Origin of the sequence: Pantoea sp. B_9, from assembly GCF_008632015.1 — a bacterium.
Lineage (GTDB): Bacteria > Pseudomonadota > Gammaproteobacteria > Enterobacterales > Enterobacteriaceae > Pantoea > Pantoea dispersa.
The window spans coordinates 919,082-1,034,424 of the sequence record NZ_VWVL01000001.1; the positions used below are offsets into that span (position 1 = coordinate 919,082).

Below are 115,343 nucleotides of genomic sequence, written 5' to 3' on the forward strand. Positions count from 1 at the left end.
GAAGCCGGTCCCAACTTTTTCTCCATCTTTTTCCGCGACGGTAAGAACTATTTCTTTCTGGCGATCGTCATGGTGGTCAGCGCCCTGCTGATTGCGCTGACGCTCGGCAAACTGTTTGGCTGGGATATCGGCCTCACCGCTGGCATGCTGGCCGGCTCGATGACCTCAACGCCGGTGCTGGTGGGCGCAGGCGATACGCTGCGGCAAAGCATCAGCGACACGCAGCTGCTGGGTCGCATGCAGGATAACCTCAGCCTGGGTTACGCCCTCACCTATCTGATTGGGCTGGTCAGCCTGATTTTCGGCGCACGCTACCTGCCGCGCCTGCAGCATCAGGATTTGCCGACCTGCGCCCAGCAAATCGCGCGCGAGCGCGGTCTGGATGCGGACAGCCAGCGTAAAGTGTTCCTGCCGGTAATTCGTGCTTATCGCGTTGGTCCGGAGCTGGTTGAGTGGAGCGGCGGCAAAAACCTGCGCGAGCTGGGGATTCACCGTCAGACCGGCTGCTACATTGAGCGCCTGCGGCGTAACGGCATTCTCGCCAGTCCGGACGGTGATGCCGTGCTGCAGCTCGGCGACGAGATTTCCCTGGTGGGCTATCCGGATGCCCATGCGCGTCTCGACGCCAGTTTCCGTAATGGTAAAGAGGTGTTCGATCGCGATCTGCTCGACATGCGCATCGTCACCGAAGAGATCGTGGTGAAAAACCACAACGCGGTGAATAAACGCCTGAGCCATTTAAAACTGACCGATCATGGCTGCTTCCTTAACCGGGTAATTCGCAGCCAGATTGAGATGCCGATCGACGACAGCATTATGCTCAACAAAGGCGATGTGCTGCAGGTGAGCGGCGAAGCGCGCCGGGTGAAAAGCCTGGCCGATCGCATCGGCTTCATTGCTATTCACAGCCAGATGACCGATCTGCTGGCGTTCTGCGCCTTCTTTATCATCGGCCTGATGATCGGCATGATCACTTTCCAGTTCAGTAACTTCAGCTTTGGCCTGGGCAACGCCGCCGGGCTGCTGTTTGCCGGCATCATGCTCGGCTTCCTGCGCGCCAACCACCCGACGTTTGGCTACATCCCGCAGGGTGCACTGACCATGGTGAAAGAGTTTGGCCTGATGGTGTTTATGGCCGGGGTTGGCCTGAGCGCCGGCAGCGGGCTGCAGCACGGTCTCGGCAGTGCGGGCGCGCTGATGCTGCTGAGCGGCCTGCTGGTGAGTCTGTTGCCGGTGGTGATTTGCTATCTGTTCGGCGCTTACGTGCTACGCATGAACCGCGCGCTGCTGTTCGGTGCCATCATGGGCGCGCGCACCTGCGCACCGGCCATGGAGATCATCAGCGATACCGCCCGCAGCAGCATTCCGGCGCTCGGCTATGCCGGCACCTACGCCATTGCCAACGTCTTGCTGACGCTGGCGGGGACGCTGATCGTCATCATCTGGCCGCTTTTGCCTGTTTAAAAATATTTTTACACGCGTCAGAACTAATCGGACGCGATGCAGTCTGAATAAGTGCCACTGCTTTTCTTTGAAATCCCCAAATTGAGGAGCCCGTTAGCCTTCTGCTAGCGGGTTTTTTTATGCCTGCTACGTGTCCCCCTTAAGGTTTCCCTAAGCGTGATTTGCCACCCTGTGACTCTGGTTTCGCTATTTGCAAATATTCATGCAACTTTCATCAAAGTTAAACACTCCAACAACCCGCAGTGAGATTCGGAGCGCGGCTATTTATTCTCTGTCCGCGCGCTTCTACGCTATCAACCTTATTTTGCTGGCAATTCTGGCGCTGGCGTTTCTGTGGTGGTCGCGCCACGAAAGCCTCGACATCGCCATCAGCCAGCGCTGGTTTGATCCGCTCACCCGGCGTTTTCCGTGGCAACACAACCGCTGGCTGGATCTGATTAACCATCGGCTGATGAAGGATGTGATTATCGCTGGCGCGGTGCTGCTGTTACTGCGCGGCCTGCAACAGCGCGACGCCCGGCGCGTGCTGGTGGCCCTGCTGTTTGGCATGGGGCCGCTGGTGGTGGGCATGCTGAAGGCGCATAGCGCGCACTCCTGTCCGTGGGATCTGGCGCTGTTCGGCGGCAACGCCGCGAGCTTTCCGCTGCTGGCGGCGGTACCGGCCAACAGTGGCCCCGGCCAGTGCTTTCCGGGCGGCCATGCTTCCAGCGGCTTTGCGCTGATGGCGCTGTTTTTTTTGTGGTGGCCGGAGCGTCCACGCCGCGCGCTGCTGGCGCTGGCAATGGGTATCGCCTGTGGCCTGCTGATGGGCTATGGCCAGGTGATGCGTGGTGCGCACTTTTTCTCCCACAATTTGTGGGCGGGCTGGTGGGTGTGGCTCAGCCAGCTGCTGATTTTTGCCGCAATTTCTTTTTGGGTAAACAAGACGAGGACGAGGAAACGTGATGGAAGCTCTTAACCACACCCTCTTTTTATGGATTAACGCCACGCCGGATTCACCCGCGTGGCTGCTCAGCCTGGCGACCTTTATCGCCAAAGATGTGATTGCTATTGTACCGTTGCTGATTGTCGCCCTGTGGCTATGGGGGCCGCGCGATCAGCTGCAGTCGCAGCGCGCACTGGTGCTGAAAACCGGCATGGCGCTGATTTATGCGCTGAGCATCTCCTGGTGCGTGGGCCAGCTGTTGCCACACCCGCGCCCGTTCGCCATTGGCTTCGGTCACCAGTTCCTGTCACACGCTGCTGATGACTCCTATCCCAGCGATCACGGCACCACAATTTTTACCTTCGCGCTGGCGTTTATTTTCTGGCACCGTCTGTGGTCCGGCGTGGTTTTGCTGGCGATTGGCAGCGCTATTGCCTGGTCACGCGTGTATCTCGGCGTGCACTGGCCGCTGGATATGCTGGGCGGTTTTCTGGTGGGGTTGCTTGGCTGTCTGGCTTCGCATCTGGCGTGGCAGCTGTACGGTCAGCGCATGCTGGCGCTGACGCATCAACTCTACCGCGCCCTGTTCGCGATGCCGATTAAAAAAGGCTGGGTGCGCGGATAAACTCAGCCGGCAGGCGGGTTAGCCACGGGCTGACCCGCCGTCCTGAGATTAACTGAACCACTTACCGAACCAGCCGTTGAATTTCATCATAATGAAATCCCAGATACGGCCAATAAAGCCGGCTTCCGGTACATCCTCCATCGCCACCAGCGGACGCTGCTCAATGGTTTTGCCATCCAGCTGGAAATCGATAGTGCCCACTACCTGATTCTTTTTCAGCGGCGCTTCCAGCTGCGGTGTGTTGAGGGTAAAGCTGGCCTTGAGATTTTTCATCTGCCCTTTCGGGATAGTGATCGCCGCATCCTTCGCCACGCCGAGGTTGACCTGGCTGTTTTCGCCAAACCACACGCGCTGCTGGGCAAACGGTTTATCGGCTTTAATCGGCGTAACGGTTTCATAGAAACGGAAGCCCCACGTCAGCAGCTTCTCACTCTCGCGGAAGCGAATTGCATCGGTCTGCGCGCCCAGCACCACCGAAATCAGGCGCATATCGCCGTCCACCGCTGAAGCAACCAGATTGTTGCCCGCCCCCGAGGTATGCCCGGTTTTGATGCCGTCAACCTTGAGGTTGCTGCTCCACAGCAGCCGGTTGCGGTTCATCTGTTTGATATTATTAAAGGTAAATTCTTTTTCGCTGTTCAGCGCATACTCTTCCGGCACATCAGCAATCAGGCGCTGGCCGATAATCGCCATATCGCGTGCGGTGCTGTACTGGCCTTCGGCGTCCAGACCGTGCACCGTCATGAAGTGGGTGTTTTGCAGGCCAAAGGCTTTAACGTAATTGTTCATCAGGCCAATAAAGGCATCCTGACTGCCGGCGACATAGTCCGCCAGCGCGATACAGGCATCATTCCCCGACTGGATCACCACGCCCTTATTCAGTTCCGAGACCGGGATGCGGTCGCCCGGCTTGAGGAACATCAGCGACGACCCGCGCAGTTTCGGATTGCCGGTGGCCCAGGCATCCTGGCCGATGGTCACCATGTCGTTACTGGTGATTTTGCCGGATTTCAGCGCCTGGCCGACCACGTAGCTGGTCATCATTTTGGTCAGACTGGCGGGGTCAAGACGCTGGTCGGCATTGGACTCTGCCAGCACTTTACCGCTGCTGTAGTCCATCAGAATCCAGGCTTTTGCCTCAATCTGCGGTGCCGCCGGTGCCTGCTCGGCCTGAGTGGTGACAGGGACGAAAAGCAACAATAATGAAGTGGCCGCCAGTGGCCGCCAGACTGAAGTCAGGGATGTTTTTCTCATGAGCGTGACCCAATTGTCCTTGTAAAATCACGGATTTGTGCAGGTAAGACATGTCTTACCAAACGCTAACGGTTCACGCCGGTGAAAAAAACCGCCAAACCGTAAAGTTTTTTAGAGTTTGTTAGAGTAACCCTGGCATTAAGGCCGCTGCGCTGCCAGTGCGCGGGCGTCAGGGCAGAGGAAAAATTGCGAGAAATTCCGAATTTTCGCAGAACAGTTAAGCCAGTCACAAAATTCCGCTAACCTGATGCCAGTCAGCCCGAGGAGAATCATGATGGACTTAGCCGTTTTCGATCTGGATGAAACCCTGATTTGTGAAGACAGCACCAGCCTCTGGCTGCGCTGGCTGGTTTCGCAGGGGTTTGCACCGGAAGAGATCATTCGTCAGGAGCAGGCGCTGATGGCGCAATACCACGCCGGCAGCCTGTCGATTGAAGAGTACATGCGCACCACGCTCTCACCGCTCACCGGCATGGCGACGCTCACCGTCGCAGGCTGGGTGCGGCGCTTTATTCATCGCGATATCCTGCCGCGCGTCTTTCCCGCCGCGCGCGAACGCATTCAGTGGCATCAGCAGCGTGGCGACACGGTAATGATTATTACCGCCAGCGGCGATCACCTCGCCGTGCCGATTGCGGAACGGCTGGGCGTACACGGCGCACTGGCGATTGGCGTGGAAGTGGTCGATGAACGCTACAGCGGTGAGATTTACGGCACCGCCACTTACCGTGAAGGCAAAGTTTCACGACTCAGCGACTGGCGAGCGCTGCAGCAGGATCGGCGCTTTGAGCGCACCTGGGCGTACAGCGATTCGATGAACGATCTGCCGCTGCTGTCGCATGCCGATCATGCATGGGTGATTAACCCGGACGCGCTGCTGCAGCAGGAAGCGCAGCAGCGCGGCTGGCAGGTGTGTAACTGGGTGCGCTGATTAACCGCGCGCGGCGCTGGCGGCATCCGCCAGCCCGACTTTCAGCAGCTTGCCATTGGCCTCATCGGTCAGCACATACAGATAACCATCCGGCCCCTGACGAACATCGCGGATGCGTTCGCCACGGTCACCCAGCAGCCGCTGCGCCTCTTCGACCTTTTCGCCGTTAACGCGCAGACGGATCAGACTTTTATCTTTCAGCGCACCGATAAACAGCGAGTTTTTCCACTGGGGAAAGCGCGCGCTATTGTAAAACGCCATGCCGCTGATGGCCGGCGATTGCTGCCAGTAAAACAGCGGTTGCTCAGTGCCGGCAACGGCGCTGCCCTGCGCTTCCGGCACTTTCTGCCCACTGTAATCAATGCCATACGTCGCCAGCGGCCAGCCGTAATTTTTGCCCTTCGCCGCCAGATTCACCTCATCGCCGCCGCGCGGGCCGTGTTCACTCTCCCACATCTGCTGCGTCCACGGATTGAGCGCCAGCCCCTGCGGGTTGCGTACGCCGTAAGACCAGATCTCCGCGCGTGCGCCCTGACGATGGTTAAACGGATTATCCGCCGGCACCTTGCCGTCCTGCGTCAGACGGACAATCTTGCCCGACAGTTTGTCCAGTTGCTGCGCGCTGCGGCTGGCAAAGTTATCGCCGAACGCGATGTACAGATAGCCCTGGCGATCAAACGCCAGCCGCGTGCCGATGTTGGCACCGCCGGAGAGTTTCGGCGTTTGCTCCAGCACCACCTTAAAATCCTGCAGCTGACGGAGATCTGCGCTGAGCGTGCCGTAACCCACCACGCCGCCCGCGCGGCCGGTGTCATCGGCGGTGGTATAACTGAGCCACACCCGACGGCTTTGCGCGAAGTCCGGCGCCAGCACCACATCCAGCAGACCGCCCTGGCGGTTGGCCCACACGTCGGGTACGCCGCTAATCGGCTGCGATAGCCCCCGGCCCGGCTGCCAGCTGCGCAGCTGTCCGGAACGTTCGGTAATCAGCAGGGTTTGCTGGTCGGGCAGAAACGCCACCGACCACGGATGATCGAGCTTGTCCTGTAATACCTGCACCTGGACATCAGCCGCCAGCGCGGTAAAGGAACCGCTGAGCGCGCCAGCCAGCAGCGCAACACGCCATAAACGCATGGGATTCTCCTTTTCACAGTCTGCCGTTAAGGGTAGTCAGCCAGTTAGAAAGGATGTGCAGGATTTACAAAACATTAAGCCCGGCGCAGTGGCCGGGCTTGTAGCAGGCAGGATTATTCGAAGCAGGTTTCCGGGTTTTCCGACAGTGAAATGAAGGATTCACCGCCTTTGGTCAGGGCAATAATGCCGCCGCTTTCAATATCATAAACCCAGCCGTGCAGGCGCAGCTTGCCTTTGCGCAGCGCGACCGAAACGGAAGGATGCGTTTTGATATTGTTGAGCTGGGCAATCACGTTCTCTTTCACCATTTCGTTGAGGCGTTTCTCAACCGATTCGTAGTTGCGCTCTTCCACCACCGCTTTTGCCGCATTGGCGTAGTGCAGCCAGTGGTCAACCGCCGGCATGCTCTCGAGATCGGCGTTGGACGCAATCGCGTTCATCGCACCGCAGTTGGAGTGACCACAAATGATAATTTCGGTTACGCCCAGCGCGACCACCGCATACTCGATGGTTGCTGACACGCCACCCGGCTCCGGACCAAACGGCGGGACGATGTTACCGGCGTTACGGATCACAAACAGCTGGCCCGGCTCCGACTGCGTCACCAGCTCTGGCACCAGACGGCTATCCGAACAGGAGATGAATAAAGCTTTAGGATTCTGGTTGGACGCCAGACTCTTGAAAAGATCCTTCCTTTCAGGAAACACATTCTGTTGAAAATTCAGAAAACCTTTGACGATCTCTTGCATTTGTCTGTTCTCACATTATCCACTTCAGCCCCGGCAGAGAGAAACTCACCGCTGGCGCGCTTTAAAATTCTGTAATGTCGATAATAACTTACAATTATCAACCCGATATTTAAGCAAAATCGACCCGCTTGCACAACCCGGATGTCCGCCACCCAGTGACTAATGAGCGTGGGTTACCCTCAGCAAGCATAGCGTTAACATCAATTTTTGCCGCCAATCAGATTCTCACGCAGCCTATACATTTTCCCCGTCAACCTCTGTACAATCGCGCTCCTGTCCACCTTAATTATGATGAATTTTTATCCTTATGAGCCATGTCAAAAATCCGCCGCGTGTAGGCTTCGTCTCTCTCGGCTGCCCAAAAAACCTCGTTGACTCTGAACGCATCCTGACGGAGCTGCGGACAGAAGGCTACGACGTGGTGCCACGCTACGATGATGCGGAGATCGTCATCGTTAACACCTGTGGATTTATTGACAGTGCCGTACAGGAATCACTGGAAGCGATTGGTGAAGCGCTGAACGAGAATGGCAAAGTGATCGTCACTGGCTGCCTCGGCGCCAAAGTGGATCAGATCCGCGAAGTGCATCCGAAAGTGCTGGAGATCACCGGCCCGCACAGCTACGAGCAGGTGCTGTCACACGTGCACACTTACGTGCCAAAACCCGAGCACAACCCGTTCCTCAGTCTGGTGCCGGAACAGGGCGTGAAACTGACGCCGCGCCACTACGCTTACCTGAAAATTTCCGAAGGCTGTAACCATCGCTGCACCTTCTGCATCATCCCGTCAATGCGTGGCGATCTGGACAGCCGTCCGATTGGCGCAGTACTCGATGAAGCTAAACGTCTGGTGGAAGCGGGCGTAAAAGAGCTGCTGGTTATCTCGCAGGACACCTCCGCGTACGGCGTCGATGTTAAACACCGCACCGGTTTCTGGAACGGTTCGCCGGTGAAAACCAGCATGGTCAGCCTGTGTGAGCAGCTGGCGAAACTCGGCGTCTGGGTGCGTCTGCACTACGTTTATCCGTATCCGCACGTGGATGACGTGATCCCGCTGATGGCCGAAGGCAAAATCCTGCCTTACCTCGATATTCCACTGCAGCACGCCAGTCCGCGCATCCTGAAGCTGATGAAGCGTCCGGGCGCGGTTGAGCGCACGCTGGAGCGCATCAAACGCTGGCGTGAAATCTGTCCGGAGCTGACGCTGCGTTCCACCTTCATCGTGGGTTTCCCGGGCGAAACCGAAGAAGATTTCCAGATGCTGCTCGACTTCCTGCGTGAAGCGCGCCTCGATCGCGTTGGCTGCTTCCAGTACAGCCCGGTTGAAGGCGCCACGGCTAACCAGCTGCCGGATCAGGTTCCGGACGACGTCAAGCAGGCGCGTTTTGACCGCTTCATGCAGTTGCAGCAGCAGATCTCCGCAGAGCGTCTGCAGGAGAAAATCGGTCGCGAGATTCTGGTGATCATTGATGAAGTGGATGAAGAAGGCGCGGTCGGCCGCAGCATGGCCGACGCCCCGGAAATCGACGGTGCGGTCTATCTGAATGGCGATCGCCAGGTGAAGGTCGGCGAGGTGGTGCGGGTCAAAGTCGAACACGCCGACGAATACGACCTGTGGGGCACGCGCGTTTAACCGTACTTTTGCTGGTGCGCTTTTTTGCGCGCCAGATAATCGTTATCGGCGCGCAGCCGGTCCCAGCACGCTTTGAATACGGCCGCCGCAGCGGCCTTTTCTTTTTCTACCGTCCGCGGCAGCTCTTTGCCGTCGGCACCGTATTTCCGTCCGCCCTGATGATTGCTGTAGCGGCGCGCGCGGGTGTACCCCATCTGAATAAATTTGCGCGCCATATCCATACCGACAAAATCATCCTGCGCGCGATACGCCTCGAACAGCTGCATGATTTTTTCTGATGACTGCTGCGCCAGCTCGACGGTGCGAAAGCGCCAGTGCGGCAGAATTTCGCTTTTATAAGGTTCCACCATCAGCACCCCCTGCTCGCCGCGTCCGACCTGATACAGCTCCGGATGCTGACGGAAGTCGAGCTGTTTAAAATCCTGCTGGTAATTGAAGGGTTTCATCCCCTGGCCTCCTGTCCGTAACCATTACTGCGGTGAATTATTTCGCTGCCGCACTTTAGTGATGCTTTTTTCCACCGATAACATAACTACCGGCTCATTTGCTAAGAGATGCTCACATGTTCAACAAGATGAAAATTGTGACCGCCATTGTGGTTATTCTGGTGGTATTCACAGCCATGCAGGCCATATCCGGCTCGCTCTTTTTCTCCTCGCTGCGCGCGGGACAACATAATTTCACCGCCAGCAATCAGTTGTCTCATCAGCAGCGCGAGCTGGGCGACGGCTGGCAAACGCTGGTGAAAACCCGCGTCACCATCAACCGCGTGGCGATCCGTATTCTGAAAAATCAGACTGACGAGCAGTCGCTGGCGGCGATTAACAAGCTGCTGCTGGCAGCCGGTGCCTCGCTGGAAGCGGCGCAGCAGCACTTCAATCAGTATAGAAGCTATCCGCGCATCGACGGCCAGAGTGCGTCGACCGCCGATCTGATCGACAATAAATTCAAAGCGTTTGCCGCGCTGCTGCAGCAGTCCGCCGTGTTTCTGAAAGCCAATAACTACGCGGCCTACGGCAATCTCGATGCGCAGCAGGCGCAGGATGAACTGGAACAGGCTTATCAGCAGTGGCGCGATGAAAACATGCAGCTGATCAATCAGCGCAGCCTGCAAAATGACAGCAACTATCAGCAGGTGCTAATCATGATTGCCGTCATCGCGCTGGTGGTGGTGCTGATGGTGGCGGCGGTATGGACGCTGGTACGCCGCGTGCTGCTGGCACCGATGCAGCAGGTGCAGCAGCAGATCGAGCGCTTTGCCGAAGGCGATTTGTCAGCCAGCCTGCAGGTGGCAGGCCGCAGTGAAATGGCGGCCATTGCCGCCAGCCTGAACCATATGCAGCAGGCGCTGCTTGGTACCATTAATAACGTGCGCGACAGCGCGGATGCCATTTTTGGCAGCGCCAGCGCCATCGCCAACGGTAATAACGATCTCTCGGCGCGGACCGAACAGCAGGCTGCCTCACTGGAAGAGACCGCCGCCAGCATGGAACAGCTGACCGCGACCGTGAAGCAGAATGCTGACAACGCGCGTCAGGCCACGCAGCTGGCGAAAACCGCGTCGGACACCGCCGACAAAGGCGGTAACGTGGTGGAAGGCGTGGTGAAAACCATGCGCGACATTGCGGACAGCTCGAAGAAAATCGCCGACATTACCAGCGTCATCGACGGTATCGCTTTCCAGACCAACATTCTGGCGCTCAACGCCGCGGTAGAAGCGGCGCGTGCCGGTGAGCAGGGGCGCGGCTTTGCAGTGGTGGCGGGCGAAGTGCGCAACCTGGCCCAGCGCAGCGCGCAGGCGGCGAAAGAGATCAAACTGCTGATTGAAAACTCCGTGCAGCGCGTGGACCTCGGTTCGCAGCAGGTCAGCAGCGCTGGCGATACCATGCAGGAGATTGTCAGCGCGGTGACGCGCGTCACCGATATCATGGGTGAGATTGCCTCGGCTTCCGATGAGCAGAGCCGCGGTATCGACCAGATTGGCCAGGCGGTGAATGAGATGGATCGCGTGACGCAGCAGAACGCCACGCTGGTGCAGGAATCGGCCAGCGCCTCGGCATCGCTGGAGCAGCAGGCCAGCCGGCTGTCATCGGCGGTGGCACGGTTCAACACCGGCGCCCGCCCGCCTGCTGCGGTAACCGAGCGGGTGGTGAAACCGGTGCTGCCCGCCCCGACCCGCGCTCTGCCCGCGGCGGTGAGCCACGGTAACGATAACTGGGAAACGTTTTGATGCGCTGAAGTGTTAATAAAATCAATGGATTGAACAAAAGTCATACGCCAGGCATTGCAGTTATCGTAGCGGCGCAATTTATTGCGCGATGAATCGCGCCGCTACAACTGCAATGCGGTGTTCACCCTCAGCTCTTCAATTTGGGGTCCAGCGCGTCGCGCAGGCCGTCGCCCAGCAGATTGAACGCCAGCACGGTGAGAAAAATCGCCAGGCTGGGGAAGATCGCCACGTGCGGTGCAATCACCATATCGGCGCGCGCTTCGTTGAGCATCGCGCCCCACTCCGGCGTCGGCGGCTGCGCACCCAGGCCGAGAAATGACAGGCTGGCAGCGGTGATGATCGAAGTACCGATACGCATGGTGAAATAGACCACAATCGACGACACCGTACCGGGCAAAATGTGACGCATGATAATGGTCCAGTCGGAGGCACCAATACTGCGCGCCGACTCGATATAGGTCTGATGTTTCAGCACCAGCGTATTGCCACGCACCAGACGGGCAAATGCCGGAATACTGAAAATCGCCACTGCCACAATCACGTTGCTCATGCCGCTGCCCATGATCGCCACCACCGCGATCGCCAGCAGAATGCCGGGAAAAGCAAACAACACGTCGCAGATGCGCATGGTGATGCGATCCCACCAGCCTTCGTAATAGCCCGCCAGCAGCCCCAGCACGGTGCCGATCACCGTGCCAATCGCCACCGAGAAGAAGCCGGCGATCAGCGAAATGCGCGTCCCGACCAGCACCCGGCTGAAGATATCGCGTCCAAGGGAATCGACGCCAAACAGATGCATCCACGACGGCCCTTCGTTGAGCCGGTCGTAGTCAAAATAGTTTTCGGCATCAAACGGGGCGATCCACGGGGCGATAAACGCCACCACAATCAGCAGCAGTACAAATGCGCCCGCCAGCAGCGCCACATGCTGACGGCGAAAGCGCCGCCAGAATTCACGCCACGGCGTGCGAACCCGGTTTTCCGTCATCAGCGGCAGGGATTTCAGTGCCGCCTCGCGTCGCCAGTTCTTCAATTGCGACTCCTTACCTGTAGCGAATAGCCGGGTTGATCGCCGCGTAGAGCATATCGACGATCAGGTTAATCAGAATGAACTCCAGCGAGAACAGCAGCACCTCGGCCTGAATCACCGGGTAATCGCGCATCTCCACCGAATCCACCAGCAGACGGCCCAGTCCGGGCCAGTTAAACACCACTTCCACCACAATCGAGCCGCCGAGCAGAAAGCCGAACTGCAGCCCCATCATGGTGACCACCGGAATCATGGCATTGCGCAGCCCGTGTTTGACCACCACCAGCGATTCGCGCACCCCTTTGGCCCGCGCGGTGCGCATATAATCTTCCTGCATCACCTCAACGAACGAAGCGCGGGTAAAGCGCGCCATCACCGCGGCCACGGCGGCACCGAGCGTAATCGACGGCAGAATGTAGTGCTGCCAGCTGTCGGCACCCACCGTCGGCAGCCAGCCGAGCTCGACCGAAAAGACCTGCATCAGCAGCATGCCCAGCGCAAACGCCGGAAAGGAGATGCCGGAAACCGCCAGCGTCATGCCGATGCGATCCGGCCAGCGATTGCGCCATACCGCCGAAACGATGCCGATCGCCATGCCAAACAGTACCGCCCACACCATGCTGCTCAGCGTCAGCCACAGAGTAGGAAAAAAGCGCGCGGCAATTTCGGCAGAGACCGGCCGCTTTGACACCATCGACTGACCAAAATCACCCTGCAAAGCATTGAGGATAAAGTGCCAGAATTGCTGAATCAGCGGCTGATCGAGCCCCAGCTCCTGACGCACCAGCGCCACCACTGAGGCATCCGCTTCCGGTCCGGCAATCAGGCGCGCCGGGTCGCCCGGCAGCAGATGCACGAACAGGAACACCAGCACTGCGACAATCAGCAGCGTGGGAATCAGCCCGAGCAGGCGTTTAAGAAAATAGTTGAGCATGCGAAATCCCGCGCAGCATCGGCCAGCCCCGTAAGGCTGGCCGCGTCTGTTACTTCAGATCCGCCTCATCAAAATTGAATGAGGTATCGGGCATGACGTAAAAACCGGTCAGGTTTTTATTGTTCGCAGACAGCAGCTGCTCCACCACCAGCGGAATCCACGGGTGATCGTTCCAGATGCGGTCCTGCGCGTCTTTATACAGTCTGGCTTTCTGGTCGCGATCGGTGGTCTTCAGCGCATCCGCCAGATCTTTATCCACCTGCGGGTTGCTGTAGAACGCGGTGTTGAAGATCGCCGGTGGCCACGAGCTGGTGGCGAACAGCGGCGTCAGCGCCCAGTCGGCTTCACCGGTAGAAGCTGACCAGCCGGTGTAGAACATGCGCACACCGCTCTCTTTCTGCCCTTTACTCTCCACTTCCGCCGCACGCTGGCCGGCATCCATCGCCGTGACTTTTACCTTCACGCCTACCTGCGCCAGCTGCTGCTGGGTAAACTGCAGCACTTTCTGCGCGGTGCTGTGGTTATGCGATGACCACAGCGTGGTTTCGAAACCGTTCGGGTAGCCCGCTTCCTTCAGCAACTCGCGCGCTTTGGCCGGATCGTATTTGATGGCCGGATAGCTCTGGGCAAAATCAATGCGCGGCGGCACGATGCCGGTAGCTGGCGTGGCGTAACCGGCAAAGGCCACTTTGGCCAGCGCCTGGCGATTGATGGCGTACTCCAGCGCTTCACGCACTTTCGGGTTATCGAACGGCTTTTGTGTCACGTTGAGGCTAATGTAACGCTGCATGATCGATGGTGTGGTCACCACATCCAGCTTGCTATTGCCCTGCAACAGTTTGGCCTGCTCTAACGGCACCGGGAAGGCAAAGCTGGCCTCGCCGGTTTGCAGCATCGCCGCGCGGGTGTTGTTATCCACCACCGGACGCCAGGTAATGCTGTCGAGTTTCGGATAGCCTGGTTTCCAGTAGCCCGACCACTTTTTCACTTTGACAAAGTCGGTCTGGTTCCAAGTGTCAAAGGTATAAGGTCCGGTGCCTACCGGATGGAAACCGATGTCCTTGCCATATTTTTTCAGCGCGGTTGGCGAAATCATCACCGCAGCCGGATGCGCCAGATTGTTGATAAACGCTGAGAACGGCTGCTTCAGGGTAATTTTCACCGTGGACGGATCGACCACTTCGGTGGTGGCGATATATTTAAACAGGTTATAGCGCTTGAGATGGTTGTCCGGATTGCTGGCGCGGTCGAGGTTGACCTTCACCGCTTCGGCATTGAAATCCGTGCCATCCTGGAATTTCACGCCCGGACGCAGTTTGATGGTGTAAGTCAGCCCATCGCTGCTGGCCTGATAGCTTTCGGCCAGCACGTTGACCAGCTTCATGTCTTTATCGAAGCCGAACAGGCCCTGATAGAAAGACTTGGCCACCGCCTGCGACAGCGTGTCGTTGGCGTCGTACGGATCCAGCGTGGTGAAGGTCGACGCCACGGCAATCACCGCATCTTTGGCCGCCCAGGCGGGCAGCGCCAGCGCCGAACTCAACAACCCGGCAGTGATAACCCCTTTTCGCATGATATGGTGCATCGTTATCGTTCTCCTGTAGTCCCTGTCTTGCGCGCCCTGCACAGAGGGCGCGGTTGGTTGCTGCTCAGGCGCCGCTAATGGCATGGCGGGCGACAAAATGGCCCGGCGCCACTTCCAGTAACGGTGCCACTTCCGGCTCATCACCCAGCGGGCGAATCGGGCTGGGGATCTCATCGACCATCAGCGCCCGCTCGCGGTGCCGATGCGCCGGATCGGCCACCGGCACCGCGGCCATCAGTTTTTTGGTATAAGGATGGCGCGGCTGTTCGAACACCGCCTGACGCGGTCCCATCTCCACAATCTGCCCGAGATACATCACCGCCACGCGATGGCTGATGCGCTCCACCACCGCCATGTCGTGCGAAATAAACAGGAAGGCGATGCCAAATTCACGCTGTAAATCCAGCATCAGATTGATGATCTGCGCCTGGATCGACACATCCAGCGCGGAGACGGACTCGTCGGCGATCACCACTTTAGGATTGAGCGCCAGCGCGCGTGCGATGCAGATACGCTGGCGCTGACCGCCAGAAAACTCGTGCGGGTAGCGCTGCGCGTGTTCGGGTAGCAGACCGACGCGTTCCAGCAGCCAGGCGACGCGTTTCTCTGCCTGCGCGCGCCCCATGCTGCGATGCACCAGCAGCGGCTCCATAATTGAAAAGCCGACGGTAAGGCGCGGATCGAGCGACGCATACGGATCCTGAAAGATAAACTGAATATCGCGGCGCAGCGTGGCCAGCGCCCTGCCCTGCAGTGCATCAATGCGCTGGCCGTCAAAGGTGATGCTGCCGCCCTGGCTGGCGACCAGCCGCAGCAGCGAGCGTCCGGTGGTGGATTTGCCGCAGCCGGACTCGCCCACCAGCGCGAGGGTTTCGCCTGCATAAAGATCGAAACTGACTTTTTCCACCGCGTGGACGCGGCGCTTCACCCGATTGAGCAGCCCGCCACGAATATCAAAGCGCGTCACCAGATCGCGCACCTGTAAAATCGGCGGACGATCGTGACGCACGGTATCCTGCGGCGTGCTGGCCTCTTCGCGGCCGTTGGTATGCAGCAGCGGAAACTTCGCCGGCAGCGGCTGGCCGCTCATCGCCCCGAGCTTTGGCACGGCCGCCAGCAGCGCGCGGGTATACGGCTGCTGCGGCGCGTCGAACAACTGCTGCACCGGCGCGCGCTCAACCACATCGCCGCGATACATCACCTGCACGCGATCGGCCATCTCCGCCACCACGCCCATATCATGGGTAATAAAGATGACGCCCATCTGCATCTCTTTTTGCAGCACGCGAATCAGCTGCAGAATCTGCGCCTGGATGGTGACGTCCAGCGCGGTGGTCGGCTCATCGGCAATCAGCAGCGCCGGCTTGCACGACAGCGCCATGGCGATCATCACGCGCTGGCGCATACCGCCGGAGAGCTGATGCGGATAGCGCGACAGCACATTGTGCGCTTCCGGAATGCGCACCAGATCCAGCATGCGTCGCGCTTCGGCCTGCGCCTGCTGGTGACTTTTACCCTGATGCAAACGAATAGATTCGGCGATCTGTTCACCGACGGTGAACACCGGGTTGAGCGACGTCATCGGCTCCTGAAAGATCATCGCCATGTCCGCACCGCGCACCCGGCGCATCTGGCTGGCGGACGCCCGCATCACATCCAGCACCTCGCCGTTGCGCCGTCGCAGCAGGATTTCACCGCTGACCGCGCCGCCGGCCTGTGCAATCAGACGCATCAGCGCCAGCGACGTCACCGATTTGCCCGAGCCCGATTCGCCCACCAGCGCCAGCGTTTCTCCGCGATGCAGATCGAGTGAAAGTTGCCGCACGGCGTCCGTCACGCGCCCTTCATGCTCAAAGCGCACGCAGAGATCGCGTACCGCCAGCACCTGCTGCGGCGCAAACTGCTGCTGTAGATCCGTCATGCCTGCTCCTTAGCTGTCGCGGTAAATCGCCACCTCAACCTCGCCGCCCACATAAGCGAATCCGCGGTACATGCCTTCGCTGTTAAACGGCAGCGCCACGTTGCCGTGGGCATCAACGGCAATCAGCCCGCCGCTGCCCTCCAGCTCCTGCACTTTGTCATGAATTACACTGGCGGTGGCCTGTTGCAGCGAACGACCGCCATATTCCATCTGCGCTGAGACATCGTAAGCCGCCAGCGTACGAATAAACACTTCGCCGGTACCGGTACAGGAGACCGCCACGGTGGCGTTGTTGGCATAGCAGCCGGCGCCCGCCAGCGGTGAATCGCCGACGCGGCCCGCCTGCTTGTTGGTCATGCCGCCGGTGGAGGTGGCGGCCGCCAGATTACCCTGCAAATCGAGCGCCACCGCACCCACCGTGCCAAATTTGCGATCCGGGTCCAGCGGATCGCTCCCCTGCGCCGCGCCATCATGATCCAGCAGCATTTGTTCGCTGCCCAGCGCGCGCTGCAGTTGCTCCCAGCGTTCTGGCGTCGAGAAGAAATCAGGCTCGACCGGCGTCAGCCCCTGTTGCGCGGCAAAGGCTTCCGCCCCGCTGCCAATAAAGAGTACATGCGGACTGGCTTCCAGCACTTTACGCGCGGCAAGAATCGGATTGCGGATACGGCTGACGCCAGCGACGGCGCCGATATCCAGCGTACGGCCATCCATCAGGCTGGCATCCAGTTCATGGGTGCCCTGATGGGTGAACACGGCACCTCTGCCGGCATTGAACAGCGGGCACTCTTCCAGCAGCCGCACCGCTTCGGTCACGGCATCCAGCGCGCTACCGCCGCTGGCCAGAATCTGCTGGCCGGCGCTGACAATCGCGGCCAGCTGCTGACGATAGTGCTGCTCTTTTTCGGCGCTCATTGCCGCACGCGTAATCGCGCCGGCGCCGCCGTGAATTGCGATAACTGCTTTAGCCATAACCGTTACCCTGTCAAGGAATCAGAGCCAAAAACACTGATTTAGAATGGTTTTCATCTTTTTTTGGCAATTTTCGACTATAGAAAGCCCCTCCCTGCTTGTAAAGCAGAAAGTGTATCAGCGGTCATAACCTTTTAATGTGGATTATGCTTTTTTGTCGCATGTGACTCAGCGGACAAATGCCACCATAATAGACAGCATTCGCCTTTAACCCGACAGAGATGGACATGGAACCTTTTACCGCCGGACTGATTTCCCTTGAAGACGCGCAGCAGAAAATGCTGCAGCAGCTGCAACCGATTAGCGATTGCCTGAGCGTCGCGCTGGCCGATGCCGCCGGGCGCATCACCGCGAAGCCGGTGATTTCGCCGCTGGACGTGCCGCCGTTCGATAACTCTGCGATGGACGGCTACGCGCTGCGCCTGAGCGACCTGTCCGCTGACCGCGTGTTGCCGGTAGCGGGCAAAGCGTTTGCCGGCGCCCCGTTTAATGGCGAGTGGCCAGCCGGCAGCGTGATTCGCATCATGACCGGCGCACCGATTCCTGCCGGCTGTGACGCCGTGGTGATGCAGGAGCAAACCGAATCGCGTGACGGCGGCATTGTCATCGCTGCGCCAGTGCGTGCCGGGCAAAATATTCGCCGCATCGGGGAAGATATTCAGGCCGGTAAGCAGGTACTGGATGCCGGCGTGCGGCTTGGTGCCGCGGAGCTGCCGCTGCTGGCGTCGCTGGGTATTGCGGAGGTCAGCGTGCTGCGTAAGCTGCGCGTGGCCATTTTCTCCACCGGTGACGAACTGCAGGCGGTGGGCCAGCCGCTGGAAGAGGGCCAGATTTATGACACCAACCGCTTCACCGTGGCGCTGATGCTGCGCAAACTTGGCTGCGAGGTGATCGATCTTGGCGTGATCGCTGACGATCCCGCGAAGCTGCGCCAGGCCTTCAGCGAAGCCGATCGCCAGGCCGATGTGGTGATCAGCACCGGTGGTGTGTCAGTGGGTGAGGCGGATTTCACCAAAGCGATGCTCGAAGAGCTGGGTGCGATTACCTTCTGGAAACTGGCGATCAAGCCCGGCAAGCCGTTTGCCTTTGGCCGTCTGGCCAACAGCTGGTTCTGCGGGTTGCCGGGCAATCCGGTGTCGGCGGCCGTGACCTTCTATCAGCTGGTGCAGCCGCTGCTGGCCACGCTGACCGGCCAGACCACGCGCATCATGCCGCTGCGCCAGCGCGCGCGCGCAACGCAGCGTCTGAAGAAAGCGCCGTGCCGACTCGATTTTCAGCGCGGCATCCTCAGTCGCGGCGATGATGGCGTACTGGAAGTGCGCAGCACCGGTGCGCAGGGCTCGCACGTGTTCAGTTCCTTTGCGCTGGCCGACTGCTTTATTGTGCTGGAGCGCGATCGCGGTGACGTTGAGCCGGGCGAATGGGTTGATGTCGAGGCCTTCAACAGCCTGCTGGAGGGCTAATGCACACAGAGCTGAGCGATGAAGAGATGCTGCGCTACAACCGGCAGATTGTGCTGCGCGGCTTCGATTTCGACGGCCAGGAACGGCTAAAAGCCTCACGGGTGCTTATCGTTGGCCTGGGCGGACTGGGCTGTGCCGCCGCGCCCTATCTTGCCGCCGCCGGCGTCGGTCATCTGACGCTGCTGGATTTCGATCGCGTCAGCCTGAGTAATCTGCAGCGCCAGATTCTGCACAGCGATGCGCGCATCGGCATGGCAAAAGTCGCCTCGGCCCGTCAGCAGCTGGCGGCGCTCAATCCGCACTGCACGCTGGAGCCGATCGATGCGCAGCTGGATGAAGCCGCGCTCGGCGAACTGATTGCGCGTCACGATGCGGTGCTGGACTGCAGCGACAATGTCACCACGCGCGAACAGGTGAACCGCGGATGTTTTCAGCATCGGGTGCCGCTGATCTCCGGCGCCGCCATCCGCATGGAAGGCCAGCTCAGCGTATTCACCTGGCAGCCCGGCGAGCCCTGCTACCGCTGCATCAGCCGTCTGTTCGGCGAGCAGACGCTGAGCTGTGTCGAAGCCGGCGTGATGGCTCCGCTGGTCGGCGTGGTGGGTGCGATGCAGGCGATGGAAACGCTGAAGGTGCTGAGCGCCTTTGGCCAGCCGGCCAGCGCGCGACTGCTGATGTACGATGCGATGAGCGCCGAGTTTCGCAGCCTGAAAGTGGCGCAGGATGCGCAGTGTGAAGTGTGTGGCCAGCGTGAGGAATAACGCCGGGGCGTGACATAAGCGTCAGGTATTGCTGAGCGGCGCAATTTATCAGGCGATAAATTGCGCCGCTGATGATGGAGGCTGCTAAACGGCTATGCCGTTAGACGATGCCCTGGCTGCGCAGGTAATCTTCGTAGTTGCCGGTGAAGTCAACGATGCGATCGCCTTTCATCTCGATGACGCGCGTCGCCAGCGAGCTGACGAACTCACGGTCGTGCGAGACGAAAATCAGCGTGCCTTCGTACATCTCCAGCGCCATGTTCAGTGACTCGATCGACTCCATATCCAGGTGGTTAGTCGGTTCGTCCATCACCAGGATGTTTGGCTTCTGCATCATCAGCTTGCCAAACAGCATGCGGCCCTTCTCACCACCGGACAGCACTTTCGCTGGCTTCTTAATGTCGTCGTGGCTGAACAGCAGACGACCAAGAATACTGCGCACCGCCTGTTCGTCGTCGCCTTCCTGCTTCCACTGGCTCATCCAGTCGAACACGCTCAGGTCGTCAGCAAAATCTTCGGCGTGATCCTGCGCGTAGTAACCAATGCGCGCATTCTCCGACCATTTCACCGTGCCGCTATCCGGCTGCAGTTCGCCGACCAGCGTTTTCAGCAGCGTGGATTTACCAATACCGTTGGCGCCGAGGATGGCCAGTTTCTCACCCACTTCCAGCAGCAGGTTAAGATTTTTAAACAGCGGGCCGTTATCAAATCCTTTGGTCAGCGCTTCCACTTCCAGCGCATTACGGAACAGCTTTTTATCCTGCTCGAAACGAATATACGGGTTCTGACGGCTGGAGGCTTTTACCTCATCCAGTTTGATTTTATCAATCTGCTTCGCGCGCGAGGTGGCCTGACGCGATTTTGAGGCGTTGGCGCTAAAGCGGCTAACGAAGGATTGCAGATCGGCAATTTGCGCTTTCTTCTTGGCGTTATCCGCTAATAAACGCTCGCGCGCCTGTGTCGCCGCCGTCATATATTCGTCATAATTGCCGGGATAAACGCGCAGCTCACCGTAATCCAGATCCGCCATATGCGTACACACCATATTCAGGAAGTGACGGTCATGCGAAATGATGATCATGGTACTGTCACGTTCGTTCAGCACCTGCTCCAGCCAGCGAATGGTGTCAATATCCAGGTTGTTGGTCGGTTCGTCGAGTAACAAAATATCCGGGTTAGCAAATAATGCCTGCGCCAGCAGCACACGCAATTTCCAGCCTGGGGCAATTTCACTCATCGGACCGTAATGCTGCTCCACCGGAATGCCCACGCCGAGTAATAATTCTCCGGCGCGTGATTCGGCACTGTAACCGTCCATTTCACCGTAGGCGACCTCAAGGTCGGCGACTTTATAGCCTTCCTCTTCGCTCATTTCCGGCAATGCATATATGCGATCGCGCTCCTGCTTCACCGCCCACAATTCCTGGTGACCCATAATCACGGTATCCAGCACGCTATATTGCTCGAAAGCAAACTGATCCTGGCGAAGCTTACCGATGCGCTCATTGGGGTCGAGGGAAACATTTCCGTTAGTCGGAACCAGGTCGCCGCCCAGTATTTTCATGAAGGTCGATTTACCGCTGCCGTTCGCACCGATTAAACCGTAACGATTACCGCCGCCAAATTTAACGGAGATATTCTCAAACAGTGGCTTACTGCCGAACTGCATAGTGATATTGCTGGAAACTAACACGGCATTGACCTTTGTTACGCAGTGGAGGAAAAAACAGCGGGCATTATGCCAGAAGCGGCCTGGATGAGCCACCTCTGCACCCGGATACGCAGAGGCAAGGCGGAGAACACCTTGTTGCCAGAGGTAAAATAATTGCGACCGTGCCGGACAGGTTATCCACGGTGCGGGAAATGAGCCGCCGCCCGTGCCCGGAGCGAGGCCAATAAAAAAGCCGGAGACGCTGACGCCCCCGGCTCCCGCTTACAAGGATTGTGCAGATTATTTGATCAGGAAGCTGTCGAGGCTTTTACCTGCATCCAGCGCTTTTTTAATCGCAGCTGGGGTACGGCCCTGACCGGTCCATGATTTCTCTTCACCGTTTTCGTCGGTGTAAGAATATTTCGCCGGACGCGGCGCACGCTTGGCGCGTTTTTTACCGGTTTCCAGTGCACCCAGTAATTCGTTCGGGTCGATACCGTCTGCCAGCAGCATTTCACGGTATTTAGACAGCTTCTCTTCTTTTTCGCGGTTCTGCGCTTCTTCCGCTTCAACTTCGTCGCGGCGCTCAGTCACCACGACGGTTAATTTTTCCAGAATTTCTTCCAGATCGCTCAGTGGCAGTTCACGAGCCTGTGCACGTAATGTGCGAATGTTGTTCAGAACTTTAAATGCGTCACTCATCACAATGTCCTTGCTTAAGGGGGTTAAATAAACTGTAGTGGCAAGATTACCCAATTCAAATAAAAAAATAAATTAATTTTGCAGACCGGATTAATCCGAATGGATTAGCATATTCCTGGCAGGCGCGTTTAAACCCAATGTGCGGCGTGAATTAACGGTGAATTAACATCAGCGGTTCAGTACCACCGGCTGGAACTGGAATCGATTTCATTGCTTATTCACGCGTAGGAAACAAGCGTTTAGCGCTTATTGTGCGCTGAGGCAGTAGTCAGGATAAAGGTAAAAAAACATTAATAGTGTAAGTAAAATCCGTTTTTAACGCGGATGGCATTAGCGTCACAGATGCGAGCAATATCTCATTTTGCCATTAAATAAATAAAAAAAGGCCGGTTGTTAACCGGCCATCATGCAAAAATCGTATGTCTTTGGTTATCCGCTTTTCTTCACTGCCGGTCGCAATAGCTGGGGCACCGGCGCATCAGACAGCCGGTCGTGCAAATAATGTTCAATCTGCTCCAGCGAACGATGGCGTGTTTCCGGTACCCAGCGAATAACAAAAATCGCGCCGCCTATGCCAATCAGCGCGAAAATAAAGAACGCGCCGGATAAGCCAACCGACGCCAGCAGAACCGGGAACAGCAGAGAAATAAGAAAATTGGCGATCCACAACGCAAATACCGCGCCGCCCATAAAAATACCGCGTAACCGTGTGGGGAAAATTTCTGACAGCAGCAGCCAGGTCACCGGCGATAACGCGCCCTGCTGGAAACTCAGAAACATCAGCATACCCAGCAGCACCATATAACTGCGTAAGATATCCGGCTGACCGTTAACTGTTTCCGGCATCAGGTAACTGACGGTGCCAATAAACACCAGACAGGCGGTACAACCAAACTGACCTATCATCGTCATGGTGCGGCGACCGATGCGCCCCAGCAGCCAGATCCCCACAAAGGTCATTAATACCGAGACCGCGCCATTGGCAATGGTGGCAAACAGCGCAGCGTCATTGCTCATCCCCACCGCTTTCAGCATGGTCGGCGCGTAGTACATGATGGTATTCACGCCGGTCAGTTGCTGGATGGCGGCAATACCGATACCGATCAGGAACAGTTTGATCAGCCATGGCTGGCGCAGTTCCCGCAGACGCGGACGCTGCTGTTGCTCGTCCGACAGCGTCTCTTCGATCTCCATCATCTCCCACTCAACGTCTTCGCGCGCGCGGGTGCGTTCCAGCACCTTGCGCGCCTCAGCGAGACGGCCTTTCATGGCATACCAGCGCGGCGTGTCCGGCATAAACATCATCCCGAACCACAGCAGCACCGCCGGCAGCGTGGCGACCGCCAGCATCCAGCGCCAGGTCGTGTCGCCCCCCCAGGCTGCGTTGAAGCCGGCGTTCGACATATAGGCCAGCATTTGGCCGGAAACGATCATCAGCTCCTGCATGGTCACCAGCTGACCCCGTTTGTTGGCCGGTGCCATTTCGGCGATATACACCGGTACGGTGGCGGACGCACCGCCCACGGCCACGCCAAGGACCAGGCGGAAGAAAATCATCCAGCTGACATCAGGTGCCAGTGCGGTACCCAGCGCGCCGAGTGCAAAAATAATCGCCAGTACCAGAATAATTTTTCTCCGCCCGACCGCGGCGGCAAAGTGACCGGAAGCCAGTGCGCCAAACGCCGCGCCGAACAGCAGACTGCTGGTCACCAGCCCGGTGGTAAATGGGGTGAGATGCAGATCGTCGCCCATGAATAACAGTGCGCCGGAGATCACGCCGGTATCGTAGCCAAACAGCAAACCACCGAGGGTGGCAATCAGCGCAATGACTTTCACAAAAGGCTCGGTGCGCGTGCTACTGTTTGGCCCTGATGCCGGATTGGGCGTCATCCAGGTTTCGCGGGACATAACCAACTCCTTTCCTGAGATAAGAAGCCTTAAAATAGATTATTTCCACCACAATGAATAAATATGAAATTTAAATTTTGCGCCACGGGTCATTATCTTTGCCTTTAATTGAGATAATGATCACACAACCTGATTCAGGGCGCAGAGAAGTCAGTGCAAATTTTGCACAACAAACAGAAGGGAGAATATTTATTTCAAGTAAGGCGCTGACCGCACGCCGTGAATGCGGTCAGCGATGGCAGATTAATTGACTGCGGTGGCCGGACCAAAGACGTCATAGTCCGGCAGCGTCACCTGCTGATACGGCTCCCAGCCGCCGCCCAGCGCTTTATACAGCGCTACCAGGTCCAGCGCGCTTTGCATGCGCGCCTGGGTGGATTGCGCCTGCGACTGCGCCAGCTGGCGCTGGGCATCCAGCACCTCAAGGAAGGTGGAGATGCCCTGTTTGTAACTGTCACTGGCGAGGTCAAAGGCGCGCTGCAGTGCGCCGGTAGTCTCATCCAGCGCGGTAACCTGTTGCTGATCGGCGCGGTAGCTGACCAGCGCATTTTCCACATCCTGCAGCGCCGTCAGTACCGTCTGGCGATAATCGAGCGCCGCGCTCGCCTGCTGCGCGCGCGCCAGTTTCACGCTGGAAACCAGACGTCCGCCCTGAAAAATCGGGATCGACAGCGCCGGGCCGACGCTGAAGAAGTGGCTGCTCCAGTCGTCAAGGTAGCTGGCATCGGTGTTGCGCACGCCCAGCTGCCCGGTGAGCGACAGGCTGGGGAACAGGTTCGCGACCGATACGCCGATATTGGCGGTCTGCGCATGCAGATTCGCTTCAGCCTGGCGGATGTCCGGACGACGGCGCGCCAGCGTAGACGGAATGCCCACCGCCACCAGCTTCGGCAACGCCGGCAGCGCTTTGCTGCTCATCAGTTCGTTATCCAGCGCGCCCGGCGTTTTGCCCAGCAGCACTGCCAACCCGTTCATCGCCTGACGTTCCTGGGCCTGATACTGTGGCAGCTGCGCGTTAAGGGAGGCCAGCTGCGCACGGGCATTCTCAACGTCGGTGAGCGGCGCCAGACCGTTACGCTGCTGACTTTGCGTCAGCTCCCAGGTTTGCTGCGCCACGTTAATCTGCTGTTGCAGCGTCGCCAGCACCGCCTGCGCGCCGCGCAGCTGCAGATACGCGCGCGCGACCTCAGCTTCCAGCGACACCAGCGCATCATTACGCTGCTCAATCGCCGCCTGCTGCTGCGCGTCCGCCATCTCCATCTGGCGTCGTACTTTGCCCCATAAATCCAGTTCCCAGCTGGCGTCAAAGCTGCCCTGATACAGCGTGACCGAATGGGTCAGGCCGTTGAGCTGATCCGCCACGTCATCATCCACCTGATCGTATACCCCGTTGGATTTCAGCATGCCTTTCAGGCCGAGCTGCTGACGCGTCACTTTGGCCGAGCCGTTAAGCGACGGGAACAGCCCGCCACGTGCCTGCGCCAGCTGTTCGCGCGCACCGGCGATGCGCAGCACCGACTGTTGCAGCGTCAGGTTGCCGGCGATGGCGCGCTCAATCAGGCTATTGAGCTGCGGGTCGTTAAAGCTTTTCCACCACGAAGGATTGGTCGCGGACGCCAGCGGTTTTGAGGCTTCCTGAGACGGCAAATCACGGTAGCTACCGGGCGTGTGCGCCTGCGGCGGCTGATAATCGGGCCCGACGGCACAACCCGCCAGCAGCATGGACAGCGCCAGCAGCGTCAGCGACGGCGTAACGCGCGAAGAGGTGATCATGTTAATGTGCTCCTGCACTGCCTTCGCTCTTGATCGGCGAAAGCAACCAACAAAAAGGAATCAATAGCACGGCGACAATGCTCAGGCCCATGAACACGTCGATGTAAGCCAGAATACGCGCCTGGGCAATCATCTCCTGATAGAGCTGACCGCTGGCCAGCGTCAGCGGATCGCCCACTGCACTGGTAAAGTCACGAATCGCCTGCGCCCAGTGCTGCAGCGTGAGGTTGAACTGCTCATTGAGCGGCGACATGTTGTGCACCATGTGGGCCGATCGCACCTGTTCACGTTCGGTGATGCCGGCAGTGGCCAGCGAGATGCCGATCGAACCGGCCACGTTACGGAACATGGTGAACAGCGCGGAGGCATCCGCATTCAGGCGCTGCGGCACGGTGATAAAGGCAATGGTGGTGAGCGGCACAAACAGGAAGCCGAGACCAATCGACTGCGCGCTGCGCATCAGCACCAGCGTGGTGAAATCCACGTTGGGCGTCAGGGTGCTGGAATAGAAGAAGGCCAGCGCCAGACAGGTAAAGCCAAAGGCGATGATGTAGCGCGTCTGCACAATCGGCATCAGCTTCAACACCAGCGGGATGGTGAGCACGATCAGGACCGCGCCGGGCGACAGCACCAGCCCGGACCAGGTGGCGGTATAACCGAGATCCTGCTGTGCCAGCTGCGGTAACACCACCGAGCTGCCATAAAGAATCATCGCCATGCCCGCCATCAGCAGACCGGCCACCCAGAAGTTGCGGTCCTTCATCACCGTGATATCCACCACCGGCTTGCGCGCATACAGCAGCCAGTAAACCGCACCGACGATGCCGACGGCCGCCAGCATGGCAAACAGGCGAATGAAGTGTGAAGCGAACCAGTCTTCGTCCTCACCGCGATCGAGAAACACCTGCAAACAGCCGAGACCCAGGGTAATCAGGCTGATGCCGATATAGTCGATTTTCAGCCGGCCCTTTTCCCACTTGCGCTCCCACGGCGGATCTTCCAGCAGCTGATAGATCGCCAGCACCGTGAGGATCCCCACCGGAATATTAATAAAGAACACCCAGCGCCAGCTGTAGTTATCAGTGATCCAGCCACCGAGCGTCGGGCCAATGACCGGCGCGACAATAATGGCAATCGATGACAGGCCAAAAGCCTTGCCGCGATCTTCCGGCTTGAAGTAATCCAGCAGCACCGACTGCTGCACCGGTTGCAGCCCGCCGCCGAAGAAGCCCTGCAGTACGCGGAACAGAATGATTTGCCACAGCTCGGTGGCAATACCGCACAGGAAGGAGCAGATGGTAAACATCACGATGCAGATCAGGAAGAACTGCTTGCGCCCAAACAGGCGGCTGAAAAAGGCCGAGATCGGCAGCACAATGCCGTTGGCGACCAGATAAGAGGTCAGTACCCAGGTGGATTCATCGTAGCTGGATGACAGCGACCCGGCGATGTGCGGCAGCGCGACGTTAACGATGGTGGTGTCCAGAATCTCCATGAACACCGCCAGCGTTACCGTGATGGCAACCAGCCAGGGATTGCTGGCCGGACGCCAGCTTTCGCTCGCACTCATTCCACCGTCACCTTCGGTTCAACCGACAGGCCAAGCGGCAACGGATGATTCGGGTCGAGCCCTTTATCAATCACAATTTTCACCGGCACGCGTTGCACAATCTTCACGTAGTTACCGGTGGCGTTCTCGGCCGGGAAGGTAGAGAAGCGCGAGCCGGAGCCCATCTGCACGCTGTCGACGTGCCCTTCCAGCTTCATGTCCGGCCAGGCATCAACGCCAATCTCCACTTTATCGCCCGGATTCATGCGTGCCAGCTGCGACTCTTTGAAGTTGGCGGTGATCCAGATATCCGGCGATACCAGCGAAAACAGCGCGCTGCCAGCCTGCACCAGCGTACCGGGCTGCACGTTGCGTTTGGTGACGAAACCGTCATACGGCGCGCGTACTTCGGTGTAAGAGAGGTTAAGCTCGGCAGTGTTGAGCTGAGCCCGGGCTTGCTCGACCTGCTGCTGCCGCGCTTCGACATTGGTTTCCTGCTGGCGAATCTGCAACTGCACCTGCGAGGCCACTTCGACCTGCGCTTTGGCGCTCTGCAGCTGCGCTTCAGCCGAGCGTAACTGCGCAGCGGCGGTATCAATATTGCGCTGCGAGGTTGCGCGCGGGTCAACACCGCGCTGACGACGGTAATCCGCCTGCGCATTGAGTAAATTGGCCTGCGCCCGCGCCTGGTCGGCCAGCGCCTGATCGCGCTGCGCCGGATATTGCACCCGCGCCAGCGCCAGCTGCGCCTGCGCCTGATGCAGCTGCGCCTGCGCCAGACCGAGCTGTGCTTTGGCCTGATCGCGCTGTGCGGCGTTGTCACGCGGATCGATCAGCACCAGCAGATCGCCCTTCTTCACCCGCTGGTTATCTTTTACCAGCAGCTGCACCACGTAGCCCGACGCTTTGGGCGCGATGGTCACGGCATCGCCTTCGGTGAACGCATCGTCGGTGGTTTCAATGTTGCGCGTGCTAAACCAGAACCAGAATCCCACCAGCAGCATAATCACCACCACAATCGCCAGAATGATCAGCGGCTTTTTGCCGGGGCGTTTACGGGGTGATTGCTCGTTATCCTGACTGGAATCTGACGTGTTGTTGTCTTTTTGCTCATCGGCGGATGGCGGATTGTGGTTTTCACTCATAATTTGTCATCACTGGCTGGTAATCCCGATCCCCGGGCGAAACGGTCAACTTAACCTTAGATGGGAAATTGACAAATGCCAGTGTAACTTTACATAAGCTAACATCCGACGCATTTTCTGCCACATCACTTAACGCGCTGATAAATCAGCGCGTCTTGCAAAGGCGGACAGGTGGGTCAGGGTTAGCGCAGCAGCTGTAACAACAGCCAGCCGCACAGCATCGACCAGGCAAGCATCGGCAGGGAAAACAGATGGAAACGCCACCACACTTTGGCGTCCTGTGCCATGCGCAGCGCAATCAGGTTGGCCAGCGATCCCGGCAGCAGACCAAAGCCGCCGATATTCACCGCCCAGGCCAGCACTTCGGAAGGCGGGACTTTTTGTAATAGCAGAATAGTGGCCGGCACGTTGCTGATCACCTGTGACAGGCCAATCGCCAGCAGATAGATACCGCCCTCGCCCAGCTGACCGATGGCGGCAAAATGCGGCTGCAGAATCGGCAGGTGCATCAGTAAAAAGACATCAATGAACATCGCCACGAACACCAGCAGCAGGCTCCAGTCGATGGTCGCCAGCACCTGACGCGCCATCAGCAGAAAACAGCCCGCCACCAGCAGCAGCGCCCAGCCGGTGAGTTTCAGCTCCAGCGCGACGATAAACACCACGTACAGCAGGACGCTGACGATAAACAGCGGTTTCTGCCACTGCTGGTTGCCTGGTGCATCATGCTTCTCAATGCTGCGCGCCGGGAAGCTAAACCACGTCAGCACCACCAGCGTCAGCATCAGCATCGCCGCCAGCGGCGCCATCTGACCGATAAAACCGGCCACGCTGAGCGTGCCGTGGCTCCACAGCAGGATATTTTGCGGGTTGCCGACCGGCGTCAGCAACGAGCCGGCGTTGACCGCCAGCGCTTCAAAGATGATCAGCCGGGAGATGGGCAGGCGCGAGAACTTGCGCAGCGTCAGCGTGAGCGGCACCAGGATAAACAGCGCTACATCATTGGTCAGGAAGGTCGAGAGCAGCGCCGCCGCACACACCATAAACAGCGCCAGCGTGCGTTCGTGCTGGAAGCCCTGCGCCAGCCGCGCACCGAGCACATCAAAATAGCCGCTGTTTTCCAGCCCTTTCGTCAGCATCAGCAAACCGGTGAGCGTCATGATGGTGTGCCAGTCAACGGCGGCGGGCAGCTGCGGCCAGCGGTAATCCGCCAGCGGCAACAGAATCACGCCCAACAGCAACAGTAAATGCAAAACGCGGTCACGCATTAAGGAACGAAGCACGATGGGCATGATGGCAGAAGGCCTTGTAGGTTAGCGATTCTCGTAAAATTTCTGGAACACGGCGAGGGTTTCATCACTGACGTGATGCTCGAGCCCTTCGGAATCCCGGCGGGCGGTTTCCGGGCTGACGCCCAGCGCCAGCAGAAAGGTTTCAACGATGTGATGGCGCACGCGGCTGGCTTCAGCCAGCTTCTCGCCTTCCGGGGTGAGGAACACGCCGCGATACGGCACCTGCTCAACCAGACCGGTGGTACTGAGACGCTTCAGCATTTTGGCCACGGTCGGCTGCGAAACGCCCAGGCGTGCCGCCATGTCGACCTGGCGCGCCTCGCCAAATTCACGAATTAAATCAGAGATTAACTCAACGTAATCATCAATCAGCTCACGGCGATGCGCTTCGCGTACCTGGCGAAATCCTTCGACATGCTCCTCAATATCTTTCAGCGGCCCCTGGGGCATGTGGGTGGCGCTTTTCGCACGACGACTCATTCAGCTTCCTCTTTATTATCTGCCGCACTTTACCTGCGGTGCGGGCTGGCTGCGCTCATTGTAAACCAGGCACAAATAAGCACAAATTTTTCCTGAATAGTGTTGGCTAAAGAGTATAGCCAGTGCTATCTTTGTACATGTTGTAAGCGAATAGCCTACAAAGGAGGCAACGATGAACGAACCCTGGCTGTTGCTGCTCCTTTTCCTGCTGTTTATTGCAGGGCTGTGCTTACTGTTGAGTTACCCGTTTTCCAGGAGGTAAAGATGAGCACGATGAAAAGCTGCCTCGACTGCGGCAAATGCTTCCAGACCGTACAAAGCAAACCGGCTTTTGAGCTGAAGTCGCTGTTGTGTCTGTTTAGCCGCTCGCCTTTTGCCCTGCGCCTGATGCTGCTTGAGAAACTGACCGGCAAAAAAATCGCCGCGCAGCCCTGCCCGAATCTGATCTGGCGCGGCTGAGTTTCCTCAGGGCTTCACAGTCTGACCCGCTGCCTGCAGCGGGTTTTATTTTGCCTGCGAAAAACGCCCTTCACGGCAGCGTTTGCAGGCATAAAAAAACGGCCCGTAAAGGGCCGTTTCTGTGCAACTCTGGTCTAAGCAAAAACTTAGAAGCTGTAACCTACGCCAGCAATCCAGGTGCCCACGTCGACGTTACGGATGCGGCTCTGCTCGTAGCCCACGTCCAGAGCAACGTTCTGGATTGGGTTGAACTGCATACCTGCGCCGTAAGAGAAGCCTACGTCGCTGCTGTCGGTTTTAGACTGACCGGCAGTCTGGTTCTGCTGGTATTTGCCGTAGCCGATACCTACTACGCCGTAGATGCTGGCCCAGTCGTTCAGACGGTAAGCCGGACCACCGGTGATGCCGTAGTACTGACCTTTGTTGTACACGCCATCTTCAGTGCGATCTTTTTCGGTGTAGGTGAAAGAACCGATCCAACCCAGTGGGTTAGAACCGTCTTCGTAGCGGTATTTCAGGTTGAAGCCGTTAGCTTTGTTAGCAACGCCCTGATAGTCGCTCTGCGCGTAGCCGGCAGAAACGGTGCTCTGTGCCATGGCGGAACCAGCGGAAACTGCCAGTACACAAGCCAGTGCTGAAAGACATGCAATTTTTTTCATAACCACCTCAAATGTGAATATACTTCTCTCCTGACAACGCTAAAAATATAACAAAACTTAGCAAGAAACTCTGCCCGCATTTTGTTGTCTAACAGATTGTTTGGTGTAACAGAAAGTTAATGAACTTTCCTATGTCATTCATTTTTCTTATAAAAAGCATCATCTTTCTGCAATAATCCTGCGCACAGAAAATTATCGGTTTAAGTAAATTCCTAAACTAACCTGACATTTCTTTACGGAAATGGCCCTGAAAATGGCGTTTTTTCAGCCAGTCGCTGGTGCATTTTTTCCACCGTCGCGCTTTATTCGCCGAAATTTCGCCCGAAAAGCGGTGTGAATGAGGCGTCACTGACGCCAGATGATGCGAGGCGGCCGCGCCCGATAAAAAAGCGGCGACAGAAACCCCGCATCATTGCCTCAGCCGCCTCCTTATTTCCCGCCGATTGCTTTACACTGGCTGCCCGTTGCCTGGTTATTCATCATCACAGGAATTGATCACAGGATGTCTGCACCTCTTTCCCACCCCAAACTGGCGCCGGTAGTGCTGCCGGTTGCCGTATTACTGATCGCCATGCTGTCGCTGCAGGGCGGCGCGTCGCTGGCGAAATCGCTATTTCCCACCGTCGGTGCGCCTGGCATTACCGCGCTGCGTCTGGGACTGGGCACGCTCATCCTGTGCGCGATTTTCAAACCCTGGCGCCTGCGCTTCAGTGCAAAGCAGCGCAAGCCGCTGATGATGTATGGACTGGCGCTGGGCTGCATGAATTACCTGTTCTATCTCTCGATCCGCACTGTGCCGCTGGGCGTGGCGGTGGGACTGGAGTTTCTCGGCCCGCTGACGCTGGCGCTGGCCGGCGCACGCCGTCCGCTGGATTTTCTCTGGGTGCTGCTGGCGGTCACCGGCCTGTGGTTCCTGCTGCCGATTGGTCATGGCCTGAGCCATATCGATCCTACCGGCGCGTTGCTGGCCGTGGGTGCCGGCGCCTGCTGGGCGGTCTATATTCTGACGGGCCAGCGGGCAGGCGCGGAACACGGCCCGGCCACGGTGGCAATGGGCTCGCTGATCGCCTCGGTGATTTTTGTGCCGCTCGGTCTGACCTTTGCCGCGCCCGGTATCTGGCAGTGGGAAATTCTGCCGCTGGCGTTGCTCATCGCCCTGCTCTCCAGCGCTATTCCTTACTCGCTGGAAATGATGGCGCTGACGCGTCTGCCGGCGCGCATTTTCGGTACGCTGATGAGTCTGGAACCGGCGATGGCCGCGCTCTCCGGCATGCTGTTCCTCGGCGAGCTGCTGACGCTGCAGCAATGGCTGGCGCTGCTGGCGATTATCGCCGCGTCTGCCGGCTCGACGCTCACCATGAAACAGAAAGCGGCACATATAAATGAAGTGGATATCAACACGCCGCAATAAGCCGTACCGGTCAGCCGGTTATTTAACCGGCTGTATATAGACACATTCTCATTATCATTTCTTAAATAGCCACACGGTAAGCTGTTATTATTTTGCAACATGATAGAAAAATAATTAACACATGCAATAAGGCATTGATTTATATTAGTTTTAATAAAAACACTATTTTCGCGACTTAACATTAAGCTTTAACTATTCCTGTCATTGATTTAATCAATCCTGCAGAGTGAAAAACTGCTGCTATACTTATTCCCGTGCTTGATTAGGACAACCATCAATAAGAGGACATTAATGATGAGTACCGCAAAACTGGTTAAAACTAAATCTTCCGATCTGATTTATACCCGCAATGACGTGGCTGATAGCGAGAAGAAAGCTACCATCGAGGTGCTCAACCGTCTGGTCGTGGAATTTATTGACCTGTCGCTGATCACCAAGCAGGCGCACTGGAACATGCGTGGCGCGAACTTCATTGGCGTTCATGAAATGCTGGATGGCTTCCGTACCGCGATTACCGATCACCAGGACACCATTGCAGAACGTGTGGTACAGCTGGGCGGCGTTGCGCTGGGCACCACGCAGGTGGTTAACGACAAGTCACCGCTGAAAAGCTATCCGCTGAATATTCACAGCGTACAGGATCACCTGAAAGCGCTGGCTGACCGTTATGCCGTCGTGGCTAACGATACGCGTAAAGCCATCAGTGAAGTGAAAGACGAAGATACGGCCGATATCTTTACTGCCGCATCGCGTGACCTTGATAAGTTCCTGTGGTTTATTGAATCAAATATCGAGTAATGCTCAGACAGGCGGGTTATCCCGCCTTTTTTATGCCTGCTACCCGCCCGGCTTTTTTGACGCCGTTAACAATTCCTTAATCCTTTCTTTCCCTTATTATCACTCTGATGCACACTGTGCCTGCACCACCACAGCACAATGCACCATTTTGGTGATTCATTCTGGTGCGAACTTTTCCCGGCGTGCAGAATCGTGTCAGCCTGCCCCGGCAATCTGTTGATTTCCGCGTTTGAGAAAAGTTGGCATAATTTTTTCATATGATGAGCCGTACATCAGGCCACCAGGCCTGACGGGTAATAAGGAAAAAAATGATGAAGTCGTTGATTAAAGTCTCCGTGGCCGCGCTGGCGCTGGCCTTCTCGCTTTCCTCCACTGCAGCAGACAAGAAACTGGTGGTCGCTACCGACACCGCCTTCGTTCCGTTTGAATTCAAACAGGGCGACAAGTACGTCGGCTTCGATATCGACCTGTGGGACGCTATCGCTAAACAGCTGAAGCTGGATTACACCCTGAAGCCGATGGATTTCAGCGGCATCATTCCGGCGCTGCAAACCAAAAACGTTGACCTGGCACTGGCCGGCATCACCATTACCGAAGAACGTAAAAAAGCCATCGAATTCTCTGACGGCTACTATAAAAGCGGCCTGCTGGTAATGGTGCGTAACAACGAAAATGACATCAAAGGCATCGACGATCTGAACGGTAAAGTGGTGGCAGTGAAAAGCGGCACTGGTTCGGTGGATTACGCCAAAGCGCATATCAAAACCAAAGATCTGCGCCAGTTCCCGAACATCGATAACGCGTACATGGAGTTAGGCACTAACCGTGCTGACGCCGTGCTGCACGACACGCCAAACATCCTGTACTTCATCCACACCGCTGGTAAAGGCCGTTTCAAAGCCGTCGGCGACTCCATCGAAGCGCAGCAGTATGGCATCGCTTTCCCGAAAGGCAGCGACGACCTGCGTGAGAAAGTGAATGGCGCGCTGAAAACCCTGCACGACAACGGTACCTACAACACTATCTATAAAAAATGGTTCGGCAGCGAACCTAAATAATTCAGGCCTGACGCCTTTTTATCAGCAGGGAGCTTTGTTCTCCCTGCTTTTTACATTTCCACTGCAACAGATTCTGGAGTCACACCATGGAGTTTGACTGGAGCGTCATCTGGCCCGCCTTACCGATCCTGATCGAAGGCGCCAAAATGACCCTGCTTATCTCGATCCTCGGCCTGATTGGCGGCCTGGTTATCGGCCTCGTAGCCGGTTTCGCTCGCGCCTACGGCGGCTGGATCACCAACAACATCGCGTTAGTGTTCATTGAACTGATTCGCGGCACGCCGATCGTGGTGCAGGTGATGTTCATCTACTTCGCCCTGCCGATGGCCTTCCCGGACCTGCGCATCGACCCGTTCACCGCCGCCGTCGTGACCATCATGATCAACTCCGGTGCCTACATTGCGGAGATTACCCGCGGTGCGGTGCTGTCGATCAACAAAGGTTTCCGTGAAGCCGGCCTGGCGCTTGGCCTGTCGCGCCGCGAAACACTGCGCTACGTAATCATGCCGCTGGCGCTGCGCCGCATGCTGCCGCCGCTGGGTAACCAGTGGATCGTCAGCATCAAAGACACCTCGCTGTTCATCGTGATTGGCGTGGCGGAACTGACCCGTCAGGGCCAGGAGATCATCGCCGGTAACTTCCGCGCGCTGGAGATCTGGAGCGCCGTTGCCATCATTTACCTGGTTATTACGCTGGTGTTGAGCTTTGTGCTGCGCCGTATTGAGAAAAGGGTGAAAATCCTGTGATTGAATTTAAAAACGTCTCGAAAAACTTCGGCCAGACTCAGGTACTGCACGACATCAACCTGAAAATTAATCAGGGTGAAGTGGTGGTAATCATCGGGCCGTCCGGCTCCGGTAAATCTACCCTGCTGCGCTGCATCAACAAGCTGGAAGAGATCAGCAGTGGCGAACTGATTGTCGATGGCATGAAGGTTAACGATCCGAAAGTGGATGAACGCCTGATCCGTCAGGAAGCCGGTATGGTGTTCCAGCAGTTCCATCTGTTCCCGCAGATGAGCGCGCTGGACAACGTGGCTTTTGGTCCGATCCGCGTGCGCGGGGCGAAGAAAGACGCCGCACACAAACTGGCACGTGAGCTGCTGGGCAAGGTCGGCCTCGCCGAGCGCGCCCACCACTTCCCTTCTGAGCTGTCCGGCGGCCAGCAGCAGCGCGTGGCGATTGCTCGTGCGCTGGCGGTGAAGCCGAAGATGATGCTGTTCGATGAGCCTACCTCGGCACTCGATCCCGAGCTGCGTCACGAAGTGCTGAAAGTGATGCAGGATCTGGCGGAAGAAGGCATGACCATGGTGATCGTGACCCATGAAGTGGGCTTCGCACAGAAAGTGGCGTCGCGCCTGATCTTTATCGACAAAGGTACCATCGCGGAAGATGGCAATCCGGACGATCTGATCACTAACCCGCCGAGCGACCGTCTGCGTGAGTTCCTGCAGCACGTCTCTTAATACGGCGTAAAAACAACAAAGCCGCTGCGGATCCCCGTAGCGGCTTTTTTTTACCTGAGCAGCGCTTAGCGTGCCAGCCGCTGCGCGCGCGTGGCGGGCGGTAAAAATGTCCAGGCGATAAAGCGGCTCTGCTTCTGGCCCTGCGCCATGTCGACGATGCGTACCTGATAAGCGTCGTGCGCCTTCAGCCGGTCGCGCAGTTCAGGCAGATGCTCTTTGCGCGACACCAGTGAGGTAAACCAGACGATGCGATCGCCTAATGCGACGCTTTCATCGATCATCCGGCCGATAAACGCACGCTCACCGCCGTCGCACCACAGCTCGTTATGCTGACCGCCGAAGTTAAGCGGCGCCTGCCTGCTCAGGCCGAGATTGCGCACTTTACGCTGGCTGCCGGCCGCCGCATCGGCCGCCGAGGCGTGGAACGGCGGATTACACAGTACCGCGTGATAACGTTCATTCTTGTGCACCACGCCAGCAAAAATCGCGCTCTCCTGCTTCTGACGGCGCAGGCGAATGGCGCGCTGCAGGCCGGGGTTGCTGGCCACAATCTGACTGGCGGCGTTAACGGCGTCCGCGCTGATGTCGGTGCCGGTAAAGCGCCAGCCATACTCCGCGTGACCGATCAGCGGATAGATGCAGTTGGCGCCGCAGCCAATATCCATCACGTCGAGATCGCGCGGCAGCACGCCACCGTTATCGCTGGCCAGCAGATCCGCCAGGGCATGGATATAGTCAGCGCGGCCTGGTACCGGCGGCGTCAGATAGCCTTCCGGCAGCTGCCAGTTCAGGTTATAAAACAGTTTCAGCAGCGCCTGGTTCAGCAGCAGCACCGCGTGCGGATCGGCGAAATCAACCGACAGCTCACCGTAACCGTTGGGGCGCACTTTGTCCGCCAGCGGCGGATGCGCGGCAGTCAGGGCAGCAAAATCATAACGGCCCTGATGGCGGTTACGCGGATGAAAGAGCGCGGTAGCGGCAGGCTTGTTCATAGATTCTCCGGACATTAATGCGCGCGTAAGATACGCTGGATGACGGCAGCGCACAATCCGCCAGGAAAATTTAGTGCAACGAATTTAAATCTATTCTCCCTAAAACTGCATCCGCAATACTGCGTCCAGCCGCCAGCGCCGCCGGAACACGCAGTATAAAGGACGAATCAGGAGCGCAAATGCGTCAACGTTACACTTATCAGCCACGCAGTGGACACGGTCTGCCTCACGATCCGCTCAACGCCATCGTCGGCCCGCGCCCGATTGGCTGGGTCAGCTCGCAAAGCGCCAGCGGCCAGCGCAATCTGGCGCCCTATAGTTTCTTTAACTGTTTTAACTACCATCCGCCAATCATTGGTTTTGCCAGCAGCGGCTGGAAAGACAGCGTCAAGAACATCAGCGAAACCGGCGAGTTCGTCTGGAACCTGGCGACGCGTCCGCTGGCAGAAGCCATGAATGAGAGCTCCGCCTCGGTGCCGCCCGATCACGACGAGTTTGCCCTCGCCGGCCTGACGCCGCTGGCCGCTTCCCACGTTAACGTCAGCATGGTAGCGGAGAGCCCGGTCAACTTTGAGTGTCGCCTGACACAGCTGATTCGCCTGCAGGATGCACAGGGAGGCGAGCTGGAGAGCTGGCTGGTACTGGGCGAAGCGGTGGCGATTCACATCGATGAAGCGCTGCTGGAGAACGGCATCTATCAGACCGCCAAAGCGCAGCCAATTCTGCGCGCCGGCGGTCCTTCCGCCTATTACGCTATCAGCGAAGATCAGCGTTTTGATCTGGTGCGCCCGGACGCGCGCCGCGATTAAATCAGGACACTGGCGGCGCGATACATTGCGCCGCTAGCAGGCCAGCGTCTGTAACACCTTCACCGCCCGGGCTATCTCCGGTGCCAGCCAGCGATCCTCCTGCCAGGTGGCAACCTCAGCGCGCAGCGCGCGTAGCGCCCGGCCCGTGCCGCGGGCCAGCTGCGCCTCACCGTGAAAATCCAGCGCCTGCGCCGCCAGCAGGTACTCAATCGCCAGCACCTGCCAGAGGTTATTCAGCAGCCTGAGCAGCTTGAGCGCCGCGCCGGTACCGAGGCTGAGGTGATCCTCCTGCAGTCCCGAGGTGACGTAATTGTCCAGCACCGCCGGCTGCGCCAGCTGACGATTCTCCGCGCACAGGGAAGCCGCCACGTATTGCGCGATCATCATGCCGGAGTTGACGCCCGGCTGCGCCACCAGAAACGGCGGCAGCCCGCTGACCAGAGGATTGACCAGCCGATCCAGCCGGCGCTCGGCAATACTGCCGATCTCCGCCATGGCAATCGCCAGCAGATCGGCCGCCATGGCAACCGATTCGCCGTGCGGATTGGCCTGCGACACCACGCGCCAGTCGTCCGGCGTGCCCAGTACCAGCGGATTATCGGTGCAGGCGTTCAGTTCGATCTCAACCTGATGCGCTGCGTGGGCGAACTGATCGCGGCTGGCGCCGTGCACCTGCGGCATCGAACGCAGGCTGAGCGCATCCTGGGTGCGTATGCCGCAGCTCGCCGCCAGCAGCGGGCTGTCGCTCAGCAGCGCACGCAGACGCTGGCCGCTGTGCTGCATACCGGGGCTGGCTTTCAGCGCAATCACCTCGGCATCAAACGCCGCCAGCTGACCGCGCAGCGCTTCAAAGCTCATCGCGCCGGTGACATCCGCGCAATCCAGCAGCCGCGCCGCATCGTCCAGCGCCAGACAGCTCAGCCCGGTCATGCACGGCGTACCGTTGACCAGGCTCAGGCCCTCTTTGGCGCCGGGGCGATACGGCTGTAAACCGGCCAGCCGCAGCGCCTGCTCCGCCGGCATCACCTGTTGCTGGTACTCAACGTCGCCCACGCCAATCAGCGCCAGTCCGATATGCGCCATGTGGGTGAGATAACCGACTGAACCCTGCGACGGCACCTGCGGCGTGATCTGCTGATTGAGCAGCGCCAGCAGATGCTGCACCAGCGCCACCGAAACGCCGGATTTGCCGTGGCTATAGTTGGCGATGGCCGCACACAGAATGGCGCGCGTCTGCTCGCGCGTCAGCAGCGGACCGACGCCGCAGGCGTGGCTCAGCAACGTATTGCGTGACAGCTGGCTGAGCTGGTCTTCTGGCAGGGTGATGTTACACAGCGCCCCCAGCCCGGTGTTGATGCCATAGGCAATCTGACCGCTGGCAACGATCTGTTCGACGATCTCGCGACCGCGCGCAATGCGCTGCCAGGCGGCGGCGCTCAGCGTCAGTTCGGCGTTATGTCGCGCTACCTGTACCAGCGCCTGCCAGGTCAGCGGCGCATCGCCCCAGACGACGGTCATACTGGCTGCTCCGCGTGATGGCTCTGATGGCTGGAGATAAACTGCTTAAAGCGCGATGAACCGCTGGCGCCAAACATCGCTTCCGGCGTGCCCTCGCAATCAATGTTGCCCTGATGCATAAACACCACGCGATTAGAGACGTTGCGCGCGAAGCCCATCTCGTGCGTCACCACCAGCATGGTGCGCCCCTCTTCCGCCAGGCTGCGCATCACCTTCAGCACCTCGCCGACCAGTTCCGGATCGAGCGCCGAGGTTGGCTCATCAAACAGCATCACCTCCGGATCCATCGCCAGCGCGCGGGCAATCGCCACGCGCTGCTGCTGGCCGCCGGAGAGCTGCGCCGGATAAAAATCCTTGCGGTTAAGCAGCCCGACGCGATCCAGCAACTGCTCTGCCTGGGCGATACAACTCTTTTTGTCGCGCTTCAGCACATAGTGCGGACCTTCAATCACGTTCTGCAGCACCGTCATGTGCGACCACAGATTGAAGCTTTGAAACACCATGCCCAGCCGCGAGCGCAGGCGTTCGATCTGCTTAGGATTCGCCGCCAGCTGATGACCGCGCGCGTGGCGCTTCATTTCAATGGTTTCGCCGCCGACGCTCACCACGCCAGCATCCGGCGTCTCCAGCAGATTGATGCAGCGCAGCAAGGTACTTTTGCCCGAGCCGCTGGCACCGAGAATTGAAATAACATCGCCCTGATGCGCCTGCAGTGAGATGCCTTTGAGCACCTCCATAGCGCCAAAGGATTTATGGATATCAGTGGCGGACAAGGTGACTGGTGAAGTGGAATGCATATTACTCTCCGGCAAGCGGTTTAACGGCGGGCAGCGGCTTTTTTTCAGCGCGGTGCACCGGGGTCAGACGGCGCTCTAACAGCGCGTACAGCTGGACGATAATAAAGTTGAGAATCAGGTAGATCGCCGCAGCGCAGACAAACACTTCCATAGTGCGATAGGTACGCTGGATGATCTGCTGCGCCACGCCGGTGACATCCCACACCGTGACCAGGCTGGCGAGCGCGGTGGACTTCACCAGCAGAATCGCCTCGGTGGAGTACGCCGGCAGCGCATAGCGCAGCATGATCGGCGCGATGATGCGGCGCAGCAGCAGCCAGCGTGACATGCCGCAGGCCAGCCCGGCTTCGACCTGACCTGCCGGCACCGCCAGCAGCGCACCGCGCAGGATCTCAGCGGTGTAAGCGGCGGTACACAGCGACAGCGCCAGCACCGCGCAGATAAACGGCTCGCGCAGAAACGGCCAGACGAAGCTGTGGCGAATCACGCCAAACTGGCCGAGCCCGTAGTAGATGAGAAACAGCTGAATCAGCAGCGGCGAGCCGCGAAACACCAGAATATAGCCGCGGGCAAAACCGCTCAGCAGCCGCCAGCGGCTCATGCGCAGCGCCAGAATGCCCAGCGCCAGCAGCCCGCCGCAGACAAAGGCGCTGATAAACAGCCCGAGCGTCACCGGCAGCGCCGCGCTCAGCTTAAGAAAAGTGTCGGCAAGAAAAGCGAAGTCGATCATGCTGCTGCTCCTTAGTGCTGTGCCGCAGTGCGACTTTGCCATGCGCGGCCGAGGCGCGATTCCGCGCGGCGAAACGCATGGTTCGACAGCAGTGTCAGCAGCAGATAGCAGCCACCGCCAATCAGGTAAAAGGTGAAGTAATCGCGCGTTGAACCGGCCGCCACCTGGCTGGCGCGCATCAGCTCGACGATGCCGGTCACTGACACCAGCGCCGAATCTTTCAGGCTCATCTGCCAGACGTTGGACATCCCCGGCAGCGCGTAGCGCACAATCTGCGGGACGAGGATGCGCTGGGCGACACGCCAGCGCGGCATCCCGATGGCTACCGCCGCTTCGACTTCGCCCTTGGCCAGCGCCAGGCGCGCAGCGCGATACACTTCACCCTGATAGGATCCGGAGATGAGCCCGATAGCCAGCGCGCCAATCAGGAACGGCGGCGCTTCAATAAAGCCGTCAGCACCAAACAGCTGGCCGACCAGCGTGATCAACCCCGATCCACCGAAGTAGAACAGGTAGATCACCAGCAATTCCGGGATGCCGCGAAACACCACCGAATAGCTTTCACCCAGCCAGCGCAGCCAGCGCTGGTGCGAGAGTTTCGCCGCCGCCACGCCGGAACCGACCACGGCGCCGATCATCAGCGCCGCCAGCGACAGCAGCAGCGTGGTACCGGCGGCGCTCAGGATCAGGCGACCCCAGCCATCTGCACCAAAACTCAGCAGGCTCATCATCTTTCACCTCACTTACGGCGTTACGTCAGTTTTAAACCACTTCTCGCTCAGCTTTTTCACCGTGCCGTCCGCCAGCGCAGCGTGAATGGCGGCATCGAGTTTGGCCTTCAGATCGTTATCAGCCATGCGCACGCCCATCGCTTCGCCTTCCCCCCAAATCGGACCGCCCAGCTGCGGGCCGCTGAACGTCAGGTTGCTGTTCTCTTTTCGCGCCAGCATCGACTGCGCGAAGGTCACGTCATCAAACACCGCATCGATGCGACCTGCCTGCAGATCGAGAATCGCATCCGCCGAAGCGGTGTATTCGCGCACGTCGGCCACATCTTTGAAGTATTTATCGATAAACGGCGTATACACGGTGCCGGAGGCAATGCCGATGGTTTTGCCCTTGAGCGCCGCCTTCAGCGGGGCGATGGCCGCATTGATGGCCGCCTCGTCGTCGTGCAGTTTGATGATGTTCTTATCGGCCGGCAGCAGCGGGTTATCTTTGCTGGTAATGAAGGTCGCCGGTGTTGACGCGTACGGCGTGGTGAAGTTGACCACTTTTTTCCGGTCCGGCGTAATCACAATCGCATCCATGATGACGTCATATTTCCCGGCGTTCAGTCCGGCAATCATTCCGTCCCAGTTCTGCACCACCAGCTTGCACTGAATGCTCATGCGCTTGCAGAGATCTTCCATCAGTTCAGGTTCGAAGCCGCCCAGCTTGCCGCCCGGCAGCGTCAGGTTCCACGGCTCATAGCTGCCTTCAGTGGCGATGGTGATGGATTTCCACTCTTTAGCCTCGGCAGCCACGCCGGCCAGCATCAGGCTGGCAAACAGCGTGGTAAGGCAAAAACGGCGAAACGGGGCACGGTGTGTCATACGTCTTCTCCTGGTGGTTAACAAATCTGGCTGTCTCTGTTGGCTGATACAGCGCAAATGACATTTCATGTATATACAAGTTAGCCTGCGGCAGATCATTGTCGGCATAAGCTTTTTGTGAGCCAGCCAGAATAAATAGTCATCATTGCCGCGCGGTCTTTACTTGTACATACAAGCTAGCAAGGGCTGTGCCAGATCGGCAAAGACGGTAAACGGAGGGGATCGGCGTCAGGCGGACCGCGTCGTGCACCCTTTCAGGGCAGGGGTTGCACAGCATTGGGGAGTGAGGCAGCGGTTGTACATCCGCCACATGAGAAACGGGGTCACCGTGATGGCGACCCGCATCAATTAAACGACTTTCCCCGCCTGCAGAAACGCCTGCAGCAGCGGCTTCAGCACATGCTGCAACCGCGTGGCGCGATCCTGCTGCCAGGCAAACGGCGGCGCCTCATCCATGTAATTCTGCTGCGCCAGCTCCAGCTGCACCGCCTGCACGCCCTGCGCTGGCTGGCCGTAAGCGCGCGTGATGTAGCCGCCTTTGAAGCGTCCATTCACCACCCAGCTGTAGTCGCTTTGCGCGGCGCACACCTGCTCAATCGCCGCGATGCTGGCCGCCGAACAGCTGGCGCCATCGTTGGTGCCGATGTTCAGATCCGGCAGCTGGCCGTCGAACAGGCGCGGAATCACCGAAGCGATGGAGTGCGCATCAAACAGCAGCGCATAGCCATGTTCGGTTTTTAACCGCGCCAGCTCCTGCTGAATCTGCTGATGATAGGGCTGCCAGATAGTCTCCAGATAGCGCTGACGCGCCGCGCTGTCCGGCGTCATGCCGGGTTTGAAGGTTGGCGTGCCATCAAACAGCGTCTCCGGATAGAGCCCGGTGGTGGCCGTGCTGTACAGCGGCTGGTTGTCCGGCGGACGGTTGAGATCGATCACGAAGCGCGAGTAGTGCCCGATCAGCACGCTGGCACCGAGGTCGCGCACAAAGTCGTACAGCAGCGGAATATGCCAGTCGGTATCCGGCAGGCCGCGCGCGGCCTCGCTCAGCCCGGCGTCAACCTCCGGCGTCAGTTGGGTACCGGCATGCGGAATACTGACCAGCAGCGGCAGCTTACCGGCGGTGAAATGAAAAGGGGTCATTGCGCTTCTCCACGATAGATAACCTGGCACGGCAGTTCGCCGCCCAGCCAGTAAACCAGCTCAGCCGGGCGAGCCAGCGGCCAGTGGACAAAATTGGCTACTTTGCCTGGCTCCAGCGAGCCGTGCGTGGCCTGCAGGCCTAGCGCCTTCGCGCCCCACAGCGTGACGCCGGCCAGCGCTTCCTCCGGCGTCAGGCCAAACAGCGTACAGCCCATGTTCAGCATCAGCCGCAGCGACAGCGCCGGTGACGTGCCCGGATTGGCATCGCTGGCCAGCGCCATCGGCACGCCGTGCTGGCGGAACAGTTCGACCGGCGGACGCTGCGTCTCGCGCAGCAGATAGAACGCTCCGGGCAGCAGTACCGCCACCGTGCCATGTTCCGCCATCGCGCGCGCATCCTGCTCGGTGGCGTATTCGAGGTGATCGGCAGAGAGCGCACCATAGCGCGCCGCCAGTGCGGCACCGCCGAGTGCCGACAACTGTTCAGCGTGCAGCTTCACCGGCAGGCCGAGCGCTTTGGCGGCATCAAATACCGCGCTCACCTGCTGCGGTGACAGCGCCAGGTGTTCGCAAAACGCGTCGACCGCATCCGCCAGCCCTTCCGCTTTCACCCGCGGCAACAGGCGCTGGCAGATAATATCAATCCAGCCCTGCGGGTTATCCCTGAACTCTGGCGGGAAGCCGTGCGCCGCCAGGCAGGTGGCCTGCACATCGGCAGGCACCGACTGCGCCAGCTCGCGGATAGCGCGCAGCAGAGTGAGCTCGCTCTCTTCGTCCAGCCCGTAGCCGGATTTAATCTCCACCGTGGTAACGCCTTCGGCCAGCAGGCGATCGAGCCGCCAGCGCGCTGACGCCACCAGCTGCTGCTGGCTGGCCGCGCGCGTGGCGCGCACCGTCGACAGGATGCCGCCGCCCTGCGCGGCGATCTCCGCATAGCTCACGCCGTTGAGCCGCTGTTCGAACTCCTGGCTGCGATCGCCGCCAAACACCAGATGCGTGTGGCAATCCACCAGACCGGGCGTAATGATGCCGCCGTCAAACTGCTGCTGCCGGCGCGGGGCAAAGTCCGGTAACGCGCTGCGCGGGCCGACCCACACCAGCTCGCCGTTATCCACCGCCACGGCGCCATCCTCAATCAGGTTATAGCGACCGTCACGCATGGTGACCACATCGGCCCCCAGCCACAGGCTGTCGATCTGTTTACTTGCCATCCCACTCCCCTTTTGTCTGGCGATTTACACTGCGCCTCAAAGTATGTATATGTATATACAACTTTCCGCCATTGAGGATCAACCATGGCAGTTTATTTTGCCCCACGCGCACGGCTGGCCGACGGCTGGCAGGAAAACGTGCTGATCGCAACCGACGATCAGGGATTTATTCGCGCCCTTACCGCCGACAGTACGCCCGGTGACGCCGTGCGCCTGGCCGGCCCGGTGATTCCGGCGATGGCCAACCTGCATTCCCATGCCTTCCAGCGCGCCATGGCCGGGCTGGCGGAAGTGGCAGGCGATCCGCAGGACAGCTTCTGGACGTGGCGCGATCTGATGTACCGCATGGTGCAGCGCCTGTCGCCTGAGCAGGTCGGTGCCATCGCCACCCATCTCTACATTGATATGCTCAAGGGCGGCTACAGCCAGGTGGCGGAATTTCACTATCTGCATCACGATCCGCACGGCCAGCCCTATGCCGACGATGCGATGCTGCAACAGCTGATGCAGGCAGCACACACCGCCGGTATCGGCCAGACGCTGCTGCCGGTGCTGTACAGCTACAGCGGCTTCGGTGCGCAGCCAGCCAGCGACGGTCAGCGACGCTTTATTCAGCACACCGATGCCTATCTGCAACAGCAGCAGCGCGTCGCGCAGTGGAGCGCGCAGCAGCCGCTGATCAACCACGGCCTGTGTTTCCACTCGCTGCGCGCGGTGAGCGAAGCCCAGATGCATGAGGTGCTGGCCGCCAGCGCTGCGCATCTGCCGGTACACATTCACGTTGCTGAGCAGGAAAAAGAGGTTAATGACAGTCTGGCATGGAGCGGCGAACGGCCGGTGGCGTGGCTGTATAATCGCTTTGCCGTTGATGCGCGCTGGTGCCTGATTCATGCCACCCATCTCGATCAGCAGGAGGTGGCGCGCATGGCGGACAGCGGTGCCATTGCCGGGCTGTGTCCCACCACCGAAGCCAATCTCGGCGACGGCATCTTCCCGGCGGTGGAGTACATCGGGCGCGGCGGGCGCTGGGGCATTGGCTCCGACAGCCACGTTTCGCTCAGTGCGCTGGAGGAGCTGCGCTGGCTGGAGTATGGCCAGCGGCTGCGCGATCGTCGCCGCAACCGCATCACGCTAACCGATCAACCCTCGGTCGGCGATCTGCTGTGGCAGCAGGCGGCGCAGGGCGGCGCGCAGGCCTGTGGCATTGCCAGCGGTGAGCTGGCGGTGGGCAAACGCGCCGACTGGCTGGTGCTGGAAGAGGATGCGCTGCTGGCCAGCGTCAGTTCCGCCGCGCTGCTCAATCGCTGGCTGTTTGCCGGCAGCAGCCAGCAAATTCGTGACGTGTTTGTTGCCGGACAGCCGGTGATTCAGCAAGGCCACCACGCGGCAGAAGAAGCGGCCGCCGCTGGCTTTGCCCGGGCAATGCGGGCGCTGCAATGATCGCGCGCTTTGACTACGCGCAGCTGCCGGTCAGCCGCTGGCGCAACGGCGGCGGGGAAACGCGCGAAATTATCAGCTATCCGCCGGGCGCAGCAGAGTTCGGCTGGCGCGCCAGCATCGCCACCATCGACGCCGACGGGCCGTTCTCGCCCTTCCCCGGCGTCGATCGGGTAATTACCCTGCTTCAGGGCGATAGCGTGCTGCTGCGCTGTGAACAGGCCGAACAGCCATTGCTGCCCCATCAGCCGTGGGCCTTTCCCGGCGAATGGGCGATAGAGGCGCAGGTCAGCGGCAGCTGTCAGGACTTTAACATCATGACGCGGCGCGACGCCTGGCGCGCGGCGGTAAGCGTAGAGCAGCAGACGGTCAGCAGCCTGCATGGCGTGGCGTATGTGCTGGCCGGTACATGGCGCAGCAGTGCGGGTGAGACGCTGCAGGCGCAGCAGGGAATGTGGTGGCTGCAGGAGCAGCAGCAGCTGGTGCCGCAAACGGCAGAGGCCAGCCTGCTGTTTATCGCGCTTAGCCGTGTCCCCTGAAGCGGCCCAGCAATTTGTAGCGTGAGCCTGGATAGAGCAGGCGCGCATAGGTGACGATTTTGTTGTCGCTCCACGTCTGGCGGCGGATAAGCAGGCACGGCTCGTGCTCGTCCAGCGCCAGATGCTTACGCTGGCGCAAATCCGGCAGTACCGCTTCAACGATATGCTCACCGGCAGTCAGCGGGGCGACGCGCATCAGATAGGTATACGGCGTCAGGCTGTGGTAATCCTGGCTGAGGTAGTCAGGCGCGACCAGCGGATTGACCAGACGATCTTCCAGCTGCACCGGCAGCTCATTTTCGTAGTGCACGATCAGCGAATGATACAGCGTCTGGCCGGTGGAGAGTCCCAGCACCGCCGCCTGTTCCGGATCGGCCTTCATCTGACCTATCGAGAGAATTTTGCAGCTGTGCGTATGGCCGCGCTGGGCAATTTCATCGGCGATGTTATGCACTTCCAGCATTGCGGTGTAGCCCTTCATCTCCGCGACAAAGGTCCCGACGCCCTGCATGCGCACCAGAAACCCTTCGCTGGTGAGTTCGCGCAGCGCACGGTTGATGGTCATGCGGCTGACGCCCAGTTCATTGACCAGCTCGCTCTCCGACGGCACCCGCTGGTTGGCTTTCCAGTGACCTTCCCGGATCTGGCTGACGATTGCCTGCTTAACGCGCTGGTAAATGGGCGCGGGTTCATCCCCCATCGCTGCCGCCAGCTGTGCGATTGCCGTTTGCTCCGCCATTTCCTGTTCCTTTTCCGAATGATGTGTGAAGTTTACTGTCTCGCCGCCTAAATGTATATACATCCAATGGTGCATAGCCTGCTTGCGTGGTGCAGTTGCCGCCCGCTTTTGGTGCAGCGTACCAGGCTGGAGGTTGCCGCGCCCGCATTGCGGCACGTTTCACAGAATACGATCAATCTGGCACAGCGCTTGCTACTTGTATAGACAAGATTAGACACTTATGCTTCACTCACAACACTTATAGCGCCCCTGGCGGATGCCATCGCAACTTACGCTCCGCCACAACGTGGCAGATCACTTGTATAGACAGGAGTAGACTATGTCAGGTTCGGTTCAGGCAATTCGCCTCGTTCCCGGTGAAGTGGACCTCGCCACCTTACGCCGTATTTATCAGGAGAAGGTGACGCTGCAGCTGGCAGAGGAAGCGCGGGCGGATATTGACCGCGCACGTGAAACCGTCGAGGCCATCGTCGCCTCCGGCAAGGTGGTGTACGGCATCAACACCGGCTTCGGCAAGCTGGCGCAAACGCAGATCCCCGCCGAACGCCTGGCGGAACTGCAGCGTAACCTGGTGCTGTCACACAGCGTCGGCCTCGGCGATCTGCTGCCGGACAACGTCACCCGCCTGGTGGTCGCCAGCAAAATCATTAGCCTGGCACGCGGCCACTCGGGCATCCGCATGGAACTGATTGACGCGCTGCTGGCGCTGTTCAACGCCGGCGTGATGCCGTGCATCCCGGCGAAGGGATCGGTTGGCGCGTCCGGCGATCTGGCGCCGCTGGCGCACCTCTCCCTGATGCTGCTCGGTGAAGGCCAGGTGCGCATTGACGGCCATCTGGTGCCTGCCAGCGAAGGCCTGGCCCGCGTCGGCCTGCAGCCGATTGTGCTGGGGCCAAAAGAGGGTCTGGCGTTGCTCAACGGCACCCAGGTCTCTACCGCGCTGGCGCTGCGTGGGCTGTTTGAAGCCGAAAATCTGTTTGCTGCCGGGCTGATGGCCGGCGCGCTGTCGCTGGAAGCAATTAAAGGCTCGGTTAAACCGTTTGATGCACGCATCCATCAGGCGCGCGGCCAGCACGGGCAGATTGCCGTCGCCGCTGCGGTAGCGACGCTGCTCGAAGGCAGCGAAATTCTCAGTTCGCACAGCAACTGCGGACGCGTGCAGGATCCCTATTCGATCCGCTGCGTACCGCAGGTGATGGGCGCCTGTCTCGATAACCTCAGCCACGCCGCGCGCGTGCTGCAGATTGAAGCCAACGCCGCTTCTGACAACCCGCTGGTCTTCAGCGACAGCGGCGACGTGATCTCCGGCGGTAACTTCCACGCCGAGCCGGTGGCCTTTGCCGCCGACATCATCGCGCTGGCGATTGCCGAAGTCGGTGCCATCTCCGAACGCCGCCTGGCGCTGCTGCTCGATACCGGCCTCTCCGGCCTGCCGCCCTTCCTGGTGCGCGACGGCGGCGTGAACTCGGGCTTCATGATTGCGCAGGTTACCGCTGCCGCGCTGGCCTCGGAGAACAAATCGCTGGCGCACCCGGGCAGCGTCGACAGCCTGCCGACCTCAGCCAATCAGGAAGATCACGTATCGATGGCTACCTACGCGGCACGCCGCCTGGGCGAGATGTGCTTCAACACCGCTGCCGTGGTCGGCATTGAAGCGATGGCGGCGGCGCAGGGCATCGACTTCCACCGCCCGCTGCAAAGCTCTGCCGCGATCGAACAGGAGATGAGCCGCATTCGTGCGCAGGTCGCCTTCCTCGATCAGGACCGTTTACTGGCGCCGGACATTGATGCCATGCGCCTGTGGGCCAGCAGTTACGTCTGGCCTGAAACCCTTACTGCGCTGCTGCCAAGCCAGCGTTCTACTGCTAATTAAGGAACCGATGATGAGCGAAACTTTGACTCAGGCTGTTGCCCGTGAAATCCGTGCGCCGCGCGGTAATGAACTGCACTGCGCCAACTGGCTGATTGAAGCGGCATACCGCATGATTCAGAACAACCTCGATCCTGACGTGGCCGAACGCCCGGAGGATCTGGTGGTGTATGGCGGAATAGGCAAAGCCGCGCGCAACTGGGCGTGCTTTGAGCAGATTCTGCGCTCGCTGCGTGCGCTGCAGCCGGAAGAGACGCTGCTGATTCAGTCCGGCAAGCCGGTCGGTGTGTTCCGCACCCATGCCGATGCGCCGCGCGTACTGCTGGCCAACTCCAACCTGGTGCCGCACTGGGCGACGTGGGATCACTTCCACGAACTGGATAAGGCCGGGCTGATGATGTATGGCCAGATGACCGCCGGTTCATGGATCTATATCGGCGCGCAGGGTATCGTGCAGGGCACCTTTGAAACCTTCGCTGAAGCCGGTCGCCAGCACTACAACAGTGACCTGACGGGCCGCTGGATCCTCACCGCCGGTCTGGGCGGCATGGGCGGCGCGCAGCCGCTGGCGGGCGTGCTGGCCGGTGCCTGCGTGCTGGCGATTGAGTGCCAGGAGTCGCGCATCGATTTCCGTCTGCGCACCCGCTACCTCGACCATAAAGCCTACAGCCTGGATGAGGCGCTGGCGCTGATCAAAGACGCCACCGAAGCCGGCCAGGCGATCTCCGTGGGTCTGCTGGGCAACGCGGCCGAGCTGGTCCCGGAACTGGTGCAGCGCGCGAAAGCGGGCGGCATGAAGCCTGACATCGTGACCGATCAGACCTCCGCGCACGACCCGATCAACGGCTATCTGCCGGTGGGCTGGGACGTGGCGCGCTGGGAAGCCGAGCGCGTCAGCAATCCGAAAGCAGTAGAGAAAGCGGCACGCGCCTCCATGGCGCAGCACGTGCAGGCGATGCTCGACTTCCACCACATGGGTGTGCCGACCGTGGATTATGGCAACAATATTCGTCAGGTAGCGCTGGATGAAGGGGTGAAAAACGCCTTTGATTTCCCGGGCTTTGTGCCGGCGTATATTCGTCCGCTGTTCTGCGAGGGCAAAGGCCCGTTCCGCTGGGTGGCGCTCTCGGGCGATGCGGAAGATATCTATAAAACCGACGCCAAACTGAAAGAGCTGTTCCCGGATCACAAAAACCTGCACCGCTGGCTGGATATGGCGCAGGAGCGCATCGCCTTCCAGGGCCTGCCGGCGCGTATTTGCTGGCTGGGGCTGGGCGAGCGTCATAAAGCGGCGCTGGCATTCAATGAGATGGTGCGCAACGGCGAGCTGAAAGCGCCGATCGTGATTGGTCGTGACCACCTCGACTGCGGCTCGGTGGCGTCACCTAACCGTGAAACCGAGGCGATGAAGGATGGCTCGGATGCGGTGTCAGACTGGCCGCTGCTGAACGCGCTGCTGAACACCGCCGGCGGAGCCACCTGGGTGAGCCTGCATCACGGCGGCGGCGTCGGTATGGGCTTCTCGCAGCATTCCGGGGTGGTGATCGTCTGTGACGGTACGGCTGAAGCGGATGCGCGCCTTGGTCGCGTACTGTGGAACGACCCGGCCACCGGCGTGATGCGTCATGCCGATGCGGGTTACGAGCTGGCGCAGACCTGCGCAGAGCAGCACGGTCTCAATTTGCCGATGCTGAAGTAGTTCCAGGTGCGCATCAATGCGCACCCTACGGGATGTTACCATGGCTGGGCAATGCCGCAATGTCGGTCTGTTAAGCCTTAACACTGCTCGCAAAGATTGCACTGTGCAAGGTCGGCATTCATGCCGACCTTGCCCCATCCCCTTATGCTAATCCGCTATAGCCTATAGCCAAATTATTCCTTTCCACGATAGACGCCCCCCACGCTTACCACTACAGTGGACACTTAACTTCCCGCGTCGGAGATTGCGCAGCTGACGCTGCTGATGGAGCCTTACCTTATGAGCCTGCCTGCTGTCCTGCTGGAAAACGCCCTCACCTGGCGTCGTCAGTTACATCAACACCCTGAACTGGGTTACCAGGAGCAGCAGACCAGCGAGCTGGTGGCCCAGGTGCTGACCGATGCCGGACTGCAGGTGTTTCGCGGCCTCGCCGGCACTGGCGTGATCGGCACGCTGGAAAACGGTCCCGGTCCGGTCATCGGGCTGCGCGCCGATATGGATGCCCTGCCGATCACCGAAAAAGGCGAGCCGCAGTGGAAATCGAGCCGGCCTGGCGTGATGCACGCCTGCGGTCACGATGGCCACACCGCGATACTGCTGGCCGCAGCCTGTCAGCTGGCCGCCACGCGTAATTTCAAAGGTACGGTACACTTCCTGTTTCAGCCGGCCGAAGAGAATCTCGGTGGTGCGCGCAAAATGGTGGAGGAAGGTCTGTTTCAGCGCTTCCCGATGGATGCCGTGTACGCGATGCACAACTGGCCGGGATTGCCGGTGGGATCGCTGGCGGTAAATCCGGGCGCGATGATGGCATCGCTGGATTCGTTTGAGATTACGCTGCACGGCAAAAGCTGCCATGCGGCGATGCCGGAAAGCGGTGCCGACCCGATGGTGGTCGCCGCCGAGCTGATTCTGGCGCTGCAAACCATCCCGTCGCGCCGCCTGTCACCGCTGGCGTCGGCGGTGGTCAGCGTCACCCAGATTCACGGTGGCGAGGCCATTAACGTCATTCCGGAGCAGATCACGCTGCGCGGTACGGTGCGATGTCTGCAGACCGACGTGCGCAATCGCGTGCGCGGTCTGATTGAAGATTTTGTCACCACCCTGCCGCGCCCATTTAGCGTCAGCGGCGAGATTCACTGGTATCCCGGCTATCCGGTTACCGCCAACCATGTCGCCCCGGCGGAGCAGGTGCGTGACGTGGCGTGCCAGCTGCTGGGTGAACAGCAGGTGCACTGGCAGGTTAACCCGTCGATGGCGTCTGAAGATTTCGCCTGCATGCTGGAAGCCTGTCCCGGCGCCTATTTCTGGCTCGGCGCTGACGGTGCCACGCCTTCAGCCCCGCTGCACAATGCCAACTATGATTTCAACGATGCGCTGCTGCCGATTGGTATTACGTTCTGGCAGCAACTGGTGGAGAGCGTACTGATTAAACGCTGATGGCGCTGCTCAGCAAGCCATTTCAGCTGCGCAGGCGTGCCCCCCTGCGCAACCGCTGCGGTGACCGCCGTCACCGCCCAGGTTTCTCGTGCATGGCCAGCCGGGCAGCCCGGTTAAATCCCCACCTGCTGTAACCGCGTTTCGGCATCGGCCATTGTTGCGGCTTCACCGGTCGCCACCAGACAGCACGCCAGCTGCAGGCGCAGCGCCTGCGGCACCGCGCGTTCACCGGCCAGCACCTGGCGGATCCACGCTGCGGTATCCTGGGCGCCTTTGCTCTCTGCTAACGCCAGCGCGACCTCTGGCTGCCGCTCGACCCACACTTCCGCTTCTGCGCCGGCACCGCGAATATAATTAATCGCCGGGCAGCGCTGCGGATTGGCATAGACCTCACCTTCAGTGCCGTTCAGCAGAATGGCCGGTGCATCGATATCCTGGAAGAATTTCCCCACGCGCGGCACATATTCCGGATGCGACACGCTCGCCAGCCGCAGCGCGGCGCGTTCGGCAAACGGCGTCGCCAGCTTGGCCAGCGTGTGCGCGCTGTTGCGCACGCCCATGCGCCAGCGCAGCGCCAGCTGTTTAGCCATTGGCGCACATAAATCATCGATGGTGATGAACGCCAGCTCGCCAGCGTCGAGTTTCGCCTGCGCCTGTTGCGCGCTGGTCACCGGCGCAATATCCAGCGCCGCCAGCACCGCTTCGCTGGTCACGCGGGTTGGGTCGTCGCTAACGCCGTGCAGCAACACCGAAAAACCGAGCTTCACCAGCAGCAGCGCCAGCAGCGGCGTCAGGTTGCCCTGGCGACGCGCGCCGTTATAGCTGGGAATGACGATGGGCATCGGACGCTGTGCCGGGGCCTGCAGCCGCATCATGCGCTGTTGCATCGCGTGGTAGAAGCCGCGCATCTCTGCTTCCCCTTCGCCTTTGATGCGCAGCGCAATCAGCACGCCACCCAGTTCGAGATCCGGCACCTCGTCCGCCAGCATCGCGCTGTAAAGCGCCACGGCAGTGTCAAAGTCGATATCGCGTGCGTGATTCTTGCCGCGGCCAATCTCTTTAATGATCTTATTCAGTTCCATCATACTTCCCGCTTCCAGGGCGCGCCGTCACCCGGCGGCCAACAATCGTGCATCCGGCTGTTGCCGCATACTCAGGATTTCTTGCTGCGCTTCGCCGGTTTGTCCGCTTCCGGCACCGGCGGTTGTTCAATCGGAAACACCGGCAGCGCGGCCAGCAGGCGGCTGCCGTAGGTTTTGCTCAGCAGCCGGCGATCGTAAATGACGATTTCACCAAAACACTGATGGCTGCGGATCAGACGCCCGACCTGCTGGATCAGCGTAAACGATGCGCTGGGTAAACTTTGTACTTCAAACGGGTAGCGTTTGAGGCTCTTCAGCCACTCCCCTTCGGTCAAAATTACCGGACTGTCCACCGGCGGAAAAGCAATTTTATGGATGTGCACCTGCGACAACAGATCGCCTTTCAAATCGAGCCCTTCGGCAAAAGATTGCAGGCCAACCAGAATGCTGCTTTGTCCGGCGGTCACCCGTTGCCGGTGAAGCTCCACCAGCCGTGAACGCGGCTGATCGCCCTGCACCAGCATCGACAGACGCAGCTCCGGCACCAGGCTGACAAACTGCTGCATCGCCCGTCCGCTGGCAAACAGCACCAGCACGCCTTTATGCTGCTGCGCCTGCATTTGCTGGCGGAAGAAGCGCGCCATCTCAGCGATGTGCTCCGCTTCATTGGCCAGCAGCGGCTCATAGCGCATTTGCGGGATGATCAGCTTGCCCTGATCGACATGGTTAAACGGCGAGTCGAGTGCCACAAAGCGGTCGCCGGCCTTTTGGTTCAGGCCGGACATCTCCTGCAGGCGATTAAAGCTGTTTAGCGAACGCAGCGTAGCCGAGGTCACCACCACGTGCGGGATTTTGCGCCACAGCAGCTTTTCCAGCTGGTCGCTGACGCGAATCCCGGCGCAGTGAAACAGCAGATGCGCCTGGCCGTCACGAATTTCACGCGTCACCCATTTCGACACCGGCGCGTTGGACGCTTTTTCCATCGCCGCCAGCCGCCACAGTTTGCTGATGGATTCAAACCAGCCGAAGTGGCGATTGAGCTGCAGGATGGCTTTGTGCAGCCGCATGATATCGGCCTTGCCGGTCTGTTCGCCCAGCTCGTTGAGCAGCCCTTCGCTCAGGCCACGCAGCGCATCACTCAGCTTAAACAGCCGCGCGCACAGGGTCAGCAGTTCTGGCGGCAGCTCACCGAGCACAAAGCGAAACTCGCCTGGCTGATTGTCGCGCGGCAGCAGAGGATTGAGCGCGTTGCACAGAGTCTGCAGCTGCTCGCGCATCTCATCACAGTGCCCTTTCAGACGCTCGGGATTGCTCAGCGGCGGCGGGGATTTCGGCCGGAACTGCGCCATGATGGTCTCCACCAGCCGCACAAACAGATCGAGCTGCAGGCTGCTCCAGCCCGGCGTGATCTCCGCGCTCATCTCCAGCGCATCACGCGCCACTTCCGGCAGATGGTGCCCTTCATCCAGCACCAGCATCAGGTGTTTGGCCGGCGGCAGCACCGACTCGTTCTCCATCGCCGCCATCACCAGCGCATGGTTCGCCACCACCACATCGGCCTGCTCGATTTCGCGTCGCGCCACAAAGAACGGGCATTCGCGATACCAGCGGCAGTGGTGTGCCAGGCAGTTCGCTTTATCAGTGGAGAGGCGCTGCCACAGGCTGTCGTCAATCGCCACGTCGCTGTGATCGCGCAGGCCATCCCACTTATAGCTGCTGAGGTCTTTCTCCAGCCGCGCGCAGAATTTCTGCTCCTCTTTCGAACCGGTCACCGCCTGTTCGTCGAGATACAGCAACAGATCACCCTGCTGATCGTCCGTGGCTGCCAGCGCGGTCAGGTTGCGCGGACAGACATAGCGCCCGCGACCAAAAGCCGCGGTGAAAGTGAGGTCAGGAATAATTTTCTTTAATAGCGGCAGATCTTTGCTGAAGATCTGATCCTGCAGCGCCACGTTGGCGGTGCTGATGACTAAACGTTTCTCTTCGGCGCGGCTGACCGCAATGCCGGGAATCAGGTAGGACAGGGTTTTGCCGACGCCGGTGGGCGCCTCAATGGCCAGATGGCGACCCTCGTCACCGGCCAGACTCTTCGCCACTTCGGCGATCATCTGGCGCTGCGGCGCGCGCGGGATAAAGTCAGGAACCTGCTGCTGCAGCGCCTTATACCATTGCGCAATCTGGCTTTTTATCGCTGCTGTCAGGGCCATAGTGAATACTGTTGGTTAAACCGGCCTGTATTTTTACACAGTATTGCCGCAGCGTCAGCTTTCGCGCTCAGTTTTTCGCGCTGGATTCAGAATTTCGCGCATCGCGCGGATCAGCGGCTCGCGCGCGCGGCCGCGCCGGAAGGCGAACGAAAACGGCGCGCGAAAGTGAAAATGGTGGGGCAGCAGGCGCAGCAACTGGCCCTGCTGCTCGCGGCTGCGCGCGTAATGCTCGGGCAAAAAGCCAATATAGCGCCCGGAGAGAATCAGCGTCAGCTGCGCTTCAATGCTCTCCACCGAGGCGGTGCTATGGCGGAAACCGCGCTTGTTCAGCTCCTGCTGGTTCCAGTAGCGCCGCGTTACCATGCCGGTCTGCTGCACGCGACGCACATCCGCATCGCCCTGCGCCAGCGCATGTTGCGGACTGCAGTACAGCCACTGCTGCTCCTCGTACAGCGGCAGCGTCACCAGATTGCTGGCGCGCAGCGGAAAGTGTCCGATGGCCAGGTCGAGCCGATCTTCCAGCACCTGCTGCTGCAGTTCGTTGGGCTCGCACACGCTGAGGGTGAGAAACACCGCCGGAAAGCGCTGATTAAAACGGGCGATAACCGCCGGCAGATCCAGCGTGCTGTCGGTGACGGTGGCGTCGACCACGCCGAGCGCAAACGTGCCGCCCTGCGCGCTTTTCAGCGTCTCCACCTGCGACTGCCAGCCGCTCAGGGTCGCCAGCATTTCCCGGGTATAGGCGTAGAACTGTTCGCCTTTGCTGGTCAGCGCAAAGCCTGCGCGCCCGCGCTGGCACAGTATAAAGCCCAGCTGGCCTTCCAGTTCGCTCATGTAGGCGCTGATGGCCGGCGTGGTCATGTTCAGCGCCTGCTGCGCACGCGAATAGCCCTGGTTTTCCACCACGCTGGCGAACACCTGCAGCAGTTTCAGATTGGGTAAGGTTGGCACCGCACTTCCTTCAGGGATTGCTGACAATAGTTAATGAATCGCTGAAGTGATTATCGGCTGACAGGGATTTTTTCTGCAAGCCGCTTTGGCGATGATGCAGTCATTCCCTGAAAAAGAGAGCTTTCGCTATGTCGCAACAAAATTTGCTGTTCCCGGCGCGCGTGCTGCGTGGTGCGGGTGTGATTAACCAGCTGGGGGCCATCTGCGCCGGGCTGGGCCAGCGGGCACTGCTGATTGGCGGCCAGCGCGCAATGCAGGCGGTGGCGACGCAGGTAAAGACGCAGCTCGACGCCGCTGGCGTCACGCTGCTGGCACCGGTGTGGTTTGGTGGCGAAACCTCGCTTAACCATATCGAACGGCTGGCGGCGTTAGCGGTTGAACAACAGGCAGAAGTGCTGATCGGTGCGGGCGGCGGCAAGGCGCTGGACACGGTTAAAGCGGTGGGCGCACAGCTCGGGCTGCCGGTGATAACCGTCCCGACGATTGCCGCCACCTGCGCTGCGGTGACCCCGCTGACCATTCGCTACGACGATAACGGCAACTTCTTTGATATCTTCCCGCTGCCACAGGCGCCGGCGGCGGTGCTCATCGACAGTGAACTGCTGGCAGCCGCCCCTGCCCGCTGGCTGGCCGCGGGCCTCGGCGATACGCTGGCTAAATGGTATGAGTTCCGGGCGGTAAGCACGCGTCATCCGGCGCGCACCGGCAATGCGCTGTCATCGCTGGCGCACAGCCAGATCTGCTATGAGGTGATCGCGGAGCACGGTCCGGCGGCTTACGCAGCGGTGCTGCGCGGTGAGAGCGGCACTTCGCTCGATCAGGTGCTGGACGCGATTTTTACCTGGGCCGGTCTGACCTCGCTGATGAGCAATGGCGCCCACGCCGCCGCTGCGCATGCCATTTACGAAGGCTTCACCTTCTGCGACAAAACGCGCGAGTTTGGTCACGGCCTGCTGGTGGGTTACGGCAATTTGTGCCTGCTGGCGCTGGAGGATCGCAGCGACGAAGAGCTGGTGGACGAGATGCGCCTGGCGCGCGACTGCGGCGTACCGTTAACGCTGGCCGAGATTGCCACGCTGGATGAGAGCGAGCTGGCGTTGATTATACGTGAGTCTGTCCATGCGCCGGATATGGCCAACATGGCCGAACCGGTCAACGAAGCGCGGTTGCGGGCGGCGATGGCGCGGATTGAAGGGCTGGCGGAACGGGTTTGATTGCGGTCGCAATGGATGTGGTAAATCCCAGGTCACCGTAAACGGCGACCCTACGGGCCAGCGCGCGCTTTTGTAGGGTGCGCATTTATGCGCACCGTCATCATCAGGTCGCGCTGGCCTGACCGACCGGCATTTCGCCATGGCTGGCGCCCCACTTTTACCGGGTCGCCAGCAACGCCGCGACTTGCCGCACATCCGCCACGTTATCCAGCGTCAGACACAGCGTTTCCAGCTGCTGCACCTGTGCCGCCGGCAAGACGCGCGCGGCGAGGCTGCGGTATTTGGCGCGCAGCGCCGCGTCGCTCAGCGGATTCGCCGGCGATCCGGACGGCACCGCGACGTGCTGCTGCCACTGCTGGCCCTGCACCGTTTCCAGCCGGACCCACGGCTCATCATCGCGCCCCTGCTGGTGGTCAATCTCCAGCTCAATACGCGCCATCAGCGCGGCAGCTTCCGCACTCAGGCGACGGCTGTCGTCATAACTCACCAGCTCCGCGGAGCCATACAGCGCACGCGCCGTCAGCGCATACGGCAGGCTCATTTGCGCGGCGGCGAGGCAGGTGAGCTCACGCGTGCCGCACATCTCCAGCAGGAACGGATTGAGCCCAACCACAATGCGTGCAATATCCCCGGTCGCCACCGCATGCTGCCGCAGCAGCTGATCCAGCGCATCGATCGCCGCATGCGTACCGCGACAGGCGGCGTACGGCTTGATGGAACAGCGCGCCAGTTTCCACACCTCGCCCAATTGGGCCGTGAGCGCGGTAGGCTGTTGCGTTTCACCAGCCAGGGTTTGCAGAAAGCCGCCCCAGCGCGCCTCAAATACCGCGGCCGGTCCGCTGATGCCGCGCTGTGCCAGCAGCGCCGCCTGTACGCCCCCTTCCGCCGCGCGCGCCGCGTGCAGCTTTTTGGTGTGTGAGCCATCATGAATAAAGCCCCACAGACCGCCACTGAAGCTGGCTGCGATGCCCAGCGCTGAGGCACACTGCGCGGCCGACAGCCGCAGTAAACAACTGACGGCGGCCGCCGCGCCGAAAACGCCACAGCTGGCAGTTGAGTGCCAGCCCGCACCGTTGTGCGCCGCATACCCCCCGCAGGCTTCCAGCACGCGACGGCCGATGTCATAACCGACGACCATCGCAGTGAGAAATGCCCGGCCGTCGACCGGCTGCGTCGCCAGCGGCAGTGCCGCCAGCAGCGCCGGTAACACCACGGCACCGGAGTGATCGCAGCCGCCGGTGTCGTCCAGTTCATACATATGCGCCGCCACGCCGTTGAGCCATGCCGCCTGGCGCGGGGAAGCTTGCTGCGCACAGCCCCACAGCTGCGCCACGGCGCTGCCGCCCTCTTCGGCCACCAGTGCCCGGCATTCGCGCCAGATCGGGCTGTCACAGCCCGCCAGCGCCGCGCCAAGCGTATCCAGCAGATGGCGCTTCGCCTGCGCTACCAGCGGTTCCGGCAACTGGGCAAAGCGGGTGACTGCGATGAAGTCCGCCAGCCGATCAAGCGTGGTGTCCATATTCGCCTCCGCTGACCCGGGCAAACACCTCTGCCGGATGATCGGCATCGTTATCCGGCTGCGTCTGCCAGTGCGCGGCCACCTGGCCGGCAGTAGCGATCCACACGTCATGCTGCTGCAGCGTTTCCAGCAGCTGACGCAGCAGGCCAATGCGTCCGGCGGTGCCGATAATTTCCGGGTGCAGCCGCAACAGGTAGCACAGGCCGAAACGGTGAAAACCGTGGAAATCCTGCGTCAGGTTAGCCAGCGTTTCGCCATAGGGCGCGATGCGCGACTGTCCGGGCGGAATCGCCGGGCTGAGGTTGAAGGCAAAATAGGGCGCATCTTCCAGCGTGTAGTGCATGGGCAGCTCCACCAGCCGGGTGCCGGGGTGAAAATAGGGTAAGTCATCACCGCGCCAGCTGGAGGACCAGCGGATGCCGTGCGTTGCCAGCGCCGCAGCAAGGCCCGGTTTCCACTGGCCGGCCGGCGTGCGAAACCCGGCAATCGGCTGGCCGGTCAGCTGCGCCAGCCGCTCGCAGCCGCGCGTTACGCTGGCAATCTGCTGCGCCAGGGTCAGCGCCGAGAAGTCTTCGTGTCGCTCACCGCTGCAGGCGATCTCATGCCCGGCGGCGACAATACGCTGCAGCACCTGCGGCTGCTCTTCGGCGACGATGGCCGGTAAGCACCAGCTGGCCAGCAGCTGTTTCTCTGCCAGTAGATCCAGCAGACGATCAACGCCGCGCAGCGTGCCATAGCGCCACACCGACAGGGTTTTATCGCGCCCGGCGACCGCAGGTGCCTGCGTCAGGATGCCGTGAATATCGTGATAGTCGATGGTAATGATGGCCGCCGATTGTTTGCCCGACGGCCAGCGTGAATGTTCAGTCATGTTGCTGCTCCTGCAAATACCACGCGGCCACCGCATCACAGCGCGCAAACCACACATCGTCGCGCGCCGTCATGTGGGCAAACAGCTGCTCCAGCAACAGCAAACGGCCGGGCTGCCCGGAAATTTTCGGGTGGAACAGCGTGGTCAGGCACAGTCCTTCCGCCATCGCGCCGTCAAATTCGCGCTGCCAGTTGTCACCGGTGTGCGCATAGCTGGCGATGCGGTCGCCGCCCTGCGGAAAATCCGGCTGGCGCGTGTAGGCCAGCGAGGCGTAATCATCCATCTCCCATTTGCCGGGAATCTCCACCAGCGGCGTATGCCCGGCGACGGCAATGCTGTACGGCCGATCGTCACCGCGCATGCTGCTGGAGTAAATCACCCCGGCTTCCCGCAGAATCTGCGGCGTTTCGGCGTGCCAGTCGCCGGAAGGAGTGCGAAAACCGCAGGCGCGGATACCAAGATGTTGCTGAAAGATGGCGGCAGAGCGCGCCATCACGGCGCGCTGTTCATCTGGCGTAATCGCCCAGAACGATTCGTGGCGATAACCGTGATAGGCCACTTCATGGCCCTGTTCGATAATCGCCTGGCACTGTCGCGGCCACTGCTCCACTACCCACGCCGGCACAAAAAACGTGGCCGGCAATTGGAAGGCGCGCAGCAGATCCAGCAGCCGACCGAGCGCGCGAAACGGCCCGTAGGCGCCAAAGGTGAAATACTCTGGTGTTGACCACAGGCTGCCATTGAGCATGGCATCGCCAGTGGGACCATCAAGATCAAACGCCAGCGCCATACAGCCACGCTTGCCCTGCGGCCAGCGCACTGCGCCCGGTTGTTGCATACGCCCGCTCCTTAGCCCTGATTAACCGTGGCTTCGGCAATGCCGTTGTCGCTCAGGCCCCATTTACTGAGGATTTTCTGGTAGCTGCCATCGGCAATCATGGCATTGATGGCTGCCTGAATCGCCGTGGTCAGCTCACCGGCATCTTTACCCAGCGCCATGCCGGTGTACTGGAAGGAGAAGGCTTTATCCAGCGGCTTAAAGGTGCCTTTTTCCAGATTCATGATGTACGGCAGGGTTTCGCTGCCCTGTACCGCGCCATCCAGACGACGCTGACGCAGTTGCGTGCGCGCATCGGCGGTGCCTTCCGCGCCCACCACGATAATCGCAGGTTTACCGGCCGCTTCGCAGTGCGCTTTTGACCAGGTAGCAATCTCCTGCGGGAAGGTGGTGCGGCGGCTGGTGCCTACTTTTTTGCCGCACAGATCGGTGGCGCTGTTGATGTCGCTGCGCGCCGCCAGGGTGTAGAACTGCGGACCGGTTTTGAAGTAGTCGATAAAGTTAACCACCTTCTGCCGCTCTTTGGTGTCGGTCATGCCGGACATCACCAGATCGACGCGTTTGGTCACCACCGCGTTGACCATCTGTTCAAACGCGATCTCCTGCCAGTTAACCTTCACGCCCAGCTTCTCGCCAATTGCCTGGCCCAGCTCATAATCGACGCCGCTCAGCTGATTGGTGGCCGGATCTTTAAAATCCATCGGCGGATAGTTCGGCATGATGGCGACGGTCAGCCCTTTCTCTTTGATACTGGCCGGTACGGCAATCTCCGCCCAGGCAGAGGATTGCAGCAGCAGCGCGGCACTGATGGCACTCAATAACAATTTTTTCATCTATTCACCCCGGTCACGTTAAAGAAGAATCGCGTTGATAAAGTTTTTCATCCGTGGGTTTTGCGGGTTCAGCAGAATCTCTTCCGGTGCGCCCTGCTCAATAATGCGTCCCTCATCCATAAACACCACCTGGTTGGCGACCTCACGCGCAAAGCCCATTTCGTGGGTCACCACCAGCATGGTGGTGCCTTCTTTTGCCAGCTGGCGCATCACCGCCAGCACTTCACCGACCATCTCCGGATCGAGCGCCGAGGTCGGTTCATCAAACAGCATCAGTTTGGGTTTCATCGCCAGCGCGCGGGCAATCGCCACGCGCTGCTGCTGACCGCCGGAGAGCGACTGCGGATAGTCGTGCGCTTTGTGCGCCAGTCCGACGCGATCCAGCAGCGCCATTGCCTCTTCGCTGGCCTCGCGTTTCGGGCGCAGCAGCACGCGACACGGCCCCTCGATGATGTTCTCCAGCGCGGTCTTGTGCGGAAACAGGTTGAAGCGCTGAAATACCATGCCGGTCTGCAGCCGCTGGCGCGCAATCTGTTTGTCACTCAGCGGATGCAGCTTATTGCCGGCAATGCGATAGCCCGCCAGTTCGTTGTCGACCCAGATGCCGCCCTGATCCACTTTCTCCAGCTGGTTGATACAGCGCAGGAAGGTACTTTTACCGGAACCCGACGGGCCGAGAATGCACATCACCTCGCCGTAGTTCACTTCCAGGCTGACGTCCTTCAGCGCGTGGAACTGATCGAAATATTTGTTCACCTTGACGGCGCGCACGATGTTTCTCATCTCTCACTCCCGGTTACTGGCGACGACGATGGCCGCGTGAGAAGTAGCGTTCCAGCTGGCTCTGCCCGAACGACAGCAGCGTCACGATAATCAGGTACCAGATACCCGCGACAAACAGCAGCTCCATCACGCGCGCGTTGGCGAAGTAGATGGTTTGCGCGTTGTACAGCAGCTCGGAGTACTGAATCATGCTGGCCAGACTGGTGGTTTTGATCATGCTGATGAACTCATTGCCGACCGGCGGCAGAATCACCCGCATCGCCTGCGGCAGAATGATGCGCTGCAGCGCCTGCAAACGCGGCATGCCGATGGCTTTGGCGGCTTCATACTGACCGGTATCCACCGATAACAGTCCGGCGCGCACCACTTCTGAGGTGTAGGCGCCCTGATTGATGCTCAGGCCAAGCAGCGCGGCGAGAAACGGCGTCATCACCGTGACGGTTTGCACGCTGAACAGACCGGGGATGCTGATGGTGGGAAACACCAGCGCCAGGTTGAACCACAGCAGCAGTTGCAGAATCAGCGGCGTGCCGCGAAAGATCCACGCATAGCCCACCGCGATATAGTGCAGCACCGGATTGGGCGACATGTACATGATGGCGGTGATGACGCCAAACAGGATGCCCAGCGCCATCGCCAGCACCGACATAATCAGCGTATTAACCACGCCGTTGAGGATTGCCTGCGCGGTGAAGAACTGGCCGACGAACGACCACTCAATATTGCCGTGCGCAAAGGCGTTAACCAGCAGCGCCAGCAGCACAAGGATCACTGCCGATGCGGTGATGCGGCCATAATAGCGGCGCGGCACCACCTGATAGCGATCGAGATCGTAATGGGGCTGGACGCGGCCATTGTTGACCGACGGTTCAACCGGCGTGGTGTGTGTCATAGGCTCTCCTCAGGCGCGCGGTCCGGCGTAATCATCGGCCCAGCGCTGCTGGTCCTGCATCAGGGTTTGCAGACGGGCCAGCTGCTCGCGCACCCGTGCCGGCGCGGTGCCGCCGTAGCCGCTGCGGGCTGCCAGCGCCGCTTCCAGCGTTAACGCCTGACGCACCTCGGGCGTGAGCCGTGCATCGACGCCGTGCAGCTGCGCATCGCTGAGATCGGCCAGGCCGCAGTTTTCGCGTTCGCACAGCTGCACCAGCTGGCCGGTAATCTCGTGCGCCTCACGGAACGGCACGCCGCGCATTGCCAGCCAGTCGGCCACTTCGGTCGCCAGCGTAAAGCCATCCGGCGCCTGCTCGCGCATCACCTCAGTATTGAATTTCAGCGTCGCCATCATGCCGGCCATGGCAGGCAGCACCATCAGCAGCGTGTCGACCGCATCAATCACATTACGTTTGTCGTCGCTGAGATCGCGGTTGTAAGAGAGCGGCATGGCTTTCATGGTGGTCAGCAGCGCCATCAGGTTACCGACCAGCCGGCCGCTGCGGCCGCGCGTCAGCTCGGCAATGTCCGGATTTTTCTTCTGCGGCATGATCGAACTGCCGGTGGCATAACTGTCGTGCAGCTCCACCCAGCGGAACTGCCGTGACGCCCACAGGCACACCTCTTCACACAGCCGGGACAGGTTGATGCCGATCATGCTGGTGACGAACAGGAATTCCGCGGCGTAGTCGCGGCTGGCGACCGCATCGATCGAGTTTTCACACGGCGCCAGATAAGCGAGATCGGCTGCGGCCAGCTGTGGCTGACGCGCAATCGCCGAACCGGCCATCGCCGCCGCGCCCAGCGGACAGCGCGCGCTGCGGCGATCCCAGTCCTGCATACGCTCGATGTCACGCGCGAAGGATTGGGCATGCGCCAGCAGCTGATGGCCAAACACAATCGGCTGCGCCTGCTGCAGATGGGTGAAGCCGGGCGCGACGCTGTCGGTGTGTTGCGCGGCCTGCGTCACCAGCGCCTGCTGCAACTGCAACAGCGCGCTCACAAGCTTGCGGCCGTTATCCCGCAGATAGAGGCGCAGATCGTTGACGGTCTGATCGTTGCGTGAACGGCCGGCACGCAGCTTGCCGCCCAGCGCGCCGAGGCATTCTGTCAGCGCGCGTTCGATGAAGGTATGCACGTCTTCATCGGCGGCAATCGGCTGCAGCTGGCCAGCGCGATAATCGGCGTCCAGCGCGTCAATCGCCGCCAGCATGGTATCCAGCTCGTCAGCACTCAATAGCCCGGCACGCGCCAGCTCGCGCGCATGGGCGCGGCAACCGGCGAGGTCGTACGGCGCCAGCGCAAAGTAATAATCTGGGCTACGCGACAGCGCGGTTAAACTGGCTGCCGGAGCCGCTTTAAAACGTGCACCCCATAACAGTTCGGCATTCTCAGACATGCTATTTCCCTCACAAATCAGCCGCAGCAATATGAAAAAGTTTGGATTCAGCCGGCAGCGATAATAAAAACTTATTTTATTGCCACGCTGGCAAATAGGTGGTATTTCAGATTCACTGTACTTTCACCGCAATTATTCCGGAGTTGAATAGCAAAAATGGAAAGTAAAGTTTCCCAGTCTGGAAACAATGCGAATAATCGCGGCGATAATGCGGTTCTGGCGCTGAGTAATATCGACTTAAAATTGCTGCGGGTATTTAAATGCGTGGTGGAAGCCGGCGGATTAACCGCCGCCAGTCACGAATTAAATATTGGCCTGGCGGCGATCAGTAAACAGGTTTCTGACCTGGAGATTCGGCTGGGCATGACGCTGTGCAGCCGCGGCCGTGAAGGTTTTGAGCTGACGCAGTATGGCATCAATGTTTATCAGGCCACGCTGGAGCTGTTCGTGTCGCTCAACCTGTTTCGCGAGCGGCTGCACAATAGTCGCAACGAGCTGCTGGGCGACATCGCGATTTGCGTGGTGGATAACACCATTAGCGATCCGCACTCGCCGGTCACCAGTGCGGTGCAACAGTTGCACCAGAAAGCGCCAAAGGTGCAGATTCGTCTGCAGACCGCACAGCTGGATGATATTGAACGCGGCATAAGCGAAGGGCGTTTTCATTGCGGCATTGCGCCCGTGTATGAAATGAAAAATGAGTTTGATTACTTCGAACTTTATAAAGAATACGCAAAATTATATTGCGCTGCGTCACATCCTCTCTATTGCGGATCTTGCGATAAAAATATTTCGGTGGATGTATTACGTCAGCAGAAAATTATTAATCATTTATATGTTACCCCACGCGATGAACGCCGCCTGATTCCGGTGCAGGAGAGCGGTGTGCAGGCGGTGCAGGTGGAATCGGTGGCCATGCTGATTTTAACCGGTCACTTTATTGGGTATTTACCGGAACATTATGCCGCTCCGTTTATTGCCCGCGGACAATTGTGTGAGCTGGGCGATGACACGCTGCGGCGCGAAACCGCATTTTGTCTGGTGATGAAGAAAGGCCGGAAAATAAATCCGATCATCCGGCTGTTTATGCAGGCGCTGGGGTTGAGCGATGCGGCGGCGGCGCACTGATTTGGTGCGTGTGACCGGGTTTCTGCTGGCACGGGATGGGAAAGTGTACGCTGATGCCCTCACCCCGGCCCTCTCCCACCGGGAGAGGGAGACGCAGCCTGCGGACAAGGGAGAGGCGGCGTCCGGTAACAGCAACCAGAACGCTTACGTCAGCCGCTTATACATCACCGTGGTAGCATCCAGCTCGCCGGCCGTGGATTCGGCATAGTACGGAATCGAACCCGCCACCTGCCAGCCGAGCGACAGATAGAGCGCGCTGGCCACATCGCCGCTGCGCGTATCCAGCACCAGCAGCGTTTTTCCCTGCTGCTGCGCCAGCTGTTCGGCACGTAACATCAGACGGCGCGCAATGCCCTGACGTCGCGCACGCGGATGCACCAGCAGCTTGCTGATCTCCGCGCGATGGCGGCCGTTGGGCATACTGCTGAAGCCCAGCATCACCGTGGCCACTATTTCTCCCGCTTGCCAGGCCACCAGCAGCTGGTTATCGCCGCTCGCCAGGCTGTAAATTTTGTCCTGCCAGAAACGCGCCATCACTGCGCGATCGTCTGCGTCAATGAAGCCGACGCTGGCACCGTCTGCCACGCAGCCGTGCAGCACCTCACACAGTGACGCCAGCTGCGCCTGCGCCTGGGTGGCGCTGAGAGAGTCGATTTCAATCATGGTTTGCACACCACCAGAATGTAGCGCGCGCCGCCTTCGGCATGCGCCTGAAAAGAGGAACGTCCGCTGAGGTGGAAGCGCAGGCAATCGCCGGCCTGTAGCGTCCAGCTCTGCGTCTCCATGGTGATGGTCAGCTCGCCCGACTGCAGCCAGATGTGCTGTTCCAGCCCCTGTACCGGCGGCGCATCATAATCAATGCGCGCGCCCGGACGCAGCACGCCCTCCACCAGCTCCGCTTTAAACTGACTGGCCGGCGGCGAGACGTTGCGCCGCTGGAAGCCGCTGAGCGTGTCCTGCCAGACCGGCTGCTGCTCCGCTTTCAGCAGCAGCGCCGCTTCTTCTTCTACTTCGCTGAGCAGTCGCGACATGGTTAAACCGTAGGCCACGCACAAGCGATTAAGCAAAGCGGCGGTAGGGCTGGTCTCGGCGCGCTCAATGCGCGACAATGATGCCCGGCTAATGCCGGTTGCCAGAGCCAGTTCATCCAGCGACCAGCCGCGCTGCAGGCGTAATTCCGCCAGACGTGCCGCAAGCCGATCTTCCGTATTTAGAGCAGACATCTTTAACCTCTCATTTTCGGGAAATAAATCTCACATAAGAGATAAAGCCCGAAATCGTGCAGTGGGTCAAGTTGTACAATAAAATAATCATTGTACAAGCTCACTCTGGCGGTTAAGGTGTTGTTATGCAGGTCAGAATTTTAGAGGATGCCATGGCCTTATACAGTATCGGTGATGTTGCCGAGCGCTGTGGAATTAACCCGGTAACCCTGCGCGCCTGGCAGCGTCGTTATGGATTGTTAAAGCCGCAGCGCACTGAGGGTGGTCATCGACAATTTGATGATGAAGATGTTCAGCGGATCGAAGAGATCAAACGCTGGATAGAGAGCGGTGTGCCTGTTGGCAAAGTCAAAGCCCTGCTTGAAGGAGAGACCTTCAACGTGCATGACGGCTGGACGGCGCTGCAGGAAGAGCTGATGAGCGTGCTGCGCCACGTGCGCGCCTCCAAACTGCGCACCAAAATCGCCACCATTGGCCGTGAACACCCGGTCGATGCGCTGATTGACCACGTTTTTGTACCGGTACGCCAGCGTCTCGGGCTGGATCAAAATACCGCCCGCACCATGTGCAGTCTGCTGGACGGCGCACTGATTGATTATGTCGCGTTCTGTCTGGCAGGCGCGCGTAAAAAAGCCGGCAAAGATGCCTTAATGATTGGCTGGGGCGTAGAAGATCGCACCCGCATCTGGCTGGAAGCCTGGCGCTTAGCGCAGCAGGGCTGGCGCATTGATGTGCTGGCGGAACCGCTGGATATGCCGCGTCCGGAGCTGTTTCCCGGCCAGCATCTGTTCATCTGGACCGGTAAAAAGCCGACGCGCCGCCAGCTGGAGCAGTTCGAACACTGGCAGGCTCAGGGCTTCTCGATTCACGTCCACGAACCGACCTGAAAAATCGCACATGCGGCCTTTGCCTTACCGCATGTGCGCGTTATCATGCCGCACTTCATGACTTTTCTCAGGTTTACCTATGAACTGGAATAAAATTCTCATTGGCACCCTGTTTGCCATCATGGCGATTGGCGGCATGGGCGGCATGATGCTGGTTGGCTACAGCCTTATTCTGCATACCCACTGAGTGCGTGCTGCAACCGCTCCAGCAGCCGGTCGCAGATCAGCGCCAGCAGCGCCACCAGCAGCGCGCCCTGAATCACATAGGCGGTATTGAAGCCGCTCAGACCGATAATTACCGGCGAACCCAGACTCTCCGCTCCGACGGTTGAGGCGATGGTCGCGGTGCCGATGTTGATCATCACAGAGGTGCGCACGCCCGCCATAATCACCGGTGCCGCCAGCGCCAGCTCTATCTGCCACAGACGCCGCCACGGTCCCATTCCCAGACCGACGGCGATCTCACGGCTGCTGGCCGGAACGCTGTCCAGTCCCGCCAGCGTGCCTTGCAGAATCGGCAACAGCCCATACAGAAACAGCGCCATCACCGCCGGCGCAGCGCCAAAGCCCATGACCGGCACGGCAATCGCCAGCACCGCCACCGGCGGAAAGGTCTGACCGGCAGCCGCCAGCGTCTCCAGCAGCGGGCGGAACGCCCTGCCGCCGTGACGGGTAGCGAAGACCGCACAGCCAACGCCCACCACAATCGCCAGCGCGCTGCCGCTGATCACCAGCAACAGATGGGCCAGCGCCAGCTGCCAGAAACTCTCCTGCTGGTACAGCGGACGCTCAAGCTGTGGAAACCAGTGCGCAAACAGCGGCGCACTGTGCGGTAACCCCCACAGCAACAGCAGAAATACCCCCAGCAGCCAGTAGAGCGGATCGCGCAGCATTCGCATCAGCCCGCCTCCTGCTGTCGCAGCAAATCGCTAAAGTGCAGCACGCCCAGCGGCTGCTGATGCTGATCGACAACCGGTAATTTGTCGGTGCGGCGCGCAATAAACTGCGACAGCGCCTCGCGTAGCGTCAGCCCGGCGGCGATCGGCTCCGCCTCCAGCCACTCACCGCGTCGTGCCGCACTGCCGGCCCGCCCCAGCGCCAGCAGACGCACGCCCAGCTCGCTGCGGCCAAAGAACTGGCGCGCGAAATCACTGGCAGGCTGCGTCAGCAGGTCAATCGGCCGTCCCTGCTGCACAATCTCTCCGCCGTCCATCAGCACCAGCTGATCGGCTAGGGTTAACGCTTCGTCGATATCGTGCGTCACCAGCACCACGGTGCGCCCCGACAGCTGCTGAATGCGCAGCATCTCCTGCTGCAGCGCCTGCCGGTTGACCGGATCGAGCGCGCCGAACGGTTCATCCATCAGCAGCAGTTCCGGATCGGCCGCCAGCGCGCGCGCCACGCCAACACGCTGCTGCTGACCGCCGGAGAGCTGGTGCGGATAGCGCGACGCCAGCTGACTGTCGAGATTGAGCAGCGCCAGCAGCTCCTCAACCCGTGCGGCAATTTTTTCCCGCGGCCAGCCGAGCAGCGACGGCACAGTGGCGATATTTTTGGCCACATTCCAGTGTGGAAACAGGCCGATGGACTGAATGGCATAGCCAATGCGCCGCCGCAGCGCGCGCGCATCCATCTGCTCGATCGGCTCACCGGCAAAACGGATTTCGCCGCTGTCATGCTCAACCAGCCGGTTTATCATCTTCAGCGTGGTGGATTTACCCGAGCCGGACGTGCCAATCAGCACGGTAAAACTGCCCTTCTCAATCTTCAGCGACAGGTTGCGAATCGCCTCTTTACCGGCGAACGCTTTGCTCACCTGATGAAATTCAATCATGTCCTCTCTCCAGCAGCGCCGACAGCAATCGCAGCAGCGCATCGAATATCACCGCCAGCGCCACCACCGGAATCACGCCCAGCAGCACCAGATCCAGTGCGCTGCTCAGCAGTCCCTGAAACACAATGGCGCCGAAGCCGCCGGCTCCAATCAGTGCGGCGACTACCGCCAGCCCGACGGTTTGCACCACCACCACGCGCAGTCCGGAGAGCCACACCGGCAGCGCCAGCGGCAGCTCGGCGTGCCAGAACTGCTGCCAGCCGCTCATGCCCATGCCGCGCGCGGTTTCACGCACCTCCTGCGGCACCTGCTGTAGCCCCGCGACCACGCTGCGCACCAGCGGCAGCAGTGCATACAGCACCAGCGCAATCAGCGCCGGCGCGACGCCAATCCCGCTGATACCGAGGCGCGCCAGCTGCGGAAAATGCGCCGCCAGCCCGGCCAGCGGTGCAATCAGCAGGCCAAACAACGCCACAGACGGCACGGTCTGGATCAGATTCAGCACGCTGAAGGCGGCATGTTGCCAGCGGGCGCGACGCGCGATGGCGAGTCCCAGCGGCAGACCAATCAGCAAGGTGGGCAACAGCGTGCCGCCCAGCAGCAGCAGATGCTGGCTGAACGCGGCGTTAAAGACGGCGGTGCGATTGCTGTACTCTTTCAGCAGCGACAGCGCGTCCAGCTGACCACTCAGCAGCAGTATCAGCGGCGGCAGCCACAGTTGCAGATTAAGCAGAATACGCAGCGGCGTCTGCTGGCTAAGCTGGCGAATCGCTTCGGCCGCCAGCAGCAGCGCTAATCCTGCCGCACACCATAGGCCGCTGCCCAGCGCGGTGCGCGCCAGCGGGCTGCCGCTGCGGGCCAGCTCACTGGCGGCGTGGCCGCCGATGCCAATCAGCAGGGCGAACAGTAGCTCCGCGCCCAGCAACTGCGCCAGCGCCGCACCGCGTCCCGGCGGCCACCACAATCCCAGCCATAGCCATAACAGCGGCAGCAGCAGCAGCCAGCCTGCCGTTACCTGCCAAAGCATCAGCGGCTGTCCGGAGACCAGCCGGTTGGCCGCATAGCTCAGCAGCGGTAGCGCTCCCAGCGCCAGCGTGATCAGCAACGTCAGCACCAGCAGCACCGACTGCTGGCGCGGTCGGTTTATCCGTGACAGCACCGCTTACAGCAACTTATTCTGCTGCAGCCACTGCTGCGCCACCTGGCTGGCGTCCTGACCGTCAACGGCGATTTGCGCGTTGAGCTGCTGCAGGGTTTTCTCATCCAGCTTGCTGAATACCGGCTGCAGCCAGTCGGCAATCTGCGGGTACTGTTGCAGCACGCTGGCGCGGATCACCGGCGCGGGCGCGTAAATCGGCTGTACGCCCTTCGGGTCGCTCAGGGTTTGCAGGCCGAGCGCCGCGACCGGGCCGTCGGTACCGTAAGCCATCGCCGCATTGACGCCGGACGTTTGCTGGGCGGCCGCTTTGATGGTAACAGCGGTGTCCCCGCCGGCCAGAGACAGCAGCTGTGACTGGCCCAGCTTGAAGTTGTAGGCTTTCTCAAACGCCGGCAGCGCATCGCTGCGCTCGATGAACTCCGCCGACGCCGCCAGCTTAAAGGTGCCGCCTTTTTTCAGGTAAGCGCTGAGATCGTCGAGGGATTGCAGGTTATTCTGCTGCGCGACATCGCCGCGCACCGCAATGGTCCAGGTGTTGTTAGCCGGTGCTGGCGTCAGCCATACCAGATGATTTTTCTCTGCATCGAGCTTTTTCACCTTTTCATAGCCCTGCTGCGCGTTTTTCCACGCCGCGTCCTTCTCATCATTGAAGAAGAACGCCCCGTTGCCGGTATATTCCGGGTAGATATCCAGCTCACCGGCGGTGATTGCGCCGCGCACCACCTGCGTGGTACCGAGCTGGATTTTATTCACGGTTTTTACCCCATGCTGGTTCAGCACCTGCAGAATGATGTTGCCGAGCAGCGAACCTTCAGTATCGATCTTGGAACCTACCTTGACCGGGTCCGCTGCCTGCACGGCCCCGACACTCATCGCGAATGCGATCATCCCCAATAAACCCTGCTTAATCATGGCGCTTTCCTCAGCATTATTTTCTTTCAGTGATTATCAAGCGTAGCCTGGCGAAACGGGATGGGTGCGGTCAAGCGGCGCAATTCGTTCTTTTTCTGCTATCCGTTGCCGGTTTTATAGAACGCTTTGGTTGCACTTATAACCAAATAGAATTTTTCACATCCGTGGCGCGGCTTATGCTCATAGCCCCACTCTTTACAATAAATCACACAACATCATGTCTGACTTAACTTCTTCGGCGCACGTGGCGCTGGCAGGGAATACGCCGCAGGGCGAGACGCAGTGGATTCGCAGTGCAGCCGACGTGACGCGGCTGGTCAACAACAGTAACGCCTCGCGCAGCAATGCACGCATCGTCATCGCCATTGCGCTGGGCGGGGTTTTTCTCGATGCCTACGATCTCGGTGCGCTGGCCTTCGGTATTAAAGATGTCACGCGCGAATTCAATCTGACGCCCGCCGGCACCGGCATGGTGGCGTCGGCCATCACCTTTGGCGCGATTGTTGGCGCGCTGATCGGTGGCTATCTCACCGATAAAATTGGCCGCTATCGGGTTTTCATGGCCGATATGTTCTTTTTCGTGGTGGCGGCACTGGCCTGTGCCTTTGCGCCGAACGAGTACGTGCTGGCGGCGGCGCGCTTTGTGATGGGGCTCGGCGTCGGCATCGATCTGCCGGTGGCGATGGCGTTTCTGGCGGAGTTCTCCCGACTGCGCGGTCAGGGCAATAAGGCCGCCAGTGTCGCGATGTGGTGTCCCACCTGGTACGCGGCGATCAGCATCTCCTATTTGCTGGTGCTGCTGCTGTATGCGGTGCTGCCAGAGAGCCATACTGACTGGCTGTGGCGGCTGATCCTCGGCTTTGGCGCGGTACCGGCGCTGTTGATCATCGCCATCCGCAGTCGTTACATGAGCGAATCACCGATCTGGGCAGCAAATCAGGGCAACCTGCAGGGTGCAGCGGCAATCCTGCGGCGGTCATATAACATCAACGCGGAGGTCGCGCAGGATGCCGAGCTCACTGCCTCCCAGCCAGTACGTAAAGCCAGCTGGCGCAACTACGGCGCGCTGCTGCAGGGCGTTTACCGCCGCCGTACGCTGCTGGCAACGATAACCTCGATTGCCTCGTCGTTCGCCTATAACGCCGTGGCCTTTGGCCTGCCGGTGATCATCTCCAGCTTCCTCGCGCAGTCGATGCTGACCACCATTCTGGTCTCGCTGGCGCTTAACCTGCTGTTTGCCTTTGTCGGGGGGCTGCTGGCGGTACGACTGGTGCCGCGACTGGGCGCATGGAAGATGTCGGTGGCCGGTTACGCCTGCCAGTGTGCGGCGCTGCTGGGCCTGGCGCTGATTGGTCGCCCGGCCGGCGGCGAGGAAGCGGCACTGGCGATTGCCATGCTGGCGCTATTCCTGTTCGGTCAGGGGTTTGGTCCGGGTTCGCACACCATGACGTTTGCCTCGCTGAGCTATCCGGCTTCGCTGCGCGGCGTGGGCGTCGGCTTTAACCAGACGCTGATGCGCGCCAGTTCGACGGTATCCCTGTTTGTGTTTCCGCTGCTGGTCGCGGCGTTCGGCACCGGCGTGTTCTGGGTAATCCTGCTCGCACCGCTGGCCGGATTACTGGCGCTGCTGGCGATTCGCTGGGAACCGTCAGGCTATGACGTCGATGCGGAAGATTTTCAGTAAGCGGATAACGCCTCAGCGATGAGGCGTTGGCTCAGGCGGTGAGGCGGAAATCGCCCAGCGTGTTGGGGATGCGCGGAAAAGTGTGCAGGAACCACGGCGTGAATTTTGCCGGATTGTCGCGCATCTCCTGCTGAATCTGTTCGACTGAGCGGTAACACCAGTCGTCAGCCTCATCAAGGTTGAGCACCGGCACTTCGTCACTGATGGCGAAAAACACGTGACCGTACTCGTGTTCGATCAGACCGTTGCTGAGCGGCAGGTTATAGCTCAGTTCAAACACCGGCGTTAACGCCAGATCCAGTCCCATCTCTTCACGCAGGCGGCGCTCAGCTGCATCGCGCGTCGGCTCCTGCGGGTAGGGATGGCTGCAGCAGGTATTGCTCCACAAACCGCCGCAATGATACTTGCTTTGCGCCCGGCGCTGCAGCAACAGTTCATGGCGCGAATTGAACACGTAAACCGTTACCGCACGATGCAGCAATCCTTTCTCATGCACTTCCAGCTTTTCCATCTTGCCGGTGGGACGATCGAGGTGGTCAACGAGGATAACTTCAATGGCGGGCATGACAACTCCTTCGGAAAAATCCCCACTATTGTACACAATAGCGGAAGCGGCAGCGGAGAAAATCGCGCACATTCCGTGCGCTGGCGCGATAAGCAGTAAGCTTAGCAGCCAGCAGATAATTCAGCAGAAAAAGGCGGGGAAAAGCGTGACAGCGGCGCAAAAAACGCGCCGCTGTGCTCTCTGACGGGATGAATTACAGTTTGAAGCCGTGCACTACCTGCTCAAGCTGCACGCTCTGCTCTTCCATGGCGCGTGCCGCTGCCGAGACCTGCTCCACCAGCGCCGCGTTCTGCTGGGTGCTGCCGTCGAGCTGGGTAATCGCCACGTTCACCTGTTCGATCCCCATGCTCTGCTCGCGGCTGGCGGACATGATTTCGCTCATCAGCGTTGTGACGCTGCTGACGCCCTGCATCAGCTCATCCATGGTTTGTCCGGCCTGCTCCACCAGCTGGCTGCCGGTGTCGATATTAGCTACCGACTCTTCAATCAGCTTCTTGATTTCGCGCGCCGAGTTGGCGGAACGCTGCGCCAGATTGCGTACCTCCGAAGCCACCACGGCAAACCCGCGACCCTGTTCACCGGCGCGTGCCGCTTCTACCGCCGCGTTGAGCGCCAGAATGTTGGTCTGGAAGGCGATGCTGTCGATGACGCTGATGATATCCACCACCTTACGCGAGGAGTGATGGATTTCACCCATGGTGCTGACCACCTGACGCACCACTTCACTGCCGCGCGCCGCCACCTGGGACGCGCCATCTGCCAGCTGGTTAGCGTGCGTGGCGTTGTCGGCGTTCTGACGCACCGTGCCGGTCAGCTCTTCCATCGACGCGGCGGTTTGCACAATGGAACTCGCCTGCGATTCCGTCCGCGCCGAGAGATCGGCGTTGCCGCTGGCGATTTCGCGTGAAGCCGCGGTAATCGCCAGTGCGCTGTCGCCCACCTGGCGCATCAGCCCCTGCAAATGGGCGATGAACTGGTTAAAGCTTTGCGCCACGGCATTGAATTCCGGGCTATTGCTGGCTGGCAGACGCTGCGTCAGATCCGCACCACCGGTCGACAGCGCTTCGATGTTTTGATGCAGCAGATTCAGGCGTTTCATCATCGCGCGGACAAAGCCAAGCAACACCAGCAGCAGCAGAATCGCCAGCGGGATCTGGACCAGGCCGAGACGGGTCAGCATGCTGTGCGTCTGCGCATCCAGCAGCGCGGACGGCACGTCGCTGGCCAGATACCACGGGCTGCCGGGAATGGCCTGCAGGAACAGCGTGTGCTCACCATCTTCTCCGCTGAAGGTGGTTTGCGACGGCTGAGAACCGGCCTGTGCCAGCAGCCCTTTCAGCGCCGCCGCCATTGGCAGTTGGGTATCAGCCAGATTTTCCAGCTTCGGCGTCCCCTCCAGCAACGCGGCATTGCCGACCACTTTGCCGTCCGCTTCGACAATCAGTACGCGGCCATGAATCGCCTCACCCATCTGCTGCGCCAGCTGGTTGAAAAAGCCGAGCGTGACGTCAATGGTTGAGACGCCCCAGACAGTGCCGTTACGGTAAATCGCCATGGCGCAGTTGGTGCGCGGCTGCGGGCTGGCGGCATCCTGATAAGCCTTCGCCCACGCGCACTGGCCTTTTTCTGCGGCCATGCCATCTTTGTACCACGGCTGCTCCCAGTATTTGTCGGCAGCATCGGAGTTCCAGTAGGTGTTGACCTGCAGCTGGTTGCTGGCGTTACGCGCAAAGAACGAGCTGTCTTTCTCTTTCGCCGGATCGCGCCGGTTGGGTAACGGCCAGATACCGCCGCCGAACACGTTGCTGTCCTGATACTGATTAACCAGCGCCGGCAGCAGCGTATCAATGGCGGCGCTGTCCATCACGCCCGCCGCTTCGGTAATGGCACGCTGCTGCGCCTGCACGCGGTTCATCTGCTCGACGATACGCCCGGCGAGACCATCCACCTCATAGCGCACCAGCCGGCTTTCGTTCTGGCTAAGCTGCGGTGCGATGAACTGGTTAATCACCAGGACGGTGACCAGCATAAGAACAACGAAGAATGCGACTAAAGTCGCGGTAAAACGGGATTGTGTGGTTTTTAACATCGGTGTGCCCTTACCCTGGTGTGGCGAGTTGCCTGATCGAGGTTAACGGCTTGTTACAGAGGAACTTGAGGTGCGCGAGATCACAAAATGGTTAACTGATTGAATAGCGTGATCATAAGAGCGCTTATTGTCACCGGCCTTACCCTGCCCCCTTTCTGACCGCTCTGGTGTTAACTTCCGTGCCAGTCGCTACGCCGGGCTTTCGGCCTTCAGTTCGCCGTCCGGAATCGTCCTGAAAGGGAATATGGCGCAAGCGCTGGTTCCTTTGTGTTGCGCTAACAGCGGACGTACTCGCCCCACGTATAGTGCATTTCTAAGCTGCCCACGCACAGAGCCTAAAAATTTGCTGCAAGATGCCGATACCTGAACTTCTTAATCAATATATGAAGGACCATATATGTACTTCGTACGCTCTTTAATTCGTCCGCTTTCTTTGCTGTGTCTCCTGCCGTTTTCTTGCGTCCAGGCTGCAGATATGCCCGAATTAACAGGTGCCATCACGAATCCCTTTTCCGTTACCCGCATCCACGATCGGGTAAATTTCATGGTGTCGTTAAACTTCAATAACGGAAAAACGGCGCAACAATGGCGGTCGATTGATTGCAAACAGGGCAAAGCACAGCTCCTGTATAAGGATCTGTTAAATGATAAGGGCTTTACCATCGCTCGTTATTACGGTAACAGCTATCTCCGGTATGCGCCTGCACAGGATGATCAGCAAATTACCGCAGACGATATCCACAAGGTGTGCAAACTCCCCATAAAAGAGGCTCGATGGGAAAAGTTATCAGCCACGTCTGAAATCGGCACCACCAAACTGGTCGATGTGAATAGCATTCAACACACTGGCGACATTTTATCGGTTCGTCTGGGATATGATTACGCAGCTATCATCTGGGAACCGCCTTACGATGCGCCGCTGGGATTAAAAACAGAACACTACCTGTACAACTGTAAGACCCATCAGGGTGCTGTAATTGCTGCCATGAATTTCGACAGCGAGGGGCGCGTTACAGATTCACTCATCACTGCTGATCTTGTTCGCCGCAAGAGTAGCTTCAAAATTGATACTCAGATGACACAACGTTTCGATCAGCTCTGCCAGTTACCCGCAGGAAAAAAGTTTACCGCTGAAGGACATTTTGTGTCCGCTGCGAATAAGCCAGCATCCACGTTGATGGGGCCATTAATGCCAGACCTGAGTAAAAATAATTCGCAGTGGCTGGATAAGTATTCTCTTTCTGCTGAAATTGAACGGCAGGCACAAGCACTGATTAAACCCTGGGCGCTGCCACGCTTCAAACAAATCCGTTATACCGAAGTAAGCACGCTCGGTAAGGTTGAAGTTCAGCTGGATGCACAGCCAAATGGTTATGTACGTAAGCTGGAAGATTACGGTATCTGGAAGGTGCAACGTTTGACGCTGGCTAATCAGTTGCAGCTTAAGTTCACCATGTCCATCAGCACAGGCGCATCACTCCTTAATAAGTTGCAGACGGATCTGCGTTTTCCGCTAGTAACGGGTCAACAATATCAGGCGCAATGGGAGAGTATTGACTCCGATAAAAAAATTACGTCTTCAGGGTTACGCTGCAAGGTAACCTCGATGGGAGACGCAAAGAGCATTGCGGATGAATTTAGCGGCAAATATCTCTTAGTCGAGTGTCAGCAAACTGATTCAGGACAAGCGGGTAGCCGTGTCAGACTCGCCTGGCTGCAGGATCTCAATGTGTTCGTGACCGTTGCTATGCAGGTAGGTGATAAGCCGGAAAGCCTGGTGAAACTGGAAAATGTAAGTGTAATACGTTAATCAGCAGACAGGCACACAGCATTTATTATTTATGGTATCTGAAATGAGTGAATTTAAAGATTTTGAGCTTGTAAAGGAATCACTGTTAGAGTTTATTAAAAAAAAGGAAGTAAAAGCCAGATTTGCCCATGTCGTGGCCAATGAGTACAACGACTGGGAAAAATGGTTTCAAATTGAGTTTGAATATTTCCTTTTGAATGAGAAGGGTTTTCACACCAGAAGGGAGTTGAAGGCGAAATCTGATCAAAGAAGCAAACTCAATCGTTTTTACATGTTTGTCGATTTGATTTTCAGAAAACCTAATACTGCCAAGGATCAGTACATCTACCTTGAATTTAAGCGGGCAATAAAAGCGACAACGTTAGTCAAAGGAATGTTGCACGACATATCCAAAGTGAATTCAATCGTTAAATCACACTACATTGAGACTGAAATTAAGCAGCGTTCATTTTGGTGTGTGGGTTTTTATCACTCTTTCCATAAATTGACGGTTGACCGTGCACAGGAAGAGATCAAGCAATACTCCAAAAGCTTTCACGAACCGGTGTATCTATGCTCGTGCCGGGGCGCATCGCATTATGATGAATGCCCAAAAATCGGCGTAGTCATCATCTGACAGGTCTGTTTCCTGCGTACCTGAACCTTGCATAACTGACTCATCACAGCATCGCGCGAAAAGTATCCGTTGCCTATTGCAACTATGACTTCTCGTTGCGATGCCGATGGGGCTAACCCGCTACGCTTAAATTATTTCAAGGGAGATGAAGATTGATTTTATGGTGCTCCTGACCAGGCATTAACGATCAATCCTGCGCCGGAAATAAACAGAATGGCGTCTATCAGCACGGCAAATTGTGTGACCGACAGTCTCTGGACTATCACCTTCGTGCTCAGGGTGCCCAGCATAATGCCACTGCCCACTAACACACCGGTGAGCACAACCTGCATTGAGAGCGCATGCTGAAAGGCAAACGTACTGACCTTGCTGAAATATAACAGCAAGGCGCTCGATGCTTCCGTGCCAATAAACGCGCCACGGCTCAATCCATAGGCGGTAAAAATCAGCACGCTCACCGGTCCGGTGGAGAGAACCAGTCCGGTCAGAAAACCCACCACGCCACCACAAAGCCCTAACTGCTTTATCGAGAGCGTCCAGTGACTGTTTTTCAGGTTGCGTCTGACCAAAATCATCACCCAGAAAAACAGACCCAGCGCGCCATCAGTGATCCAGGCGGGTAAAGAGAGCAGCACATGCGCGCCTAACGACGCAGCTGGCACGCCAGGAAGGCTATAGGCCAGAGTGGCGCGCCAGTCGATTTCACGCCACCAGACCGCGATGCGCGAGAGATTTCCCAGGATTGCGGCGATAGCCATGACCGGCATCGCCACTCTGGGGCCGAAATTGCTGACCATCAGCGGTAGTAGCAGTAACGAAGAACCGGTGCCGATGATGCCACTCAGCGCTCCGGAGAGGATCGCGATCAGCGTCACAAAGAGATATTCACCCACTGACTTTCCTCATTTTCAACGGCAAAGCACGCATCTTAATGAGGGCAATTCGATCATAATATCGATAAATATTGCCCACCACTGATACTAAAAGTCACAGATGAAAAAACGTAACCTGCCACCGTTGAATGCATTGCGGCTGTTCGAAACGGCCGCGCACGCCAACAGCCTGAGTGACGCGGCTGAGGAATTAGGGGTGACCCACGGTGCCGTTAGCCGTCAGATCAAATTGCTTGAAGCGTGGCTGGGACAACCGTTATTTGAACGTCAGGGACAACGCAGCGTGGCGGCGGAACATGCCCGGGCTTTTGCCGCAGAGATCAGCACCGCTTTTGACATCATCAGCGATGCTGCGGTGCGCTTTGGCAAAACATCCAACACCCGCACGATACGCGTCAATGCGCAAACCACCTTTGCGATGCACTGGTTGATCCCGCGCCTGCCGGCATTCCATAGCCAATATCCTGACATTGAAATCTCGGTATCCACCTCAAACAGTTCGGAGGTGAAAGGGCTATCTGGCTTTGACGTATTGATTCGCCGGGATGCGCTGAACAAACCTGAATGGCGTTACTTTGAGAAGAAAGCGTTATTTGAGGAAAAACTCACCCTGATTGCCGCGCCGAAACTGTTAGCCACAAAAGCGCTGAACACCCCTGCAGACCTGGCGACCCACGTTGTCGTGTTATCCAGTACGCGGTCAGGCGAGTGGGAACGGTGGATGAAGCAGGCTGGCGTCGGGGAGGTGCGTCCGGAACGTTTTCAGCGATTCGAACACAATTATATTAGTCTGCAGGCGATTATTGATGGCGTCGGTGTGGGTATCGGTGGAATACAAATGCTGGGACATGATCTGCAGGGCAACCGGCTTGTCACCCCGTTAGCTATTGAGGCGAAGGGGAGCCGCTACGTGGCGTTAATTGCGCCTGACGTGGATAAATCATCCTCGCTAAACCGCTTTGTCGCATGGCTGGAACGGGAAGCATCCGCTTAATACCCGCCTGGTCGCTGCCAGAGGGGTATGTCGGGGCTTTTTCGGCAGGCACTACGGTGCGGACTCCACCACTTCATGGCGCGGACGGAACACATGATCGCTGCCCTGCGCCAGCAAACGCTGCAGCAGCTGCTGGCCGCCGCGATCGTCCGCCTGGGCAAACAGCCGCTCGGCTTCGGTGATCGGCGTCGCCCACAGCAGATTGGGCCGATCGCCGTCGCGCTTCGGCAGCCGCAGCTGTGCACTTTCGCCCGCCAGCCCGTTGGCCAGCAGGAAGCTTTCAAAGCCGACCGGCGCAACTTCCGACGCCAGCGTGTGCCCTTCGCCAATCCACGTCAGCCGCGCCCACGGCAGATGAGCAAACTCCGCCAGCGCGCTGGCCATCTGTACCGCGTTGGCCTCGGTCATCACTTCGCCATCCACCGCCATCGCCAGCTCTACACGCCGGTACTGCGGTGCCAGCTCATCAAACAGATAATCCACCTGCGGCATCGGCCGGATACTCATGCCGAGCGTGAAGAAATACCACACGCCGTTATGCCAGTGCTGCGAAATCGCCATCGGCGGCCAGTTGCCCTGATCGATGGCGTAATATTTTACCGACTCACCAAACTGCGCCTGGTAACGTTGCAGCAGCTCGCTCTGCACCCGATCCCACTGCTGGCCATCGTGCCAGTCACGCCAGAAATGACGCTGCTGTTCGGCGCGCGCGTAGTAATCGTTGGTGGAGGCTGAACCGAGCGGCGCGGTGAGACGGTTCTCTTTGATGCAGCCCGCCGAGAAGCTGACCTGCTTGTCCTGATACAGGCTCCAGCCGGGGATTACCGCCAGCAGCTGGCCGTAATACCACAGCGCGGCACCGTCGTCGCTGGGCTCCCACAGAATCTGCAGGCCGGCCGGATCGAGCATCGGCTCCGCTTCCAGCGTGCGGCAATAGCTGGCGCTGAGCAGCGGCGCAATACCCTGCTCCATCGCTTCGCGATCTTCCTGCGCCGGTGCCGGCAGCAGATTGCGCAACCAGCAGCCGCGCACGGCGTACTGACTGCGGAACAGGTCGTTCGGCCAGATATAAAAATAGGCGGTACGCGCATCCTGTTCGACGATGGCGGTTAAAGTGTGTTGCTGATTCGGCACCTCAGCAATCAGAGGTTGGTGTGTCATAACGCCTCGACAATGCCTGGAGGGATCCATTTTCCCCGAGAATAGAGCAGGATCGGCACTCGCGCCATGTGACACAAGGGTAAAACTCTCAAAGTGCGCCAGGCCATCGTTCAGCCCGGCTTAAGAATGGCGGGGGTAGCGGCGGCGAAGCTTCAGATTTTTTTGCGATTCTTTTACCGCTTCGCATGCTATTGTCAGCGCACTCTTCTGTTGCGGAGCTGTCGTCATGGTGCTGCAAACCCTCGATCTCAATCTGCGCGAAATCGTGATTCTCGCCCTGCTGCTGTGGCTGTTTGTCCGCTATACGTGGGTGATGGCAGCCCTGACGCTGATCGTCGGTGCCATCGCGCTGCTGGTGCTGCTGCCGCTGGATATCTACTACACGCTGGTGCCGCTGGCGCTACTGGGCGTTGGCCTGGGCATGCTGCTGCATCACTATCAGCAGCGCCAGCTCCTGCTGAAACGCGAGGCGCGCACGCCGCGTAGCTATACCAGCAAGCAGGATGAATTTCACCTGTAACGCGGATCGCGCCCCATGCGCTGCATGGCACGCGCCCAGGCGCCACGCTGGATTGACCAGCGCAACAGGGCGGCAATCAACGCGATCTGCTTATCAATCCGCCATTGCGCCACTGGCCCGATCGGCTGTTGCATCAGCTGTTGCGCCCAGTCCGGCAGCAGACCACAGCCAGCCCGCAGCATGACGCGCATCGCCGGTTTCGCCTGCCAGCTGGGTGCTGGCGCATTAAGCAGCAGCTGCATCACTTCGTGAGTGCGCGCATCGTAAACCAGCTCTGCCCGCATCGCCTGTAAATAGGCCTCAACCGCCTCTACGCTTTTCGGCACCTGCTGCGCACCAAGCGCTTCCGCTACCCGCGCCGCTTCGGCGTAATAACGATCGCGATCGGCGAGGCTGAGCTGCGGATTTTTGTAACGCAGATGCGCGGCCAGGAAGCGGCTGGTTTCTGCAACGTGCACCCAGGTAAGCAGATGCGGATCGCTGGCGGCATAAGGTTTGCCGGTGTTATCGATGCCGGTGACGCGCAGATGGATGCGTTTGACCCGCTCAATCAGGGTATGCGCATCGGCGGTGTTGCCGAAGGTGGTGACCGCGATGAACTGGCTGGTGCGCCGCAGCCGGCCGAGCATGTCCTGGCGGAAACTGGAGTGATCCCACACGCCCGCCAGCGCCGCCGGATGCAGCATCTGTAGCATCAGCGCGCTGATACCGCCGCACAGCATCGCGGGAAAGTCGCCGTGCACCTGCCAGATGATGTGGTCAGGGCCGAACAGGCCGGGATCGCCCGGCGGTTGAGAGATGTCAAATTCGTTGAGCGACAGGCCGTTAAGGCGAAAGACCTGCTGTTCGATGCGGTGGCGGAGATTCATTTGTTCGTTCTTGCGCTAATGACCTTTCCCTCACCCCAGCCCTCTCCCGCGCGCGGGAGAGGGGGCAGTCCGCTGAAGCTGGCAGGTCAGAGGATAATATCCGCTAAAAGTCGGTTTGATCGGTTCCCTCTCCCGCCGGGAGAGGGTTAGGGTGAGGGAAAAATCAGGATAACAAACCCTCAATTACAAATAATCGAACTGCGCATCCTGGGTTCTGACTGAATCCAGACCGATCATCACGTTGAATTTGCCCGGCTCAGCGACGTGCTGCATCTTCTGATTCCAGAACTTCAGCGCATCGACATCAATCTTAAAGCGCACGGTCTGCGACTCGCCGGCCTTCAGCATAATGCGCTGGAAGCCGCGCAGCTCCTGCACCGGACGGCTGATACTGGCGACCGGATCGTTCAGGTACAGCTGCACCACCGTGGCACCATCGCGTTTGCCGGTATTCGTCACCGTCACGCTGGCTTCCACCGTGCCGTTACGCGGCATGGTCGGCGCAGACATCTTCACCGGTGACACGCTGAACTGGGTATAGCTCAAACCATAACCAAACGGATAGAGCGGACCGTTGACCGCGTCGTAGTAGTGCGAGGTGTACTTGTTCGGCTTCTCGAAATTGTACGGACGGCCGGTTGGCAAATGATTGTAATAAATTGGAATCTGCCCGACCGAGCGCGGGAATGACACCGGCAGTTTGCCTGATGGGTTGTAATCACCGAACAGCACATCGGCGATGGCGTTACCGCCCTCGGTACCGCTGAACCAGGTCTCCAGCATCGCATCCGCCATGCGGTCCTCATTCACCAGCGCCAGCGGACGGCCATTCATCAGCACAATCACCAGCGGTTTCCCGGTGGCTTTCAGGGCCGCCAGCAGCTTCTGCTGGCTCGGCGGGATCACCAGGTCGCTGCGGCTCGACGCTTCATGCGCCATGCCCTGCGCCTCGCCCACGGCCGCCACTACCACGTCCGCTTTTTTCGCCTGCGCGACCGCTTCGTCAATCAACTGCTGTGGCGAACGGGCATCGACGCTGACCGCCTGCTCATACAGGTTGAGGAAGTTCTGGATACCTTTGTTATCAGAAATATTGGCCCCTTTGGCATACAGCACGGTGCCTTTGCCGGCCATGGCGCTGCGCATGCCCTGCAGCAGCGAGACAGATTGCTTCGCCACGCCCGCAGCCGACCAGCTGCCCATGATATCGCGCTGGCTATCGGCCAGCGGTCCCACCAGCGCCACGGTGGCCTCTTTCTTCAGCGGCAGGGTTTCATGCCAGTTTTTCAGCAGCACCATACTGCGGCGCGCCACGTCGCGCGCTTCCGCCCGGTGCAGGCGGCTTTCCGCATTGGTGTCCTGCGGATCGCTGCCTTTCGGACCGAGATGGCTGTACGGGTCGTTGAACAGGCCCATGTCATATTTAACGTTGAGCACGTGACGGGCCGCATCGTCGATTTCCGCCATGCTCACCGCGCCGCTTTTCACCAGCCCCGGCAGGTATTTGCTGTAATACTCGTCGCTCATACTCATGTCGATGCCGGATTTCAGCGCAATACGCACGGCATCCTGCGGATCGCTGGCGACGCCGTGTTTGATTAACTCTTTGATGGCACCGTGATCGCTGATGGTGATGCCTTTGAATTTCCAGTCGTTGCGCAGAATATCTTTCAGCAGCCAGCTGTCGGCGGTGGCCGGGGTGCCGTTCAGCGAGTTGAGCGCCACCATCACGCCGCCGCTGCCGGCATCCAGCGAAGCTTTATACGGCGGCAGATAATCCTGGAACAGGCGCTGCGGACTCATGTCAACGGTGTTGTAATCACGACCGCCTTCTACTGCGCCGTAAGCCGCAAAGTGCTTAACGCTGGTCATGATGGCGTAGCGGTCGGCGGCGCTCTTGCCCTGCATGGCTTTGACCATCGCACTGCCCATCTGCGAAGTGAGATAGGTATCCTCGCCAAACCCTTCAGAGCCGCGGCCCCAGCGCGGTTCGCGCGACACATCCACCATCGGCGCCCAGGTCATGTTGAGACCATCGTCTGCCGCTTCATAGGCGGAGATGCGTCCCACTTCGCTAACGGCTTGCAGATCCCAGCTGGCGGCGAGGCCGAGCGGAATCGGAAAAATAGTGCGCTGGCCATGCACCACGTCATAGGCAAAGAACAGCGGCACCTTCAGGCGGCTGAGCTGCATGACCTGATCCTGCATGGCGCGGATATCCGGACGCGTTACCGTATTGAAAATCGCCCCGACCTGGCCGTGCTGAATCATGTCGCGAATCGCCTCTTTTGGCGTATCCGGACCGACGCTAATCAGGCGCATCTGCCCGATCTTTTCATCCAGCGTCATTTTGCTCAGCAGCTGATTAACAAAGGCGTCGCGCGCCTGTTCCGTCATTGGATGGGGGCCGAACAGATCGTCCGCAAACGCGGGTTGCACGGCAAGGGAAACAGCGAGGCTAACAGAGTAAATCCATTTCATCAGGTCGGGTTCTCTTAAGTAACTGCGCAATATCGAAATAACCGGGGCAGTGTGCCACAAGATGAGGATAGCAGGTAGCCGCCATTGTCACACTGCGCCCCCGTGGCCGACGCGTGCTACAGTAGAAACGCCACGTTAACGACAAGGATAGGCTAATGAATAACAACACCTCACACCCTGCCCTGCTGTCCGAGCTGCGCCGTCTGGTCGGCGCATCACAGCTGCTGACCGACGCGGAGCAGACCGCGCGCTATCGTAAGGGTTTCCGTTCCGGCGAGGGCGATGCGCTGGCGGTGGTTTTCCCCGGCTCGCTGCTGGAGCTATGGCGCGTGCTGCAGGCGCTGGTACAGGCCGATGCCATCGTGCTGATGCAGGCCGCCAATACCGGTCTGACCGAAGGTTCAACGCCCAACGGCAACGATTACGATCGCCCGGTGGTGATCATCAGTACCCTGCGTCTCGACAAACTGCAGCTGATCGACGGCGGCAGGCAGATTCTCGCCTTCCCCGGCAGCACGCTGTATCAGCTGGAGAAAACCCTTAAACCGCTGGGGCGCGAGCCGCACTCGGTGATTGGCTCCTCGTGCATCGGCGCCTCGGTGCTGGGCGGCATCTGCAATAACTCCGGCGGCTCGCTGATTAAACGCGGCCCGGCCTACAGCGAAATGGCGCTGTTTGCGCAGGTGGACGCCGACGGCAAGCTCCGGCTGGTCAACCATCTGGGCATCGAACTCGGTCATTCGCCGGAAGAGATTCTCGGCCGGCTGGACGACGAGCGCTGGCAGCCGGATGACGTGCGCTGGGATGCGCGTCACGCGTCCGACCACGAATACGCCGAGCGGGTGCGGGACATTCACGCCGATACGCCGGCGCGTTTCAATGCCGACCAGCGGCGCCTGTTTGAAGCGTCAGGCTGCGCCGGCAAACTGGCGGTGTTTGCCGTGCGGCTTGACACCTTCCCCACCGAGCCGAAGCAGCAGGTGTTTTACATTGGCACCAACGACCCGGCGACGCTCGGCGAGCTGCGTCGCCACATGCTGGCGGAGTTTACCCATTTACCGGTCGCCGGTGAGTACATGCACCGCGATATTTTCGACATCGCCGAGGTCTACGGCAAAGACACCTTTGTGATGATTGATAAACTCGGCACCGACAAGATGCCACTGTTTTTCACCCTCAAAGGCCGGGTGGATGCCTGGCTCAGCAAGCTGAGCTTCGTTAAGCCGCACCTGACCGATCGCCTGCTGCAACGCATCAGCCGCTGGTTCCCGGCGCACCTGCCGAAGCGCCTGAAGCAGTATCGTGACAAATACGAGCACCACCTGATGCTGAAGATGTCCGGCGACGGCGTGGCCGAAGCGCAGGCGTATCTGCAGGAGTATTTCCGCGAAGGCGGCGGTGAGTTCTTTGCCTGCGACGCCAAAGAGGGCGCGCACGCTTTTCTGCATCGTTTTGCCGCAGCCGGTGCCGCCGTGCGCTATCACGCGGTGCACGCTGACGAAGTGGAGGATATTCTGGCGCTGGACATTGCGCTGCGCCGTAACGAACAGGAGTGGTTTGAGCGCCTGCCGCCGGAGTTTGATAACGATCTGATTCATCGCCTTTACTACGGCCACTTCTTCTGCCACGTGTTTCATCAGGATTACATTGTGAAGAAAGGCGTAGATGCCCATGCGCTGAAGGAGAAGATGCTGGCGATCCTCGCGGCGCGCGGCGCGGAGTATCCGGCAGAGCATAACGTTGGCCATCTGTATGCGGCCAAACCGCAGCTGCAGGCGTTTTACCGCCAGCTCGATCCGACCAATACCTTTAACCCGGGCATCGGGAAAACCAGTAAGCAAAAAGGCTGGGCGGTGAAAGCCTGAGTCAGATCTGCCGGACCCGTAGCGGCGCGATTTATCGCGCGGGTTTGCTGCATCAGAGGCAAACCTTAGCGCAATGAATTGCGCCGCTACGGTCTCATGCCATTATGGCAACGCTTCACCTTCATTCTGCGTCGCCGGCAGCGCGCGGCGTTCGATGATCATGGTCTGTGGCGTCGACAGCACGATGCCCTCTTTGCGCAGGCGCGTCAGGATATCGAACAGCAAATCGCTTTTCGCACCGGAAATCTGGCGCTGGCTGGCGACGTTGCCGGTCACGCTCAGCACAATACCCGCCGGCGTCAAATCTTTAAACGAAACCGACGGCTCCGGCGTTTCGAGAATACGCTCGTTTTCGCGATACACGTCCAGCAACAGTTCGCGCACCTGCACCGGATCGATATCCAGCGGGAAGGTCAGCTGAATCGTCACCACGCCCTGCGCGTTGCCCATGGTGGCGTTACGCACGTTCTGCGAAATCAGCTGCGAGTTCGGCACGATCACCGTGGATTTATCGCCCAGCTGAATCTCAGTCGCACGCACGTTAATACGGCGTATATCCCCTTCGATGCCGCTGATGCTCACCAGATCGCCGACCTTCACCGGACGCTCGGTCAGCAGGATCAGACCGGAGATAAAGTTCTTCACGATCTCCTGTAAGCCGAAACCGATACCCACCGACAGGGCGCTGACGATCCACGCCAGCTTGTTCCATTGCAGCCCCATAATCGACAGCGTCAGCAAAATAATCAGCACGTAGCCGATATTACTGAACAGCGTCACCAGCGACACGCGCATGCCGATATCCATGGTGGTCTTCGGCAGGAACTCTTTGTCCAGCCAGCGCCGCACCGAGCGCAGCACGTAAATACCCACCACCAGACACAGAATGGCGTTCACCATGTGCGCCGGCACAATGTTGAGCGACTCCAGCCCTTTGCCACCCCAGAACTCAATGACTTTCTGGATCAGCTCAATCGGCGTGGACGAGGCAAACGTGCCGTTGAGCAGCGCCAGCGCGACAAACGCCACCAGCAGAGTTTTCCCCACGGCGCTGAGCAGCGTTGCGGCCTGCTGCAGGTAGCGCTCGTCAATATTCAGTGAGGTCTGCAACCGCTTGCCGGTCGCGTTGTTGGTGGAGAACAGGCTTTCACAACCGTCGTTGATCAGATGACTGAGGAAGTAGAACGAGCCAAACAGGATGCCGCACCAGATCACTTCATAGCTGAGGAAGCGCGCCAGCGTGACGTAGCCGACAATCAGCGAAACCAGAATCGCCACGGCGGTGACCGTCAGCGCCAGCTGCACCAGGCCGACGATTGTCGGACGCGCTTCCGGCGGATTGCCGGCCTGCGCCATGCGACGACGCACGCGATTGGTGCGCATGCTGATCGCCAGCCCGGTGCTGCCAATCAGCAGCGCCGTCAGGCCATTGGCAAAAATGGTGGTGTTCAGGCTGGTGCCGACCGTGTAGTTAAACGACTCGGCGGTCTGGAAGATAAACACCAGCGCGGCGGTAATCGGCGGGAACGGCTTCAGCGCCAGCGCCACTTCACTGGAGATGCTCGGCAGACGCCAGCTCGGGCGGCGCGTTGACAGAAATGCGCGGCCGAGACCGGCGATCAGTCCGCAGTAAACGCTGAGCTGCACCAGACGGCTGATAAAATCCTGCACGTCGCTGGACACTTCATCGCGGCGCACAAACGCCAGCGAGAGAAAGTTAAAGGTCAGCACCACGGCCGCCAGCGTAGTCAGCGCAATCGCCGCCGCGAGGAAGCTGCGGCGCAGCCGCCCTTCCGGCAGTTTGTGAATGCTGACCCACGCCAGAAACTCTTCGCTGTAACGCCGGCCCAGCGTCATCACCAGCAGTGCCGCCAGCAGCCAGCCGACCGTGCCCACGCGCCAGCCCGGCTCCCACGACAGCGCGGCGGTATCCTGCAGCTCGCTGATAAAGTCGCCAATTTTTTCGCCATCCAGGTCCTGACGGCTGAACAGCGGTGACCAGAAGCGTGGCCCTAAAATACTGCCGGAGTTGAGCGCCAGCTGGCTTTTCAGCTGATCGCGCCGCAGGTTGACGATCTGCGAGGACAGCACCAGCGCCCCGTTTTTGATGCCGTCGGCCTGCTTGATCTGATCATCCAGCTTGCCCTTCTGATTCTCCAGCGCGGCGCGTTTGCGCGTCACTTCCGGCGTCTCTTTCACGCCGCTGTCCGCCTTCGGCGCCGGGCCGAGCACCGCCAGCTGCGCATCCAGCTGCTGACGCTGCGGAATCAGCGCCTGGCCGAGGGTTTCCGCATTACCTGACAGCTCCAGCGCCATCTCATTGAGCTGGTTGAGCTGGTTTTCGTTGGTATCGCCAGACACCTGGCCCTTAATTTTGTCGAGGATCTTCTGCATCTTCGGCAGTTCAACCGCCGGATTGACCTTCGGTGCCGCGTCTTCTTCCTGCTGCGCGGGCGCGGCGTTGTCATCCGCATAGCTGAGCGCCGGCGTGAATAACACCAGTAGCAGCAGGAACGGGGTAAACAGAGAACGAAACTTGAACATATGAGTGAGATTCCAGCGCAATAACAGCCTATAAACGCAAGGTTGACCGTGAATGGTCGCCAGTGTAGGACTTTGCCGTCAGGGAAACTATAGGAATGGTGGCGTAAAACATTGGTGCTAACGATAAGAAATTTTGTTCATTTAAGCGCCGTTGATCGTCAGTCACGCGCCACCCCGGCACACGGCGCACTCCCTTGCGCCGCTACGCTAAGTAACGGGTTGCGTTACTCTACGTCCGCACTGCTGGCAAGCTGCGACGCTTTCTGCTTTTTGTACGCCAGCGCGGCCGCCGGCACCGGCGCCGCCTTGCCGGTTTCCAGCCAGTCGCGCAGGCGGTTGGCATCGGCAAAGTGGGTATATTTGCCAAACGCATCCAGCACCACCAGCGCCACCGGACGGTTATTAATCATGGTACGCATTATCAGGCAGTGACCGGCCTCGTCGGTGTAACCGGTTTTGGTCAGCTGAATGCGCCAGTCATTTTTGTACACCAGATGGTTAGTGTTGCGGAACGGCAGCGCGTAGCTGGGGTGTTTAAACACCGCCGTCTCCTCTTTGGTGGTGCTCAGCTGACCAATCAGCGGATACTGGCGCGTGGCCTTGAGCAGCTTCACCAGATCTTCCGCACTGGAGACGTTGTGCAGCGACAAACCGGTCGGCTCCACATAGTGGGTGTGCGTCATGCCGAGCGCGCGCGCTTTGGCGTTCATGGCGCGGATAAAGGCATCGTAACCGCCGGGATAGTGATGCGCCAGGCTGGCCGCCGCGCGGTTTTCCGAGGACATCAGCGCCAGCAGCAGCATGTTGCGGCGGCTGATTTCACTGTTGAGCTTCACGCGCGAGAACACGCCGCGCATTTCGGGCGTCTGGCTGATATCCACCGACAGCATTTCGTCCATCGGCAGTCGGGCATCCAGTACCACCATCGCGGTCATCACTTTGGTGATCGACGCAATAGGCCGCACCCGGTCCGGATGGCTGGAAAACAGCACTTTATTATTATCGAGATCGACAATCAGCGCGCTGCCGGAGGCGATTTGCGGCTGGGCAATCGGCGCCAGATCGGACAGTTTTGCTGCGGCGGCGAGCGCCGGAGTCATCACAGCTGGCGCGGCGACAAACAGCGCCAGCGACAGCAAAGAAATACGCATTTTTACAGACATCGTGTCAAAAAAATCCGGTGAGGAGGTTTGCGCTGTGTTGTAACACAGGCCGCCGGCGTCAGGCCTGATGCGACGCGGGCTGGCTGCGCTATCATACGCGCTCATCTGCGAAATTTCTTAGAGAGATTGTTTCCGGGCGTTAAAAAAGGCGGGCATAACAGTCGCTGCCAGGCGCAGCGGGATCAGTCAGGTCGCCATAGCTGACGACCTGACCCTTATCACGGTCAGAACAAGCGTGGTCCGTAACCCCACAGAATCACCGTCAGCGCCAGCAGCACCTCAAACACCAGCACGCCAATCGCCAGCGTCGAGCCGGAGAAGCGCAGGCTCTCTTCACGGTCAATGTTAAGGAATACCGGGATGCCGACGTACAGCAGATAGCCGGTGTACATCAGCGCTAACGCTCCGGCCAGTACGCACAGCCACACCAGCGGATAGAGCGCCACCAGCCCGCTGATGAACAGCGGCGTCGCCACATAGCCGGCAAATACGGTACAGCGCTGAATGCTGGGACGCTGCGGATAGTCGCGCGCCATCCAGTGAATCACGCGGCCCATCACCGCCACACCGCCTAAGATGATCAGGTAAAACAGAATGCCGAGACCAATACCGGTCAGCATGTTGAGTTGCACGAACTGCCCTTCGCCCAGATTCCAGCCCAGCTGCGTAGTGCCAATAAAGGCGCAGATCACCGGGATCGCCGCCATCAGCAGAACGTGATGGGTGTAGTGGTGCGAAACGCTCTCGTTTTCCTGCTTGATATCACGCATCTCCTGATTGGGATGCGCCAGAAGACCCCAGACATGATTCATACAATCACTCCTCTGATGCGACGGGCTGCCCCAGCGATCAGGCTGTCCAATGCAGGCAGCTTCAGTTCAAGTATAATCGGCGCGGCTGTTTTTGCGGCCAGCGGCACAAAAAAAGCCGCAGCCAGCTAGACTGTTAGCTGTATCGCTTACCCAGGGAGGAGCAATTGCATATCGATATCAATGGATTAATCACCCAGTACGGTTACCTGGCGCTGCTGATTGGCTGCATTGCCGAAGGGGAAACCTTTACCCTGCTGGGCGGAGTCGCGGCGCACGAGGGCCTGCTGCATTTCAGCGGCGTGGTGCTGGCGGCGATGGGCGGCGGCATTATTGGCGATCAGCTGCTGTTCTGGCTTGGCCGCCGCTATGGCACACGCATTCTGCGGCGCTTCCGCAAACATCAGGACACCATTAAAAAAGCTAACCGGCTGATTCAGAAGCACCCCAGCCTGTTTGTGATTGGCGTGCGCTTCATGTACGGCTTTCGCCTGATTGGACCGATTATTATTGGCACCAGCCGCCTTAAGCCGCTGCGCTTTTTCGTGCTTAATGTCATTGGCGCCGCGCTGTGGGCGCTGATTTTTGTCACCCTCGGCTACTTCGCCGGTGAAATTATTACTCCGTGGCTGCACAAGCTTGATCAGCACCTCAAGCACTTCATCTGGCTGGCGGCGGCAATTGTGTTCGGCATCGTGCTGCGCTTTGTGATTCGCCGCTGGAACCGCCGCCGCGCCGGTTAACTGTGGTAACCCTTGAACTGCGGGTTGGCCAGCATGAAGCCGCCGTCGACCACGAATGACTGCCCGGTGGTGTAAGTGGCCCATTCCGAGCACAGCCACGCCACCAGACTGGCGATTTCGCGCGTATCGCCAGGGCGGCCAATCGGGATTTCCGGCATGCGCCGGCTGTGCGCCTCGCTGTTGCTCATGTCATTCATCGGCGTGGCGATAGCGCCCGGTGCCACGGCATTCACCAGAATGTGGTGCGGCAGCAGGCTCAGCGCCATCGATTTGGTCAGCCCGCCAAGCGCATGCTTGGCTGCGGTATAGGCGGCGGCGTCCGGCAGCGGCGTATGCTCATGCACCGAGGTAATGTTGATGATGCGGCCGCCGTCGCCCTGATCCACCATATGACGCGCGGCAATCTGTCCGCAGACAAAGGCGCCGTCTACGTCAACAGTGAAGACTTTGCGCCAGTCCTCAAAGGTCACATCAAGGAAATCGGCTTTGGTCATCACGCCGGCATTGTTCACCAGTACATCGATGCGGCCCAGCGAGTTGATCAACTGCGCCAGCTGCTGCCCGCCAGCCTGCGGATCGGACAGATCGAGCTGCCGCACCTGGGCCAGCTGGCCTTTGCTCTCCACCAGCCGCGCGGTCTCCTGCGCGCCCTCTTCATCCGAGCGCCAGGTAATGCCGACGGTATAGCCGGCCTCGGCCAGCATTACGGCGCAGCTGCGTCCAATCCCCGAATCTGAAGCGGTCACTACGGCGACTTTCTGTTTGCCCAGTGTCATAACGTTCTCCTGCCTGATGGGTGTCTTCACAGTATAGAAGTTATCGTTCTGTGCCACGTCGCAGCCGATTCTGCCGTTTCGTCTATAGTTAACAATCGGATAGCGTTCAGGAGGCAGGATGAGCAAGATTAAACGCAGAATTGACGACCACGGCGTCATCGGTGATTTACGCACCTGTGCCCTGATCGCGAACGACGGCACCATTGATTATCTCTGCTGGCCCGAACTCGACAGCCCCTCCGTGTTTGCCGCCCTGCTCGACAGCGACGAAGCCGGCCTGTTTTCGCTGGCACCGCAGTGGCAAAACGCGCGCCAGCAGCAGCTCTACCTGCCCGATACCAACATTCTGCAAACCCGCTGGCTTGATGAGGCCGGCGTGGCGGAAATCACCGATTACATGCCGATCTGCGATGAGCGCAGCAAAGTGCCGCGCCTGGTGCGGCGGGTAAAAATGATCCGCGGCACCGCCACCTTTGATCTGCGCTGCGCGCCGCGCCACGACTATGCCCGTGCCGAAACGCGCACGGAGACGCGCCCCGGCGGTATCGCCTTTGTCGCCGAAGGCCAGCCGTCGCTGCGCCTGAGCGCCACGGTGGTGATGACGCGCGAACCGGACAGCGCGGTGGCGCAGTTTACCCTGCAGGCCGGTGAGCACGCCGAATTTGTGTTTGGCAACGATGACGATCCGCAGGTGCAGCATATCGCGACCGAGCGCTGCTTTCGCGATACCGTGGATTACTGGCGGCGCTGGAGCAGCCACAGCTCTTATCGCGGTCGCTGGCGCGAGATGGTGACGCGCTCGGCGCTGGCGCTCAAGCTGCTCACCTCGCACCAGCACGGCTCGATTGCGGCTGCCGCCACCTTTGGCCTGCCGGAAGAGCTGGGCGGCGAGCGTAACTGGGATTACCGCGCCTCGTGGATCCGCGATGCCTCGTTCAGCATGTACGCGCTGATGCGGCTCGGCTATGTGGAAGAAGCGCGTGACTTCACCCATTGGGTAGGCCGCTGCGTTGAGCACAGCCACGACGATACGCCGCATTTGCAGGTGATGTATCGCCTCGACAGCGGCACCGAGCTGCACGAGACCGAACTGCTCAACCTCTCCGGTTACGCCAACTCGCGCCCGGTGCGCATCGGCAATGATGCTTGGCGCCAGACGCAGCTGGATATTTATGGCGAGCTGATGGATGCGGTCTATCTTGCCAATAAATACGGCGAAGCCATCTCGCAGCGCGGCTGGCGCCATGTATCCAGCATGATTGACTACGTCTGCGTTAACTGGAACCAGCCGGACGCCGGTATCTGGGAGATGCGCGGCGAGCCGGAGCACTTTCTGCATTCGCGCCTGATGTGCTGGGTGGCGCTGGACCGCGCGCTGCGGCTGGGTATGAAGCGTTCGCTGCCAATGCCGTACGATCGCTGGGATCGGGTGCGCAGTGAGATCCGCGACGACATCTGGCAGAACTTCTGGAACGACGAACTCGGCCACTTCACCGCCACGCGCGGCGGTAAATACCTGGATGCGTCGATGCTGCTGATGCCGCTGGTGCGCTTTGTCAGCTCGACCGATCCGGAGTGGATCGCCACGCTGGATGCGATTAAAACCCATCTGGTGAGCGACGGTTTAGTGCGGCGTTATAACATCAGTGAGACGCCCGCCGATGCGCTGACCGGTGGCGAGGGTGCGTTTGCCGCCTGTTCGTTCTGGTATGTGGAGTGTCTGGCGCGCGCCGGGCGGGTGCATGAGGCGCACTTCGAGTTTGAAAAGCTGCTGAGCTACGCCAATCCGCTGGGATTGTACGCCGAGGAGTTTACCTCGCACGGCAACGCGCTGGGCAACATGCCGCAGGCGCTGACCCATCTGGCGTTGATCAGCGCCGCGTTTTTCCTCAACCGTAAACTGAGCGGCGAAGTGACGCTGTGGCAACCGTAAGAAAATTCACATTTTGGGCGGCGTGGCAAAGAGAATAGTCTGTGAAACGCCGCGTTTTGCGTAAAGTATCTTCAACCAGCGAAAATCCTGATTCCCATCATTGCGCCTATGCACATATAATGCGCAGCGGGTTATTCTGACCCTGATGGGTTCGACACACTGACAAGCCATGAAAATGGCCATAACGACTTGTAAAAACATGAAAAAAAGCATTCGCGCGTTCGCTTCACTCGCCCTCGTACTGGCGGCGTTCAGCCAGTCGGCCTTTGCAGTCGTCTATCCGCTGCCTCCAGCGAATAGCCGCCTGATTGGCGAAAATATTGAAATCACCGTGCCAGACGACAGCAAACTGCCGCTGGAAGCGTTTGCGGCGCAGTACCAGATGGGCCTCAGCAACATGCTGGAAGCCAATCCGGGCGTGGACGTTTACCTGCCGAAAGCAGGCACTAAAATGGTGATCCCGCAGCAGCTGATTCTGCCTGACGCACCGCGTGAAGGCATCGTGATCAACAGCGCCGAGATGCGTCTGTATTACTACCCGAAAGGCACCAAAACTGTCGTGGTGCTGCCGATCGGTATCGGCGAGCTGGGTAAAGATACGCCGGTTAACTGGACCACCGCGGTTGAGCGCAAGAAGAATGGCCCAACCTGGACGCCAACCAAAGCGATGCACGCAGAGTACGCGGCGCGCGGCGAGAGCATCCCGGCCGTGTTCCCGGCAGGTCCGGATAACCCGATGGGCCTGTACGCGCTGTACATTGGCCGTCTGTATGCGATTCACGGCACCAACGCCAACTTTGGTATCGGCCTGCGCGTGAGCCACGGCTGCGTGCGTCTGCGTGCGGACGACATCAAATGGCTGTTCGACAACGTGCCAGTGGGTACGCGCGTCCAGTTCATTGACCAGCCGGTAAAAGCCACCGTTGAGCCAGACGGTTCGCGCTACATCGAGGTTCACAACCCGCTGTCGACCACCGAAGAGCAGTTCAACTCACGTGAACTGGTGCCAATCAGCCTGACGTCCGCCGTGACCAAAGTGGTGGCCGATGCCAGCACCAATCAGGATGCCGTGAACAACGCCATCCAGGCACGTACCGGTATGCCGACCAAAATCAACGGTCAGCCGGGCGAAGCCCAGCCTGCGCCGGTGATGGTACAAGAGTCTTCTGACGCGATGCCGAAAGAAGAGCCGATGACGCCGCAGGGTGCCACCGCCGTCGCGCCGCAGGCCGATGTGCAGCAGCCCGCTGAAGCCGCTCCGGTTGAGCAGGCCGCGCCGGCACAGCCTGCCAGCAACGGCAACAGCCTGTAAGGGTTCGCTGTCGATGATCAAGCCAGCCGCAGGGCTGGCTTTTTTATTGCCCGATCGCCGGGGTCATTGTGCGGTTGTGTCGCGACGCCGTTGCGCACTCAATCGTGCGGTCGGCGTAACGCCAGCCAGCCCGCCACCAGAGTAAACACCAGCACCACCAGCACTAACAGCAGAAAGCCGTGCGGATTGTTCGCCAGCGGAATGCCGCCCACGTTCATGCCAAAAAAACCGGCCACGATATTGATGGGCAGCGCCAGCACGGTGATTGAGGTGAGCAAAAACAGCGTTCGGTTGCTCTGCTCCATCAGGCGGGCAGCGATCTCCTCCTGCAGCAGGCGAATGCGCTCCATCAGGCTGGCAAGATCGTTAAGCGCTACGCTGAACTCCTCGGTGAAAATCCGCAGCTCACTGAGCGGTTCCCGGTTGAGCCAGTTTGGCGGCCGGTTAAGCAGGCGAAACAGCGCGGCCGGCTCCGGCGCCAGCAGCCGCTGGACGCGCAGCAGCATGCGGCGCAGATGGCCCAGCTCGCTGCGGTTGGCTTTGATCGCCGCGCTCAGCAGCCGCTCTTCTATCGCATCCACCGCCTGGCTGGAGCGCCGCACCACCTGCTCCAGCTGCGCTTCCTGTTCGCCGAGCAGCCACAGCAGCATCGCATCCGGCGCGCTGAAGCACAGCCGATCAATCTGCTGATGCATACGTTCAATCATGCCAACCGGGCGATAGCGCGCGCTGACCATCACCTGCGGCCGGCACCAGATCCACAGCGTCGCATTTTGCGTGCTGCGCTCCTCTTTACTGAAGGTGACGTCATTCAGCACCGCCAGCAGCGCATCGTTTTGCTGCGCCAGCCGGGTGCGCGGCGAGGCCGAATGAATCTCATCGAAAAAATCGTCATCTACGCTGAAGTGGTCCTGAACCCAGCGCTCGGCGCGGGCATGATTCAGGTTAATGTGCAGCCAGAGAAAGCAGCCGTCGGGTAAGGTGTGCCGCGCCAGCTGCGCGGCCTCGCGGGCGTTGAGCCGCTGTGGCGGCGCATCCGGGTTGAACAGGTAACCGTGAATCAGTCCGGCGACTTCGTTGTTGAAGTCCGGTAGCGAGGCAAGCGGCAGAACAGGCTGGAGCATAGCGGCGTGAAGATCCCTGAGCGGTCAGATCCATAGCCTGCGACAGGCCTGTTACAGCACGATGACAGCGCGCGCTGGCATCATCATTCTGTCATACAAACCCCGTATCACACTGCAGTTAACGGATGCCGTTCGTGCATCGTTAATTCACCCCGGGGGTGTGTTATGGCTGAAAACAGTTTCCCTGCATCATCGTCTAACCGCGGACGGCCCAATCTGCACCCGCGCAGCGGTCGCGCGTCGCGCGTGCTCTTTCTGCTGCTGCTGGTGGCCGGGCTGCTCTTTACCGGCATCAACCTGTTTAACGATGTAGAAGAGACCGGCGCGGTCGTCACCAGCTATACGCCGTTCCTGCTACTCGGCGTGGCGCTGCTGATTGCGCTCGGCTTCGAGTTTGTTAACGGCTTCCACGATACCGCCAACGCCGTCGCCACGGTGATCTACACCCACTCGCTGTCGCCGGGCGTGGCGGTGGTGTGGTCCGGCTTGTGTAATTTCCTTGGCGTACTGCTCTCCAGCGGCGTGGTGGCGTTTGGCATTATTTCGCTGCTGCCGGTGGAGCTGATTCTGCAGGCGGGCAGCGGTCACGGTTTCGCCATGGTGTATGCGCTGCTGTGCTCGGCGATTGTCTGGAACCTCGGCACCTGGTATTTCGGCCTGCCCTCTTCCTCTTCGCACACGCTGATCGGCTCGATTATTGGCGTGGGCGTGGCGAATGCGCTGCTGCACGGCCGCAGCGGCACCAGCGGCGTCGACTGGGATCAGGCGGTTAAAGTCGGTTACGCCCTGCTGCTGTCGCCGGTGATTGGCTTCATCTGCGCCGCCGTGCTGCTGCTGGCCATGAAGGCGCTGGTGCGCAATCGTCAGCTGTATCAGGCGCCGGAAGGCAATCAGCCACCGCCAGCGTGGATTCGTGGCCTGCTGATCCTCACCTGTACCGGCGTTTCGTTTGCCCACGGCTCGAACGACGGTCAGAAAGGCATGGGACTGATTATGCTGATCCTGGTTGGCACCATGCCGATCGCCTATGCGCTCAACCGCTCGCTGCCGCCGGAGCAAATTCCGCGCGTGGCGGCGTTAACTCAGGTGACCGAACAGCAGCTGCTGACGCTGCAGCCGCCGCCCGCCGCAATGCCGGCAGCGCGTGAGGTGCTGACGGAATATGTGCGCACCAGCCAGAACCGGCCGCAGGTGCTGCCGGCGCTCGGCATGATGCTCGGCGATATCGGCGAACAGATTCGCCAGTACGGTTCGGTAGAAAATATTCCGGCGCAGGCGGTCACCAACACGCGCAACGATATGTATCTCGCCTCGGAGACCATCAAGCATCTGCAATCGGCCAACGTCGCGCTGCCGGAAGAGACGGCGCGCAACCTGACGGCGGTGAAGCACGAGCTGGACGCGGCTACGCGCTTTATCCCGATGTGGGTCAAAGTGGTGGTGGCGATTGCGCTGGGTCTCGGCACCATGGTCGGCTGGCGCCGGATTGTGGTTACGGTGGGTGAGCGCATCGGCAAAACCCATCTCACCTATGCGCAGGGTGCCAGTGCGGAGCTGGTGGCGATGGCCACCATTGGCGCAGCCGATGCCTTTGGTTTACCGGTGTCGACCACCCATGTGCTGTCGTCCGGAGTGGCCGGTACCATGGCGGCCAACCGATCCGGCCTGCAGCTCGCCACCCTGCGTAATCTGGCGCTGGCGTGGGTGCTGACGCTGCCGGTATCGGTGTTGCTGTCAGGGCTGCTGTATGCGCTGTTTATTCATCTGGCCTGATAGGCTCTGAAGACTGCTGGTGCAGGCGCAGCGTAATCAGGAACGCGCCCAGCACCATCAGTGCTGCCGCCAGATACACCGACTGCATGCCCCAGTGGCCGATTAACAGCCCCGCCACGGGTCCGGTCAACCCCAGCCCCAAATCGAGAAATGCCGAATAGGTACCGAGCGCCGATCCCTGATCCTGCTGCTGTACCCGCTTCACCGCTTCCACGCCCAGCGCCGGGAACACCAGCGAGAAACCGCCGCCGGTGAGGAAAGCGCCAATATCCACCAGCCAGCTGCTGTCCGCCTGCCAGATCAGCAGCAGACCGGCGCCCTCCAGCACGAAGGAGATCAGCGACACCTGCAGCCCGCCGAAGCGCGTGATATAGCGCCCGCACGCCAGCCGCACCAGCACGAAGCCGAGGCTGAACAGCGTCAGCGCGAACGCCGCGCCGCTCCAGTCGCGACTGGCGAAATAAAGGGTAATGAAGGTGGAGATCACGCCAAAGCCGATGGTGCCAAATCCCAGCGCCAGGCCAAACAGCCAGACGCGGCTGACCACGCGATGAAACGGAATGCGCACGCCGGCGCTAACGCTGACCGCCGGCTTGCCGGAGGCCATCCAGAAGCCGATCGCCCCCATCAGCGCCACCAGACCAGCAAAGCCGCTGATGCCGAAGCCCTGATTCAGCAGCACGCCCAGCGGCGCACCAATCGCCATGGCAAAGTAAGTCGCCACGCCGTTCCACGAAATGACCCGCGCGGTTTGCCGCGGGCCGACAATGTTCATGCCCCACAGCGTCGAGCCGGTACTGCTGAAGCTTTCCCCAACGCCGAGAAACAGCCGCCCCAGCGCCAGCAGCGTCAGGCTCAGCAGCGGCGCACCGCTGCACAGCGCGGCAATGATCGACAGCACGCCGCTCATGCCGCAGCACACCAGCCCCATCATCACCACGCGTTTCGGGCCGTAGCGATCGGCCAGCCGGCCAGAGTGCGGGCGACTGAGCAGCGTGGCGAAATATTGCAGACTGATGATCAGCCCGGCGATAAACGAGCTGAAGCCCAGCTGGTTATGCACAAACCCCGGCAGCACCGCCAGCGGCAACCCGACGGACAGGTAGCAAAAGAAGGTGAAAACGATGACGGAGAGGATGCGTTTATTTAACTGAGCATTACTCAGTACAGCGGCGTCAGACATGGAAGATGGCGTCAGAAACGTGGTGAAAGCGAAGGTTCACTATACCGGTTAGCAGACTAAGGATCGCGGCTTTTTTTGTTATAAAACATGGCGGCAGCGCACGCTTTCACCGGGTGCTCGCTGGCTTGCCCGTTAACGCGGCGGACCTGACGGTTCAGGTACCACCGCTCAGGTTCAGATGCAGGACACCTGGGCCATGCGTGCGGCATGGCGTTCGATGGCGCTGGCGATCTCGGCGGAGACACGCAGCGTGCGGATCTCGCTGAACAGGCCGTCGGCCTCTTGGTAGGCTTTGCGCAGATAGCCCAGCCACTGCTTGATGCGCGCAACGTGGTAGTTGCCGGTATCACCCTGCTTTTCCAGCTGGGTGTAGCGCAGCAGCAGCTCAACCACCTGCGACCACGGCATCGGGGCTTCGTTGTATTTCACCACGCGCCCCAGGTTAGGCACATTGAGCGCGCCGCGCCCGAGCATGACCGCGTCGCAGCCGGTAATCCGCAGGCAATCCTGCGCATCCTGCCAGTTCCAGATTTCGCCGTTGGCGATCACCGGAATTGTCAGACGCTGGCGAATCTCACCAATCGCCTGCCAGTTGATGCTCTCTGCGCGATAGCCGTCCTCTTTGGTCCGGCCATGCACCACCAGCTCGCTGGCACCGGCCTGCTGCACCGCATCGGCGATCTCGAAACGCCGCGCGCCCGAGTCCCAGCCGAGCCGCACTTTCACCGTGACCGGCAGATGAGCGGGCACCGCCTCGCGCATTGCTCTGGTACCGCGATAGATCAGCTCCGGATCTTTCAGCAGCGTCGCACCGCCGCCGCTTCCGTTCACCAGCTTCGACGGGCAGCCGCAGTTGAGGTCAACGCCCCACGAACCCAGCTCCACCGCGCGTGCGGCGTTTTCTGCCAGCCACTCAGGATACTGGCCCAGCAGCTGCATGCGCACGCGCGTACCGGAGGGCGTCCGGCTGTGGTGGTGCAGTTCCGGACACAAACGGTAGAAGGATTTTACCGGCAGCAGCTGATCGACCACGCGTAAAAACTCAGTGACGCACAGGTCATAGTCATTCACGCCGGAGAGCAGTTCACGTACCAGCGAATCCAGTACGCCTTCCATGGGTGCCAGTAAAACCCGCATACCGTTACGCGTTCCCGTTGCTCTTCGCTGCCGGACGACGTGAGCGCGCCGGTTTACCCGCGTTGCCTGCCGCCGGGCCGTTGTTGCCCGGACGACGCGGTGCACGCGCCTCGCCCTGTGGACGCGCGCCGCCGTTACCGGCGCTGGCACGCTGGCCATTGCCGCCGCTGCGGCTGCGCGGTGCGTCAGCACCCTGCCCCGGCGCGCGGCCCTGGCCACGTCCGCGTGGCTGCTGCTGACGGCCATTCTGAATCGGCTCCGCCTTGATGCTCGGATCCGGCTCAAAGCCCGGCAGCGCAATGCGCGGAATTTCCCGCTTCAGCAGGCGCTCGATATCACGCAGCAGCTTGTGCTCGTCCACGCACACCAGCGACAGCGCAGCACCGGTGGCCGCAGCACGACCGGTACGGCCAATGCGGTGCACGTAATCTTCTGCCACGTTCGGCAGCTCGTAGTTGACCACGTGCGGCAGCTCTTCGATATCCAGACCGCGCGCGGCAATATCCGTCGCCACCAGCACGCGAATGCCGCCGGTTTTGAAGTCGGCCAGCGCACGAGTACGCGCGCCCTGGCTCTTGTTGCCGTGGATCGCGGCGGCAGTGATGCCATCTTTGTTGAGCTGCTCAGCGAGGTGGTTAGCACCGTGCTTGGTGCGGGTGAACACCAGCACCTGCTGCCAGTTGTCGCGACCAATCATCAGCGACAGCAGTTCCCGTTTGCGCTTCTTATCGACAAAATGCACCTGCTGCGACACCTGCTCGGAAGCGGTGTTGCGGCGTGCCACTTCCACCTGTTCCGGGTTGGTGAGCAGTTTTTCCGCCAGCGCTTTGATCTCGTCCGAGAAGGTGGCAGAGAACAGCAGGTTCTGCCGTTTGGCCGGCAGTTTTGCCAGCACGCGGCGAATATCGTGGATGAAGCCCATGTCGAGCATGCGATCCGCTTCGTCCAGCACCAGGATTTCCACCTGCGACAGATCGACCGCGTTCTGGTGCGCCAGATCGAGCAGACGCCCCGGCGTGGCGATCAGTACATCAACGCCGCCGCGCAGTTTCATCATCTGCGGATTAATGCTGACGCCGCCGAACACCACCAGCGAACGCATGTTGAGGTACTGGCTGTATTCACGTACGTTTTCACCAACCTGCGCCGCCAGTTCACGGGTTGGCGTGAGGATCAGCGCACGTACCGGACGGCGACCGCGCGCCGCTGCCGGTTTTTCTGACAGACGCTGCAGCAGCGGCAGCGTGAAACCGGCGGTTTTACCCGTGCCGGTCTGGGCGCTCGCCAGCAGGTCACGACCGGCCAGCACCACGGGAATCGCCTGACGCTGGATTGGCGTCGGTTCACGGTAGCCCTGTTCTGCTACCGCACGCAAAATATCGGCATTCAAGCCGAGAGAGTCAAAAGACATGCAGGTGTATTACTCCGAACCGCCCTGATCGCGCTGCGCGATGTAGTTTTCAGGGGGGATATGACGCAGCCTCAAGGCCTGCGTGTGAAAAGGGCACAAACTACCATGCGTAAGAGCGGCAGTGTAGCAGCTTTCCGCAAGAACCGCGACCAGCAAAACGTGAGGGTGATGGGCCGCTGCGCGGTAGCGCATAAAAAAGGAGCCGCAGTGGGCTCCTCTTTTCTTGCTGGCACGTCCGCTTAGCTGCGTTTTTTCTGCACGCGCTGCGGTGGCTCTTTGGCCAGCAGCGACACCAGCGCCGGGCCCACCAGCATTACCACGCCCAGACAACCAATCAGCAGATTGTTGTGGATGAAGCGTGAAATCAGGAACAGCGTCAGCATCGCCGCGCCGAAGTAGTATGTCGTCGTCACTTCTTCCAGAGAGTCACCAAAGCGGCGCAAACGGGCACTACGCTGCAGGGCCAGCATGGTGATGAACACCAGCGCATAAGCTGCCACCAGGGTACTGCTCACTTCGACCAGTGCCTTATGTTTCCAGCCCCACACCAGCGCCGCGATCACCAGCAGGTGGGTCGCAATATGCAGGCAGGTTTGACCGGTAACAATCTGAACACGATTAGACCATTTCATTCTCTTCTCCTGGCAGACCCAACAGGTCGCCCAAGTGTATCTGACCGCAGCCAGACGGATTTCCTCAATGTAAAGCAAATTTCGGATAACACCCTAATTTTCTGTCTCCAGCACCACCCATTTGTGACAAAGACTACACTTTGTTCTGTTGATGATGAAAAGGAGCGCGTCGCAGTATGCCACAAAACACGCAAGGATCTTCATTTAAAGTCCTGACGATCAATACCCATAAGGGGTTCACCAGCTTTAACCGTCGCTTTATCCTGCCGGAACTGCGCGACGCAGTGCGCGCCACCTCGGCGGATATCGTCTTTTTACAGGAGGTGATGGGCACGCACGCCATCCACTCCGCACACATTGAAAACTGGCCGGAAAATTCGCACTACGAATACCTTGCCGACACCATGTGGCACGACTTCGCTTACGGCCGCAACGCGGTCTATCCCGAAGGCCATCACGGCAACGCGATACTGTCACGCTTTCCGATCACCGAATACCAAAACCGCGATATTTCTGTCGCCGGCAGTGAGAAACGCGGCATGTTGCACTGCCAGATTAGCCTGCCCGATCGGCCGGAACCGATTCACACCTTGTGTGTGCACCTCGGCCTGAAAGAGAAGCATCGTCTGGCGCAGATGCGCATGATGTGTGAACTGATTGAGTCGCTGCCACCGGATGCGCCCCTGGTGGTGGCCGGCGATTTTAATGACTGGCAGGTACGCGCTAATCGATTTTTACAGCGCGGAGCCGGCCTGCAGGAGGTGTTTAGCATGAAAAACGGTCGCCCGGCGCGCACCTTCCCGGCGCGCTTTCCGCTGCTGCGTCTCGATCGCATCTATATCCGTAATGCGTCGGTGAGCCAGCCGTGGGCGCTGCCGGTGAAACCCTGGTCACATCTGTCCGATCATGCCCCGCTGGCCGTGGAGATCTTTCTATGAATTTCAGCTGGCGCGAAGGTAACCAGCTGCGGCTGCTGGAAAATGGCGATCAATTCTTTCCGCGCGTCTCCGGTGCGATCCAGCGTGCCCAGCGTACGCTGCTGCTGGAGACGTTTATCCTATTTGAAGATGAGGTCGGTAAGGCGCTGCACCGCAATCTGCTGGCCGCCGCGCAGCGCGGTGTTAAGGTGGAAGTGATGGTGGATGGCTACGGCTCGCCGGATCTTTCCACCCAGTACATCAACAGCCTGACCGAAGCAGGCGTGCGCTTTATCTATTACGATCCGCGCCCGCTGGTGATGGGCATGCGCACCAACGTGTTCCGCCGTCTGCATCGCAAAATTGTGGTGATTGATGAGGAGATTGCGTTTGTTGGCGGTATCAATTTCTCCGCCGAGCACAACACCGATTACGGGCCGGAAGCCAAGCAGGATTACGCCGTGGAGGTGAAAGGGCCGGTGGTGCTGGACATCGCACGCTATGTACAGCAGGCGATCGGCAGCGAACAGGTAACGCGCCGCTGGTGGGGCGCGCGCTCCCAACGCCTGGCGGTGAACGCCCTGCCCGGTGATGCGCAGGTGCTGTTTGTCTACCGCGATAACGATGAGCACCGCGACGACATCGAACAGCACTATCTCGATATGCTGCGCAAGGCGAAGCAGGATGTGATTATCGCCAACGCCTACTTCTTCCCCGGCTATCGCCTGTTGCGTGAAATGCGCAGCGCGGCCCAGCGCGGTGTGCGCGTGCGGCTGATTGTGCAGGGTGAACCGGACATGCCGATTGTCAAAGTCGGCGCCGAGCTGCTGTACAACTATCTGGTGGATGCTGGCGTTGAAGTGTACGAATACTGCCGTCGCCCGCTGCATGGCAAAGTGGCGGTGCAGGATCAGCAGTGGTCAACGGTGGGTTCCAGCAACCTCGACCCACTCAGCCTGTCGCTGAATCTCGAAGCCAACCTGATCATCCACGACCACGCCTTCAACCAGACGCTGCGCGATAACCTTGAGCAGCTGCTGGCTGCGGACTGCGTGCGCGTCGATGAAGACAAGCTGCCGCCGCGCACCTGGTGGCAGCTGACCAAAAGCGTCATCGTGTTCCATTTCCTGCGCCATTTCCCGGCCATCGCCGGCTGGCTGCCTGCCCATACGCCCCATTTGTCTCAGGTCGATCCGCCGGTGCAGCCGGAAATGGAAACCCAGGACCGGGTTGAAGCCGATAACGAAGGAGCGAAACCCTGATGAGCAAAAAGAACCCGCGCTGGCAGTTAGCGAAAAAAATCCTTACCTGGCTGTTCTTCATTGCGGTGATCGTGCTGCTGGTGGTTTACGCACGCAAGGTGAACTGGGAGGACGTGTACAAGGTCATCGTCGGCTATAACCGCTACGTGGTGCTGAGCGCCGCCGCGTTAGTGGTGGTGAGCTACCTCACCTACGGTCTGTACGATTTGATTGGCCGCGCCTACTGCGGGCATAAACTGGCGAAACGTCAGGTGATGCTGGTGTCATTCATCTGTTACGCCTTTAACCTGACGCTGAGCACCTGGGTGGGCGGTGTGGCGATGCGCTATCGTCTCTATTCGCGCCTCGGCCTGCCCGGCGGCACTATCACGCGCATCTTTTCACTGAGTATTGCCACCAACTGGCTCGGCTACATTTTGCTTGGCGGCGTGGTGTTTGTCTCCGGCATGGTGCCGATTCCGCCCGGCTGGTTCATCGGCGAAGGCACGCTACGGGTGATTGGTGCGGTCCTGCTGGCGATGGTGGCGGTTTATCTGTGGGCCTGTGCTTTCGCGAAGAAGCGCCGCTGGACGGTGAAGGGCCAGCATCTGCAACTGCCCTCGCTGCGCATGGCGCTGTTTCAGTTTGCCGTTTCCTGCGCCAACTGGATGGTGATGGGCACCATTATCTGGCTGCTGCTGGCGCGTGAAGTGGATTATCCCATCGTGCTGGGGGTGCTGTTAATCAGCAGTATTGCCGGGGTGATTATTCATATTCCGGCGGGCATTGGCGTGCTGGAAGCGGTGTTCCTCGCGCTGCTCAGCGGCCAGCATGCTTCGCACGGTGAGATTATCGCCGCGCTGCTGGCTTATCGCGTGCTCTATTTTATTCTGCCGCTGCTGCTGGCACTGGTGCTGTATCTGTGGCTGGAGAGCCGCGCGAAGCATTTACGGCAGAAGAATGAGCGCAAGATGGCGGCGCGATAAGGCGTGCCAGGCGCAGGCTGGAGAACGCGTAATACATTGCGCCGCTACGGACAAGGTGAAACGGGCTGATAAGTACAGACCGTTCACCTGGCCGTAGCGGCGCGATTATTTTCACAGCCTTAATGGCTGGTTACTCTTAGCGACGGTTACCGAAAATCCGCAGCAGCATCAGGAACAGGTTGATGAAGTCGAGATACAGCGTCAGCGCGCCCATGATGGAGAAGCGGCGCAGATTCTCTTTATCGTTAACATCAATGCCCTCACCGATGGCTTTCAGCTTCTGCGTGTCGTAAGCCGTCAGGCCCACAAACACCACCACGCCGATATAGGTAATCGCCCACATCAGCGCCGGGCTTTTCAGCCAGAAGTTCACCAGCGACGCCAGCAGAATGCCGATCAGCGCCATAAACAGCAGGCTGCCGAAGCGGCTCAGGTCGCGTTTGGTGGTGTAGCCGTAAAAGCTCATGGCACCAAACATGCCCGCGGTAACGAAGAAGGTACTGGCGATCGACGAGTAGGTATAAACAAGGAAAATACTCGCCATTGTCAGCCCGGTCAGCGCGGAATAGAGCATAAACAGCCCGGTCGCCACGGCGCCGCTCATGCGCTGCACCATGCCGGAAAGCACGAATACCAGCGCCAGCTGCGCGATAATCAGGCCGAAGAAGGTGATGCGATTGGCAAACACCAGTTCCATGACGGCAGGCGTGCGCGCGGCAAACCACGACACAAACGCCGTCAGCAGTAAGCCGCAGGTCATCCAGCCATACACCTGCGCCATATAGGTTTGCAGCCCGGTCGAAGCCTGCTGCACGATTGAACCATTACGTGGATATCGATCCATGATGCACCTCTTTAAAAGTTACTGATAACGTCAGTGTGAAGTGTACACCACGGATCGTCAACGGCGCGTCATACACTGCTGATATCGCCCGTCAACCCGCTGGGCAAACCACGCGGTGGTGAGATTACGGGTAATTTTCGGGCTCTCCAGCTTAATGCCCGGCAGCACTTCGCGCGGCAGACGTTTTCCCGCCATCTTATCGGCGAGGATAAAGGTCTGTTTCCACAGCGTGCTGTCGCTGAAGCTTTCGCTGTCGCCCTTCTCCAGATCGCGGCGAATCTCACGTGTGCTCATGTCCAGCTGCTTCGCCAGCGTGCGCACCGCCAGTTCGGTGGCGCTCGCCTGTTCGCTGCCGTAGCGGATCAGGTCGCCGTCCAGCGCCTGTTTGATGCCGCTGGCACGCGCCACCGCAGCCTGGAACGCGGCGTTGCGGCTGGCGTACCAGCCGGCGTTGAAGTCAGCAAAGCGATACAGCGGCTGGCTGTACTCCACCGGATAACCCAGCAGGTGCAGCGTGCCGAAGTAGATACCGCCGCGCCGGCTAAACACTTCGCGCCGGATCGAACCGTCAATCGGGTATGGATAGCCCTGCGCATGCGCTTCGGCAAAGGCAATGCTGACCTGCATCGGCCCGCCGGTGTGGATTGGGTTGAGATTACCGAACAGCTTCTGCCCCATCGGCACCATATCGATAAAGTCATCGAAAATGGCGCTCAGCTCTTTCTCGCTGTGCACCTTATCGAGACGTGCCGCGTAGCTCTCGCCGTTGGAGGATTTGATCAGTAACGCGGTGCGCACCAGAAACGCCGGCACGTGCACGCTGGCGGCGCGGCGGTCAATTTCAGCCCAGGCGATTTTTGGCAGACCCGGCACGGTGGCATCGGCGCTGAAGTTAGATTCCTGATCGGTCACGGCGATCACCGCGCAAATGTTGCTGGCGCTGGCGTCGATGTGCTGCACGCGCAGCGCGGTATAGATGTCGTCGGCCCAGGCCGATTTTTGCGTCACATGGGCGGGCAGCAATTGCTGAATTTGCGCTTTCACGTCAGCGGGCTGGCGGGCCGGTAGCTGCGGCTCCTTTTTGGTGCTGCATCCGGCCAGCACCAGCGCAGCCAGCAGCGCTGCGCCGCGTAATATCGTGTTGGTGTTCATCCTGCTCCCTGATAAGCCAGCAAAAACCGTACCTTACCGTTTTCGTGGTCTGGCGGCTATCAGCGCGGGCGGATTTTGCGCGCTAGTTCCAGCGTTCAGCGGCCTGATGGTCGCTGTCGCGGGCATCGACCCAGCGATCGCCCTGCGCAGTGGCTTCGCGCTTCCAGAACGGCGCGCGGGTTTTCAGGTAATCCATAATAAATTCACTGGCGGCAAAGGCGCTGCCGCGATGGGCGCTGCTGACGCCAACAAACACGATCTCATCACCAGGGAACAGTTCGCCTACGCGATGAATCACCGTCACCTGCTGCAGTGCCCAGCGCTGACGCGCATCCGCCACAATCTCTGCCAGCGCTTTTTCCGTCATACCCGGATAGTGCTCCAGCGTTAACGCAGCCACGCTGTCGCCGAGATTGTGGTTGCGGACTTTGCCGGTGAAGGTGACGACCGCGCCGTCGCTGTCATGCGCCGCCAGCAGCGCATACTCGTCGCCAACGTTAAACGGCGCGCTGCCGACGCGAATTCGGGTTGTCATGCTCAGCCTCCGGTAACCGGCGGGAAGAACGCCACTTCATCACCGGCGCGCAGCGGATGGTTCATCGGCACCAGCGTCTGATTCACCGCCGCCAGCAGCTTGCCGGACTCCAGCGCCAGCGCCCAGCGATCGCTTTTCTGCGCCAGCGCAGCGCGCAGCGTGGCGACGTCAGCATACTCTGCCGCCAGATCCAGCGTGGCGGTGCCGGTCAGTTCGCGCACCTGGGCAAAAAACAGTACCTTAATCATGGCGCACCGCCTGGAAATCACCGGATTTACCACCGCTTTTGCTCAGCAGTCGCAGTTGGTCGATGACGATATCTTTCTGCACCGCTTTGCACATGTCGTAGATGGTCAGCGCCGCGACCGACGCGGCGGTCAGCGCTTCCATTTCCACGCCGGTTTTGCCGCTCAGGCGACAGCGCGAGGTAATGCGTACGCGGCTGTGCTCCGGCTCAGCCACCAGCGTCACCTCGACTTTGCTCAGCATCAGCGGATGGCACAGCGGAATCAGTTCCCAGGTGCGCTTCGCCGCCTGAATACCGGCAATGCGTGCGGTGGCGAAAACATCGCCTTTGTCATGGCTGCCGTCGAGGATCATTTGCAGCGTGGCCGGCTGCATTAACACCAGGGCTTCCGCCTGCGCTTCTCGCACGGTGTCAGTTTTGCCGGAGACGTCCACCATGTGGGCTTCGCCGGCCGCGTTGATATGGGTTAACGAGGACATGCTTATAACTTCTTCAAATGTGGGACAAAATTACACGGACGCGTACGCGCATCCAGCTGGGCTTCAATAATCCGCTCCCATGCACTGCGGCAGGCACCGGTTGAGCCCGGCACGGCAAACAGCAGCGTCTGGTTGGCCAGACCGGCCACCGCGCGTGATTGCAGCGTCGCGCTGCCGATCTCCTCGTAAGAGATCATGCGAAACAGTTCACCAAAGCCTTCAATTTCGCGATCCAGCAGCGGCAGCAGCGCTTCCGGCGTACTGTTTTTACTGTTAAAGCCGGTACCGCCGTTAATCAGCACCACCTGCACATCTTCACTGGCGATCCAGCGCGACAGCGTGGCGCGGATGCGATAACGGTTGTCCGGGACGATGGCGTGATCGACCACCTGATGCCCGGCTTCGGTCAGCGCCTCACGCAGATAGTCGCCGGAGCTGTCACTGCTGGCGTCGCGGCTGTCAGAGACGGTCATCACCGCCGCATTTAAGGCGACAAAATCGCCGGAAGGTTTACCCATGGCCGTAACTCCTGTGTTTAGCCACCAATGAAGGAGAGGTTCTGCGTGATGCCGGTATTGCCCTGATGCAGGAAATGCGTCTGCTTTTTCTGCCCGAGGCTCTGAGCGATGCGCGCCTGCAGCTCGGCCTGCTGATCGTCGGAGGCCAGCAGATCGCGCAGCGGCACGCCGCCGTCGCCAAACAGGCACAGATGCAGGTTACCGATCGCCGATACGCGCAGGCGATTACAGCTGGCGCAGAAATCTTTTTCATACGGCATGATCAGGCCAACTTCCCCCTGATAATCCGGATGGCGGAACACCTGGGCCGGGCCATCACTGCGGCCGCGCGGCTGGCGCTGCCAGCCCTGCATGATCAGCTGATCGCGGATCACCTCGCCGGACACATGATGAAGGCGGAACAGATCGCCGCCCTCGCCGGTTTCCATCAGCTCGATAAAGCGCAGCTGAATCGGCCGGGTGCGGATCCACGCCAGAAAGGTCTCCAGACTGTGGCTGTTGACGTCGCGCATCAGCACGCTGTTGACTTTGACGGTGCTGAAACCGGCATCAAAGGCCGCATCAATCCCCGCCATGACTTCATGGAACTTGTTCTGCCCGGTAATGGCGTGAAACTGCCGTGCGTCGAGGCTGTCGACGCTGACATTGATATGGGTGAGGCCTGCCGCACGCCAGGCGCCGACGTCGCGCGCCATGCGGTAGCCATTGGTGGTCATGGCGATCTGGCGGATTGCCGCGTTGTCGCGCACGGCGGCAATGATATCGGTGAAGTCGCGCCGCATCGAGGGTTCGCCGCCGGTCAGGCGCACTTTTTCGGTGCCCGCCGCCGCAAAGGCACGCGTCACGCGACGAATCTCATCCAGCGAGAGAAAACTTTTGTTGTGCACGCCGTTCGGCCGGTAGCCGTCGGGCAGGCAGTAGGTACAACGGAAGTTACACACATCCGTGACCGACAGGCGCAGATAATAAAAGCTGCGCGCATAGGCATCTGTAAATTGTGGCACCTGAACACCTTTCCAAAGTACGGGAGATGCAGTCATTTCTTTCTGCACCCTGGCAGCTCGCGGCTGCGGCCAGGCATCCATATCACACGACTTAGGAACGCAAGGCTTGGGAGTCTGTTGTCATTGTGGACAACACGGTTAAAGCAAATGGTAGCGCGATTTGACGCTCGCATCCATCGGCATTTATCGCTATATATATTGATACATAACGTTATTTCACCGCATTTTCGCGACAGGATACGGTAAAATGCGCGACAGATATTGATACACATCAGTTGAACGCCGTCTGCACCGCACGTGCGGCGTTTTAAGGAGCAGCATGAATCGTACCCTGGCAGATTTGGATCGCGTGGTGGCACTCGGCGGCGGCCACGGCCTTGGCCGCGTGATGTCGGCGCTGGCGCCGCTGGGCTCACGCCTGACCGGCATCGTCACCACCACCGACAACGGCGGATCCACCGGCCGCATACGCCGTTCAGAAGGCGGCATTGCCTGGGGCGACATGCGCAACTGCATTAATCAGCTGATCACCGAACCCAGCGTGGCCTCTGCCATGTTCGAGTATCGCTTTACCGGCAACGGCGAACTGGCCGGGCATAATCTGGGCAATCTGATCCTGAAAGCGCTCGATCACCTCAGCGTGCGTCCGCTGGAAGCCATCAACATTATCCGCAACCTGCTGAAGGTGGATGCGTTTCTGATTCCGATGTCAGAGCAGCCGGTGGACCTGGTCGCGCAGGATAGCGAAGGTAATATGGTGTACGGCGAAACGGCGATTGACGAAATGAAGCAGGCGCCGGAAGAGCTGATGCTGCACCCCAATGTGGTGCCGACGCGTGAAGCGCTGGACGCCGTCGCCGAGGCCGATTTGATCCTGATTGGTCCCGGCAGTTTTTACACCAGCCTGATGCCGATTCTGCTGATGGAGGAGATGGCACGCGCGCTGCGCCGGACGCCCGCCACCATGGTGTTCATCGGAAATCTCGGGCGCGAACTGAGTCCGGCGGCGGCCAGCCTGACGGTCGCCGACAAGCTGGCGATGATGGAAAAAGCCATTGGCAAACGGGTGATTGACGCTGTAGTGGTCGGCCCGTCAGCAGACACGCGCGGCGTCACTGAGCGGTTGATCGTGCGCGAACCGCTGGAAGCCGCCGATATCCGCTATCGTCACGACCGCCAGCTGCTGCGCCGCGCGCTGGAACATGCCATTCAGGCGGTTTAGCCGGCGCGCAACGTGACCGCCGGCTTCACATTAAGAGGCGGCGATAAACAGTTCACGCAGCTCGTGCAGCTGGTCGCGCACCCGCGCGGCCTCTTCGAACTCCAGGTTCTGCGCGTGCTGCTGCATCTGACCTTCCAGCTCGTGGATCTTCTTCTGCATGGCCTGTGGCGTGAGCGCCAGATAGCTGGCCTCAGCCTCGGCGGCAGTGCGTGAAGCCGTTTTACCTTTACCGCGCGTTTTCACCACGTTTTTGCCCAGCTCAAGAATATCGGTGATTTTCTTGTTCAGGCCCTGCGGCACAATGCCCCGCTCTTCGTTATAACGCTGCTGCTTCTCGCGGCGGCGCTCGGTCTCTTCCATCGCCCGCGCCATCGACGGCGTGATCTTATCTGCGTAGAGAATCGCTCTGCCGTTGACGTTACGCGCCGCGCGTCCGATGGTCTGAATCAGTGAGCGCTCGGAGCGCAGGAAGCCCTCTTTATCGGCGTCCAGAATCGCCACCAGCGACACTTCCGGCATATCCAGCCCTTCGCGCAGCAGGTTGATCCCCACCAGCACGTCAAACTCTCCGAGGCGCAGATCGCGTATGATCTCCATACGCTCAACGGTATCAATGTCGGAATGCAGATAGCGCACCTTCTCGCCGTGCTCTTCAAGATACTCGGTGAGGTCTTCGGCCATGCGCTTGGTCAGCGTGGTAACCAGCACGCGCTCGTTGATTTCGACGCGCTTGCGGATCTCCGACAGCAGATCGTCGACCTGGGTCGCCACCGGACGCACCTCAAGAATCGGATCGAGCAGACCGGTAGGCCGCACCACCTGATCGATGACGTCGCCGCCCGATTTCTCCAGCTCGTAGTTACCTGGCGTGGCCGAGACATAAATGGTTTGCGGTGCGAGCGCTTCAAACTCTTCAAAGCGCAGCGGACGGTTGTCCAGCGCCGACGGCAGGCGGAAACCGTACTCCACCAGTGTCTCTTTACGCGCGCGGTCACCGCGATACATGCCGCCAATCTGCGGAATAGTCACGTGGGATTCATCGACCACCAGCAGGCCATCCGCCGGCAGGTAATCAAACAGCGTCGGCGGCGGCTCGCCCGGTCCGCGCCCGGAGAGATAGCGCGAATAGTTTTCAATGCCCGAGCAGTAGCCGAGTTCGTTCATCATTTCGAGGTCAAACTGGGTGCGCTGGGTGATGCGCTGCTCTTCCAGCAGTTTGTTGTTCTCCAGCAGCACTTTGCGCCGCACCGCCAGCTCATCCTTGATCTCTTCCATCGCCTGCAGAATACGCTCGCGCGGCGTCACGTAGTGCGTTTTCGGGTAGATGGTGAAGCGCGGAATCACCGAGATCACCTGGCCGGTCAGCGGGTCGAACAGCGACAGGCGCTCAACCTCTTCATCAAACAGCTCTACACGCAGACCAATGTCATCCGATTCCGCCGGGAAGATATCGATCACTTCGCCGCGCACGCGGAAGGTGCCGCGCTGGAAAACCTGGTCGTTGCGGGTGTACTGCAGTTCGGCGAGGCGGCGCAGGATGCTGCGCTGGTCGATGATCATGCCGCGCGTCAGATGCAGCATCATTTTCAGGTAGAGATCGGGATCGCCCAGGCCGTAGATGGCAGAAACCGACGCCACCACAATCACGTCGCGGCGCTCCAGCATCGCTTTGGTGGCAGAGAGACGCATCTGCTCGATGTGCTCGTTTACCGCCGCATCTTTCTCGATGAAGGTATCCGAACTGGGCACGTAGGCTTCCGGCTGATAGTAGTCGTAGTAGGAGACGAAGAACTCAACGGCATTATCCGGAAAGAACTCTTTCATCTCGCCATACAGCTGTGCCGCCAGCGTTTTATTCGGTGCCATTACC

At 59.6% G+C, this 115,343-nt stretch carries 103 protein-coding genes and 1 riboswitch (2 of these 104 running past the window's edge); of the genes, 37 read left to right on the plus strand and 66 right to left on the minus strand.

What is annotated here, in order from left to right:
- From F3I21_RS04400 to ybjG, 3 genes are all read left to right on the plus strand, one after another.
- Positions 1-1,464: the 3' portion of an aspartate:alanine antiporter gene (locus F3I21_RS04400; protein WP_021508387.1), read on the plus strand. It extends 225 nt beyond the left edge of the window; the window shows 1,464 of its 1,689 coding nt (coding positions 226-1,689); its start codon lies off the left edge, out of view; it ends in the stop codon at positions 1,462-1,464.
- 202 nt (positions 1,465-1,666) lie between these two features.
- On the plus strand, positions 1,667-2,422 hold the full coding sequence (locus tag F3I21_RS04405) for a phosphatase PAP2 family protein (protein WP_141496503.1): 756 nt from the start codon (positions 1,667-1,669) through the stop codon (positions 2,420-2,422).
- Positions 2,409-3,014 (plus strand): undecaprenyl-diphosphate phosphatase, encoded by a 606-nt coding sequence (gene ybjG / locus F3I21_RS04410; protein ID WP_021508389.1) that lies wholly within the window; start codon positions 2,409-2,411, stop codon positions 3,012-3,014. Before F3I21_RS04405 ends, ybjG begins: the two co-directional genes overlap by 14 nt.
- Before the next feature lie 48 nt (positions 3,015-3,062).
- Here the strand turns inward: ybjG and F3I21_RS04415 are convergent, their stop codons facing one another.
- Positions 3,063-4,268, minus strand: coding sequence for a serine hydrolase (locus F3I21_RS04415; RefSeq protein WP_059008996.1), 1,206 nt, complete (start codon positions 4,266-4,268; stop codon positions 3,063-3,065).
- A 274-nt stretch (positions 4,269-4,542) separates the two neighbouring features.
- Between F3I21_RS04415 and F3I21_RS04420 the strand changes: the two genes are divergently transcribed.
- Positions 4,543-5,199 (plus strand): HAD family phosphatase, encoded by a 657-nt coding sequence (locus F3I21_RS04420; RefSeq protein WP_021508391.1) that lies wholly within the window; start codon positions 4,543-4,545, stop codon positions 5,197-5,199.
- On the opposite strand, the gene F3I21_RS04425 is transcribed toward F3I21_RS04420, so the two are convergent.
- Both F3I21_RS04425 and F3I21_RS04430 read right to left on the minus strand, forming a co-directional pair.
- The gene (locus F3I21_RS04425; protein ID WP_021508392.1) at positions 5,200-6,333 is read right to left on the minus strand and encodes a PQQ-dependent sugar dehydrogenase; all 1,134 of its coding nucleotides are present in this window, start codon (positions 6,331-6,333) and stop codon (positions 5,200-5,202) included.
- 113 nt (positions 6,334-6,446) lie between these two features.
- Positions 6,447-7,082, minus strand: a complete 636-nt coding sequence (locus tag F3I21_RS04430; protein WP_021508393.1) for a carbonic anhydrase — start codon at positions 7,080-7,082, stop codon at positions 6,447-6,449.
- Between the two features lie 307 nt (positions 7,083-7,389).
- On the opposite strand from F3I21_RS04430, the gene rimO reads away from it, so the two are divergent.
- Positions 7,390-8,715, plus strand: coding sequence for a 30S ribosomal protein S12 methylthiotransferase RimO (gene rimO / locus F3I21_RS04435; protein WP_021508396.1), 1,326 nt, complete (start codon positions 7,390-7,392; stop codon positions 8,713-8,715).
- Here rimO and F3I21_RS04440 read toward each other — a convergent pair.
- On the minus strand, positions 8,712-9,161 hold the full coding sequence (locus F3I21_RS04440; RefSeq protein ID WP_021508397.1) for a DUF4385 domain-containing protein: 450 nt from the start codon (positions 9,159-9,161) through the stop codon (positions 8,712-8,714). The two genes, rimO and F3I21_RS04440, sit on opposite strands and share 4 nt — an antisense overlap.
- A gap of 116 nt (positions 9,162-9,277) precedes the next feature.
- On the opposite strand from F3I21_RS04440, the gene F3I21_RS04445 reads away from it, so the two are divergent.
- The gene (locus F3I21_RS04445) at positions 9,278-10,945 is read left to right on the plus strand and encodes a methyl-accepting chemotaxis protein (RefSeq protein WP_058775348.1); all 1,668 of its coding nucleotides are present in this window, start codon (positions 9,278-9,280) and stop codon (positions 10,943-10,945) included.
- A 127-nt stretch (positions 10,946-11,072) separates the two neighbouring features.
- On the opposite strand, the gene gsiD is transcribed toward F3I21_RS04445, so the two are convergent.
- The 5 genes from gsiD to F3I21_RS04470 form a co-directional block, all read right to left on the minus strand.
- The gene (gsiD, locus tag F3I21_RS04450) at positions 11,073-11,978 is read right to left on the minus strand and encodes a glutathione ABC transporter permease GsiD (RefSeq protein WP_058757796.1); all 906 of its coding nucleotides are present in this window, start codon (positions 11,976-11,978) and stop codon (positions 11,073-11,075) included.
- 10 nt (positions 11,979-11,988) lie between these two features.
- Entirely contained in the window at positions 11,989-12,909 is a 921-nt protein-coding gene (gsiC, locus tag F3I21_RS04455) for a glutathione ABC transporter permease GsiC (RefSeq protein ID WP_058769519.1), read from the minus strand.
- Positions 12,910-12,958: 49 nt separating this feature from the next.
- On the minus strand, positions 12,959-14,494 hold the full coding sequence (gene gsiB, locus F3I21_RS04460; protein ID WP_058757797.1) for a glutathione ABC transporter substrate-binding protein GsiB: 1,536 nt from the start codon (positions 14,492-14,494) through the stop codon (positions 12,959-12,961).
- Positions 14,495-14,558: 64 nt separating this feature from the next.
- A complete protein-coding gene (gsiA, locus tag F3I21_RS04465) occupies positions 14,559-16,415 on the minus strand; it encodes a glutathione ABC transporter ATP-binding protein GsiA (RefSeq protein ID WP_104092748.1) in 1,857 nt (618 codons plus the stop codon).
- 9 nt (positions 16,416-16,424) lie between these two features.
- Entirely contained in the window at positions 16,425-17,384 is a 960-nt protein-coding gene (locus tag F3I21_RS04470) for an isoaspartyl peptidase/L-asparaginase family protein (RefSeq protein ID WP_058769516.1), read from the minus strand.
- 227 nt (positions 17,385-17,611) lie between these two features.
- Between F3I21_RS04470 and moeA the strand changes: the two genes are divergently transcribed.
- Together moeA and moeB are read left to right on the plus strand one after the other, a co-directional pair.
- A complete protein-coding gene (gene moeA, locus F3I21_RS04475) occupies positions 17,612-18,847 on the plus strand; it encodes a molybdopterin molybdotransferase MoeA (protein WP_304622843.1) in 1,236 nt (411 codons plus the stop codon).
- Entirely contained in the window at positions 18,847-19,608 is a 762-nt protein-coding gene (gene moeB / locus F3I21_RS04480) for a molybdopterin-synthase adenylyltransferase MoeB (protein WP_058775343.1), read from the plus strand. The genes moeA and moeB overlap by 1 nt, the downstream gene beginning before the upstream one ends.
- 100 nt (positions 19,609-19,708) lie before the next feature.
- Here moeB and F3I21_RS04485 read toward each other — a convergent pair whose 3' ends face one another.
- From F3I21_RS04485 to mntR, 8 genes are all read right to left on the minus strand, one after another.
- Positions 19,709-21,301 carry an ABC-F family ATPase gene (locus tag F3I21_RS04485; protein ID WP_031279866.1) on the minus strand — a complete coding sequence of 531 codons (1,593 nt, stop codon included), beginning with the start codon at positions 21,299-21,301 and terminating at the stop codon, positions 19,709-19,711.
- A gap of 258 nt (positions 21,302-21,559) precedes the next feature.
- Positions 21,560-21,961 (minus strand): H-NS family nucleoid-associated regulatory protein, encoded by a 402-nt coding sequence (locus F3I21_RS04490; protein ID WP_021508409.1) that lies wholly within the window; start codon positions 21,959-21,961, stop codon positions 21,560-21,562.
- 429 nt (positions 21,962-22,390) lie between these two features.
- Complete coding sequence (locus tag F3I21_RS04495) at positions 22,391-23,869, minus strand: sugar porter family MFS transporter (RefSeq protein ID WP_059009020.1); 1,479 nt, start codon at positions 23,867-23,869, stop codon at positions 22,391-22,393.
- A gap of 243 nt (positions 23,870-24,112) precedes the next feature.
- Complete coding sequence (locus F3I21_RS04500; RefSeq protein ID WP_150058399.1) at positions 24,113-25,642, minus strand: efflux transporter outer membrane subunit; 1,530 nt, start codon at positions 25,640-25,642, stop codon at positions 24,113-24,115.
- A 1-nt stretch (position 25,643) separates the two neighbouring features.
- Positions 25,644-27,212, minus strand: a complete 1,569-nt coding sequence (locus F3I21_RS04505) for a DHA2 family efflux MFS transporter permease subunit (protein WP_058775341.1) — start codon at positions 27,210-27,212, stop codon at positions 25,644-25,646.
- Complete coding sequence (locus F3I21_RS04510) at positions 27,209-28,336, minus strand: HlyD family secretion protein (RefSeq protein WP_021508413.1); 1,128 nt, start codon at positions 28,334-28,336, stop codon at positions 27,209-27,211. Before F3I21_RS04510 ends, F3I21_RS04505 begins: the two co-directional genes overlap by 4 nt.
- 182 nt (positions 28,337-28,518) lie before the next feature.
- Positions 28,519-29,628, minus strand: a complete 1,110-nt coding sequence (locus F3I21_RS04515) for an SLC13 family permease (RefSeq protein ID WP_058769512.1) — start codon at positions 29,626-29,628, stop codon at positions 28,519-28,521.
- Positions 29,629-29,649: 21 nt separating this feature from the next.
- Positions 29,650-30,108 (minus strand): manganese-binding transcriptional regulator MntR, encoded by a 459-nt coding sequence (gene mntR / locus F3I21_RS04520; protein ID WP_021508415.1) that lies wholly within the window; start codon positions 30,106-30,108, stop codon positions 29,650-29,652.
- Between the two features lie 264 nt (positions 30,109-30,372).
- Between mntR and F3I21_RS04525 the strand changes: the two genes are divergently transcribed.
- On the plus strand, positions 30,373-30,567 hold the full coding sequence (locus tag F3I21_RS04525; RefSeq protein ID WP_021508417.1) for a hypothetical protein: 195 nt from the start codon (positions 30,373-30,375) through the stop codon (positions 30,565-30,567).
- A 146-nt stretch (positions 30,568-30,713) separates the two neighbouring features.
- On the opposite strand, the gene ompX is transcribed toward F3I21_RS04525, so the two are convergent.
- Entirely contained in the window at positions 30,714-31,226 is a 513-nt protein-coding gene (ompX, locus tag F3I21_RS04530) for an outer membrane protein OmpX (protein WP_031279869.1), read from the minus strand.
- Positions 31,227-31,728: 502 nt separating this feature from the next.
- Here ompX and rhtA point away from each other — a divergent pair.
- From rhtA to glnQ, 5 genes are all read left to right on the plus strand, one after another.
- Positions 31,729-32,637 (plus strand): threonine/homoserine exporter RhtA, encoded by a 909-nt coding sequence (gene rhtA, locus F3I21_RS04535; RefSeq protein WP_150058400.1) that lies wholly within the window; start codon positions 31,729-31,731, stop codon positions 32,635-32,637.
- A gap of 294 nt (positions 32,638-32,931) precedes the next feature.
- Entirely contained in the window at positions 32,932-33,435 is a 504-nt protein-coding gene (gene dps / locus F3I21_RS04540; RefSeq protein ID WP_021508421.1) for a DNA starvation/stationary phase protection protein Dps, read from the plus strand.
- Positions 33,436-33,746: 311 nt separating this feature from the next.
- Positions 33,747-34,493, plus strand: a complete 747-nt coding sequence (gene glnH / locus F3I21_RS04545) for a glutamine ABC transporter substrate-binding protein GlnH (protein WP_021508422.1) — start codon at positions 33,747-33,749, stop codon at positions 34,491-34,493.
- A gap of 86 nt (positions 34,494-34,579) precedes the next feature.
- Positions 34,580-35,239: a glutamine ABC transporter permease GlnP gene (gene glnP / locus F3I21_RS04550; RefSeq protein ID WP_021508423.1), complete on the plus strand. Its 660-nt coding sequence runs from the start codon at positions 34,580-34,582 to the stop codon at positions 35,237-35,239.
- Complete coding sequence (gene glnQ, locus F3I21_RS04555) at positions 35,236-35,958, plus strand: glutamine ABC transporter ATP-binding protein GlnQ (RefSeq protein WP_021508424.1); 723 nt, start codon at positions 35,236-35,238, stop codon at positions 35,956-35,958. Before glnP ends, glnQ begins: the two co-directional genes overlap by 4 nt.
- 65 nt (positions 35,959-36,023) lie before the next feature.
- Here the strand turns inward: glnQ and rlmF are convergent, their stop codons facing one another.
- The gene (gene rlmF, locus F3I21_RS04560; RefSeq protein ID WP_127833848.1) at positions 36,024-36,950 is read right to left on the minus strand and encodes a 23S rRNA (adenine(1618)-N(6))-methyltransferase RlmF; all 927 of its coding nucleotides are present in this window, start codon (positions 36,948-36,950) and stop codon (positions 36,024-36,026) included.
- A 179-nt stretch (positions 36,951-37,129) separates the two neighbouring features.
- Between rlmF and F3I21_RS04565 the strand changes: the two genes are divergently transcribed.
- Positions 37,130-37,759, plus strand: a complete 630-nt coding sequence (locus F3I21_RS04565; protein WP_150058401.1) for a flavin reductase family protein — start codon at positions 37,130-37,132, stop codon at positions 37,757-37,759.
- A gap of 33 nt (positions 37,760-37,792) precedes the next feature.
- On the opposite strand, the gene hutH (F3I21_RS04570) is transcribed toward F3I21_RS04565, so the two are convergent.
- The 7 genes from hutH (F3I21_RS04570) to hutI all read right to left on the minus strand — a co-directional run bounded on the left by hutH (F3I21_RS04570) (position 37,793) and on the right by hutI (position 44,750).
- Complete coding sequence (hutH, locus tag F3I21_RS04570) at positions 37,793-39,277, minus strand: histidine ammonia-lyase (RefSeq protein ID WP_150058402.1); 1,485 nt, start codon at positions 39,275-39,277, stop codon at positions 37,793-37,795.
- Positions 39,274-40,074 carry an ABC transporter ATP-binding protein gene (locus F3I21_RS04575; protein WP_021508428.1) on the minus strand — a complete coding sequence of 267 codons (801 nt, stop codon included), beginning with the start codon at positions 40,072-40,074 and terminating at the stop codon, positions 39,274-39,276. Before F3I21_RS04575 ends, hutH (F3I21_RS04570) begins: the two co-directional genes overlap by 4 nt.
- Position 40,075: 1 nt before the next feature.
- Positions 40,076-40,804, minus strand: coding sequence for an ABC transporter permease (locus F3I21_RS04580; protein WP_058757808.1), 729 nt, complete (start codon positions 40,802-40,804; stop codon positions 40,076-40,078).
- A gap of 11 nt (positions 40,805-40,815) precedes the next feature.
- Complete coding sequence (locus tag F3I21_RS04585; protein ID WP_150058403.1) at positions 40,816-41,535, minus strand: ABC transporter permease; 720 nt, start codon at positions 41,533-41,535, stop codon at positions 40,816-40,818.
- 12 nt (positions 41,536-41,547) lie between these two features.
- Positions 41,548-42,399 (minus strand): transporter substrate-binding domain-containing protein, encoded by an 852-nt coding sequence (locus F3I21_RS04590; protein ID WP_058769505.1) that lies wholly within the window; start codon positions 42,397-42,399, stop codon positions 41,548-41,550.
- 348 nt (positions 42,400-42,747) lie between these two features.
- A complete protein-coding gene (gene hutG, locus F3I21_RS04595; RefSeq protein WP_150058404.1) occupies positions 42,748-43,539 on the minus strand; it encodes an N-formylglutamate deformylase in 792 nt (263 codons plus the stop codon).
- On the minus strand, positions 43,536-44,750 hold the full coding sequence (gene hutI / locus F3I21_RS04600) for an imidazolonepropionase (protein WP_104092738.1): 1,215 nt from the start codon (positions 44,748-44,750) through the stop codon (positions 43,536-43,538). Before hutI ends, hutG begins: the two co-directional genes overlap by 4 nt.
- An 84-nt stretch (positions 44,751-44,834) precedes the next feature.
- Between hutI and F3I21_RS04605 the strand changes: the two genes are divergently transcribed.
- Both F3I21_RS04605 and F3I21_RS04610 read left to right on the plus strand, forming a co-directional pair.
- Positions 44,835-46,190: a formimidoylglutamate deiminase gene (locus F3I21_RS04605; protein ID WP_150058405.1), complete on the plus strand. Its 1,356-nt coding sequence runs from the start codon at positions 44,835-44,837 to the stop codon at positions 46,188-46,190.
- Positions 46,187-46,726 (plus strand): HutD family protein, encoded by a 540-nt coding sequence (locus F3I21_RS04610; protein ID WP_150058406.1) that lies wholly within the window; start codon positions 46,187-46,189, stop codon positions 46,724-46,726. The genes F3I21_RS04605 and F3I21_RS04610 overlap by 4 nt, the downstream gene beginning before the upstream one ends.
- Here the strand turns inward: F3I21_RS04610 and hutC are convergent.
- A complete protein-coding gene (hutC, locus tag F3I21_RS04615; protein ID WP_021508436.1) occupies positions 46,710-47,465 on the minus strand; it encodes a histidine utilization repressor in 756 nt (251 codons plus the stop codon). The two genes, F3I21_RS04610 and hutC, sit on opposite strands and share 17 nt — an antisense overlap.
- A 319-nt stretch (positions 47,466-47,784) precedes the next feature.
- On the opposite strand from hutC, the gene hutH (F3I21_RS04620) reads away from it, so the two are divergent.
- The 3 genes from hutH (F3I21_RS04620) (at position 47,785) to F3I21_RS04630 (ending at position 52,471) form a co-directional block, all read left to right on the plus strand.
- Positions 47,785-49,338, plus strand: a complete 1,554-nt coding sequence (hutH, locus tag F3I21_RS04620; protein ID WP_150058407.1) for a histidine ammonia-lyase — start codon at positions 47,785-47,787, stop codon at positions 49,336-49,338.
- A gap of 10 nt (positions 49,339-49,348) precedes the next feature.
- Positions 49,349-51,034, plus strand: a complete 1,686-nt coding sequence (gene hutU / locus F3I21_RS04625) for a urocanate hydratase (RefSeq protein WP_125308529.1) — start codon at positions 49,349-49,351, stop codon at positions 51,032-51,034.
- Between the two features lie 279 nt (positions 51,035-51,313).
- Positions 51,314-52,471 (plus strand): M20 aminoacylase family protein, encoded by a 1,158-nt coding sequence (locus tag F3I21_RS04630; protein WP_150058408.1) that lies wholly within the window; start codon positions 51,314-51,316, stop codon positions 52,469-52,471.
- Positions 52,472-52,584: 113 nt separating this feature from the next.
- Here F3I21_RS04630 and ybiB read toward each other — a convergent pair whose 3' ends face one another.
- The 3 genes from ybiB to F3I21_RS04645 all read right to left on the minus strand — a co-directional run bounded on the left by ybiB (position 52,585) and on the right by F3I21_RS04645 (position 56,711).
- Positions 52,585-53,553: a DNA-binding protein YbiB gene (gene ybiB, locus F3I21_RS04635; protein ID WP_150058568.1), complete on the minus strand. Its 969-nt coding sequence runs from the start codon at positions 53,551-53,553 to the stop codon at positions 52,585-52,587.
- Between the two features lie 71 nt (positions 53,554-53,624).
- Complete coding sequence (gene dinG, locus F3I21_RS04640; protein WP_058757814.1) at positions 53,625-55,760, minus strand: ATP-dependent DNA helicase DinG; 2,136 nt, start codon at positions 55,758-55,760, stop codon at positions 53,625-53,627.
- Between the two features lie 54 nt (positions 55,761-55,814).
- Positions 55,815-56,711 (minus strand): LysR family transcriptional regulator, encoded by an 897-nt coding sequence (locus tag F3I21_RS04645; protein ID WP_136547546.1) that lies wholly within the window; start codon positions 56,709-56,711, stop codon positions 55,815-55,817.
- 128 nt (positions 56,712-56,839) lie between these two features.
- On the opposite strand from F3I21_RS04645, the gene F3I21_RS04650 reads away from it, so the two are divergent.
- The gene (locus tag F3I21_RS04650) at positions 56,840-57,925 is read left to right on the plus strand and encodes an iron-containing alcohol dehydrogenase family protein (RefSeq protein WP_150058409.1); all 1,086 of its coding nucleotides are present in this window, start codon (positions 56,840-56,842) and stop codon (positions 57,923-57,925) included.
- 157 nt (positions 57,926-58,082) lie between these two features.
- On the opposite strand, the gene F3I21_RS04655 is transcribed toward F3I21_RS04650, so the two are convergent.
- From F3I21_RS04655 to argH, 7 genes are read right to left on the minus strand one after another with little or no spacing between them, the layout of a single operon-like run.
- The gene (locus F3I21_RS04655) at positions 58,083-59,444 is read right to left on the minus strand and encodes an MmgE/PrpD family protein (RefSeq protein ID WP_150058410.1); all 1,362 of its coding nucleotides are present in this window, start codon (positions 59,442-59,444) and stop codon (positions 58,083-58,085) included.
- On the minus strand, positions 59,428-60,315 hold the full coding sequence (locus F3I21_RS04660) for a polysaccharide deacetylase (protein WP_150058411.1): 888 nt from the start codon (positions 60,313-60,315) through the stop codon (positions 59,428-59,430). Before F3I21_RS04660 ends, F3I21_RS04655 begins: the two co-directional genes overlap by 17 nt.
- Positions 60,308-61,153, minus strand: a complete 846-nt coding sequence (locus tag F3I21_RS04665; RefSeq protein WP_021508446.1) for a polysaccharide deacetylase — start codon at positions 61,151-61,153, stop codon at positions 60,308-60,310. The genes F3I21_RS04660 and F3I21_RS04665 overlap by 8 nt, the downstream gene beginning before the upstream one ends.
- A gap of 11 nt (positions 61,154-61,164) precedes the next feature.
- A complete protein-coding gene (locus F3I21_RS04670) occupies positions 61,165-61,986 on the minus strand; it encodes an ABC transporter substrate-binding protein (protein ID WP_021508447.1) in 822 nt (273 codons plus the stop codon).
- Positions 61,987-62,004: 18 nt separating this feature from the next.
- The gene (locus tag F3I21_RS04675; protein WP_021508448.1) at positions 62,005-62,769 is read right to left on the minus strand and encodes an amino acid ABC transporter ATP-binding protein; all 765 of its coding nucleotides are present in this window, start codon (positions 62,767-62,769) and stop codon (positions 62,005-62,007) included.
- A gap of 13 nt (positions 62,770-62,782) precedes the next feature.
- A complete protein-coding gene (locus F3I21_RS04680; RefSeq protein WP_141496518.1) occupies positions 62,783-63,661 on the minus strand; it encodes an amino acid ABC transporter permease in 879 nt (292 codons plus the stop codon).
- Between the two features lie 9 nt (positions 63,662-63,670).
- A complete protein-coding gene (gene argH, locus F3I21_RS04685; RefSeq protein ID WP_150058412.1) occupies positions 63,671-65,098 on the minus strand; it encodes an argininosuccinate lyase in 1,428 nt (475 codons plus the stop codon).
- A 156-nt stretch (positions 65,099-65,254) separates the two neighbouring features.
- Here argH and F3I21_RS04690 point away from each other — a divergent pair, with 156 nt between their 5' ends.
- Positions 65,255-66,226: a LysR family transcriptional regulator gene (locus tag F3I21_RS04690; protein WP_021508451.1), complete on the plus strand. Its 972-nt coding sequence runs from the start codon at positions 65,255-65,257 to the stop codon at positions 66,224-66,226.
- A 144-nt stretch (positions 66,227-66,370) separates the two neighbouring features.
- Here the strand turns inward: F3I21_RS04690 and F3I21_RS04695 are convergent, their stop codons facing one another.
- Both F3I21_RS04695 and F3I21_RS04700 read right to left on the minus strand, forming a co-directional pair.
- Positions 66,371-66,889 carry a GNAT family N-acetyltransferase gene (locus F3I21_RS04695; protein ID WP_150058413.1) on the minus strand — a complete coding sequence of 173 codons (519 nt, stop codon included), beginning with the start codon at positions 66,887-66,889 and terminating at the stop codon, positions 66,371-66,373.
- On the minus strand, positions 66,886-67,449 hold the full coding sequence (locus F3I21_RS04700; RefSeq protein ID WP_058775322.1) for a helix-turn-helix domain-containing protein: 564 nt from the start codon (positions 67,447-67,449) through the stop codon (positions 66,886-66,888). The genes F3I21_RS04695 and F3I21_RS04700 overlap by 4 nt, the downstream gene beginning before the upstream one ends.
- 152 nt (positions 67,450-67,601) lie before the next feature.
- Between F3I21_RS04700 and F3I21_RS04705 the strand changes: the two genes are divergently transcribed.
- Positions 67,602-68,336, plus strand: coding sequence for a MerR family transcriptional regulator (locus F3I21_RS04705; RefSeq protein ID WP_031279872.1), 735 nt, complete (start codon positions 67,602-67,604; stop codon positions 68,334-68,336).
- Between the two features lie 167 nt (positions 68,337-68,503).
- Here the strand turns inward: F3I21_RS04705 and F3I21_RS04710 are convergent, their stop codons facing one another.
- From F3I21_RS04710 to F3I21_RS04725, 4 genes are read right to left on the minus strand one after another with little or no spacing between them, the layout of a single operon-like run.
- The gene (locus F3I21_RS04710; protein ID WP_058780851.1) at positions 68,504-69,235 is read right to left on the minus strand and encodes an ABC transporter permease; all 732 of its coding nucleotides are present in this window, start codon (positions 69,233-69,235) and stop codon (positions 68,504-68,506) included.
- Complete coding sequence (locus F3I21_RS04715; RefSeq protein ID WP_021508457.1) at positions 69,235-70,170, minus strand: ABC transporter ATP-binding protein; 936 nt, start codon at positions 70,168-70,170, stop codon at positions 69,235-69,237. Before F3I21_RS04715 ends, F3I21_RS04710 begins: the two co-directional genes overlap by 1 nt.
- Positions 70,163-71,329, minus strand: a complete 1,167-nt coding sequence (locus tag F3I21_RS04720) for an ABC transporter permease (protein WP_125308401.1) — start codon at positions 71,327-71,329, stop codon at positions 70,163-70,165. Before F3I21_RS04720 ends, F3I21_RS04715 begins: the two co-directional genes overlap by 8 nt.
- A gap of 3 nt (positions 71,330-71,332) precedes the next feature.
- Complete coding sequence (locus F3I21_RS04725; RefSeq protein WP_058780854.1) at positions 71,333-72,241, minus strand: ABC transporter substrate-binding protein; 909 nt, start codon at positions 72,239-72,241, stop codon at positions 71,333-71,335.
- Positions 72,242-72,458: 217 nt separating this feature from the next.
- On the opposite strand from F3I21_RS04725, the gene F3I21_RS04730 reads away from it, so the two are divergent.
- Complete coding sequence (locus F3I21_RS04730) at positions 72,459-73,925, plus strand: MFS transporter (protein WP_127833833.1); 1,467 nt, start codon at positions 72,459-72,461, stop codon at positions 73,923-73,925.
- A gap of 31 nt (positions 73,926-73,956) precedes the next feature.
- Here the strand turns inward: F3I21_RS04730 and idi are convergent, their stop codons facing one another.
- Both idi and F3I21_RS04740 read right to left on the minus strand, forming a co-directional pair.
- On the minus strand, positions 73,957-74,490 hold the full coding sequence (gene idi / locus F3I21_RS04735) for an isopentenyl-diphosphate Delta-isomerase (protein WP_058757829.1): 534 nt from the start codon (positions 74,488-74,490) through the stop codon (positions 73,957-73,959).
- A 193-nt stretch (positions 74,491-74,683) separates the two neighbouring features.
- The gene (locus F3I21_RS04740) at positions 74,684-76,579 is read right to left on the minus strand and encodes a methyl-accepting chemotaxis protein (protein WP_058769488.1); all 1,896 of its coding nucleotides are present in this window, start codon (positions 76,577-76,579) and stop codon (positions 74,684-74,686) included.
- A gap of 397 nt (positions 76,580-76,976) precedes the next feature.
- Between F3I21_RS04740 and F3I21_RS04745 the strand changes: the two genes are divergently transcribed.
- Together F3I21_RS04745 and F3I21_RS04750 are read left to right on the plus strand one after the other, a co-directional pair.
- On the plus strand, positions 76,977-78,389 hold the full coding sequence (locus F3I21_RS04745; protein WP_150058414.1) for a hypothetical protein: 1,413 nt from the start codon (positions 76,977-76,979) through the stop codon (positions 78,387-78,389).
- Positions 78,390-78,432: 43 nt separating this feature from the next.
- The gene (locus F3I21_RS04750) at positions 78,433-79,005 is read left to right on the plus strand and encodes a hypothetical protein (RefSeq protein WP_104187066.1); all 573 of its coding nucleotides are present in this window, start codon (positions 78,433-78,435) and stop codon (positions 79,003-79,005) included.
- Between the two features lie 158 nt (positions 79,006-79,163).
- Here F3I21_RS04750 and F3I21_RS04755 read toward each other — a convergent pair whose 3' ends face one another.
- On the minus strand, positions 79,164-79,898 hold the full coding sequence (locus F3I21_RS04755; RefSeq protein ID WP_150058415.1) for a sulfite exporter TauE/SafE family protein: 735 nt from the start codon (positions 79,896-79,898) through the stop codon (positions 79,164-79,166).
- A gap of 100 nt (positions 79,899-79,998) precedes the next feature.
- Here F3I21_RS04755 and F3I21_RS04760 point away from each other — a divergent pair, with 100 nt between their 5' ends.
- Positions 79,999-80,892 (plus strand): LysR substrate-binding domain-containing protein, encoded by an 894-nt coding sequence (locus F3I21_RS04760; RefSeq protein ID WP_150058416.1) that lies wholly within the window; start codon positions 79,999-80,001, stop codon positions 80,890-80,892.
- Between the two features lie 51 nt (positions 80,893-80,943).
- Here the strand turns inward: F3I21_RS04760 and F3I21_RS04765 are convergent, their stop codons facing one another.
- On the minus strand, positions 80,944-82,053 hold the full coding sequence (locus tag F3I21_RS04765; RefSeq protein ID WP_150058417.1) for a suppressor of fused domain protein: 1,110 nt from the start codon (positions 82,051-82,053) through the stop codon (positions 80,944-80,946).
- Between the two features lie 226 nt (positions 82,054-82,279).
- Between F3I21_RS04765 and F3I21_RS04770 the strand changes: the two genes are divergently transcribed.
- Entirely contained in the window at positions 82,280-82,573 is a 294-nt protein-coding gene (locus tag F3I21_RS04770) for a hypothetical protein (RefSeq protein ID WP_058757834.1), read from the plus strand.
- Here F3I21_RS04770 and F3I21_RS04775 read toward each other — a convergent pair.
- Both F3I21_RS04775 and bglX read right to left on the minus strand, forming a co-directional pair.
- Complete coding sequence (locus F3I21_RS04775) at positions 82,564-83,442, minus strand: oxygenase MpaB family protein (protein ID WP_058775313.1); 879 nt, start codon at positions 83,440-83,442, stop codon at positions 82,564-82,566. The two genes, F3I21_RS04770 and F3I21_RS04775, sit on opposite strands and share 10 nt — an antisense overlap.
- 183 nt (positions 83,443-83,625) lie before the next feature.
- On the minus strand, positions 83,626-85,923 hold the full coding sequence (gene bglX / locus F3I21_RS04780; protein WP_031279874.1) for a beta-glucosidase BglX: 2,298 nt from the start codon (positions 85,921-85,923) through the stop codon (positions 83,626-83,628).
- A 155-nt stretch (positions 85,924-86,078) separates the two neighbouring features.
- Between bglX and dld the strand changes: the two genes are divergently transcribed.
- Positions 86,079-87,788, plus strand: a complete 1,710-nt coding sequence (gene dld, locus F3I21_RS04785; RefSeq protein WP_150058418.1) for a D-lactate dehydrogenase — start codon at positions 86,079-86,081, stop codon at positions 87,786-87,788.
- Between the two features lie 102 nt (positions 87,789-87,890).
- On the opposite strand, the gene F3I21_RS04790 is transcribed toward dld, so the two are convergent.
- The 3 genes from F3I21_RS04790 to F3I21_RS04800 form a co-directional block, all read right to left on the minus strand.
- Positions 87,891-90,332 carry a DUF3772 domain-containing protein gene (locus F3I21_RS04790; RefSeq protein ID WP_058775310.1) on the minus strand — a complete coding sequence of 814 codons (2,442 nt, stop codon included), beginning with the start codon at positions 90,330-90,332 and terminating at the stop codon, positions 87,891-87,893.
- A 224-nt stretch (positions 90,333-90,556) separates the two neighbouring features.
- Positions 90,557-91,495: a D-alanyl-D-alanine endopeptidase gene (gene pbpG / locus F3I21_RS04795; protein WP_058758039.1), complete on the minus strand. Its 939-nt coding sequence runs from the start codon at positions 91,493-91,495 to the stop codon at positions 90,557-90,559.
- Between the two features lie 224 nt (positions 91,496-91,719).
- Complete coding sequence (locus F3I21_RS04800) at positions 91,720-92,307, minus strand: Yip1 family protein (protein ID WP_021508475.1); 588 nt, start codon at positions 92,305-92,307, stop codon at positions 91,720-91,722.
- A gap of 164 nt (positions 92,308-92,471) precedes the next feature.
- Here F3I21_RS04800 and F3I21_RS04805 point away from each other — a divergent pair, with 164 nt between their 5' ends.
- Entirely contained in the window at positions 92,472-93,047 is a 576-nt protein-coding gene (locus tag F3I21_RS04805; protein WP_021508476.1) for a DedA family protein, read from the plus strand.
- Here F3I21_RS04805 and F3I21_RS04810 read toward each other — a convergent pair.
- Positions 93,044-93,823, minus strand: coding sequence for an SDR family oxidoreductase (locus F3I21_RS04810; protein WP_058757839.1), 780 nt, complete (start codon positions 93,821-93,823; stop codon positions 93,044-93,046). The two genes, F3I21_RS04805 and F3I21_RS04810, sit on opposite strands and share 4 nt — an antisense overlap.
- A gap of 118 nt (positions 93,824-93,941) precedes the next feature.
- Here F3I21_RS04810 and F3I21_RS04815 point away from each other — a divergent pair, with 118 nt between their 5' ends.
- Positions 93,942-95,756, plus strand: coding sequence for a glycoside hydrolase family 15 protein (locus tag F3I21_RS04815; protein WP_021508478.1), 1,815 nt, complete (start codon positions 93,942-93,944; stop codon positions 95,754-95,756).
- A 199-nt stretch (positions 95,757-95,955) separates the two neighbouring features.
- Entirely contained in the window at positions 95,956-97,068 is a 1,113-nt protein-coding gene (locus F3I21_RS04820; RefSeq protein WP_058757840.1) for a L,D-transpeptidase family protein, read from the plus strand.
- 98 nt (positions 97,069-97,166) lie between these two features.
- Here the strand turns inward: F3I21_RS04820 and F3I21_RS04825 are convergent, their stop codons facing one another.
- Entirely contained in the window at positions 97,167-98,192 is a 1,026-nt protein-coding gene (locus F3I21_RS04825) for a transporter (protein ID WP_021508480.1), read from the minus strand.
- A gap of 165 nt (positions 98,193-98,357) precedes the next feature.
- Here F3I21_RS04825 and F3I21_RS04830 point away from each other — a divergent pair, with 165 nt between their 5' ends.
- The gene (locus tag F3I21_RS04830; protein WP_150058419.1) at positions 98,358-99,965 is read left to right on the plus strand and encodes an inorganic phosphate transporter; all 1,608 of its coding nucleotides are present in this window, start codon (positions 98,358-98,360) and stop codon (positions 99,963-99,965) included.
- On the opposite strand, the gene F3I21_RS04835 is transcribed toward F3I21_RS04830, so the two are convergent.
- The 4 genes from F3I21_RS04835 to F3I21_RS04850 form a co-directional block, all read right to left on the minus strand.
- Complete coding sequence (locus F3I21_RS04835; protein ID WP_150058420.1) at positions 99,949-101,148, minus strand: MFS transporter; 1,200 nt, start codon at positions 101,146-101,148, stop codon at positions 99,949-99,951. The genes F3I21_RS04830 and F3I21_RS04835 overlap by 17 nt on opposite strands.
- A 174-nt stretch (positions 101,149-101,322) precedes the next feature.
- On the minus strand, positions 101,323-102,285 hold the full coding sequence (gene dusC, locus F3I21_RS04840; RefSeq protein ID WP_150058421.1) for a tRNA dihydrouridine(16) synthase DusC: 963 nt from the start codon (positions 102,283-102,285) through the stop codon (positions 101,323-101,325).
- A gap of 4 nt (positions 102,286-102,289) precedes the next feature.
- Positions 102,290-103,696, minus strand: coding sequence for an ATP-dependent RNA helicase RhlE (rhlE, locus tag F3I21_RS04845; protein WP_021508484.1), 1,407 nt, complete (start codon positions 103,694-103,696; stop codon positions 102,290-102,292).
- 239 nt (positions 103,697-103,935) lie between these two features.
- Positions 103,936-104,328 carry a YbhQ family protein gene (locus tag F3I21_RS04850; RefSeq protein WP_021508485.1) on the minus strand — a complete coding sequence of 131 codons (393 nt, stop codon included), beginning with the start codon at positions 104,326-104,328 and terminating at the stop codon, positions 103,936-103,938.
- Positions 104,329-104,504: 176 nt separating this feature from the next.
- Here F3I21_RS04850 and F3I21_RS04855 point away from each other — a divergent pair, with 176 nt between their 5' ends.
- From F3I21_RS04855 to F3I21_RS04865, 3 genes are read left to right on the plus strand one after another with little or no spacing between them, the layout of a single operon-like run.
- On the plus strand, positions 104,505-105,266 hold the full coding sequence (locus F3I21_RS04855) for an endonuclease/exonuclease/phosphatase family protein (protein WP_021508486.1): 762 nt from the start codon (positions 104,505-104,507) through the stop codon (positions 105,264-105,266).
- On the plus strand, positions 105,263-106,507 hold the full coding sequence (clsB, locus tag F3I21_RS04860) for a cardiolipin synthase ClsB (RefSeq protein ID WP_150058422.1): 1,245 nt from the start codon (positions 105,263-105,265) through the stop codon (positions 106,505-106,507). The genes F3I21_RS04855 and clsB overlap by 4 nt, the downstream gene beginning before the upstream one ends.
- On the plus strand, positions 106,507-107,472 hold the full coding sequence (locus tag F3I21_RS04865; protein ID WP_058757844.1) for a lysylphosphatidylglycerol synthase domain-containing protein: 966 nt from the start codon (positions 106,507-106,509) through the stop codon (positions 107,470-107,472). Before clsB ends, F3I21_RS04865 begins: the two co-directional genes overlap by 1 nt.
- A 136-nt stretch (positions 107,473-107,608) precedes the next feature.
- On the opposite strand, the gene F3I21_RS04870 is transcribed toward F3I21_RS04865, so the two are convergent.
- From F3I21_RS04870 to moaA, 7 genes are all read right to left on the minus strand, one after another.
- Positions 107,609-108,316, minus strand: coding sequence for a Bax inhibitor-1/YccA family protein (locus F3I21_RS04870; RefSeq protein ID WP_021508489.1), 708 nt, complete (start codon positions 108,314-108,316; stop codon positions 107,609-107,611).
- 57 nt (positions 108,317-108,373) lie between these two features.
- Positions 108,374-109,468 (minus strand): DUF1615 domain-containing protein, encoded by a 1,095-nt coding sequence (locus F3I21_RS04875; protein WP_150058423.1) that lies wholly within the window; start codon positions 109,466-109,468, stop codon positions 108,374-108,376.
- A gap of 82 nt (positions 109,469-109,550) precedes the next feature.
- Positions 109,551-110,003, minus strand: coding sequence for a molybdopterin synthase catalytic subunit MoaE (moaE, locus tag F3I21_RS04880; RefSeq protein WP_021508491.1), 453 nt, complete (start codon positions 110,001-110,003; stop codon positions 109,551-109,553).
- Positions 110,004-110,005: 2 nt separating this feature from the next.
- Positions 110,006-110,251: a molybdopterin synthase sulfur carrier subunit gene (gene moaD, locus F3I21_RS04885; RefSeq protein WP_058757846.1), complete on the minus strand. Its 246-nt coding sequence runs from the start codon at positions 110,249-110,251 to the stop codon at positions 110,006-110,008.
- Positions 110,244-110,729 (minus strand): cyclic pyranopterin monophosphate synthase MoaC, encoded by a 486-nt coding sequence (gene moaC / locus F3I21_RS04890; RefSeq protein WP_058757847.1) that lies wholly within the window; start codon positions 110,727-110,729, stop codon positions 110,244-110,246. Before moaC ends, moaD begins: the two co-directional genes overlap by 8 nt.
- 2 nt (positions 110,730-110,731) lie before the next feature.
- A complete protein-coding gene (gene moaB, locus F3I21_RS04895) occupies positions 110,732-111,247 on the minus strand; it encodes a molybdenum cofactor biosynthesis protein B (RefSeq protein ID WP_150058424.1) in 516 nt (171 codons plus the stop codon).
- A 17-nt stretch (positions 111,248-111,264) separates the two neighbouring features.
- Positions 111,265-112,251 (minus strand): GTP 3',8-cyclase MoaA, encoded by a 987-nt coding sequence (gene moaA / locus F3I21_RS04900; protein WP_150058425.1) that lies wholly within the window; start codon positions 112,249-112,251, stop codon positions 111,265-111,267.
- Positions 112,240-112,376: riboswitch (molybdenum cofactor riboswitch) on the minus strand. (Overlaps the previous gene by 12 nt.)
- A gap of 194 nt (positions 112,377-112,570) precedes the next feature.
- On the opposite strand from moaA, the gene yvcK reads away from it, so the two are divergent.
- The gene (gene yvcK, locus F3I21_RS04905) at positions 112,571-113,473 is read left to right on the plus strand and encodes a uridine diphosphate-N-acetylglucosamine-binding protein YvcK (RefSeq protein ID WP_021508496.1); all 903 of its coding nucleotides are present in this window, start codon (positions 112,571-112,573) and stop codon (positions 113,471-113,473) included.
- Between the two features lie 30 nt (positions 113,474-113,503).
- Here yvcK and uvrB read toward each other — a convergent pair whose 3' ends face one another.
- Positions 113,504-115,343, minus strand: partial view of an excinuclease ABC subunit UvrB gene (gene uvrB / locus F3I21_RS04910; RefSeq protein ID WP_021508497.1) — the 3' portion only. Its footprint extends 182 nt past the window's final position; only the last 1,840 of its 2,022 coding nucleotides appear in the window; its start codon lies beyond the right edge, outside the window — the gene reads right to left on this strand; it ends in the stop codon at positions 113,504-113,506.

Bases quoted from the DNA above. Each gene is read 5' to 3' on its own strand.
- F3I21_RS04405 (WP_141496503.1), top strand. From the start codon at position 1,667: ATGCAACTTTCATCAAAGTTAAACACTCCAACAACCCGCAGTGAGATT.
- ybjG (WP_021508389.1), top strand. From the start codon at position 2,409: ATGGAAGCTCTTAACCACACCCTCTTTTTATGGATTAACGCCACGCCG.
- F3I21_RS04415 (WP_059008996.1), bottom strand. From the start codon at position 4,268: ATGAGAAAAACATCCCTGACTTCAGTCTGGCGGCCACTGGCGGCCACT.
- F3I21_RS04420 (WP_021508391.1), top strand. From the start codon at position 4,543: ATGGACTTAGCCGTTTTCGATCTGGATGAAACCCTGATTTGTGAAGAC.
- F3I21_RS04425 (WP_021508392.1), bottom strand. From the start codon at position 6,333: ATGCGTTTATGGCGTGTTGCGCTGCTGGCTGGCGCGCTCAGCGGTTCC.
- F3I21_RS04430 (WP_021508393.1), bottom strand. From the start codon at position 7,082: ATGCAAGAGATCGTCAAAGGTTTTCTGAATTTTCAACAGAATGTGTTT.
- rimO (WP_021508396.1), top strand. From the start codon at position 7,390: ATGAGCCATGTCAAAAATCCGCCGCGTGTAGGCTTCGTCTCTCTCGGC.
- F3I21_RS04440 (WP_021508397.1), bottom strand. From the start codon at position 9,161: ATGAAACCCTTCAATTACCAGCAGGATTTTAAACAGCTCGACTTCCGT.
- F3I21_RS04445 (WP_058775348.1), top strand. From the start codon at position 9,278: ATGTTCAACAAGATGAAAATTGTGACCGCCATTGTGGTTATTCTGGTG.
- gsiC (WP_058769519.1), bottom strand. From the start codon at position 12,909: ATGCTCAACTATTTTCTTAAACGCCTGCTCGGGCTGATTCCCACGCTG.
- gsiB (WP_058757797.1), bottom strand. From the start codon at position 14,494: ATGCACCATATCATGCGAAAAGGGGTTATCACTGCCGGGTTGTTGAGT.
- gsiA (WP_104092748.1), bottom strand. From the start codon at position 16,415: ATGACGGATCTACAGCAGCAGTTTGCGCCGCAGCAGGTGCTGGCGGTA.
- F3I21_RS04470 (WP_058769516.1), bottom strand. From the start codon at position 17,384: ATGGCTAAAGCAGTTATCGCAATTCACGGCGGCGCCGGCGCGATTACG.
- moeA (WP_304622843.1), top strand. From the start codon at position 17,612: ATGGAACCTTTTACCGCCGGACTGATTTCCCTTGAAGACGCGCAGCAG.
- moeB (WP_058775343.1), top strand. From the start codon at position 18,847: ATGCACACAGAGCTGAGCGATGAAGAGATGCTGCGCTACAACCGGCAG.
- F3I21_RS04490 (WP_021508409.1), bottom strand. From the start codon at position 21,961: ATGAGTGACGCATTTAAAGTTCTGAACAACATTCGCACATTACGTGCA.
- F3I21_RS04495 (WP_059009020.1), bottom strand. From the start codon at position 23,869: ATGTCCCGCGAAACCTGGATGACGCCCAATCCGGCATCAGGGCCAAAC.
- F3I21_RS04500 (WP_150058399.1), bottom strand. From the start codon at position 25,642: ATGATCACCTCTTCGCGCGTTACGCCGTCGCTGACGCTGCTGGCGCTG.
- F3I21_RS04505 (WP_058775341.1), bottom strand. From the start codon at position 27,212: ATGAGTGCGAGCGAAAGCTGGCGTCCGGCCAGCAATCCCTGGCTGGTT.
- F3I21_RS04510 (WP_021508413.1), bottom strand. From the start codon at position 28,336: ATGAGTGAAAACCACAATCCGCCATCCGCCGATGAGCAAAAAGACAAC.
- F3I21_RS04515 (WP_058769512.1), bottom strand. From the start codon at position 29,628: ATGCCCATCGTGCTTCGTTCCTTAATGCGTGACCGCGTTTTGCATTTA.
- mntR (WP_021508415.1), bottom strand. From the start codon at position 30,108: ATGAGTCGTCGTGCGAAAAGCGCCACCCACATGCCCCAGGGGCCGCTG.
- F3I21_RS04525 (WP_021508417.1), top strand. From the start codon at position 30,373: ATGAGCACGATGAAAAGCTGCCTCGACTGCGGCAAATGCTTCCAGACC.
- ompX (WP_031279869.1), bottom strand. From the start codon at position 31,226: ATGAAAAAAATTGCATGTCTTTCAGCACTGGCTTGTGTACTGGCAGTT.
- rhtA (WP_150058400.1), top strand. From the start codon at position 31,729: ATGTCTGCACCTCTTTCCCACCCCAAACTGGCGCCGGTAGTGCTGCCG.
- dps (WP_021508421.1), top strand. From the start codon at position 32,932: ATGAGTACCGCAAAACTGGTTAAAACTAAATCTTCCGATCTGATTTAT.
- glnH (WP_021508422.1), top strand. From the start codon at position 33,747: ATGAAGTCGTTGATTAAAGTCTCCGTGGCCGCGCTGGCGCTGGCCTTC.
- glnP (WP_021508423.1), top strand. From the start codon at position 34,580: ATGGAGTTTGACTGGAGCGTCATCTGGCCCGCCTTACCGATCCTGATC.
- rlmF (WP_127833848.1), bottom strand. From the start codon at position 36,950: ATGAACAAGCCTGCCGCTACCGCGCTCTTTCATCCGCGTAACCGCCAT.
- F3I21_RS04565 (WP_150058401.1), top strand. From the start codon at position 37,130: ATGCGTCAACGTTACACTTATCAGCCACGCAGTGGACACGGTCTGCCT.
- hutH (WP_150058402.1), bottom strand. From the start codon at position 39,277: ATGACCGTCGTCTGGGGCGATGCGCCGCTGACCTGGCAGGCGCTGGTA.
- F3I21_RS04575 (WP_021508428.1), bottom strand. From the start codon at position 40,074: ATGCATTCCACTTCACCAGTCACCTTGTCCGCCACTGATATCCATAAA.
- F3I21_RS04580 (WP_058757808.1), bottom strand. From the start codon at position 40,804: ATGATCGACTTCGCTTTTCTTGCCGACACTTTTCTTAAGCTGAGCGCG.
- F3I21_RS04585 (WP_150058403.1), bottom strand. From the start codon at position 41,535: ATGATGAGCCTGCTGAGTTTTGGTGCAGATGGCTGGGGTCGCCTGATC.
- F3I21_RS04590 (WP_058769505.1), bottom strand. From the start codon at position 42,399: ATGACACACCGTGCCCCGTTTCGCCGTTTTTGCCTTACCACGCTGTTT.
- hutG (WP_150058404.1), bottom strand. From the start codon at position 43,539: ATGACCCCTTTTCATTTCACCGCCGGTAAGCTGCCGCTGCTGGTCAGT.
- hutI (WP_104092738.1), bottom strand. From the start codon at position 44,750: ATGGCAAGTAAACAGATCGACAGCCTGTGGCTGGGGGCCGATGTGGTC.
- F3I21_RS04605 (WP_150058405.1), top strand. From the start codon at position 44,835: ATGGCAGTTTATTTTGCCCCACGCGCACGGCTGGCCGACGGCTGGCAG.
- F3I21_RS04610 (WP_150058406.1), top strand. From the start codon at position 46,187: ATGATCGCGCGCTTTGACTACGCGCAGCTGCCGGTCAGCCGCTGGCGC.
- hutC (WP_021508436.1), bottom strand. From the start codon at position 47,465: ATGGCGGAGCAAACGGCAATCGCACAGCTGGCGGCAGCGATGGGGGAT.
- hutH (WP_150058407.1), top strand. From the start codon at position 47,785: ATGTCAGGTTCGGTTCAGGCAATTCGCCTCGTTCCCGGTGAAGTGGAC.
- hutU (WP_125308529.1), top strand. From the start codon at position 49,349: ATGAGCGAAACTTTGACTCAGGCTGTTGCCCGTGAAATCCGTGCGCCG.
- F3I21_RS04630 (WP_150058408.1), top strand. From the start codon at position 51,314: ATGAGCCTGCCTGCTGTCCTGCTGGAAAACGCCCTCACCTGGCGTCGT.
- ybiB (WP_150058568.1), bottom strand. From the start codon at position 53,553: ATGGAACTGAATAAGATCATTAAAGAGATTGGCCGCGGCAAGAATCAC.
- dinG (WP_058757814.1), bottom strand. From the start codon at position 55,760: ATGGCCCTGACAGCAGCGATAAAAAGCCAGATTGCGCAATGGTATAAG.
- F3I21_RS04650 (WP_150058409.1), top strand. From the start codon at position 56,840: ATGTCGCAACAAAATTTGCTGTTCCCGGCGCGCGTGCTGCGTGGTGCG.
- F3I21_RS04655 (WP_150058410.1), bottom strand. From the start codon at position 59,444: ATGGACACCACGCTTGATCGGCTGGCGGACTTCATCGCAGTCACCCGC.
- F3I21_RS04660 (WP_150058411.1), bottom strand. From the start codon at position 60,315: ATGACTGAACATTCACGCTGGCCGTCGGGCAAACAATCGGCGGCCATC.
- F3I21_RS04665 (WP_021508446.1), bottom strand. From the start codon at position 61,153: ATGCAACAACCGGGCGCAGTGCGCTGGCCGCAGGGCAAGCGTGGCTGT.
- F3I21_RS04670 (WP_021508447.1), bottom strand. From the start codon at position 61,986: ATGAAAAAATTGTTATTGAGTGCCATCAGTGCCGCGCTGCTGCTGCAA.
- F3I21_RS04675 (WP_021508448.1), bottom strand. From the start codon at position 62,769: ATGAGAAACATCGTGCGCGCCGTCAAGGTGAACAAATATTTCGATCAG.
- F3I21_RS04680 (WP_141496518.1), bottom strand. From the start codon at position 63,661: ATGACACACACCACGCCGGTTGAACCGTCGGTCAACAATGGCCGCGTC.
- argH (WP_150058412.1), bottom strand. From the start codon at position 65,098: ATGTCTGAGAATGCCGAACTGTTATGGGGTGCACGTTTTAAAGCGGCT.
- F3I21_RS04690 (WP_021508451.1), top strand. From the start codon at position 65,255: ATGGAAAGTAAAGTTTCCCAGTCTGGAAACAATGCGAATAATCGCGGC.
- F3I21_RS04695 (WP_150058413.1), bottom strand. From the start codon at position 66,889: ATGATTGAAATCGACTCTCTCAGCGCCACCCAGGCGCAGGCGCAGCTG.
- F3I21_RS04700 (WP_058775322.1), bottom strand. From the start codon at position 67,449: ATGTCTGCTCTAAATACGGAAGATCGGCTTGCGGCACGTCTGGCGGAA.
- F3I21_RS04705 (WP_031279872.1), top strand. From the start codon at position 67,602: ATGGCCTTATACAGTATCGGTGATGTTGCCGAGCGCTGTGGAATTAAC.
- F3I21_RS04710 (WP_058780851.1), bottom strand. From the start codon at position 69,235: ATGCGAATGCTGCGCGATCCGCTCTACTGGCTGCTGGGGGTATTTCTG.
- F3I21_RS04715 (WP_021508457.1), bottom strand. From the start codon at position 70,170: ATGATTGAATTTCATCAGGTGAGCAAAGCGTTCGCCGGTAAAGAGGCG.
- F3I21_RS04725 (WP_058780854.1), bottom strand. From the start codon at position 72,241: ATGATTAAGCAGGGTTTATTGGGGATGATCGCATTCGCGATGAGTGTC.
- F3I21_RS04730 (WP_127833833.1), top strand. From the start codon at position 72,459: ATGTCTGACTTAACTTCTTCGGCGCACGTGGCGCTGGCAGGGAATACG.
- idi (WP_058757829.1), bottom strand. From the start codon at position 74,490: ATGCCCGCCATTGAAGTTATCCTCGTTGACCACCTCGATCGTCCCACC.
- F3I21_RS04740 (WP_058769488.1), bottom strand. From the start codon at position 76,579: ATGTTAAAAACCACACAATCCCGTTTTACCGCGACTTTAGTCGCATTC.
- F3I21_RS04745 (WP_150058414.1), top strand. From the start codon at position 76,977: ATGTACTTCGTACGCTCTTTAATTCGTCCGCTTTCTTTGCTGTGTCTC.
- F3I21_RS04750 (WP_104187066.1), top strand. From the start codon at position 78,433: ATGAGTGAATTTAAAGATTTTGAGCTTGTAAAGGAATCACTGTTAGAG.
- F3I21_RS04760 (WP_150058416.1), top strand. From the start codon at position 79,999: ATGAAAAAACGTAACCTGCCACCGTTGAATGCATTGCGGCTGTTCGAA.
- F3I21_RS04765 (WP_150058417.1), bottom strand. From the start codon at position 82,053: ATGACACACCAACCTCTGATTGCTGAGGTGCCGAATCAGCAACACACT.
- F3I21_RS04770 (WP_058757834.1), top strand. From the start codon at position 82,280: ATGGTGCTGCAAACCCTCGATCTCAATCTGCGCGAAATCGTGATTCTC.
- F3I21_RS04775 (WP_058775313.1), bottom strand. From the start codon at position 83,442: ATGAATCTCCGCCACCGCATCGAACAGCAGGTCTTTCGCCTTAACGGC.
- bglX (WP_031279874.1), bottom strand. From the start codon at position 85,923: ATGAAATGGATTTACTCTGTTAGCCTCGCTGTTTCCCTTGCCGTGCAA.
- dld (WP_150058418.1), top strand. From the start codon at position 86,079: ATGAATAACAACACCTCACACCCTGCCCTGCTGTCCGAGCTGCGCCGT.
- F3I21_RS04790 (WP_058775310.1), bottom strand. From the start codon at position 90,332: ATGTTCAAGTTTCGTTCTCTGTTTACCCCGTTCCTGCTGCTACTGGTG.
- pbpG (WP_058758039.1), bottom strand. From the start codon at position 91,495: ATGTCTGTAAAAATGCGTATTTCTTTGCTGTCGCTGGCGCTGTTTGTC.
- F3I21_RS04800 (WP_021508475.1), bottom strand. From the start codon at position 92,307: ATGAATCATGTCTGGGGTCTTCTGGCGCATCCCAATCAGGAGATGCGT.
- F3I21_RS04810 (WP_058757839.1), bottom strand. From the start codon at position 93,823: ATGACACTGGGCAAACAGAAAGTCGCCGTAGTGACCGCTTCAGATTCG.
- F3I21_RS04815 (WP_021508478.1), top strand. From the start codon at position 93,942: ATGAGCAAGATTAAACGCAGAATTGACGACCACGGCGTCATCGGTGAT.
- F3I21_RS04820 (WP_058757840.1), top strand. From the start codon at position 95,956: ATGAAAAAAAGCATTCGCGCGTTCGCTTCACTCGCCCTCGTACTGGCG.
- F3I21_RS04825 (WP_021508480.1), bottom strand. From the start codon at position 98,192: ATGCTCCAGCCTGTTCTGCCGCTTGCCTCGCTACCGGACTTCAACAAC.
- F3I21_RS04830 (WP_150058419.1), top strand. From the start codon at position 98,358: ATGGCTGAAAACAGTTTCCCTGCATCATCGTCTAACCGCGGACGGCCC.
- F3I21_RS04835 (WP_150058420.1), bottom strand. From the start codon at position 101,148: ATGTCTGACGCCGCTGTACTGAGTAATGCTCAGTTAAATAAACGCATC.
- dusC (WP_150058421.1), bottom strand. From the start codon at position 102,285: ATGCGGGTTTTACTGGCACCCATGGAAGGCGTACTGGATTCGCTGGTA.
- rhlE (WP_021508484.1), bottom strand. From the start codon at position 103,696: ATGTCTTTTGACTCTCTCGGCTTGAATGCCGATATTTTGCGTGCGGTA.
- F3I21_RS04850 (WP_021508485.1), bottom strand. From the start codon at position 104,328: ATGAAATGGTCTAATCGTGTTCAGATTGTTACCGGTCAAACCTGCCTG.
- F3I21_RS04855 (WP_021508486.1), top strand. From the start codon at position 104,505: ATGCCACAAAACACGCAAGGATCTTCATTTAAAGTCCTGACGATCAAT.
- clsB (WP_150058422.1), top strand. From the start codon at position 105,263: ATGAATTTCAGCTGGCGCGAAGGTAACCAGCTGCGGCTGCTGGAAAAT.
- F3I21_RS04865 (WP_058757844.1), top strand. From the start codon at position 106,507: ATGAGCAAAAAGAACCCGCGCTGGCAGTTAGCGAAAAAAATCCTTACC.
- F3I21_RS04870 (WP_021508489.1), bottom strand. From the start codon at position 108,316: ATGGATCGATATCCACGTAATGGTTCAATCGTGCAGCAGGCTTCGACC.
- F3I21_RS04875 (WP_150058423.1), bottom strand. From the start codon at position 109,468: ATGAACACCAACACGATATTACGCGGCGCAGCGCTGCTGGCTGCGCTG.
- moaE (WP_021508491.1), bottom strand. From the start codon at position 110,003: ATGACAACCCGAATTCGCGTCGGCAGCGCGCCGTTTAACGTTGGCGAC.
- moaD (WP_058757846.1), bottom strand. From the start codon at position 110,251: ATGATTAAGGTACTGTTTTTTGCCCAGGTGCGCGAACTGACCGGCACC.
- moaC (WP_058757847.1), bottom strand. From the start codon at position 110,729: ATGTCCTCGTTAACCCATATCAACGCGGCCGGCGAAGCCCACATGGTG.
- moaB (WP_150058424.1), bottom strand. From the start codon at position 111,247: ATGGGTAAACCTTCCGGCGATTTTGTCGCCTTAAATGCGGCGGTGATG.
- yvcK (WP_021508496.1), top strand. From the start codon at position 112,571: ATGAATCGTACCCTGGCAGATTTGGATCGCGTGGTGGCACTCGGCGGC.